The organism is Bacillus manliponensis, assembly GCF_000712595.1.
In the GTDB taxonomy this organism is placed as follows: Bacteria; Bacillota; Bacilli; order Bacillales; family Bacillaceae_G; genus Bacillus_A; species Bacillus_A manliponensis.
The window spans coordinates 1-115,343 of the sequence record NZ_JOTN01000007.1 but is presented as its reverse complement, the minus strand read 5'-3'; the positions used below and the strand labels follow the sequence as shown (position 1 = coordinate 115,343).

The 115,343-nt window shown below is 37.5% G+C and carries 119 protein-coding genes, 2 pseudogenes and 1 other annotated feature (1 of these 122 running past the window's edge); of the genes and pseudogenes, 22 read left to right on the top strand and 99 right to left on the bottom strand.

Annotation, left to right across the window (positions count from 1 at the left end; genetic code table 11):
- The 22 genes from era to gpr all read right to left on the bottom strand — a co-directional run.
- Positions 1-744, bottom strand: the 5' portion of a protein-coding gene (gene era / locus BAMA_RS10410) for a GTPase Era (RefSeq protein ID WP_034638810.1). It extends 165 nt beyond the left edge of the window; only the first 744 of its 909 coding nucleotides appear in the window; it begins with the start codon at positions 742-744; the stop codon falls past the left edge of the window.
- On the bottom strand, positions 737-1,135 hold the full coding sequence (locus tag BAMA_RS10405; protein ID WP_034638809.1) for a cytidine deaminase: 399 nt from the start codon (positions 1,133-1,135) through the stop codon (positions 737-739). Before BAMA_RS10405 ends, era begins: the two co-directional genes overlap by 8 nt.
- A 56-nt stretch (positions 1,136-1,191) precedes the next feature.
- Positions 1,192-1,545 (bottom strand): diacylglycerol kinase family protein, encoded by a 354-nt coding sequence (locus tag BAMA_RS10400; RefSeq protein WP_034638808.1) that lies wholly within the window; start codon positions 1,543-1,545, stop codon positions 1,192-1,194.
- Positions 1,542-2,012, bottom strand: a complete 471-nt coding sequence (gene ybeY, locus BAMA_RS10395; protein WP_034638807.1) for an rRNA maturation RNase YbeY — start codon at positions 2,010-2,012, stop codon at positions 1,542-1,544. Before ybeY ends, BAMA_RS10400 begins: the two co-directional genes overlap by 4 nt.
- Complete coding sequence (locus tag BAMA_RS10390) at positions 2,009-4,141, bottom strand: HD family phosphohydrolase (protein ID WP_034638806.1); 2,133 nt, start codon at positions 4,139-4,141, stop codon at positions 2,009-2,011. Before BAMA_RS10390 ends, ybeY begins: the two co-directional genes overlap by 4 nt.
- 197 nt (positions 4,142-4,338) lie before the next feature.
- Entirely contained in the window at positions 4,339-5,298 is a 960-nt protein-coding gene (locus tag BAMA_RS10385) for a PhoH family protein (RefSeq protein ID WP_034638805.1), read from the bottom strand.
- Positions 5,299-5,301: 3 nt separating this feature from the next.
- Complete coding sequence (yqfD, locus tag BAMA_RS10380; protein ID WP_034638804.1) at positions 5,302-6,501, bottom strand: sporulation protein YqfD; 1,200 nt, start codon at positions 6,499-6,501, stop codon at positions 5,302-5,304.
- A 94-nt stretch (positions 6,502-6,595) separates the two neighbouring features.
- Complete coding sequence (gene yqfC, locus BAMA_RS10375) at positions 6,596-6,877, bottom strand: sporulation protein YqfC (RefSeq protein WP_034638803.1); 282 nt, start codon at positions 6,875-6,877, stop codon at positions 6,596-6,598.
- 105 nt (positions 6,878-6,982) lie between these two features.
- A complete protein-coding gene (locus BAMA_RS10370; protein WP_034638802.1) occupies positions 6,983-7,426 on the bottom strand; it encodes a GatB/YqeY domain-containing protein in 444 nt (147 codons plus the stop codon).
- A 15-nt stretch (positions 7,427-7,441) separates the two neighbouring features.
- On the bottom strand, positions 7,442-7,615 hold the full coding sequence (gene rpsU / locus BAMA_RS10365; RefSeq protein ID WP_020062243.1) for a 30S ribosomal protein S21: 174 nt from the start codon (positions 7,613-7,615) through the stop codon (positions 7,442-7,444).
- 342 nt (positions 7,616-7,957) lie between these two features.
- A complete protein-coding gene (gene deoC, locus BAMA_RS10360) occupies positions 7,958-8,623 on the bottom strand; it encodes a deoxyribose-phosphate aldolase (RefSeq protein ID WP_034638801.1) in 666 nt (221 codons plus the stop codon).
- 206 nt (positions 8,624-8,829) lie between these two features.
- Entirely contained in the window at positions 8,830-10,182 is a 1,353-nt protein-coding gene (gene mtaB / locus BAMA_RS10350; protein WP_034638799.1) for a tRNA (N(6)-L-threonylcarbamoyladenosine(37)-C(2))-methylthiotransferase MtaB, read from the bottom strand.
- Between the two features lie 5 nt (positions 10,183-10,187).
- Complete coding sequence (locus BAMA_RS10345; RefSeq protein WP_034638797.1) at positions 10,188-10,937, bottom strand: 16S rRNA (uracil(1498)-N(3))-methyltransferase; 750 nt, start codon at positions 10,935-10,937, stop codon at positions 10,188-10,190.
- Between the two features lie 118 nt (positions 10,938-11,055).
- Positions 11,056-11,994 (bottom strand): 50S ribosomal protein L11 methyltransferase, encoded by a 939-nt coding sequence (gene prmA / locus BAMA_RS10340; protein WP_034638796.1) that lies wholly within the window; start codon positions 11,992-11,994, stop codon positions 11,056-11,058.
- Between the two features lie 28 nt (positions 11,995-12,022).
- Entirely contained in the window at positions 12,023-13,129 is a 1,107-nt protein-coding gene (dnaJ, locus tag BAMA_RS10335) for a molecular chaperone DnaJ (RefSeq protein WP_034638794.1), read from the bottom strand.
- 342 nt (positions 13,130-13,471) lie between these two features.
- Positions 13,472-15,307 carry a chaperone protein DnaK gene (dnaK, locus tag BAMA_RS10330; RefSeq protein WP_034638791.1) on the bottom strand — a complete coding sequence of 612 codons (1,836 nt, stop codon included), beginning with the start codon at positions 15,305-15,307 and terminating at the stop codon, positions 13,472-13,474.
- A 25-nt stretch (positions 15,308-15,332) separates the two neighbouring features.
- Positions 15,333-15,896 carry a nucleotide exchange factor GrpE gene (grpE, locus tag BAMA_RS10325; protein WP_034638789.1) on the bottom strand — a complete coding sequence of 188 codons (564 nt, stop codon included), beginning with the start codon at positions 15,894-15,896 and terminating at the stop codon, positions 15,333-15,335.
- A 64-nt stretch (positions 15,897-15,960) separates the two neighbouring features.
- On the bottom strand, positions 15,961-16,995 hold the full coding sequence (gene hrcA, locus BAMA_RS10320; protein ID WP_034638787.1) for a heat-inducible transcriptional repressor HrcA: 1,035 nt from the start codon (positions 16,993-16,995) through the stop codon (positions 15,961-15,963).
- A 159-nt stretch (positions 16,996-17,154) separates the two neighbouring features.
- Complete coding sequence (hemW, locus tag BAMA_RS10315) at positions 17,155-18,291, bottom strand: radical SAM family heme chaperone HemW (RefSeq protein WP_034638785.1); 1,137 nt, start codon at positions 18,289-18,291, stop codon at positions 17,155-17,157.
- A 158-nt stretch (positions 18,292-18,449) separates the two neighbouring features.
- Positions 18,450-20,273, bottom strand: a complete 1,824-nt coding sequence (lepA, locus tag BAMA_RS10310; RefSeq protein ID WP_034638783.1) for an elongation factor 4 — start codon at positions 20,271-20,273, stop codon at positions 18,450-18,452.
- A gap of 169 nt (positions 20,274-20,442) precedes the next feature.
- Positions 20,443-20,829 (bottom strand): DUF3679 domain-containing protein, encoded by a 387-nt coding sequence (locus tag BAMA_RS10305; RefSeq protein ID WP_051758919.1) that lies wholly within the window; start codon positions 20,827-20,829, stop codon positions 20,443-20,445.
- A gap of 21 nt (positions 20,830-20,850) precedes the next feature.
- Entirely contained in the window at positions 20,851-21,951 is a 1,101-nt protein-coding gene (gene gpr / locus BAMA_RS10300) for a GPR endopeptidase (RefSeq protein ID WP_034638781.1), read from the bottom strand.
- A gap of 181 nt (positions 21,952-22,132) precedes the next feature.
- Between gpr and rpsT the strand changes: the two genes are divergently transcribed.
- Entirely contained in the window at positions 22,133-22,390 is a 258-nt protein-coding gene (rpsT, locus tag BAMA_RS10295; RefSeq protein ID WP_034638779.1) for a 30S ribosomal protein S20, read from the top strand.
- A 99-nt stretch (positions 22,391-22,489) separates the two neighbouring features.
- On the opposite strand, the gene holA is transcribed toward rpsT, so the two are convergent.
- Positions 22,490-23,503, bottom strand: coding sequence for a DNA polymerase III subunit delta (gene holA, locus BAMA_RS10290; protein ID WP_034638951.1), 1,014 nt, complete (start codon positions 23,501-23,503; stop codon positions 22,490-22,492).
- A 315-nt stretch (positions 23,504-23,818) separates the two neighbouring features.
- Here holA and BAMA_RS23970 point away from each other — a divergent pair, with 315 nt between their 5' ends.
- A complete protein-coding gene (locus tag BAMA_RS23970) occupies positions 23,819-23,953 on the top strand; it encodes a YqzM family protein (RefSeq protein ID WP_034638777.1) in 135 nt (44 codons plus the stop codon).
- On the opposite strand, the gene BAMA_RS10280 is transcribed toward BAMA_RS23970, so the two are convergent.
- The 3 genes from BAMA_RS10280 to BAMA_RS10270 all read right to left on the bottom strand — a co-directional run bounded on the left by BAMA_RS10280 (position 23,940) and on the right by BAMA_RS10270 (position 27,614).
- Positions 23,940-26,297, bottom strand: coding sequence for a DNA internalization-related competence protein ComEC/Rec2 (locus BAMA_RS10280; RefSeq protein ID WP_034638775.1), 2,358 nt, complete (start codon positions 26,295-26,297; stop codon positions 23,940-23,942). The two genes, BAMA_RS23970 and BAMA_RS10280, sit on opposite strands and share 14 nt — an antisense overlap.
- Positions 26,298-26,492: 195 nt before the next feature.
- On the bottom strand, positions 26,493-26,948 hold the full coding sequence (locus BAMA_RS10275; RefSeq protein ID WP_034638773.1) for a ComE operon protein 2: 456 nt from the start codon (positions 26,946-26,948) through the stop codon (positions 26,493-26,495).
- A gap of 63 nt (positions 26,949-27,011) precedes the next feature.
- Positions 27,012-27,614 (bottom strand): helix-hairpin-helix domain-containing protein, encoded by a 603-nt coding sequence (locus BAMA_RS10270; RefSeq protein ID WP_034638772.1) that lies wholly within the window; start codon positions 27,612-27,614, stop codon positions 27,012-27,014.
- 79 nt (positions 27,615-27,693) lie between these two features.
- Between BAMA_RS10270 and comER the strand changes: the two genes are divergently transcribed.
- Complete coding sequence (gene comER, locus BAMA_RS10265; protein WP_034638771.1) at positions 27,694-28,521, top strand: late competence protein ComER; 828 nt, start codon at positions 27,694-27,696, stop codon at positions 28,519-28,521.
- A 290-nt stretch (positions 28,522-28,811) separates the two neighbouring features.
- Here the strand turns inward: comER and BAMA_RS10260 are convergent, their stop codons facing one another.
- From BAMA_RS10260 to BAMA_RS10225, 8 genes are all read right to left on the bottom strand, one after another.
- Complete coding sequence (locus BAMA_RS10260; RefSeq protein ID WP_034638770.1) at positions 28,812-29,561, bottom strand: class I SAM-dependent DNA methyltransferase; 750 nt, start codon at positions 29,559-29,561, stop codon at positions 28,812-28,814.
- On the bottom strand, positions 29,558-29,914 hold the full coding sequence (rsfS, locus tag BAMA_RS10255; protein ID WP_034638768.1) for a ribosome silencing factor: 357 nt from the start codon (positions 29,912-29,914) through the stop codon (positions 29,558-29,560). Before rsfS ends, BAMA_RS10260 begins: the two co-directional genes overlap by 4 nt.
- A complete protein-coding gene (yqeK, locus tag BAMA_RS10250) occupies positions 29,911-30,480 on the bottom strand; it encodes a bis(5'-nucleosyl)-tetraphosphatase (symmetrical) YqeK (RefSeq protein ID WP_034638766.1) in 570 nt (189 codons plus the stop codon). The genes rsfS and yqeK overlap by 4 nt, the downstream gene beginning before the upstream one ends.
- Positions 30,470-31,039 carry a nicotinate-nucleotide adenylyltransferase gene (locus BAMA_RS10245; protein WP_034638765.1) on the bottom strand — a complete coding sequence of 190 codons (570 nt, stop codon included), beginning with the start codon at positions 31,037-31,039 and terminating at the stop codon, positions 30,470-30,472. The genes yqeK and BAMA_RS10245 overlap by 11 nt, the downstream gene beginning before the upstream one ends.
- Before the next feature lie 115 nt (positions 31,040-31,154).
- Positions 31,155-31,451 (bottom strand): ribosome assembly RNA-binding protein YhbY, encoded by a 297-nt coding sequence (yhbY, locus tag BAMA_RS10240; protein WP_034638764.1) that lies wholly within the window; start codon positions 31,449-31,451, stop codon positions 31,155-31,157.
- A gap of 6 nt (positions 31,452-31,457) precedes the next feature.
- A complete protein-coding gene (gene aroE, locus BAMA_RS10235; protein ID WP_034638762.1) occupies positions 31,458-32,291 on the bottom strand; it encodes a shikimate dehydrogenase in 834 nt (277 codons plus the stop codon).
- A 14-nt stretch (positions 32,292-32,305) separates the two neighbouring features.
- Positions 32,306-33,412: a ribosome biogenesis GTPase YqeH gene (yqeH, locus tag BAMA_RS10230; RefSeq protein ID WP_034638761.1), complete on the bottom strand. Its 1,107-nt coding sequence runs from the start codon at positions 33,410-33,412 to the stop codon at positions 32,306-32,308.
- 3 nt (positions 33,413-33,415) lie between these two features.
- Positions 33,416-33,928, bottom strand: a complete 513-nt coding sequence (locus BAMA_RS10225; protein ID WP_034638760.1) for a YqeG family HAD IIIA-type phosphatase — start codon at positions 33,926-33,928, stop codon at positions 33,416-33,418.
- Positions 33,929-34,388: 460 nt separating this feature from the next.
- On the opposite strand from BAMA_RS10225, the gene sda reads away from it, so the two are divergent.
- Positions 34,389-34,544 carry a sporulation histidine kinase inhibitor Sda gene (gene sda, locus BAMA_RS10220; protein WP_034638759.1) on the top strand — a complete coding sequence of 52 codons (156 nt, stop codon included), beginning with the start codon at positions 34,389-34,391 and terminating at the stop codon, positions 34,542-34,544.
- Between the two features lie 119 nt (positions 34,545-34,663).
- Here sda and BAMA_RS10215 read toward each other — a convergent pair whose 3' ends face one another.
- The 5 genes and pseudogenes from BAMA_RS10215 to BAMA_RS24510 form a co-directional block, all read right to left on the bottom strand.
- Entirely contained in the window at positions 34,664-35,443 is a 780-nt protein-coding gene (locus tag BAMA_RS10215; RefSeq protein WP_034638758.1) for a phosphatidylserine decarboxylase, read from the bottom strand.
- Positions 35,444-35,609: 166 nt separating this feature from the next.
- Positions 35,610-36,323 carry an RNA polymerase sporulation sigma factor SigK gene (sigK, locus tag BAMA_RS10210; RefSeq protein ID WP_034638757.1) on the bottom strand — a complete coding sequence of 238 codons (714 nt, stop codon included), beginning with the start codon at positions 36,321-36,323 and terminating at the stop codon, positions 35,610-35,612.
- Positions 36,324-36,406: 83 nt separating this feature from the next.
- Positions 36,407-37,840, bottom strand: coding sequence for a YcdB/YcdC domain-containing protein (locus BAMA_RS10205; protein WP_034638755.1), 1,434 nt, complete (start codon positions 37,838-37,840; stop codon positions 36,407-36,409).
- 119 nt (positions 37,841-37,959) lie between these two features.
- Entirely contained in the window at positions 37,960-38,109 is a 150-nt protein-coding gene (rpmG, locus tag BAMA_RS10200; protein WP_001265619.1) for a 50S ribosomal protein L33, read from the bottom strand.
- A gap of 162 nt (positions 38,110-38,271) precedes the next feature.
- Positions 38,272-38,400: pseudogene (locus tag BAMA_RS24510) on the bottom strand (nitroreductase family protein); the annotation flags it as partial.
- A 322-nt stretch (positions 38,401-38,722) separates the two neighbouring features.
- On the opposite strand from BAMA_RS24510, the gene BAMA_RS10195 reads away from it, so the two are divergent.
- Positions 38,723-39,373, top strand: a complete 651-nt coding sequence (locus BAMA_RS10195; RefSeq protein ID WP_034638754.1) for a GTP pyrophosphokinase — start codon at positions 38,723-38,725, stop codon at positions 39,371-39,373.
- 21 nt (positions 39,374-39,394) lie between these two features.
- Here the strand turns inward: BAMA_RS10195 and BAMA_RS10190 are convergent, their stop codons facing one another.
- Positions 39,395-39,868, bottom strand: coding sequence for a hypothetical protein (locus tag BAMA_RS10190; protein WP_034638753.1), 474 nt, complete (start codon positions 39,866-39,868; stop codon positions 39,395-39,397).
- A 64-nt stretch (positions 39,869-39,932) separates the two neighbouring features.
- A complete protein-coding gene (locus BAMA_RS10185) occupies positions 39,933-41,312 on the bottom strand; it encodes an alkaline phosphatase (RefSeq protein WP_034638752.1) in 1,380 nt (459 codons plus the stop codon).
- 190 nt (positions 41,313-41,502) lie between these two features.
- Here BAMA_RS10185 and BAMA_RS10180 point away from each other — a divergent pair, with 190 nt between their 5' ends.
- Complete coding sequence (locus tag BAMA_RS10180; protein WP_034638751.1) at positions 41,503-42,333, top strand: GNAT family N-acetyltransferase; 831 nt, start codon at positions 41,503-41,505, stop codon at positions 42,331-42,333.
- 80 nt (positions 42,334-42,413) lie between these two features.
- Here BAMA_RS10180 and BAMA_RS10175 read toward each other — a convergent pair whose 3' ends face one another.
- Positions 42,414-42,947 carry a CHAT domain-containing protein gene (locus tag BAMA_RS10175; protein WP_034638750.1) on the bottom strand — a complete coding sequence of 178 codons (534 nt, stop codon included), beginning with the start codon at positions 42,945-42,947 and terminating at the stop codon, positions 42,414-42,416.
- A complete protein-coding gene (locus BAMA_RS10170) occupies positions 42,944-43,534 on the bottom strand; it encodes a histidine phosphatase family protein (RefSeq protein ID WP_034638749.1) in 591 nt (196 codons plus the stop codon). Before BAMA_RS10170 ends, BAMA_RS10175 begins: the two co-directional genes overlap by 4 nt.
- A gap of 365 nt (positions 43,535-43,899) precedes the next feature.
- Here BAMA_RS10170 and BAMA_RS10165 point away from each other — a divergent pair, with 365 nt between their 5' ends.
- The 5 genes from BAMA_RS10165 (at position 43,900) to BAMA_RS10145 (ending at position 49,907) form a co-directional block, all read left to right on the top strand.
- Positions 43,900-44,022, top strand: coding sequence for a DUF4023 domain-containing protein (locus tag BAMA_RS10165; RefSeq protein WP_034638748.1), 123 nt, complete (start codon positions 43,900-43,902; stop codon positions 44,020-44,022).
- 192 nt (positions 44,023-44,214) lie between these two features.
- The gene (locus tag BAMA_RS10160; RefSeq protein WP_034638747.1) at positions 44,215-44,709 is read left to right on the top strand and encodes a GNAT family N-acetyltransferase; all 495 of its coding nucleotides are present in this window, start codon (positions 44,215-44,217) and stop codon (positions 44,707-44,709) included.
- 214 nt (positions 44,710-44,923) lie between these two features.
- Positions 44,924-47,671: a S8 family peptidase gene (locus BAMA_RS10155; protein ID WP_034638746.1), complete on the top strand. Its 2,748-nt coding sequence runs from the start codon at positions 44,924-44,926 to the stop codon at positions 47,669-47,671.
- Between the two features lie 189 nt (positions 47,672-47,860).
- Positions 47,861-49,615, top strand: a complete 1,755-nt coding sequence (locus BAMA_RS10150; protein ID WP_034638745.1) for an aromatic amino acid hydroxylase — start codon at positions 47,861-47,863, stop codon at positions 49,613-49,615.
- Positions 49,596-49,907 carry a 4a-hydroxytetrahydrobiopterin dehydratase gene (locus BAMA_RS10145; protein WP_034638950.1) on the top strand — a complete coding sequence of 104 codons (312 nt, stop codon included), beginning with the start codon at positions 49,596-49,598 and terminating at the stop codon, positions 49,905-49,907. The genes BAMA_RS10150 and BAMA_RS10145 overlap by 20 nt, the downstream gene beginning before the upstream one ends.
- A gap of 24 nt (positions 49,908-49,931) precedes the next feature.
- Here BAMA_RS10145 and BAMA_RS10140 read toward each other — a convergent pair whose 3' ends face one another.
- Positions 49,932-50,789 carry a VOC family protein gene (locus BAMA_RS10140; RefSeq protein WP_034638744.1) on the bottom strand — a complete coding sequence of 286 codons (858 nt, stop codon included), beginning with the start codon at positions 50,787-50,789 and terminating at the stop codon, positions 49,932-49,934.
- Between the two features lie 22 nt (positions 50,790-50,811).
- The gene (locus BAMA_RS10135) at positions 50,812-51,216 is read right to left on the bottom strand and encodes a DoxX family protein (RefSeq protein ID WP_034638741.1); all 405 of its coding nucleotides are present in this window, start codon (positions 51,214-51,216) and stop codon (positions 50,812-50,814) included.
- 163 nt (positions 51,217-51,379) lie between these two features.
- Here BAMA_RS10135 and BAMA_RS10130 point away from each other — a divergent pair, with 163 nt between their 5' ends.
- Positions 51,380-51,925, top strand: coding sequence for a helix-turn-helix domain-containing protein (locus tag BAMA_RS10130; RefSeq protein WP_034638739.1), 546 nt, complete (start codon positions 51,380-51,382; stop codon positions 51,923-51,925).
- A gap of 40 nt (positions 51,926-51,965) precedes the next feature.
- Here the strand turns inward: BAMA_RS10130 and BAMA_RS10125 are convergent, their stop codons facing one another.
- Positions 51,966-52,481, bottom strand: a complete 516-nt coding sequence (locus tag BAMA_RS10125; protein ID WP_034638737.1) for a GNAT family N-acetyltransferase — start codon at positions 52,479-52,481, stop codon at positions 51,966-51,968.
- A gap of 5 nt (positions 52,482-52,486) precedes the next feature.
- Complete coding sequence (locus tag BAMA_RS10120) at positions 52,487-53,512, bottom strand: LacI family DNA-binding transcriptional regulator (protein ID WP_084157959.1); 1,026 nt, start codon at positions 53,510-53,512, stop codon at positions 52,487-52,489.
- Between the two features lie 122 nt (positions 53,513-53,634).
- Here BAMA_RS10120 and BAMA_RS10115 point away from each other — a divergent pair, with 122 nt between their 5' ends.
- Positions 53,635-54,390, top strand: coding sequence for an HAD family hydrolase (locus BAMA_RS10115; protein WP_034638735.1), 756 nt, complete (start codon positions 53,635-53,637; stop codon positions 54,388-54,390).
- A 166-nt stretch (positions 54,391-54,556) separates the two neighbouring features.
- Here BAMA_RS10115 and BAMA_RS10110 read toward each other — a convergent pair whose 3' ends face one another.
- The 9 genes from BAMA_RS10110 to BAMA_RS10070 all read right to left on the bottom strand — a co-directional run bounded on the left by BAMA_RS10110 (position 54,557) and on the right by BAMA_RS10070 (position 61,695).
- A complete protein-coding gene (locus BAMA_RS10110; protein WP_034638733.1) occupies positions 54,557-54,958 on the bottom strand; it encodes a hypothetical protein in 402 nt (133 codons plus the stop codon).
- The gene (locus BAMA_RS10105) at positions 54,928-55,743 is read right to left on the bottom strand and encodes an ABC transporter ATP-binding protein (RefSeq protein ID WP_034638731.1); all 816 of its coding nucleotides are present in this window, start codon (positions 55,741-55,743) and stop codon (positions 54,928-54,930) included. The genes BAMA_RS10110 and BAMA_RS10105 overlap by 31 nt, the downstream gene beginning before the upstream one ends.
- Positions 55,730-56,770, bottom strand: a complete 1,041-nt coding sequence (locus tag BAMA_RS10100) for a FecCD family ABC transporter permease (protein WP_034638729.1) — start codon at positions 56,768-56,770, stop codon at positions 55,730-55,732. Before BAMA_RS10100 ends, BAMA_RS10105 begins: the two co-directional genes overlap by 14 nt.
- Positions 56,771-56,775: 5 nt before the next feature.
- Positions 56,776-57,720, bottom strand: a complete 945-nt coding sequence (locus tag BAMA_RS10095; RefSeq protein WP_034638728.1) for an ABC transporter substrate-binding protein — start codon at positions 57,718-57,720, stop codon at positions 56,776-56,778.
- A gap of 137 nt (positions 57,721-57,857) precedes the next feature.
- Complete coding sequence (locus tag BAMA_RS10090) at positions 57,858-58,091, bottom strand: YrhC family protein (RefSeq protein ID WP_034638726.1); 234 nt, start codon at positions 58,089-58,091, stop codon at positions 57,858-57,860.
- A 108-nt stretch (positions 58,092-58,199) separates the two neighbouring features.
- Positions 58,200-59,333 (bottom strand): bifunctional cystathionine gamma-lyase/homocysteine desulfhydrase, encoded by a 1,134-nt coding sequence (locus BAMA_RS10085; RefSeq protein WP_034638725.1) that lies wholly within the window; start codon positions 59,331-59,333, stop codon positions 58,200-58,202.
- 3 nt (positions 59,334-59,336) lie between these two features.
- On the bottom strand, positions 59,337-60,260 hold the full coding sequence (locus BAMA_RS10080; RefSeq protein ID WP_034638723.1) for an O-acetylserine dependent cystathionine beta-synthase: 924 nt from the start codon (positions 60,258-60,260) through the stop codon (positions 59,337-59,339).
- 85 nt (positions 60,261-60,345) lie between these two features.
- Positions 60,346-61,041, bottom strand: a complete 696-nt coding sequence (gene mtnN / locus BAMA_RS10075; RefSeq protein ID WP_034638721.1) for a 5'-methylthioadenosine/S-adenosylhomocysteine nucleosidase — start codon at positions 61,039-61,041, stop codon at positions 60,346-60,348.
- A 15-nt stretch (positions 61,042-61,056) separates the two neighbouring features.
- Positions 61,057-61,695 carry a class I SAM-dependent DNA methyltransferase gene (locus tag BAMA_RS10070; protein WP_034638719.1) on the bottom strand — a complete coding sequence of 213 codons (639 nt, stop codon included), beginning with the start codon at positions 61,693-61,695 and terminating at the stop codon, positions 61,057-61,059.
- 393 nt (positions 61,696-62,088) lie between these two features.
- Here BAMA_RS10070 and BAMA_RS10065 point away from each other — a divergent pair, with 393 nt between their 5' ends.
- Entirely contained in the window at positions 62,089-62,301 is a 213-nt protein-coding gene (locus BAMA_RS10065) for a YrzA family protein (RefSeq protein ID WP_034638717.1), read from the top strand.
- 30 nt (positions 62,302-62,331) lie between these two features.
- Here BAMA_RS10065 and BAMA_RS10060 read toward each other — a convergent pair whose 3' ends face one another.
- From BAMA_RS10060 to BAMA_RS10000, 13 genes are all read right to left on the bottom strand, one after another.
- The gene (locus BAMA_RS10060; RefSeq protein WP_034638715.1) at positions 62,332-63,012 is read right to left on the bottom strand and encodes a DUF1510 family protein; all 681 of its coding nucleotides are present in this window, start codon (positions 63,010-63,012) and stop codon (positions 62,332-62,334) included.
- 128 nt (positions 63,013-63,140) lie between these two features.
- Positions 63,141-64,880: a penicillin-binding transpeptidase domain-containing protein gene (locus BAMA_RS10055; RefSeq protein ID WP_034638713.1), complete on the bottom strand. Its 1,740-nt coding sequence runs from the start codon at positions 64,878-64,880 to the stop codon at positions 63,141-63,143.
- 301 nt (positions 64,881-65,181) lie between these two features.
- Positions 65,182-65,658 (bottom strand): transcription elongation factor GreA, encoded by a 477-nt coding sequence (gene greA / locus BAMA_RS10050; protein ID WP_034638712.1) that lies wholly within the window; start codon positions 65,656-65,658, stop codon positions 65,182-65,184.
- A 277-nt stretch (positions 65,659-65,935) separates the two neighbouring features.
- Positions 65,936-66,574 (bottom strand): uridine kinase, encoded by a 639-nt coding sequence (gene udk, locus BAMA_RS10045; RefSeq protein WP_034638711.1) that lies wholly within the window; start codon positions 66,572-66,574, stop codon positions 65,936-65,938.
- Between the two features lie 17 nt (positions 66,575-66,591).
- On the bottom strand, positions 66,592-67,872 hold the full coding sequence (locus BAMA_RS10040) for a peptidase U32 family protein (RefSeq protein WP_034638710.1): 1,281 nt from the start codon (positions 67,870-67,872) through the stop codon (positions 66,592-66,594).
- 17 nt (positions 67,873-67,889) lie between these two features.
- Positions 67,890-68,819, bottom strand: a complete 930-nt coding sequence (locus BAMA_RS10035) for a peptidase U32 family protein (protein WP_034638709.1) — start codon at positions 68,817-68,819, stop codon at positions 67,890-67,892.
- A 6-nt stretch (positions 68,820-68,825) separates the two neighbouring features.
- Positions 68,826-69,467 carry an O-methyltransferase gene (locus tag BAMA_RS10030; protein WP_034638708.1) on the bottom strand — a complete coding sequence of 214 codons (642 nt, stop codon included), beginning with the start codon at positions 69,465-69,467 and terminating at the stop codon, positions 68,826-68,828.
- Between the two features lie 220 nt (positions 69,468-69,687).
- Positions 69,688-70,755: an endolytic transglycosylase MltG gene (mltG, locus tag BAMA_RS10025; protein WP_034638707.1), complete on the bottom strand. Its 1,068-nt coding sequence runs from the start codon at positions 70,753-70,755 to the stop codon at positions 69,688-69,690.
- A 218-nt stretch (positions 70,756-70,973) separates the two neighbouring features.
- Positions 70,974-71,255 (bottom strand): DUF1292 domain-containing protein, encoded by a 282-nt coding sequence (locus BAMA_RS10020; RefSeq protein WP_034638706.1) that lies wholly within the window; start codon positions 71,253-71,255, stop codon positions 70,974-70,976.
- A 12-nt stretch (positions 71,256-71,267) separates the two neighbouring features.
- Positions 71,268-71,681, bottom strand: coding sequence for a Holliday junction resolvase RuvX (gene ruvX / locus BAMA_RS10015; RefSeq protein ID WP_034638705.1), 414 nt, complete (start codon positions 71,679-71,681; stop codon positions 71,268-71,270).
- A gap of 3 nt (positions 71,682-71,684) precedes the next feature.
- Entirely contained in the window at positions 71,685-71,951 is a 267-nt protein-coding gene (locus BAMA_RS10010; protein ID WP_034638703.1) for an IreB family regulatory phosphoprotein, read from the bottom strand.
- A 74-nt stretch (positions 71,952-72,025) separates the two neighbouring features.
- Positions 72,026-74,668 carry an alanine--tRNA ligase gene (gene alaS / locus BAMA_RS10005; RefSeq protein WP_034638702.1) on the bottom strand — a complete coding sequence of 881 codons (2,643 nt, stop codon included), beginning with the start codon at positions 74,666-74,668 and terminating at the stop codon, positions 72,026-72,028.
- A 343-nt stretch (positions 74,669-75,011) separates the two neighbouring features.
- The gene (locus tag BAMA_RS10000) at positions 75,012-76,070 is read right to left on the bottom strand and encodes an AI-2E family transporter (protein WP_034638701.1); all 1,059 of its coding nucleotides are present in this window, start codon (positions 76,068-76,070) and stop codon (positions 75,012-75,014) included.
- Positions 76,071-76,212: 142 nt separating this feature from the next.
- Between BAMA_RS10000 and BAMA_RS09995 the strand changes: the two genes are divergently transcribed.
- The gene (locus BAMA_RS09995) at positions 76,213-76,425 is read left to right on the top strand and encodes a hypothetical protein (RefSeq protein ID WP_034638699.1); all 213 of its coding nucleotides are present in this window, start codon (positions 76,213-76,215) and stop codon (positions 76,423-76,425) included.
- 110 nt (positions 76,426-76,535) lie between these two features.
- Here the strand turns inward: BAMA_RS09995 and BAMA_RS09990 are convergent, their stop codons facing one another.
- The 8 genes from BAMA_RS09990 to BAMA_RS09955 all read right to left on the bottom strand — a co-directional run bounded on the left by BAMA_RS09990 (position 76,536) and on the right by BAMA_RS09955 (position 84,804).
- Entirely contained in the window at positions 76,536-76,664 is a 129-nt protein-coding gene (locus BAMA_RS09990) for a YrzQ family protein (RefSeq protein WP_034638698.1), read from the bottom strand.
- Between the two features lie 17 nt (positions 76,665-76,681).
- Positions 76,682-76,870 carry a hypothetical protein gene (locus BAMA_RS09985; protein ID WP_034638696.1) on the bottom strand — a complete coding sequence of 63 codons (189 nt, stop codon included), beginning with the start codon at positions 76,868-76,870 and terminating at the stop codon, positions 76,682-76,684.
- 164 nt (positions 76,871-77,034) lie between these two features.
- Entirely contained in the window at positions 77,035-79,377 is a 2,343-nt protein-coding gene (recD2, locus tag BAMA_RS09980; protein WP_034638695.1) for an SF1B family DNA helicase RecD2, read from the bottom strand.
- Positions 79,378-79,465: 88 nt separating this feature from the next.
- Complete coding sequence (locus BAMA_RS09975; protein ID WP_034638694.1) at positions 79,466-80,122, bottom strand: tetratricopeptide repeat protein; 657 nt, start codon at positions 80,120-80,122, stop codon at positions 79,466-79,468.
- A 112-nt stretch (positions 80,123-80,234) separates the two neighbouring features.
- Positions 80,235-81,350 carry a tRNA 2-thiouridine(34) synthase MnmA gene (gene mnmA / locus BAMA_RS09970; protein WP_034638693.1) on the bottom strand — a complete coding sequence of 372 codons (1,116 nt, stop codon included), beginning with the start codon at positions 81,348-81,350 and terminating at the stop codon, positions 80,235-80,237.
- Between the two features lie 16 nt (positions 81,351-81,366).
- The gene (locus tag BAMA_RS09965; RefSeq protein WP_034638692.1) at positions 81,367-82,512 is read right to left on the bottom strand and encodes a cysteine desulfurase family protein; all 1,146 of its coding nucleotides are present in this window, start codon (positions 82,510-82,512) and stop codon (positions 81,367-81,369) included.
- Between the two features lie 35 nt (positions 82,513-82,547).
- Positions 82,548-82,964, bottom strand: coding sequence for a cysteine metabolism transcriptional regulator CymR (gene cymR / locus BAMA_RS09960; protein WP_034638691.1), 417 nt, complete (start codon positions 82,962-82,964; stop codon positions 82,548-82,550).
- A 466-nt stretch (positions 82,965-83,430) separates the two neighbouring features.
- Positions 83,431-84,804 carry an acetaldehyde dehydrogenase (acetylating) gene (locus BAMA_RS09955; RefSeq protein WP_051758918.1) on the bottom strand — a complete coding sequence of 458 codons (1,374 nt, stop codon included), beginning with the start codon at positions 84,802-84,804 and terminating at the stop codon, positions 83,431-83,433.
- Positions 84,805-85,153: 349 nt separating this feature from the next.
- Here BAMA_RS09955 and BAMA_RS09950 point away from each other — a divergent pair, with 349 nt between their 5' ends.
- The 4 genes from BAMA_RS09950 to BAMA_RS09935 all read left to right on the top strand — a co-directional run bounded on the left by BAMA_RS09950 (position 85,154) and on the right by BAMA_RS09935 (position 89,361).
- On the top strand, positions 85,154-86,365 hold the full coding sequence (locus tag BAMA_RS09950) for a sensor histidine kinase (RefSeq protein WP_034638690.1): 1,212 nt from the start codon (positions 85,154-85,156) through the stop codon (positions 86,363-86,365).
- A 28-nt stretch (positions 86,366-86,393) separates the two neighbouring features.
- The gene (locus tag BAMA_RS09945; RefSeq protein ID WP_034638689.1) at positions 86,394-87,140 is read left to right on the top strand and encodes a response regulator transcription factor; all 747 of its coding nucleotides are present in this window, start codon (positions 86,394-86,396) and stop codon (positions 87,138-87,140) included.
- 257 nt (positions 87,141-87,397) lie between these two features.
- The gene (locus BAMA_RS09940; protein ID WP_034638687.1) at positions 87,398-88,684 is read left to right on the top strand and encodes a replication-associated recombination protein A; all 1,287 of its coding nucleotides are present in this window, start codon (positions 87,398-87,400) and stop codon (positions 88,682-88,684) included.
- 38 nt (positions 88,685-88,722) lie between these two features.
- A complete protein-coding gene (locus tag BAMA_RS09935) occupies positions 88,723-89,361 on the top strand; it encodes an RsfA family transcriptional regulator (protein ID WP_034638685.1) in 639 nt (212 codons plus the stop codon).
- Between the two features lie 40 nt (positions 89,362-89,401).
- Here BAMA_RS09935 and BAMA_RS09930 read toward each other — a convergent pair whose 3' ends face one another.
- From BAMA_RS09930 to BAMA_RS09875, 12 genes are all read right to left on the bottom strand, one after another.
- Positions 89,402-89,656 (bottom strand): hypothetical protein, encoded by a 255-nt coding sequence (locus BAMA_RS09930; RefSeq protein ID WP_034638684.1) that lies wholly within the window; start codon positions 89,654-89,656, stop codon positions 89,402-89,404.
- 131 nt (positions 89,657-89,787) lie between these two features.
- The gene (locus tag BAMA_RS09925; RefSeq protein ID WP_034638682.1) at positions 89,788-90,558 is read right to left on the bottom strand and encodes a tRNA threonylcarbamoyladenosine dehydratase; all 771 of its coding nucleotides are present in this window, start codon (positions 90,556-90,558) and stop codon (positions 89,788-89,790) included.
- Between the two features lie 183 nt (positions 90,559-90,741).
- Positions 90,742-92,517 (bottom strand): aspartate--tRNA ligase, encoded by a 1,776-nt coding sequence (gene aspS, locus BAMA_RS09920; protein WP_034638681.1) that lies wholly within the window; start codon positions 92,515-92,517, stop codon positions 90,742-90,744.
- 12 nt (positions 92,518-92,529) lie between these two features.
- Positions 92,530-93,801, bottom strand: a complete 1,272-nt coding sequence (gene hisS / locus BAMA_RS09915; protein WP_034638680.1) for a histidine--tRNA ligase — start codon at positions 93,799-93,801, stop codon at positions 92,530-92,532.
- A gap of 66 nt (positions 93,802-93,867) precedes the next feature.
- Positions 93,868-94,098 (bottom strand) — a binding site (T-box leader).
- A 68-nt stretch (positions 94,099-94,166) separates the two neighbouring features.
- Positions 94,167-94,349, bottom strand: coding sequence for a hypothetical protein (locus tag BAMA_RS24505; RefSeq protein ID WP_157405983.1), 183 nt, complete (start codon positions 94,347-94,349; stop codon positions 94,167-94,169).
- A gap of 200 nt (positions 94,350-94,549) precedes the next feature.
- Positions 94,550-94,990: a D-aminoacyl-tRNA deacylase gene (gene dtd / locus BAMA_RS09905; RefSeq protein ID WP_034638677.1), complete on the bottom strand. Its 441-nt coding sequence runs from the start codon at positions 94,988-94,990 to the stop codon at positions 94,550-94,552.
- Positions 94,991-95,003: 13 nt separating this feature from the next.
- A complete protein-coding gene (locus tag BAMA_RS09900; RefSeq protein WP_034638675.1) occupies positions 95,004-97,187 on the bottom strand; it encodes a RelA/SpoT family protein in 2,184 nt (727 codons plus the stop codon).
- Between the two features lie 371 nt (positions 97,188-97,558).
- Positions 97,559-98,071, bottom strand: a complete 513-nt coding sequence (locus BAMA_RS09895; RefSeq protein WP_034638674.1) for an adenine phosphoribosyltransferase — start codon at positions 98,069-98,071, stop codon at positions 97,559-97,561.
- A gap of 61 nt (positions 98,072-98,132) precedes the next feature.
- Complete coding sequence (recJ, locus tag BAMA_RS09890; protein WP_034638673.1) at positions 98,133-100,460, bottom strand: single-stranded-DNA-specific exonuclease RecJ; 2,328 nt, start codon at positions 100,458-100,460, stop codon at positions 98,133-98,135.
- A 64-nt stretch (positions 100,461-100,524) separates the two neighbouring features.
- Positions 100,525-101,418: a cation diffusion facilitator family transporter gene (locus tag BAMA_RS09885; RefSeq protein ID WP_034638672.1), complete on the bottom strand. Its 894-nt coding sequence runs from the start codon at positions 101,416-101,418 to the stop codon at positions 100,525-100,527.
- 225 nt (positions 101,419-101,643) lie between these two features.
- Positions 101,644-103,905 carry a protein translocase subunit SecDF gene (gene secDF / locus BAMA_RS09880; RefSeq protein WP_034638671.1) on the bottom strand — a complete coding sequence of 754 codons (2,262 nt, stop codon included), beginning with the start codon at positions 103,903-103,905 and terminating at the stop codon, positions 101,644-101,646.
- Positions 103,906-104,006: 101 nt separating this feature from the next.
- Entirely contained in the window at positions 104,007-104,291 is a 285-nt protein-coding gene (locus BAMA_RS09875; protein ID WP_034638941.1) for a post-transcriptional regulator, read from the bottom strand.
- A gap of 141 nt (positions 104,292-104,432) precedes the next feature.
- Here BAMA_RS09875 and spoVB point away from each other — a divergent pair, with 141 nt between their 5' ends.
- Positions 104,433-105,992 (top strand): stage V sporulation protein B, encoded by a 1,560-nt coding sequence (gene spoVB, locus BAMA_RS09870; RefSeq protein WP_034638670.1) that lies wholly within the window; start codon positions 104,433-104,435, stop codon positions 105,990-105,992.
- A gap of 67 nt (positions 105,993-106,059) precedes the next feature.
- Here spoVB and BAMA_RS09865 read toward each other — a convergent pair whose 3' ends face one another.
- The gene (locus tag BAMA_RS09865) at positions 106,060-106,701 is read right to left on the bottom strand and encodes a DUF421 domain-containing protein (RefSeq protein WP_034638669.1); all 642 of its coding nucleotides are present in this window, start codon (positions 106,699-106,701) and stop codon (positions 106,060-106,062) included.
- 263 nt (positions 106,702-106,964) lie between these two features.
- Between BAMA_RS09865 and BAMA_RS09860 the strand changes: the two genes are divergently transcribed.
- On the top strand, positions 106,965-107,348 hold the full coding sequence (locus tag BAMA_RS09860; protein WP_034638668.1) for a TIGR04086 family membrane protein: 384 nt from the start codon (positions 106,965-106,967) through the stop codon (positions 107,346-107,348).
- A 29-nt stretch (positions 107,349-107,377) separates the two neighbouring features.
- Here BAMA_RS09860 and yajC read toward each other — a convergent pair whose 3' ends face one another.
- From yajC to ruvA, 6 genes are read right to left on the bottom strand one after another with little or no spacing between them, the layout of a single operon-like run.
- On the bottom strand, positions 107,378-107,638 hold the full coding sequence (gene yajC / locus BAMA_RS09855) for a preprotein translocase subunit YajC (protein WP_034638667.1): 261 nt from the start codon (positions 107,636-107,638) through the stop codon (positions 107,378-107,380).
- Between the two features lie 30 nt (positions 107,639-107,668).
- Positions 107,669-108,808 carry a tRNA guanosine(34) transglycosylase Tgt gene (tgt, locus tag BAMA_RS09850; RefSeq protein WP_034638666.1) on the bottom strand — a complete coding sequence of 380 codons (1,140 nt, stop codon included), beginning with the start codon at positions 108,806-108,808 and terminating at the stop codon, positions 107,669-107,671.
- A gap of 20 nt (positions 108,809-108,828) precedes the next feature.
- On the bottom strand, positions 108,829-109,875 hold the full coding sequence (gene queA / locus BAMA_RS09845; RefSeq protein ID WP_034638665.1) for a tRNA preQ1(34) S-adenosylmethionine ribosyltransferase-isomerase QueA: 1,047 nt from the start codon (positions 109,873-109,875) through the stop codon (positions 108,829-108,831).
- 19 nt (positions 109,876-109,894) lie between these two features.
- Positions 109,895-110,095, bottom strand: a complete 201-nt coding sequence (locus BAMA_RS09840; RefSeq protein ID WP_034638664.1) for a DUF2905 domain-containing protein — start codon at positions 110,093-110,095, stop codon at positions 109,895-109,897.
- Positions 110,092-111,093 carry a Holliday junction branch migration DNA helicase RuvB gene (ruvB, locus tag BAMA_RS09835; protein ID WP_034638663.1) on the bottom strand — a complete coding sequence of 334 codons (1,002 nt, stop codon included), beginning with the start codon at positions 111,091-111,093 and terminating at the stop codon, positions 110,092-110,094. The genes BAMA_RS09840 and ruvB overlap by 4 nt, the downstream gene beginning before the upstream one ends.
- A gap of 5 nt (positions 111,094-111,098) precedes the next feature.
- Positions 111,099-111,716 carry a Holliday junction branch migration protein RuvA gene (gene ruvA / locus BAMA_RS09830; protein WP_034638662.1) on the bottom strand — a complete coding sequence of 206 codons (618 nt, stop codon included), beginning with the start codon at positions 111,714-111,716 and terminating at the stop codon, positions 111,099-111,101.
- Between the two features lie 177 nt (positions 111,717-111,893).
- On the opposite strand from ruvA, the gene BAMA_RS09825 reads away from it, so the two are divergent.
- Entirely contained in the window at positions 111,894-112,841 is a 948-nt protein-coding gene (locus tag BAMA_RS09825) for an iron-hydroxamate ABC transporter substrate-binding protein (RefSeq protein ID WP_034638661.1), read from the top strand.
- 55 nt (positions 112,842-112,896) lie between these two features.
- Here the strand turns inward: BAMA_RS09825 and BAMA_RS09820 are convergent, their stop codons facing one another.
- The 3 genes and pseudogenes from BAMA_RS09820 to BAMA_RS24740 all read right to left on the bottom strand — a co-directional run.
- Positions 112,897-113,403, bottom strand: a complete 507-nt coding sequence (locus BAMA_RS09820; protein WP_034638660.1) for a BofC C-terminal domain-containing protein — start codon at positions 113,401-113,403, stop codon at positions 112,897-112,899.
- A gap of 613 nt (positions 113,404-114,016) precedes the next feature.
- Positions 114,017-114,643, bottom strand: coding sequence for a YhcN/YlaJ family sporulation lipoprotein (locus BAMA_RS09815; RefSeq protein WP_034638659.1), 627 nt, complete (start codon positions 114,641-114,643; stop codon positions 114,017-114,019).
- A gap of 158 nt (positions 114,644-114,801) precedes the next feature.
- A pseudogene (locus BAMA_RS24740) lies at positions 114,802-115,343 on the bottom strand (SafA/ExsA family spore coat assembly protein); the annotation flags it as partial.

The following is a 115,343-nucleotide window of genomic DNA, read 5'->3' as shown; positions in this document are numbered from 1 at the left end:
CTTTCCAATTACAATCCCTTTTTGGGAAGCTCGTTCTACAACAACTGTTGCATTTACATAAACCGCACCGTTTTCACGCTTTTGAATCGCATCAATTACGACAGCAACAGAGTGTGGTACTTCTTCGCGCGTTAAATGTAACACTTTTTCACGAATTAGCTCAGCAATAATAAAACGCTCAGGATGATCCGTCACTTGGTTTTCTGGATAGTACTGTGGCCCTTCTGGTAAATACTTTTTAATTGCACCAATTAAAGAGTCAATATTATTCCCCTCTAATGCGGAAATTGGTACAATCTCTGCAAAATTATATAATGTACGATATTTATCGATAAGCATTAATAGCTCGTCTGGGTGAATTTGATCAATTTTATTAATCACTAAAAATACAGGTTGCTTCGTCTCTTGCAACTTTTCAATAATAAATTCTTCACCACGTCCAAAACCCTCTTCTGCATTCACCATAAACAACACAATATCAACTTCTTTTAACGTTGTTTGGGCCATTTTCACCATAAAGTCACCAAGTTTGTGCTTCGGTTTATGTATACCAGGCGTATCAATAAAAACAACTTGCGCATCATTTTCTGTATATACACCTTGAATTTTATTACGTGTTGTTTGCGGCTTATCACTCATAATCGCAATCTTTTGACCGATAATACGATTTAAAAACGTTGATTTCCCAACATTAGGTCGTCCAATAATAGAAACGAACCCTGATTTAAAACCTTCTCTATTCATGTAAATCCTCCGCTAAAAATGCTCCAGGTAACAGCTCTCCTACTGTCGTTTCTTGCATGTCACCTTGTAAGTTTGATAAATATACTTTCGTATGAGGTTGACAAAGTTCAACCATCACTTGTCTACATGCACCACATGGCGGTACAGGACGCTTTGTATCTGCTACTACAGCAATTGCTGCAAATTGTTTGTCACCTTCAGAAATTGCTTTAAATAAAGCTGTTCGTTCTGCACAGTTGCACAGACCGTATGAAGCATTCTCTACATTACAACCACGGTATAACTTTCCATCTTCCGTTAACAACGCCGCACCTACCCCAAACTTAGAGTATGGTACATATGCTTGTTTACGCGCTTCAATTGCTTCTTGAATTAATTCTTTGCTGTTCATATTTCCCGCTTCCTTTCCACTCGCAATATAGAAAGATAATAATCTTTGGAATGCAACTATACCATATAAGGCAAGAAGATAATAGCACCAATTATAACAGCGATACAAGAAAAGAATAATACGACTCCAGCTGCAACATCCTTTGCAACTTTAGCAAGAGGATGAAACTCCGATGTACTTAAGTCTACCGTTTTTTCAATTGCTGTATTCACCATCTCTAAGCTAATAACAATTCCAATTGTCAGTAATAGTATGAGCCACTCCACCGTCGTAATGTGAAAATAAAAACCTGCGCTAATAACAAAAAGTGCTGCTACAAAGTGAATTTTTACATTCCGCTCATAAAGAACAGCAAAAAGAATTCCCGCTAACGCACATCGAAAACTATTTATAAGTTTTCCTTTTTTCATCTCGCTAATCCGAAAGCATCTAAAATTTCTTTTTGCTTCCCAAACATCACTTGTTCGTCTTCTTCGGTCATATGATCATAACCAAGTAGATGCAAGAAACCATGTACTGTTAAAAATCCAAGTTCACGCTCAAAAGAGTGTGCATATTCCTCTGCCTGTTCTTTTGTTCTTGGAATAGAGATAATTAAGTCTCCTAACATACGCGGCATATCAGTACCGACAATTTCCATTTCACCTTCTCCCATATCTTCTAGGGCAAACGAAATGACATCCGTTGGTTGATCCTTACCGCGATATTCACGATTAATTTCTCTAATTCGGTCATTATCAACAAATGTAATAGAAAGCTCAGCTCCCGCTTCTACGCCTTCTGCTTTTGCCGCGCTCTCTATTAAACTTCTCATCATATCCATATGAACTTGCTCTACAACTTCTGTTTCATCAATAAAATCAATAATTAAACTCATTCTTTCACCTTTTCTTCTGATAATTTCGGATACGTAATACGTGAATGAAAAATTCCATTTAACGTTTCACATAATGTTCTACCAACGATTTGTAATTCCTTAAACGTTAAATTACATTCACTAAACTGCTCATCTTGCAGACGATCCTTTATAATACTTTGAACAAGATGATTAATCTGCTGTGGCGTTGGCGCGTTCATTGAACGAACTGCAGCTTCTACACTATCAGCGATTCCAACAATAGCTGATTCCTTTGAAGTTGCCTTCGAACCAGGATAACGGAACATCTCTTCCGTATATTTATCTTTATCTTCTTTAATCGCTTTATAATAAAAATATTTTAACAATGTCGTTCCATGATGCTGTCCAGCAATATCAACAATTTCCTGCGGCATATGATATTCTTCTAACATTTTCACGCCATCTGTCACATGAGCAATAATAATATCCCGACTTGTTTCAGGGTCTAGTTTATCGTGTGGGTTTGGAATTCCCATTTGGTTTTCAATAAAGAAATGCGGCTGAACCGTTTTCCCAATGTCATGATAATATGCACCAACCCTTGCTAATAATCCATTAGCTCCTACAGCTTCACATGCAGCTTCAGATAAGTTTGCAACCATAACACTATGATGATACGTTCCTGGCGCTTCTAATAAGATTTTGCGTAACAACGGGTGATTCGGACTAGAGAGTTCCATTAACTTCATACTAGAAACTAAGCCGAGTCCACTCTCTAAATACGGTAAAATACCCATTGCCAACACAGATGAAACAATACCAGACGCCGCTGCCATTAATAAGTGTAACCCAATTTCCATCAATGAAAAATTACCATTTCGAAGCAACAACAACCCTGTTAGTACGACAACATTTAAACTTGAAACAAGAATTCCAGCTTGCAAAATCATCGTACGGCGATTTTTTTCCTTTAAAAAGACATTTACCGACAAAGCACTTAATAAAACATAAATCCCAATCGAATAATTGAGCGTACTTGTTACGCCTTCATTAAACATAATACTACTACACACAGAGAAAATAACACTTGTGATGAAAACGAAGCGATCTCCAATCATTAACTTTACGAGAATCGTCCCCATCGCAACGGGTACAACATACGCGATACCTGTGTATTCTAACTTTTGAAACAGGCTAATAACCTTCATTAAAACAATTGTAATCGCAACAATCGTTGTATAGGCTAAAACATAAGGCTTCTCTTCTCTTTTTAATTTTAAAAACGGAACGAATTGTTTATGCATAAAGAATAAGAGCACACCAATCACAATAGATAATCCAAAAAATGGCTGGAATGTATTATTTTGTTCTAACAGTCCAACAAGTTTTAATTGTTCATACACTTCCCTTGTAATGGTATCTCCTTCTTTTACAAGAATTTGTCCTTGTAAAATATAAACAGGAGCAACTGCATCTTGAGCCAATTGTTTTCGCTCTTTCGTAGCATTAGAGTCATAAAAGTAGTTTGGAACAATCGCATATTGTCCAAGTGCAATAATTGCTTCTCGCAAGCCATTGCTTACATTTACATTTCGAAGTTCTTCAGCCAATCTTTCCTCTGCCTCTTGCTCCTCATTCATTTTAATATGTTCACTCATCAAATTATTAATAGCAGTTACAGTTGAATTTTTGGCAATATCAAGTTGCTCTGGCGTTGCATTTAAAAACTCCAATAGCACCTCGTCTGATAAACTGCGCGTCAAATCACCTGGCAATTTCTTTTTTAATTTTTCTAACCGTTCAGCAGAAGATGCTTTATGTTCTCCTTCAGTTGTTTCAGCATCCACTTCACCTATCGCATCAAAGACTGAATTTACGACATCTATTCGATTTTGTTTCCACTCACTTTGATATGTATACTGATCTTCCACTTTTTGAGCGGCTTCTCTTTTTTTCTTTTCCGTTGTTACTTTATCCTCAATTTTAATAGGAGAGTGGATGGTTTGATCCGAAATAGATAACATTTTCACATTTAACTGTTCCGGTTTCACATTGTTCATCAACGCAAAAAATAATACTGCTCCTAATAAAAGATAAGAAATCCAGCTTAATTTTTTCGAATGTTGTGTGCTACGAAACCACTTAGCAACTTCTTGAGACCTTGACATGATTCCAATCTCTTCTCCTCTCTAGACTTAAGGTGAAACTTTGTTTACCCGCTCATCATACATTGCAATGAATATAAGAATAAAAATCGCCATGCAAAACCTTTCCACCTTTTATGATAGTAAAAAAAAAGGTATTCGCCAACCCTTTCCAATTATATCTAGTGAAATATAAAAAGAAATGATCCTTATAATTAGGATCATTCCACTTTATCATATGCTGCAATAATACGCTGCACTAGAGGGTGACGCACAACATCCGATTGCTCAAGTGTAATGAACGAAAGACCTTGCACTCCCGATAGTACTGATGCTGCAACAGAAAGGCCAGATTTCACACCTTTTGGTAAATCTACTTGTGATGGGTCACCTGTAACAACCATTTTGGAGCTAAATCCAAGGCGCGTTAAGAACATTTTGATTTGTGCACTTGTTGTATTTTGTGCTTCATCTAAAATGACAAACGAATCATCTAATGTTCTCCCCCTCATATAAGCAAGCGGAGCAATTTCAATCGTACCACGCTCCATCATTCTCTCCGTATATTCTTGTCCTAGCACATCATGAAGTGCGTCATAGAGCGGACGTAAATACGGATCTACTTTTTCCTTCAAGTCACCGGGCAAGAAACCTAAGCTTTCACCAGCTTCAACTGCTGGTCTTGTTAAAATAATCTTTTTTACATGTCCATTTTTCAAAGCTTTCACAGCCATTACAACCGCTAAGTACGTTTTCCCCGTACCAGCAGGACCTATTCCAAATACAATATCATTTCTTTTCATTGCATGAATATATTGACGCTGTCCGATTGTTTTTACATGAATCGGTTTTCCTTTCACCGTCTTATACACTTCTTCTTCATATAACTCTTCAAACTGATTAATTTTCCCTTGTTGCCCTAGCTGCACTGCATAGACAACATCTCTTTCTTTAATAGATACCCCTTTACGAATCACAACAAGAAGCTGCTGTAAAATATTTTCTACAAGCGCAACCGCTTCGTCCGCCCCTGATACTCGGACAGATTCACCACGCGTCACAATTGATACATTAAGTTCTTGTTCAATCACTTTTAAATGCGTATCATTTACTCCAAACAGAGCAATTGCTTCGTTAGGATTCTCTAATTGTTGATTCATCTCTACTAATTCTTCTGCCATCACTCAATCTCCTTGAATATCGGATTCAGATATAAGCTGAGGTGTTGCGATATTTTCAACCACTGTATAATGAATTGATAACTTCAACTTTCCACCTTCAACCTCTTTACGTAAAATCTTATCATTAACAATCATAGCATGTTCATCCAATTTTTTCTTTAATTCTTTTTCTCCTACTTCTCTTGCTACTTTCATTGCTTGTTTTTCAGTATAGTGCCGATTTGCTTCCTCTTCTTCTCTTACAATCTTTTTCTCATATGAAATTGGTAATGTCATACCAAATAATTTCACATCATGTTTTATTGCTTCAGCTTTAGACTGCTTATACTTATCATGCTGAAATCCCCATATTTTTATTTTTCCACTTCCAACATGTAAATAATGCTCATTATATGAGTTTCCGGTGTATACTTGAAATGTCGTTTCTAGTGGAAGCTCCACTTCAGACTTGTACCATGTTTCTCCAAAGACAACTCCTTTTGCAGAAACAATCGTCGGATCATCTTCTTGTCCAAATGAACCGGACACAAGAAGGTCTCCTTTCTGCACATAGTCATTTCGCATCACGACCGGCTTTCCCCTTTCAACAAACACTCTTGTAATAACAGCTTCTTTTTTCGCTATTAAATTTTGCGGCTTCTCTTCAACTTCTTTTTTCGGTTCATTTTTTTCAACAATTTCAAAATGATATGTTGTCCCCTTTACTTCTAAACCAACCCATGTAATCGCATTAATATTATCAGTTAAATGCTTTTGGATATCTTCTACGTTCGGAACTCGAAACTGAAGTTGTCCTTTCTTTATTCCCATTTTGTCCAATTCTTTCATTAAAATATATTCTGTCTCTGGTTTTGCACCAGAAATTTCGATTTTCCAAACCATATTTGATAAAACAATCATGCTAATAAAAAAGAAAAGAAACCCAATTAAAAACCCGCTATTACGTAAAAGGCGTTTATTCCAAAACGGAACACCATACCGCCCGACAAAGTATAAATCGCATTCATGTTTCCGATAAATTATTCGTAATCGCTTTATATCTCGGAGTGATACATAAAATACAATCGTCTCATCATTTATTTTTTTTACATCCCAAACAAATAATTGACGCCGAACACATTCATTAATAAACCTCTCTACTCCTTGCCCTTCAATTCGAACTTTTACATACCCAAGCACATTTACAAACCATTGATTTTTCATATCTTACCCCACGACCTTTCTAAAAAAGGCGCATACCATTATGCACCTTTTTTACTTTCCCATTGGTTATTTACAAGCAATAAGACTCCATCATCTACTCACTTTCTAAAAACAACACTTGTTCAATTGTCCCTTCTAACAGAAGTTCTTCTGGAAAAATCGTTTTAATAACAAATGAATCACCCTTGATGAGTAATTGTCCATGTTTTAGTAAAAGGCGTACCTCTTTATCTGAGAATGCTAACAATCCACGATGGTTTTCTATGTAAATGTGCACTTGCCCAACAAGTGTAATGCGCGGCAAGTCCATCAATACGTCTGCAGGTAGGTCTATTTGTTTTGTAAGCCAATTTTTCATTTGCTGTAGCCTTTTCATTTAAGACCCCCCTCTCATCTCATATGTATGAAAAAGGAGCTTGTAATATCACGTCCACATGCAAAAAAGCATAAAAAAACGTCTCATAGTATATGAGACGTTTTTTTATGCTAATAGCTGTGAAACAAGCTTGTTGACTTGTGAACCATCTGCTTTGCCTTTTACTTTCGGCATAACAGCACTCATCACTTTGCCCATATCAGCTTTAGAAGCTGCACCAACTTCAGAGATTACTTGCTTAATAACAGCAGCTAATTCTTCTTCCGTTAGTTGCTCTGGTAAATACGTTTCTAAAATCTGAATTTCACTTTTCAGTTTATCAACAAGGTCTTCACGACCCGCTTTTTTAAATTCAAGGAGGGAGTCCTTACGCTGTTTTACTTCACGAGTTAAAACTGTTAATTCCTCATCTTCTTCAAGAGAGTGTTGTAGTTTAATTTCTTCATTTTGCAAAGCAGCTTTAACCATACGAATGATGGTTAACTTTTCTTTTTGTTTATTCTTCATCGCTTGTTTCATATCATCGTTTAAACGACCGAGAAGACTCATAACTTACACCCTCTCTTAGAATTTACGCTTTCTTGCCGCTTCAGATTTCTTCTTACGCTTTACGCTTGGCTTTTCGTAGAACTCGCGTTTTCTTGCCTCAGCAAGCGTACCAGCTTTAGAAGTTGATCTTTTAAAACGGCGAAGTGCATCCTCCAAAGACTCGTTTTTACGAACGACTGTTTTTGACATTCTCTTTCCCTCCCTCCGAAACATCCACTTACATCCTAAATTCAGCATGCTAAAAAAGAGAAATTCCTCAGCATGTCTTTTACGATTATAATACATTTTAGCACTCAAGGTCAACTATTTGACAGAAGAAAAGAAGAGCAATCGCCCTTCTTTTTTTCTTTTTTTATGCAAATTCCCCATAAAATTCACTCTGAATCGAGCTAACTTGGACTAAAATGTTCGCTTTCAGCCCTAGAACGGTCCCTCGTGTCTAAGAACCTTCCGCACGAGAAAGTAAAGAATACTTTCTGCACGGAAGAACCTTACCCAATCAGGACTAAACGGGGCACTTTCGCTTTTAGATTAATAATCAGTTGTTGCTGTTTTTCCACTTACTAGTGCTACACCAGAACTTGTACCGATACGTGTTGCACCAGCTTCTACCATTGCATCCATACCTTGTTCGTCACGAACACCACCAGATGCTTTTACGCCGATTTCTGGACCTACTGTTTTTCTCATTAGTGCTACGTCTTCTACTGTTGCGCCACCAGTTGAGAAACCAGTTGATGTTTTCACGAAATCAACACCAGCTTTTACAGATAGTTCACAAGCACGAACTTTTTCTTCTTCTGTTAATAGGCATGTTTCAATAATAATTTTTACAAGAGCTTTTCCTTTTGCAGCTTCTACAACCGCACGAACGTCGCGCTCTACTAGCTCATCATTTTTATCTTTTAATGCACCGATGTTGATTACCATATCAACTTCTGTTGCACCTTTTTCAATTGCATCTTTCGTTTCAAATGCTTTTACTTCTGGCGTGTTTGCTCCAAGAGGGAAACCAATTACAGTACAAACTTTTACGTCTGTTCCTTTTAATAATTCAGCTGCTGTTTCAATCCAAGTTGGGTTTACACATACAGAGGCGAAGTCATGTTGCTTTGCTTCTTCACATAGAGTAACGATTGCTTCTTTTTTTGTATCTTGTTTTAATAACGTATGATCAATTAATTTTGCATAATTCATTAGAATTTTGCCCCTTTCTTATTCGTACCATTATACTTCCACTCATCAGTTGTCTGACAACTGGAACCGTTAGCATTATAACATAAAATACATACTTTTCATATCTTAACTTCTCCATCATATAAAAAAGCATGCAAAACAGTTTGCATGCTTTTCCCCACATTATCAGGCTAACACTCATTAGGGATGAGTGCAGTTTCACTTTATTATGCGCTCGCTGATTCTGCTTCCTGCACATCATCTAGCACACGAACAAATTGCGCTTCGCAATATGGATAACCCGCTTTTGTGATTTTCACCTTAATTAATTTCCCGATTAATTCTTCTGATCCTTCAAAAACAACTTTTAAATAGTTATCTGTATAACCTACAAATAACCCTTCACGATCGCCATCTTTAAACGGTTCTTCTGGAATAATTTCAAGAACTTCACCTTCAAATGCCGATGCATACTCTTTCGCTAACTGATCAGATAAAGCGATTAAACGGTGTACACGTTCGTTTTTAATATTTTCATCAACTTGATCGTCCATGCGTGCTGCTGGTGTTCCTGTACGTTTTGAATACGGGAATACGTGCAATTCAGAGAAACGATTGTCTTTAATGAAATTGAACGTTTCCATAAATTCTTCCTCTGTTTCACCAGGGAAACCAACGATAACGTCAGATGTAATTGCAAGTCCTGGCAAAGCTTCTTTTAAGCGATCTAATCGCTCTTGGAAGAATTCCATCGTATATTTACGACGCATACGTTTTAATACTGTATTTGAACCCGACTGAAGCGGAATGTGCAAGTGACGAACAACTACTTTTGAGTTACGTAGCACTTCAATTACTTCATCTGTAATTTGACTCGCTTCAATTGAAGAAATACGAAGACGCTTTAAACCCTTTACTTCCGCTTCCATATCGCGAAGTAAGCCTGCTAAATTATAATCTTTAATATCTTCACCGTATCCACCTGTATGAATACCCGTTAAGACGATTTCTTTATAACCCGCATCTACTAATTGCTGCGCTTGACGAATAACTTCTTTTCCATCACGAGAACGCATTAAACCACGTGCCCACGGGATAATACAGAATGTACAGAAGTTATTGCAGCCTTCTTGAATCTTTAATGATGCACGAGTACGGTCTGTAAAGTACGGTACATCTAACTCTTCATATACACGCGTTTTCATAATGTTACGAACCGCATTAATTGGTTGACGCTCTTGTCGATATTCTTCAATATATCCAAGCATCTTCTCACGGTCTTGCGTACCAACAACAATATCCACACCTGGAATTGCCATAATTTCCGCTGGAGATGTTTGTGCATAACACCCTGTTACACAAATAACCGCATCTGGATTTTGACGAACTGCACGACGAATTACTTGTCGACTTTTCTTATCCCCTGTATTCGTAACTGTACATGTATTAATGACATATACATCCGCTTTCTTTTCATACTCAACACGCTCATATCCACCTTGTTTAAACAATTGCCAAATCGCTTCTGTTTCGTAGTGGTTTACTTTACAACCTAACGTATGAAACGCAACCGTTGCCACTATGATCACCTCATTAATTCAAAATGATAGGACGTAGCACTTAACGCATATAAAGGTGCTGTTTCTGTCCTTAAAATCCTCGGTCCTAAACTACATGGTACAAATATATGTTCACAAAGAGCCCGAACTTCTTCTGTCGCTAGACCACCTTCTGGGCCAAATACGATGAGTACCTTTTGTCCATGCTCTAGCTTCGCTAATGCTTTCGCAAAATTTGATGCTTCACCTTGCTTTGCTTCTTCTTCATACGCAACAAGACATACATCATATTCTTTACTCATTGTTAGAAGTTGTTTGAAAGTTACAGGAGCATGTACAGTAGGAACTTCACTACGATGTGACTGCTCTGCTGCCTCTTTTACGATTTTTCTAAAACGCTCTACCTTTTTATCTGCCTTTTTTGCATCCCACTTCACAATAGAACGTGAAGCTTGAAATGGTAAGAATGCGGACGCCCCAAGCTCAGTTCCCTTTTGAAAAATCAACTCTAGCTTGTCTCCTTTAGGCAGTCCACTTGCAATTGTAACAAATACTGGCAGTTCATTCGACATCTCTACCCATTTTACAATAGTCGTATTCACAAAATCACTGGTAATTTCAGCAATTGTACATACCGCTGTTTTTCCATTTACACAGCAGTAAATTTCATCGCCAACCGCCATACGCATCACCCTTGCGATGTGATGTACGTCGTCTCCGACAATACGAATCGAATCTTCATTTACATATTGTTCTTCTACAAAATAACGTTGCATTCAATCACCTTCATTACTATCACCTTATATAGGTGATACAATATGATTTTTACTGAACAAACGGCAAGTCTCTCACTATATAGCGAGAGACTTCCCCATTTATTATAACGATAAAGTATTATGCATTACGAGCAATAATTGCTACCCAATCTTCCATACGTAATACTTCTTCAATTTTAAATCCCGCTGCTTTTAATGCATCGCAAATAACTTCTTCTTTCGCACCAATAATACCTGACGTAATGAAAAGACCGTTCTTTTTTACAACTTTTGCAGCGTCTTCGGGGAACATTAAAATAATTTCCGCAAGTAAGTTCGCAACAATTAAATCAACAGGCCCTTCAATGCCTTCTAGCAGACTGTTTTGACCTACAGTTACAACATCGTCAGTTTTATTTAGCTCGATGTTCATTTTCGCACTTTCAACCGCAACGGGATCTAAGTCATAAGCCTCTACAGAGGATGCACCTAGCTTCGCAGCAGCAATACTTAATACACCTGATCCTGTTCCAACATCAATGACTGTATCTCCAGGTTGAACGGTTTTCTCAAGTGCTTGAATACACATAAATGTCGTTGGATGTGTTCCTGTGCCAAAAGCCATACCTGGATCTAATTCAATAATTTTCTCATCTTCAGACGAAGGTGTATACTCTTCCCAAGTTGGCACAATTGTAAATGTATCAGAAATTTTTACAGGATGATAATACTTTTTCCAAGCAGTCGCCCAATCTTCTTCATCAACTTCTCCCACTGACACAGTAGCAGTTCCAATGTTAATTCCGTAAGATGGCAATGCATCAATCGCTACTTTTACACTCGCAATTTTCTCATCTAACTCATCATTTTTTGGAAAATATGCTTTTACTAGCACACCTTCTGATGGGTATTCAGCTGGATTTAACGCGTAAATTTCACCGAACTGTTGTTCACGCTGTTTCGTTAGTTCTGCTGGATCTTCAATCGCAACACCACTTGCGCCTGCTTCATGTAAAATATGCGATACCGCTTCTACTGCTTCTTCTGTTGTATGAATACTAACCTCTGACCACTTCACAATTTACCAACTCCATTTTTTATTTCCATTATTCCCCTTTGAAAGCTCGTTTAAGCTTACCAAATAGAGTATCATCTTTACTTTCCTGCCCTGCGAACTCACGCAGTAAATCTTTTTGCTGATCCGTTAAATTCGTTGGAGTCACAACACGAACGATAACATATTGATCACCTTGTCCGTATCCACGTACATTTGGTGCTCCTTTTCCTTTTAAGCGGAATTGTTTTCCTGTTTGTGTTCCTGCTGGAATTTTCAACTTCACTTTTCCATAAACAGTTGGAACTTCCACTTCGTCACCAAGGGCTACTTGTGCAAATGTTAAAGGCATTTCGCATACAATATCATCGCCGTCACGCTCAAAGAATTCATGATTTCTCACATGAACAACAACATATAAATCACCTGCTGGCCCACCGTTCACACCAGCTTCACCTTTTCCAGACACACGAATTTGTTGTCCGTTATCAATGCCTTTTGGAATTTTAACATTGATTTTCTTATGCTTACGTACTTTTCCAGATCCATGACATGTTGTACATTTTTCTTTAATTAATTGTCCAGAACCAGAACAATGACGACATGTTTGACGATTTACAATACGGCCAAATGGTGTATTTTGCTCTACACTTATCTGACCAGAACCAGAACAATGTTTACATGTTTCTTTCGCTGTCCCTGGCTTTGCTCCACTACCTTGACACGTATCACAAGGATCTTCGACTGGGATTTCCACATTTAACTCTTTACCAAAGATTGCTTCTTCAAACTCTAAAGAAACTTGGTATTGAAGATCGGCTCCTTGACGTGGTGCATTTGGATCACGGCGTCTACCACCGCCACCGCCGAAGAATGAACTAAAAATGTCTTCAAAGCCACCGAAGCCGCCGCCAAAGTCTCCGCCACCGAAGCCTTGGTTTGAACCAGCATGGCCAAATTGATCATACTGTGCGCGTTTCGTATCATCACTTAACACTTCGTATGCTTCTTGCACTTCTTTAAACTTTTCAATTGCATTCTCTTCTTGACTTACATCTGGATGATATTTTTTCGCCAAACGACGATATGCTTTTTTAATCTCATCTTTAGAGGCACCTTTACTAAGACCTAACACCTCATAATAATCTCGTTTACTCATAGTTTGTAATCCCCGGCTCCTTTCACATAAACGTAATTTTAACATCGAAAGAAAGTGCTTTGCAATACTGTTTCCTCACTTACAGTATGCAAAAAGTAAAACTTCGGACTTTATCCCACATTAACGGGCCGTAAGAACCCCACCTCGAAACTCGAGAGAATGCGAAGAAACTTAGGCAGAAGATCAACAGTCCGTAAAATCCCGATTGTTCGGCTAACAATCAGTGAGGAGATAAAGAAACCCCCAACTGATTGAAGTTTCTATCTATACATTACATTCGTGAAAAAAGCCAAAGCCAAGGCACGCTTGACTTTGACTTTTTGTCATCTTGCTTACTGCAAATTACTTATCTTCTTTTACTTCTTCAAACTCAGCATCGACTACATCGTCGTTTTTTGCACCAGCACCAGCTTGTGCACCTTCACCTTGCTGTGCTCCTGCAGCAGCTTGAGCTTGCTCATATAACTTTACAGTTAGTTGTTGTACGATTTCTTGAAGAGCATCTTTTTTCGCACGGATTTCATCAAGATCATTTTTCTCGATTGCCGCTTGTAATGCTTCTTTCGCTTCAGTTGCTTTCGCTACTTCCGCTGCATCTACTTTTCCTTCTAAATCTTTTACAACTTTATCTGTTTGGAATACAAGTTGATCTGCTTCGTTACGAAGTTCAACTTCTTCCTTACGCTTTTGGTCAGCGTCAGCATTTGCTTCTGCTTCTTGTACCATTCGTTCTACTTCTTCATCAGAAAGACCTGAAGATGATTGAATTGTGATCGCTTGTTCTTTGCTTGTTCCTAAGTCTTTCGCACGTACGTTTACGATACCGTTCGCATCAATATCGAATGTTACTTCGATTTGTGGGATACCACGTGGTGCTGGCGGAAGATCCGTTAATTGGAAACGACCTAACGTTTTGTTATCCGCTGACATTGGACGCTCACCTTGTAGTACGTGAATGTCTACTGCTGGTTGGTTATCAGCAGCTGTTGAGAATACTTGTGATTTACTTGTTGGAATCGTTGTATTACGCTCGATTAACTTCGTGAATACACCGCCCATAGTTTCGATACCTAAAGAAAGTGGCGTTACGTCTAATAATAGAACGCCTTTTACATCACCAGTTAATACGCCACCTTGAACTGCAGCACCTAGTGCTACAACTTCGTCTGGGTTTACACCCTTGTATGGCTCTTTACCAGTTTCACGTTTAATCGCTTCTTGTACAGCAGGAATACGAGTAGAACCACCAACAAGGATAACTTTATCTAATTCGCTAGCAGAAAAACCAGCGTCTTTTAATGCACGACGAGTTGGTTCTAATGTTCTTTCAACAAGGCTTGCAGAAATTTCTTCAAACTTCGCACGTGTTAATGTTAATTCTAAGTGTAATGGACCAGCAGCCCCTGCACTAATGAATGGTAATGAAATTTGTGTTTGTGTTACACCTGAAAGGTCTTTTTTCGCTTTTTCAGCTGCATCTTTTAAACGTTGAAGTGCCATTTTATCTTGGCTTAAATCAATGTTGTTTTCTTTTTTGAACTCTGCTACTAAGTGATCAATAATCACTTGGTCAAAGTCATCACCACCAAGGCGGTTGTCACCAGCAGTTGAAATAACTTCAAATGTTCCATCTGCTAATTCAAGGATAGATACGTCAAACGTACCGCCACCTAAGTCGTATACTAAGATTTTTTGTTCTTCGTCTTGCTTCTCTAAACCGTAAGCAAGCGCTGCTGCTGTTGGTTCGTTAATAATACGTTCTACTTCTAAACCAGCAATGCGACCAGCATCTTTCGTTGCTTGACGCTCTGCATCATTGAAGTATGCAGGTACTGTAATAACAGCTTTCGTTACTGTCTCACCTAAGTATGCTTCAGCAGAAGCCTTTAAGTTTTGTAAAATGATTGCAGAAATTTCTTGCGGCGTGTACTCTTTGCCTTCAATTTCTACTTTGTAATCTGTACCCATATGACGTTTAACAGACATGATTGTGTTTGGGTTTGTAATTGCTTGACGCTTCGCTACTTCCCCTACTTGACGCTCTTCATTTTTGAAAGCTACAACAGAAGGAGTTGTACGGTTACCCTCTGGATTTGGAATAACCTTTGGCTCTCCGCCTTCCATTACAGCCACACAAGAGTTTGTTGTACCTAAGTCAATACCGATAATTTTACTCATGACGAACCTCCTACATATATGTAAATTATTGATTTACTTTCACCATTGATGGGCGAATCACACGGTCTTTTAGCTTATAGCCTTTTTGGAACTCTTCCACTACCGTATTTGATTCAAATTCGCTATCTTCTACTTGCATGACAGCTTGGTGCTCATGCGGATCAAACGGCTTTCCAACCGCCTCAATCGCCTCTACACCTTCTTTTGTTAATGCTTCTAACAATTGACGATATACCATTTCCATCCCTTGTAATAAGGATTTCATTTGCTCATCATTTGCTTCTACTTGCATCGCTCTTTCAAAATTATCAAGAGCTGGCAAAATATCTAATACAAGACTTTGCGATCTATATTTTTCAGCCGCCTGTTTATCAAGTTGAACACGGCGTTTATAATTTTCAAAATCGGCTTGTAAACGAAGTGTGCGATTTTCCGTTTCCGTTAATTTCGCTTGTAATTCATTTACATTTTCTTGTAAAAGAGCCTCTTCACTGTTTTGTTCAACAGTTTCCTCGCTGTTTTCTACAACAACTTCTTCTGTTTGCTCTTCTTTCGTTTCTTCTACGATTTGTTCATTACGCTCTTCCACAACTTTCACCTCCTTAAAAAGGCACAAGATTAGCATATACGCTAACCAAAGCACCAGTCACTTCTTATTTTTCCGGCTTATATAAGCCGTTATATCCACTTGCAATTTGTTTTGTAAATAACTGTAACAAACTGATAACACGCGAATATTGCATACGCGTTGGACCTAAAATGGCGATTGTACCGAGTTGTTCATCACCAACAGAATACGTTGCTGAAATTAAACTACACTCTTCCATCGCAGCTGATGTATTTTCACGACCAATCTTCACTTGAATCCCTACTTGTTTGTCACGCAAAATATCATAAAATTCCTCTTCATTTTCAATCATTGTAAGTAATGATCGAACTTTATGAATATCATGAAACTCTGGCTGAGAAAGCATATTCGTTTTCCCGCCAAAATATATTTTTTCCGATAACGGAAATTGAAACGTACCATCCAACATTCTCATAACACTGTCATAATTATGAACGTACTGACGAAGTACCGTCACAATTTCTTTGTACAGCTTATTATGAAGTTCTGACATTGGCACACCTGTTAACTTCTCATTTAAAATATTAACCATCTTCTCTAAATCTGATAAATCCACAGATTCTGGAACAGTAATTGTTTTTGTTTGCACATGTCCTGTATCTGTAACGATAATCGCAACAGCCGCTTGCGGACCAAACGGAACAATTTGTACATTCTTCAGTTTGTTTTCACTCACTTTTGGACCGAGTACAATCGCCGTATAGTTCGTAAGTTCTGATAAAACTCGAGCAGATTGTTGTGCAACTTTTTCCACTTCAAACACTTTTTCAGCAAAGAAATCTTTAATTTGTACAATATCTTTACTAGGCAAGTGATGCGGGGCAAGAAGATGATCCACATAAAAGCGATACCCTTTTTCAGAAGGAACACGCCCTGATGAGCTATGTGTTTTCTCAATATAACCAAGCTCTTCTAAATCAGCCATTTCATTTCGAATGGTTGCGGAACTAAATATAATCTCCTCTTTTTTTGACAAAGTTCTTGATCCAACAGGCTGTGCAGAACCAATAAAATCATCAATAATCGTTTGCAAAATTAAGAGCTGACGTTCCGTAAGCATCTCATCATCACCTCTGTTAGCACTCTTATACCTTGAGTGCTAATTCTATTATTAACTTACCAAAATTGACATTCAATTGTCAACGAAAACGTAATCGGATTACAACTTTTCTTTATTTTTTGATAAGACTTTCATAGGCGTCAACTGATTCTTTCTCGTTTACACTAAAAATGACTGAAACACTTCATTTCCTAACAGCTTCCCTTTCCTTGTCAATCGAATACAACCTTCTTGTTCTTCTAATAAACCTTGCTCAATATTTTGACGAAGTTGCTCAGCGAACACATCGTTCATCTCGAATCCAAATTTCTCTTTGAAACGAGCCTTTGATACACCAGCTACTTTTCGTAATCCTAAAAATAGCTCTTCTTCCATTCTTTCTCTCTCTGTTACCCCGTGAATGTCTAAATATGGAAATCCTGTTTCGTCAATTGTTGAAAAATACTTTTTTAATGGTCCGACGTTTTGAATTCTTTTCCCACCTACATAACTATGTGCCCCTGCACCAAATCCATAATACTCTTCATTATTCCAGTATGTGAGATTATGGCGACTTTCATAGCCATCTTTTGAAAAATTACTAATTTCATACTGCTTGTATCCATGACGTTCCATTTCATCCATCACAACTTCATACATTCTTGCTTCATTATCTTCTCCAGGAAGTCTTAACTTCCCTTGTCTCATTCGATTATAAAAAACAGTTTTCGGCTCGATAATGAGAGAGTATCCAGAGAAATGTTGCACACCAAGTGTAAATGCAACCTTTAATGTCTCCTTTACATCTTCCATCGTTTGCGTTGGCAACGCATAAATTAAGTCCACATTAACATTATCAAAACCTACTTCTTTCGCTTCCGCAATTGCTGTTAATACGTCTTCTTTCGTATGCGTACGCCCAATCTCTTTTAGTAAATGATTTTGAAAAGACTGCACACCAAAACTAATTCGGTTTACACCACCATCCAATAACAGTTTAAGCTTCTCTTTTGGTAAATCACCAGGATTCGCCTCAAACGTTAACTCACAATCCGGAGCAAATGGACGTAAATGAAGATTTATAATTTCAAGAAGCTTCTCTGTTTGCACCATATTTAATGCCGTTGGGGTTCCACCACCAACAAAAATGCTTTTCATTTGTTGAAACGGTTGTTTCTTTACCGTGTTGACAATTTCTTTCTCTAAATACTCTAAATATTGCTCTACTGGCTGACGCTCAATAAACACTTTATTAAAATCACAATAGTGACAAATATGCTGACAAAAAGGGATATGAATATATGCAGCTTGTATCAAACTATGCTCCTACCTTTCTTTTTCACGATCACTCGTTCCTTACTCTATACCTATTGTAACGAAGAGCCGTACAGATGTCTAAAAAGTATTCCGGTACAACAAAAATACTTTGTTAGCATAATAAAAAAGAAGCCGCTATAGCGGCTTCTTTTTTATCTTTAATTATCATCCATACGTAATACAGCCATGAATGCCTCTTGTGGTACTTCTACAGAACCAACAGACTTCATACGTTTTTTACCTTCTTTTTGTTTTTCAAGAAGCTTACGCTTACGAGAAATGTCACCACCATAACATTTCGCAAGTACGTTTTTACGCATCGCTTTAATTGTAGAACGTGCTACAATTTTGTTTCCAATCGCTGCTTGAATTGGTACTTCGAACTGTTGTCTTGGAATAAGCTCTTTTAATTTTTCTACAATCACTTTACCACGATCATACGCAGAATCACGATGAACAATAAATGATAACGCATCTACTTGTTCATTATTTAGTAGAATATCCATTTTCACAAGTTTCGACGGTCTATAACCAATTAACTCATAGTCAAATGATGCATAGCCTTTCGTATTCGACTTCAACTGATCAAAGAAGTCATATACGATTTCAGAAAGCGGAATATCATACGTTAGTGTAACACGCGTTTCATCTAGGTATTGCATATCGATGAAGCTACCACGTTTCCCTTGACAAATCTCCATAACAGCTCCAACGTAATCGTTCGGAACCATAATCTTCGCTTTTACATACGGCTCTTCTACACGATCTAACGTTTGTGGATCTGGCATATTAGATGGATTATCAATCGTCAGCTCTTCCCCATTTGTTAAATACACTTTATAAATAACACTTGGTGCTGTCGTAATTAAATCGATTTTAAATTCACGTTCAATACGCTCTTGAATAATCTCCATATGAAGAAGTCCTAAGAAACCACATCGGAAACCAAAACCAAGCGCTTGCGATGTTTCTGGTTCAAACTCTAATGCAGAGTCATTCAGTTGTAATTTCTCTAACGCTTCACGAAGATCGTTATAACGAGCTGTATCAATTGGGTATAGACCACAGAATACCATTGGGTTCAATTTACGGTAACCTGGAAGTGGCTCCACTGCCGGGCGATGTGCATGTGTAATTGTATCACCTACACTTGTATCACCTACGTTTTTAATAGATGCCGCTAAAAATCCTACGTCACCAACAGTTAACTCTTCACGTTGCGTTGTTTTCGGCGTAAATACTCCAACTTCTGTTACTTCGAATTCTTTACCAGTTGCCATCATGCGCACTTTGTCGCCCACTTTTACAGTACCATTTACAACACGAATATATGCAATTACACCGCGGTACGGGTCATATAACGAGTCAAAAATCATACATTGCAACGGCTCTTCTGAATCTCCTGTTGGAGCTGGTACCTTTTCAACAATTTGCTCTAAAATGTCTTCAATACCAATACCTGCTTTTGCAGAAGCAAGAACAGCTTCAGATGCATCAAGTCCAATTACATCTTCAACTTCTTGACGAACGCGCTCTGGATCTGCGCTCGGTAAGTCAATTTTATTAATAACCGGTAAAATCTCTAGGTCATTATCAAGCGCTAAGTACACGTTTGCTAATGTTTGCGCTTCAATTCCTTGCGCTGCATCAACAACCAAGATTGCACCCTCACATGCCGCTAAACTACGAGATACTTCGTACGTAAAGTCGACGTGTCCCGGTGTATCGATTAAATGAAGAATGTACTCTTCACCATTTTTCGCCGTATAGTTTAACTGTACAGCATTTAATTTAATTGTAATACCACGCTCGCGCTCTAAATCCATAGAATCAAGTAACTGAGCTTTCATTTCACGTTGTGTTAATGCTTTCGTTCTCTCCAAAATACGGTCTGCTAACGTTGACTTTCCGTGGTCAATGTGAGCAATAATGGAGAAGTTACGAATTTTAGACTGCCTTTTTGCTCTTTCTTCTTTGTTCATCTATTTTCTCACTCCTACTAATCTCGCCAATATACACTAGCACTGATTATATCAATACAAAGGCAAAGATTCAATGAAAACTGGTGTTGCATTTTTAGCAAATAATCTCACTTTTATCATATGCAATCTTAAAACATTAGACAAACCTTTTCTACACATAATGAAAAAGCTATCTTACCCTTTTGTAAGATAGCCCTTTTTCCTTTGTGCCCATCAAAGAAAACAACGATTGTATTTTATCTATAACGATATTCGTACAAGTACGAACAAAGCTTTTCACAAGCAGCGTTACACCTTTCCCTGCTCCTTCTAACATATTAAAACTTTTCAATTCTTCTAACTGCCTTTTCTTTTCTGTAATCGAAAAAGACTTTTTAAAAAGTGTTTCTTCTATACCAGTCCGAGCAGTTCCTGTTAAGCTTGTAACCTCTTCAAAGGTCAAATCACTATAACCTTTCATCTGCTTTAGCCCATTACTTGTTATCTGCATTCCAACAAATACGACACAAAACATAATAATAACAATTATCACATATTTACGGGTAAATCCATCCACTAGGAACATCCCCTTTACACATTAATGTGTATATGCTCCTGTATTATCTTGGTCAATTTGATGATGAAGCGCTGCATTTAACCCACTTGCAATGACATTCGCCATATCTTCAATAAAGGCATCAACCTCTTTTGGGGTCACCATTAAATTATGACCAAGCGGCGCTAGCACTTCATAAATTAACTTCCGTTTCTCTTCCTCCTCAAGAGTACCAACTGCACCTAAAAACATATTACGACTTTTTTCATCTGGTAAATCTTCTTCCGTTAACTTTTTCTTTTCGCCAAATGTAAACCCAGCTGGTAGCAAAGAACGAGATGGTTTATCCCCTTCTTTCATTTCACGCCCGAAATGTTTCAAAATGTAATCAATTGTATCACTTGTAATCGACACTGCATCTACAACAGTCGGGATACCAATTGCAATAACAGGGATCCCAAGCGTTTCTTTACTAAGTTCTTTTCGCTTGTTCCCAACTCCCGATCCAGGATGTATCCCTGTATCAGAAATTTGAATCGTACTATTCACCCGTTCAATAGAACGAGCTGCGAGCGCATCAATTGCGATGACAAAATCTGGCTTCGTTTTTTCGATAATCCCAAAGATGACGTCACTTGTTTCGATACCTGTAATTCCCATAACCCCCGGACGAATTGCACTCACTCGACGAAAGCCTTCTGCAACATTTTCAGGTTGCAACTCAAATAAATGACGTGTAACAAGAACATTCTCTACAACAATTGGCCCTAACGCGTCAGGTGTTACATTCCAATTTCCAAGACCAACAATTAAACAACTTGCCTCACGAGTGATTCCAATCTCTTCAAGAAAATGAGAAAATTCTTTTGCAAAAACACGCTCTACCTGTTGTTGCAGCTCCGTATCTTGCTGACGAATTCCTTGTACTTCTAATGTTAAGTAATTTCCAGCTTTTTTTCCCATCATCTCAGACGCATTTTCGTCAACAACTACTTTTGTAATCGTAATACCATCTTCTTCACGCTCTTTAACAATAACACCTTGAATACTCGTTTTTTCTTCTTGTTCTTGCAACATTTGATGCGCTTCGACTGCAAGGTCTGTTCGAATCCCATATTTACTTAAATCAAGCGGTTCACGCATACAATCTCCTCCACTACTTTTTGTAAATAACATTAGATTTCCCAAAAATATTGAGAGCCATTCTTTTCCTATATCGAAATTTCATCGATAACGCTATTGCAATTATCGTTTTCGTTTGGTAGAATATCACTTGTTCTATGTAAGTATCGAGTCACTCGATCGCACCAGGGAGGTGAAATATATGGCAAACATTAAATCTGCTATCAAACGCGCTAAACTTAGCGAAGAGCGTCGTGCACATAACGCTTCTATCAAGTCTGACATGCGTACAGCTGTTAAAACTGTAGAAGCTTTAGTTAACAATAACGATCTTGAAACAGCAAAAGAAGCATACAAAGTAGCTTCTAAAAAACTTGACAAAGCAGCTCGTAAAGGTCTTATCCACCAAAACGCTGCAGCTCGTCAAAAATCTCGCTTAGCGAAACAAGTAAACGCGTAAGCCGTTTGCAAAACGATCCTTTTAGGGTCGTTTTTTTTATACTAAAAAAATTTTTCTAATAAAAAATGTTCATGTAAAAACTACATGAACATTCTTTCACTAACCGATATGTTTTAAACGCATCACAAAAAATTCTAACACGAGACGTTTATCCATTTTTCCTGTTTTCATATTATAATCCGCCTCAGCTAATTCATGGATCACTTTCTTTAATGCTTCAAACGAGAAAGCATTTGTTTGGTTCATCGCTAATTTTACGCGATATGGATGAACACCAATATGCGATGCAATCTGATTTTGTCCATAACCTCTTTGCTGCAATTCTTTTACTTGATAGAGCAAACGGAATTGACTAACAAGAAGTGCTAACAACTTAATCGGTTCTTCTTGTTGTGTAAATAAGCTATCTAAAATATGCATCGCCCCTGCAATATCACGCTTTACAACCTTTTCTGTTAACACAAATACATTTTGCTCAACAGATTTTGGAACAAGCTCTGTAACCAGGCTTTCTGTAATTTCACCACCGATGCCAACATACAACATAAGTTTGTCCATTTCCTTTGCTAATGTTGTAATATTGCCACCCGTCAGCTCTAACAATAGTTTTGTCGCACGATCTTCAATATCAACATGATCCTCTTCTGCACGGCCCACAATCCACTTTTGAACATCTTGAACCTGCATTGCGTTGGCCTCTACTACTTCTGCTGTTTTCTTTAACAATTTCGTAATTTTTTTTCGCTCATCCAATTTTTCATAAGGCGCAATAAATACAACAATCGCAAATGGCGATGGCTCTGCGATATATTCTTCTAATGCCTTTATATTTTGTTCTAACTTTTCTTTTTGTGCTGTCAAAAAGAACGGTGACTTCATTATAATAATTTTTCGCTCACCAAAAAAAGGAAGTGTCCGTGCATCTTCAAGTGCTTCTTCTACATACGATTCTTCTAAATCATATGTTACAACATTAAATTCACGATCCTCTTCCTCAAGCGCTTCAGACATTAACAACTGCATTGTTTCATTTATAAAATACGTCTCTGTCCCATATAATAAATATAACGGTGCAAACTGTTTCTTTTTTATTTTTTTATGTACCTCACTCATTTTTGCCCTACTCTCTAACTCTTCGTTATATTCCATAGTAATAGGCAAGAAACCTTTTTACAAGTCCAAAGGAGCAGGGAGATTGTACCCGCTCCTTTATCTATATAAAAACGCTACCGAATAAGCCCCGGGTTACTTATCAGTAAGCGGTAAACACCTTCTCTTTATTATTTACATGACCCTTTTAACTATAGATGTCAACTGTTAGTACCTTTGGAAACAATTTTTTATTTATCCATTTTATATGCTTTATAAATTGTAGATTTTTTTCTGACAATATTTTATACTAAAGTTGAATGTTGGGGGGGATTCGAAATGAATGAATTGGAACAAAGCGTTCAATGTGAACGTAATGACGCTGTTGATTCAGCAGTTGGTTTTATCGTTTCATTTGGTTTTTTCGCAACACTATTCGTTATCGCAACAGTAATTAAATTTATCGGTTCTTAAAGGCTGCGCGTGGCAGTCTTCTTTTTTTCTGTGCTTCATCATATGTCAATTTACTTTGAAACGTTCCTTTCTCTCCTTGAAAAACATATGAAACCGCCCCTTGTTTATCTGTTCTCCATACTTCAATCCCGCGTTCTATTAAACGATCTACCACTTCTTTATTTGGATGACCGTATCTATTTTTCTCTCCAGCAGAAATCACTGCTACTTTCGGCTTAACATGATCTAAAAACTGTACTGTGGATGATGTTTTACTACCGTGGTGACCAACCTTTAAAATGTCTGCACGTAAATTTGGATATGTTTCTACAAGCTCCTTTTCTCCTCTCTCTTCTAAATCACCTGTAAATAACCATGTTCTATTACCCATACTCGCAAACAAGACGATAGAAGCATCGTTATCTCCTTCTTCATCCCCTTCCGGTGCTAAAACAGTGAATTCCGCATCACCTGCTATCCATTTTTCTCCCTCTTTTGCCATATGAACGGGGATATTTTTCTTATGTGCAAGTTGCTTTATTTCACTTTCTAACTGCGCATCTTGTTTCTTTTTCCCAAATATAACTTCTTTAACTGGGATAGATTGTAATACTTCTTTCGCTGCTCCAACATGATCCATATCGCCATGTGTCAAAATAAGCTTATCAATTTCTCTCACGCCTTCTTTTCGTAAAAATGGGATTAAAATATCCTCTCCAATAGTAAATTCATTCTTTTTTTGTTGCCATTTTTCTTTTTTTATTAAAAGCGCCCCACCAGTATCAATTAAATATGTTCCTTTTTCATACGGTAAACGAATTAAAATCGCATCACCTTGTCCAACATCAATAAAAGTTACTTTTCCTGTCCCTTTCACATAAGGAAACATATAATGCCCTATGCTAATCAATAAAAATATTCCGATGCATATGGAACGATACTTTTTCCATATCAACCCCTCCCATGAAAGAAATATCGAAAGTATACTGCAACAATATACAACAACAAGTAACGGAGACGTCACACCAAATGTCAACTGAACAAACGGTAACGCCTCACAATACTTTAATAAATCATTAGAGAGAGTAATACAAAAGGACAATACCTTCGCAAGCCACGTCGCTAAAAGAGGAAAAAGTAACATAAGAAGTGCAATAACGATGCAACAAGGTAACACAAAAAGAGAAAGAAATGGAACGTATATTATATTTAGGAGAACACTATACGGGGAGAAATAACCAAAATGATAAAGAAGTATTGGCATACTCGCAAGCTGCGAAAGAAGAGATACGTATACCGCACTTTTAATGAGATTCTCTTGAGTATTTAATAAATGTGAAGAGGAAAGTAGTAACGCTAAACTTCCAACAAAAGAAAATTGAAAACCAATATCAAATAACACATATGGATCATAAAAAAGCATAATAATTGCAGTTATACTAATTGCATCTATACTACATAATCGCACTGTATAAACAACCGCCCACAACACAATAACCCCCATTAAAGATGCTCTTACAACAGATGCGGATGCACCAGCAAAAAACATATATAATGGGATGCAAACGATTAATACCATCGTTGCACTTTCTCGCGTTACACCAACGCGAAGCAATATGAAATAGCAAATTGCTGTTAATAACACAATATGAGAACCTGATATTGCTAACAAATGTACAAGTCCGAATAATTGATATTGCCCCTCTACATCAGACGTCATATATTGCCTATCTCCAAACAAAAGAGCGTTCATAAAGGCAGCGGACTGTTTTGGTAATACATCCGCTATATGGGAGACTGAGGACTGTCTGAGCGACAATAGCCAATGTACAAAAGATGTTTCTTGTTGTACACAATGAGATATAGTGACTGCTTCAAATATAAAGTGAGTATATCGCTTCAACAAATAATCACGATAATCAAAAGCATGGAAATTCCTTGCTCTATAAGGTTCGTTCTGCTTCCCCTGAAATACACATACCATACCTGGTTGTAGTTTTATTAATTTTTCTTTTTGTTCATGAGATGAAATTTTATAAGAAAGTTGGAGTCGCTCTCCTCTCTCTCCTTTAATTCGAGCAGTAAGGCGATCCCCATCTATGAGAGGAGTTGTATCGATTGTTGCTCGGAGCATTAGTTCACCAGAAGTGGCGCGGGGGATGTTTTGAGAGTGAACATAAGATGTATACACGTAACTAACTATACATGCAAAGATTACGAAGAAGAAAATATGATAGGAGTTACGGTATAAGCAGAAAGCTAAGTAACAGCATAATAAAACGATTAGAAACATTGACAATGAAAAGATAGCCGCTGTTATTCCGAATACAATGGAAATTGCAATATATCCCCATTTCCGTTGCAATTTACATTCACCTCATTTTCACAAGTCGCTACTCCGTTACAAGAAAGTAACGCCTCATCTAACTTTATGCCACATTAACAGGCTTCTCAAAACTTAAGAAAGAGAAGCAAAGAGAGGATTAACAAACTGTGAAAGCCCGCTTCATCAAACTAACACTCAGTGGGGAATGAAGCCCCCACTGAGTGGAGTTTCACTTTATTGTTCCTCTATCTGAGTAATTCCATATTCTAAAGGAACATGAATGACTTTTACATTTGCTTGTTGGAACAATTCCACTGCATATGGATGATTTTTGTAGTCTTGTGCATAATAAACAGCTGTTATGCCACTTTGAATAATCGCTTTGCAGCATTGCAAACACGGGAAATGCGTAACATAAATTTCAGCATCTTCTGTTTTCACGCCAAATTTCGCACACTGCAATAATGCATTCATTTCTGCATGAATTGTTCGAACACAGTGATTCTCAATGACGTAACACCCTTCATCAATGCAGTGCACACCATCAGCAATTGAACCGTTATATCCACCTGCAATAATACGCTTATCACGAATAATTGTTGCTCCAACAGCAAGTCTTGTACACGTACTGCGCAGCGATAATAAATGGCTTTGCGTCATAAAATATTGATCCCATGAAATTCGTTCCATTTTCTTCACCTACTTTTTTGTCTCTTTACAGTGTAGCGAACGACGAAAAAGATAGTCAATCCTTTACGGAATAATTATGTGATCTTTTATTTTTTCAAGCGATTTTTCCCCAATCCCATCTACTTCTAATAAATCGTCTAGTTTTTGAAACAAACCATGCTCTTCCCTGTGTCTCATAATATTTTCTGCTTTTTGCGGACCAATTCCAGGTATCCTTTCCAATTCTTCTTTCTCAGCTAAATTGATGTGGATTTTTTGTTCTTCTTCCCCTTCTACCACAGCAGCTCCTTGTACTTGTTCCCCTATTTTCGGCACATAAATCATCATCTCATCTTGAGCAACTTGTGCCAAATTTACTTTTGATTTATCCGCTTCCTGCGAAAATCCACCAGCTTTTGCAATCCCATCTTTCACACGAGAACCACTCTTTAATTCGTAGACCCCTTCCTGTAATACCGCTCCTTTTATATCGATCATAATCATATTTGATTTTCCCTTTAAAGCAGTATCTTTTATCATTTTCTCTCTCGAATTTTCTTCAATTTCCTCTTCAAATTCAACTACTTTTGTTGTTTGTTCCCCCTTCGTTTGCAAAACAAATAACAATCCAATCACTCCGATGACACCCATCAAAACAACCCATTTCTTATGCAAATTCACCATCATTTTATACCTCCAATTCATAAAACTTAATAATCCTTCATATTGTTTAGGAGAAAGATGTTACGAAGGAGGGGATGAAACAATGAATATAGGAATTATAGGAACAGGTAATATGGGGAATATACTTATTGATGCATTCATAGAATCTCGCGCGGTCAAACCTTCGTGCCTTACTATTATTAATCGTACTTTCGCAAAGGCATATCATATAAAAGAACGGCATCCGTCTATCCATATAGCAAAAACAATTCAAGAAGTCATTCAACGCTCAGATATCATTTTCATTTGCGTAAAACCTTTAGATATCTACCCCATTTTGACAGAACATAACGCTGAGCTTACAAATGAGAAATGCCTTGTTTCCATTACAAGTCCAATATCAGCCGCGCAATTAGAAAGTATTGTGCCGTGTCAAGTCGCTCGAATTATTCCCAGTATTACAAACCGAGCATTAGCTGGTGTTTCCTTGATCACTTTTGGAGAGAATTGCCCAGCAAAACGAAGAAATCAACTACTTAATCTATTCAATAAAATTTCCACACCAGTTGTAATTAAAGATGACATTACAAGAGTTTCTTCTGACATTGCAAGCTGTGGCCCAGCTTTCTTTAGTTACTTATTACAACGTTTTATTATTGCAGCTACAGAGAAAACAAATATAACAGAAGAAGAAGCAACGATTTTGGCAAGCGAAATGATTATCGGAATGGGAAAGTTGTTAGAAAAGCAAATTTTCACCTTGCCAACCTTACAAGAAAAGGTATGTGTAAAAGGCGGTGTAACCGGAGAAGGGATTCGCATTTTAGAAGAGAGTGTTGGAGATATGTTTCACCAAGTGTTTGAGCGAACACATGCAAAATATAACGAAGACATTGAAGAGGTGGAACAACAATTTAACAAGCATTCATAGGATATATACAACAAAATGAAACAGATTCCTTTCTTTTTTCTTCACACGTGCCAAAGTAAAATTGGCACGTTTTTATTTTTAAAGTATTAATTTTTCTATTTCATTCATAATAAAATACCACTTTGGAACACTAAAAATTTTTAATAAAGTGAAACTTCAATCAGTGGGGGGTTCTCCATCCCCCACTGATTGTTAGTTGAACCAATCGGACTTTTACAGCCCGCAAATAGCGAAATAAAAAAAAGCCAGCATTCAAATAACACTTTTGAATGCAAGCTTCTTTATAAAAATTAAAGGGTTTTCTTTGCCATAAAGAAAATACGCTCCGTTTGTTCCGTCACTTCTGCACGCTCAAAATCTCCGGTCACACGAAGAATAGTAAAACCACTCTCTTCAAGCCACTTTGTAATATCTTCTACAGAGTATCCACGTTGCACATGTAATTCATCAAAACGATGATACATATCATCTTCATCATCTTTCACAAAAAACGTTAAATCATGTTCAACGCTATTTGGCTCTTCACCAGGGAAGCAGTTCCAAATCAATGCAATTTCATCACCGTTTATGGTATACGTTTCATTTTGAAAGACGTGATGAATTTTATAAAGAGAATGTATATCAAATAAAAATAAGCCATCTGTATGTAAATGATGATAAACACGTCTAAATGTTTCTTTAATATGGTCCTCTTGCAATAAATAATTTAACGAGTCACAAAAAATTGCTACACAGTCAAATTCGCCTGGAACATCTAATTCCCGCATATCTTGTTGGTAAAATGGAATCATATGCCCCTCTTCACCTAATTTTTGCTGCGCTACTGTTAACATTTCCTCCGAAAGGTCTACTCCAACTACATCGTATCCTTCTTGCACAAGAGGAAGTGTTACATTTCCCGTTCCACAAGCAACATCAAGAATTTTCGCTTCATTCATCCCAGCCTGCGTTAAACTTTGCTTCGTGAACTCAACCCACTTATCATAAGGGACATCATTCATTAATTCATCATACAGCAAAGCAAATTGTTCGTATCTCATTCGCTTAACTCTTCTATAATATCTTCACGTGGCACATCGCCCCAAAGACGTTCTAAATTGTAGTGGTTACGCTCATCTTTATGGAAAATATGAGCTACTACATCACCAAGGTCAACTAACACCCAGCGCGCCTCATCAAATCCTTCCATACGTTTCACATCAATTTGTACTTCATGCGCTTTCGCTTTAATTTCACGCGCAATCGCTTGTACTTGCTTATCTGAATTACCGTGACAAATTACAAAGTAATCTGCAACTGGAGAAATCCCCTTCATATTTAGTACAACAATATCTTCTGCTTTCTTGTCATCAGCCGCTCTGGCTGCTACTACTAATAATTCTCTATCTGTCATTTTGTAAAATCCTCCTTAATCACTGCATTGTATGTTTGAAATGTTAACGGATAAATTGTCTGATTTTTTTCCATTAAAAATTGAATCGTACGTTTTAACGCAAATAATAGCGCTTCATCTAAATTTTCCCTGGCAAGTTTACGCGCTTCATCAACACCTGGGAACTTACGGCCTGGCTCAATATAATCTGCTACATAAATCACTTTATCAAGCATCGTCATATTCTCATGACCACTTGTATGGTAGCTAATCGCCTGTAAAATGTCACACTCCGTAATGCCAACCTCTTTTTCTACTAAGTATGCCCCAACTGGCGCATGCCATAATTCTTTATTATACTGAAGTAAATCTTTCGGCAAATTTTCTCGCTTAATAATCTCTTCCATTTCCGGAATCGACCTACATTTTGCATAATCATGAAAAATCGCTGCAAGTTCTGCTTTTTTCTCATCTACACCATACTGCCGCGCAAGCTCAATTGCCGTTTCCATAACGCCAATTGTATGAATGTAACGTTTCTCATGCATTTGCTTTCTCACAATTTCAAGCGCCTCTTTACGATTCATACAGCCCCGTCCTCTCAATATATTGTTGTACTTCTTCCGGAAGCAAGTATTTACATGTTTTCTTCTTTTCATATCGTTCACGTAACAAAGAAGAAGATACTGCAAACTCCGGAATTTCTACTGTTACAATTGGATAAGGAGTCGCGAGCGTATACCCAGGTCTTGCTACACCGACAAACGTAACAAGTTTCATCAGCTCATCAATTTTGTACCACTTCGGTAAATACTCAACCATGTCTCCACCAATAATAAAGTGGAATTGCATGTCTGGATGCTCTTTCGTTAACTGTAACATTGTATCATATGTATAGGATGGACCTTCACGCTCGAGCTCTGCTATACAAATCGAAAAGTGCTCTTCATGCTGCGTAGCAATGCGGAGCATATGTAACCTTTTTTCGACACTTGTAATGTTTCGTCCACGTTTATGAGGTGGAATTTGATTTGGTAAAAACCAAACTTCATCTAACTGCAATGCATCGTATACTTCATTTGCAATTAACAAGTGCCCATTATGGGGTGGATCAAACGTCCCACCAATAATTCCGATTTTCTTCAAAGGAAACACTCCTTCTACGAATGCTAAACGAAAGCAGTAAGCCACTGCACTGGCTCACTGCTCATCGTTACATCATTTATGTGAAAAGTGAACAACCTTCAGATTGCTTATACAATTAAATTCTCGGAAGGAAAATTTGTTTATTTTCTCTGGATTCTTTATATAACACAATTGTACTGCCAATTACTTGTACTATTTCAGCATTTGCACCTTCTGCAAGCTCCTCCGCGACTTCACGGCGGTCAAATTCACAGTTTTGCAATACGCTCACTTTAAATAATTCACGAGCCTCTAACGCCTCAGCAATTTGCTTAATCATATTTTCATTTACGCCGCCTTTTCCAACTTGAAAAATTGGTGTTAAATGATGTGCTTTCGCACGTAAAAATCGTTTTTGTTTTCCTGTTAACATACTATTTTAGCCTCCAAGCTTTCTAATAACGAACTGTTTCATTCGTTCTATATTTGGAAAATGCCCTGTCCAAATTTCAAATGCAAGCGCACCTTGGTACACAAACATATCAATGCCATTTTGAACAGTTGCACCTTTCTCTTTTGCTTCTTGCAATAACTTTGTTTCAAACGGGTTGTAAATAATATCAGACACGATTGTCCCAGCCTTTAAAGAAATAATCGGCAAAGGTGTGTCCTCTACATTCGGATACATGCCAATCGTTGTTGTCTGAATAATGACGTCGTAGTTCGCTGACATCTCCCTTGCTTCCTCTAACGAAAATGCAGAGGATTTTACAGCATCGTTACAAGCGTTGATAAGCTCCCTCGCTTTTCCTACCGTACGGTTTGCAACATCAATTTCTTGTACACCTGCAGCAATTAATGAGAAATAAATGGCACGAGCCGCTCCGCCAGCTCCAAGAAGCAATATACGTTTATTTTGCAACGGCTCGTTACGAATAGATTGCAATGATCGAACATATCCGATTCCATCTGTATTATAACCAATTAACTTCCCGTCTTCATGCAGTACCGTATTAACCGCTCCAATTTGTTTTGCTAACGGATCGATTTCATCTAAATACTGCATAATCGAAACTTTATGCGGTGTTGTTACGTTAAAACCAGCGATTCCAATTGCCTTCAAACCAGCCACTGCTTCACTTAACTTACTTTCCTCTACAAGAAATGCATGATAATGCGCATCAATACCACAGTGCAAAAAAGCATCATTTTGCATATGCGGCGACAATGAATGTCCAATTGGATTTCCGATTACCCCATATAATTGTTTCATAAGTCCTCTCCAGTTTAAATTAAAGATTTACGTAATGAAACACTAACTCCCTTTGGTACATGTGCAACAATTTTTGCTCCAGCCTCGTTCACTGTTACCCATCCTAAACCTGAAAAAACAACATCTGTTTTTGGCTCACGAATTGTGAATTCATATTTCACAAGCGGTGGCATACTCTTAAGCTCTTCTGGTGTAGGTGGATTCAATAAATCCCCAGCATGATTTTCATATAAATCATCAGCCTTCTCAAGCTTCGTACGGTGAATTGGAAGACGGTTTGATAGATGACAAACGAAGGAGCGACGTCCACCCTTCATGTAGTCAAAGCGAGCTAAACCACCGAAGAACAGTGTTTGTTCTTCATTTAATTGAAATACCATCGGCTTAATTTCTTTCGTTGGCGTAATCATTTTCAAGCTTTGCTTTCCAACAAAATGTGCCATTTGATGGTGATTAATGATACCTGGTGTATCGTATAGTGATGATGTTTCATCAAGTGGTATGTCAATTAAATCAAGTGTTGTCCCTGGGAAATGAGAAGTTGTGATTACGTTTTCTGTTTCATCACTAAATGTTTTAATGATGCGGTTAATGAATGTTGATTTCCCAACATTTGTACAACCAACAACATATACATCTTTTCCATTACGATGCTCTTCAATTGCTTGTGCAAGTTCTTCAATTCCTTGTCCTTTTGCTGCACTAATTAAAAAGACATCTTCTGGCTTTAAGCCAAGTTGCTTCGCACTATATCGCATCCAATGCGTCAACTTTTCATGCTTTACTGATTTCGGAATTAAGTCTGCTTTATTTCCGACAAGAAGCACTTTATTACCACCAACAAAACGGTGAAGACCCGGTAGCCAGCTACCATTGAAATCAAATATATCAACAATTTTTACAACGAGTGCATCTGACTTTCCAATGCCGTTTAAAATGCGTAAAAAGTCATCATCTGTTAAGGAAACATCTTGAATTTCGTTGTAATTCTTTAGTCGAAAACAACGTTGACAAATAACACTCTCTTTCTCTAACGAAGAAGCCGGGGCATAGCCAAGCTCATTTTTATTTTCCGTTTGGATTGCAACGCCGCAACCAATACATTTAATCATTTCAGTCAAACTCTATTCCTCCCAGTTAATTAAACCTTTTCTTTTCATCTTGCGCATAATCACACGCTCAATTTTACGATTGAATTTCGTCATAAATCCATCTGTTTGCGCAACTGGTACAACTAAAATCGTATGAAGCCCAATGCGATTGCCACCAAGTACATCTGTTAACAATTGATCTCCAATTACAACAACTTCTTCTGGACGAAGATTCATCGTCTTTAAGGCGCGTCTAAACGCTCCTACAAGCGGTTTACGTGCTCGGTGAATAAATGGAATACCAAGTGGTTCTGCAAAATCGTGTACACGCTGTTCATTGTTGTTTGAAACAACCGTTACTTGAATGCCGTGCTTTTTCATAGACAGGAGCCATTTCTCTAAATCCGGTGTCGCGTTCGGACGATCCCACTCAATTAGCGTATTATCTAAATCAGTAATAATCCCTTTAATTCCGCGTTCTTTTAAGTCTTCTGGTTGAACATGATATACGTTTTTTACGTATTCATTTGGTAAAAATAATTTCAATTTCTTTCACCTCTTTGAGGAGTTTTATAAAGTGAAACTTCACTCAGTGGGGTTTTCTTCATCCCCCACTGAGTGTTAGTTGAACCAATCGGGCTTTTACGGGCTGTTAATATCCCACCTAAACTTCTTCGTTTTCTCTCAAGTGTTTGAGATGGGAGTCTTACAGCCCGTTAATGCGGGAAGAAATTTGCTACAGTATGCGCTTCATTTCAAAATATTCCATACGCAACCGGTTTACATAAATAAAATTTTTCGACAACATTTTTTGATACGTAACCTGTGGATAAACTTGTACACATTTTCCATATTATGTTTTCAGTAAATTTTGAAATTATCAACATTTTCTACACATCTTATCCACACTTTACAGTGGATAACTACCTCATTGTCGCCTGAAGTATTTTTTGATACAGTAAACGAGACAACAAACTTATCCTTTTTTCGCAGGAGGTGATCCGCCTTGAAGGCGAAACATATGGAACAGTTATCTACTGAATTACTCACTGAGTCTTATTATAAAGCAAAAGAACTAAAATTAAATCCTGACTTCATTTTACTCATTAAACAAGAAATCATCCGACGATCATTAGAGGACAAGCTCGCTAAATCGTCTTGAGTACATAAAGATTACTGCTTCACTTGTAAAAAGAGCCCTCTTGTAAGACGGCTCTTTTATCCCACATGAACGATGTCCCCTCTTACACCGAGGGGACAACTACCTATACAATTCTCGGCTTATAACCGCGTTGCAATTCTCTCACCAAGGTAAACATCTTGTCCACTCGTTAATGTATCGACAGCTGTAACCATATCCTTTTCAAATAGCAATACAACTGTTGAACCAAACGTAAAGTATGCCATTTCTTCACCTTTTTGAACAACTTCTTTTTCATGAAGCAATTCAATACTATTTACAAACATTGCACCAACTTTTACAAGTGCCATGCACTTTCCTTCACTCTCTACTTCTGTTACAGAACGATAATTTTTTGATAACGGCTCTTTCCCAAGTGTCATTCCTGCTTCATTGACCGGATATGATTTCCTTCCAAGAACGAAACGATCCGTTACAGCGCCTGAAATTGGGCTATGAATTCGATGATAATGACTCGGACTTAAATAGATTACCATATATGTACCACCTGCGTAACACTTTGCTCTCTCTTCATTGCCAAGCATCTCTACAACAGAGTACTGTTTCCCTTTAATTTCAAACGTTTTCGCTTCTTCAATCGGACCATAATCTGCAAAAATCCCATCAACTGGACTAATTATACTTGAAGAATCACTATCAATTACACGCTTTCCTTCTTTTAACTTACGTGTAAATAATTCATGTAACGTTTTATACTCCTTTAAATCCTTCTCCATTTCATCTTGATTAATTTGGAACACTTTCACATAAGATGAAATGATAATAGAACTAAAGCGAGACTGTGCAAATTTACGTAACACATAAGACGTGAAACGCCCATTTGTTAGCTCAATCATTAATCGATATAACGTACGTCGCAAACTGCGAACCCTCCTAATATGTCTTAATAAAAATTATTAAGTTTATTTTTCCCTACTTTTGTTCTCATATCATAAATAGTTAGCACCTTTTAATATTACAGATAGAAAGCCTTATTTTCAACCTAAAAAAGAAGTGCGGGCTCTCACTCCCCAGCACTTCTCTCTGTTAACCTTTCCCCTTCTTTTCTTTCTCCGCCCTCACAAATTCATGAAACATTTTCATTAGCGCACGCTTTTCAATACGGGATACGTAGCTTCTTGAAATCCCTAGTTCCTTTGCAATTTCGCGCTGTGTTTTTTCTTTATCTAGGCCAAGACCAAAGCGATTTACAACAACTTCTTTTTCACGATCGTCTAATATTCCAATATATTCTCTTATCTTCTCAAGCTCCATCGTTAGCTGAATCATATCAATAACATCTTCTGATTCTGATTTCAAAATATCAATTAATGAAATTTCATTCCCCTCTTTGTCCTGTCCAATCGGATCATGAAGAGATACATCTTTTTTCGTCTTCTTTAGTACACGCAGATGCATTAAAATTTCATTTTCGATGCAGCGAGCCGCATAGGTCGCAAGCTTTGTTCCTTTTCCTTGCGAATAGCTTTCAATTGCTTTAATTAAACCAATTGTACCGATGGAAATTAAATCCTCTGCATCTTCTCCTGTATTTTCAAACTTCTTCACAATATGTGCCACAAGACGTAAATTATGCTCAATAAGCAAATTTCTTGCCTCTGGATCACCTTGCTTCATAAGCTCCAAATACTTTTGTTCATCTTCTGGTGATAACGGCTGTGGAAATGCATTATTTTTGACATATGATACGAAAAGAAATACTTCCCGAAACATATACCCAATTGCGGCGAACAGACTCAATCCCTTCACCCCCGCAAAAATAGTGGTCTTTACTATATGTATGTGGGCGCATGGTTGTTTGTGTCTGTACAATAGAATGAATATTATTTCCAGTAAATCACTTTTCCGTTTTCTGCATCTATGTAGCGTAATGACTCTTTATTATCACCTTTCTTCGCTGTTGTTTCTGTGTAAATGAGCCGATACTTTGGCGTAGTATCTTCCCCTTCATCAAACCATTTTAATTTTACAGAGGTCTCTTTCATATAAATCGCAAGTGCCTCTTGTTCACTAATGTTCACATTCGTATCATATGTACTTAGTTTTTGAAGAAGCCACCTCGGTACACCTTTGTAGCGAACAATTTTACCGGACACTGCATCAACAGCCACCCAAACCCATTCATCTGCTAGGCGAATGCCGTTGACATAAATGTGAAATTTAAAATGGTATGGATTTTCTTCTTCATCATCTTCATCCATCCAAAGGCGAAGCTGTTCTTCTACATTTGGATAAATATTTTCTAAAAACTGAAGCGCTTTTTCAAAGCATTGCGCCCGCGTTAATACAGGTTTTCTATCTTCTTTTCCCATTTCTATATAAGAAATCAATTCATCCGTTTCTTTATCAACTTCTATAATGATTGATTTTTCATATTGAAGTATCGGTATTTTATTATTGAAGTAGGAATCTAATGACTTATCTTCTTCACTACTTTCTATCGATTCACTTAACATTTCTGCCCATATCATTTTCTTACATGTCTCATCTTCTATCTCACGAACCTTTTTCATCTTTCCTTCATCTATCTTAAAACACTCATTTATATCAATTTTTACCCTTTGCTCTTTCCGTAACGGAGTGATTGACACCGTTTCAATTACATAATGACTACGATCATGTAAATCCTCTCCCGTCTTGGCATCAATAAAAACCGTTGAAAAAACAGGCTCATATACAAGCGCATATTCATCTTTCGGCTTTCCATCTTTATATGCATATAGAACTGGATCAAGACGTTTAAATACGCGCTCCATCTCTTGTCTTTCATTTACCTTCTCTATTACATATTCTTTATCTATCACCTTCTCCGGCCAAACAGGTTTTTCTTTTATCCCCTTACTTCGAAACTTTGTAACAGCTTTAGACGAATCTACTTCCATAAAAGCACCTGTATGAGGAAGCTCATAACCATTTACTTCTTGCATATATTCAACCCAAAAGGAACTTTTTCGCTTCTCGACTTGAACCATGTTACATTCTTTTAATATATGAGGGGCATGCGTTTGTAAAAATCTTTCGGCTATTTGCTTTCCTTCTGCTTCACTTAACGTGATTGCTTCTTTTGGAGATTCCTTATTTATAGATAGCTCAATTAGCTGGTTTGTTTTTTCCTTAAAGCATATATGAATATACTGTTCACAATCCTCTTCTTGCTCCCACCATAATATATGTTCACCATTTTTTGTATCACCTACAACAAGTTTATAATCATTTGGAATTGTTACGAGGTGCTCGACTTTGTTTCTACTTTTCATATCGTATCCCTCCGCCCTAAAAGTATATTTTTATTATAGCATGTAGTTTTGGTATTTTTTACAAACAACTATAATAAAACAAGGCTGCTAGGAAATTTCCTAGCAGCCTTGTTTACTCTTTACTTCGTTTCACGGTGCAACGTTACGCGCTTTAATCTTGGGCAATATTTTTTTAGTTCAATACGCTCCGGATTATTACGCTTGTTCTTTTTTGTAATGTAATTACGATCACCGCATTCTGTGCACGCTAATGTAATGTTTACACGCATTTCATTCATCTCCTTATCTATGTAAAGTTTTGCAACTAAAACGTAATGATTACGATTTAATCTTATGATAATCTCTTCTACTTAGTTTGTCAATTATATGAATAGAAGTAGTTCTTTATAAGAATCACTTCTATTTATATAAATTTATAGTTTTAATTAACATTAAAATGTCTCATATGTAACAAACTCACCCATTGGTTTTCTATATCCACGTGGACGAATCTTACTTCCATCACATTTTCCAATCGGTATCATTAAGACTGGAATAAGATGTTCTGGAATATTTAATTCTTTTATCTTTACAATATTCTTTACAAATCAAGAAAGCAAACAAAACATCTCGAATTCGAGATGTTTTCCGACGGTAACATAAAAGTCAAAAATCTGAAACAAATTGTTCATACGAAATTCACATCAGTATATTACTATAAAAATTGTACATAGTACCTTTACATTTTTATCCACAAACGGGTACGACATTTCTAATAAAAAAGGAGGGCAGTATGAATGAAAATTCGTCATCGCTTTATGATTTCATCATTTGCTGCGTGCGCTTATATGATTTGGTATTTAGTATAAGCTCGCTTTTAAATACGAAAAAGGTGTGTATAACATGGATTATAATGAATCTACAATTAATTACTGGAAAGCATTTGTATTACCTTACACATTTGCATTAGAAGAATTAAAAACAAAATTTGAGATAATGAACCGGGAAGCACAGTTCTTAGAAGACTATAACCCGTTTGAACATATAAAAACACGTTTAAAACAACCAGAAAGCATTATTAAAAAGTTGGAAAGAAAAAATTTAATACCAACGATCGAAAATGCCCAAAACCATTTGCAAGATATTATCGGCATTCGAATCACATGTTGTTTTATAGAAGACATTTATTATTTAAAGAACTTGATTATGAACCGAGGAGATATGGAAGTTATTAAAGTAAAAGACTATATTAAAAACCCAAAACAAAATGGTTATAAAAGTCTACATATGATTATTAAATACCCATTATCACTGAATTCCGGTACGAAAGAAGTTTTTGCTGAAATTCAAATTCGTACAATGGCGATGGATTTTTGGGCAAGTTTAGAACATAAATTGTACTATAAATACGAAGGGAAAATCCCTGAATATTTAAGCCATGAATTACGTGATGCTGCTTTCAAAGCAGAAGAACTTGATAACAAAATGGAATCGATTCGCCATGATATCGATGAAATCGAAGCATGTTCAGAACGTATTTTATTACCAGTTTAAAAAGAAAGTGAAGCTTTTCGTTTACAAAGCTTCACTTTCTTTTTTCTCAATTATCCGTACATCCTCTATTTTCCAACCACCACTTTCTTTTCCTATCCCATATTGAACTTTCTTTTCTACTACTTTGCTATTTTTATTTTCTTTTTCAGTCGTTTCAATTACTGCATAATCTCCCTCAAACTTCTTTACATCAGTAGTTAATAGTTCAACTTGTACATTTCCTCTTTTAAAATCTGCTTCTTTCTGTGCTTTTGTGTCATCAAAATTCATAGCACTAGAAGAATACAAACTCATGTGCTCTTCAAACAAATTTTCATTTATTGTTTGCACATACTGATTCACTAATTGTTTTAGCGATTGCTCATCCTCTTCTGTCATCTCAATCATCTCTTGTTCTTGAATGGTTCTTTCTTTTTCTTCTATCTTTTCCTCATTTGAATTACACCCGACAAGTAATGCTCCTATTCCAACCGATACTAAAATCTTTTTAATCATTTTTTCTACTCCTTTAAACAAAATAGAAAAAGCGAGGCGTTAATGCCGCGCTTTTTCTATTTTCTTAATAGCGATCTTTATTTGGGTCACCGCCACCAATAATATCAAATACACGTTTTGCTAAGTTTGTATTCTCTTGTACACCAGTGAATAAGTGTTTTCCTGGTCCGTATGCATATACACCTACATCTTCACCAGTGTGTCCACCTGTTGTCCAGCCTGTGAAAGAGCGCACATCGAAGATTTTTTCAATTGCGTCATCAATTTTCGTTACATCTTTTGTTACTGCTGCTTCATTCACTGCTGCAATTTCTTCTGGTGTAAATTCTAATTCAACATTTGCTTTTAATGTTTCTTCAACACTTGCACCATTCGCAATTTCTTTCGCCATAAAGTCTGGTGTACGCTTTGCTGCTTTTAATACGTTTGCATCAAAGTTGTACTCACCATCTACGCCAAGAGTGAAGCCACCTGTAGAATGATCTGCAGTTGTTACAACTAATGTTTCTTTATCTTTTTTCGCAAAATCAATCGCTGCTTTAAATGCTTTTTCAAAGTCTTCCATTTCACTCATCGCTGCCACTACGTCGTTATCATGACCAGCCCAGTCAATTTGACTACCTTCAACCATTAAGAAGAAACCATCTTTATCTTTGTTTAAACGGTCAATCGCTGCTTTTGTCATTTCTTCTAAAGAAGGTGTTTCCGCACTGCGGTCAATTGCCTTATCTAAACCAGCTGGTGCAAATAGACCAAGTACTTGCTCGTTTTTATCCTTTAATAATTGCTCACGGTCTGTTACATAGCTATAGTCAGATTTTTCAAACTCTTCTGTTAAGTTACGGTCATCACGTACAAAGTTATCAACACCGCCACCAAGCATTACATCAATTTTATGCTTATTATCTATTTTTTCATCAAAATAATCATTTGCAATCTCATTCATATTTTTGCGGCTCACATCATGTGCACCAAACGCTGCTGGTGTTGCATGCGTAATTTCAGAAGTTGCAACTAACCCTGTTGCTTTACCTTTTTCCTTCGCTTGTTCTAGTACTGTTTTTACTTCCTTTTTATCATTATCTACAGCGATTGCGGCATTGTATGTTTTAATACCTGAAGACATCGCTGTTGCTGCCGAAGCTGAATCAGTAATATTTTCATGCTCATCTTCTGGGTATGTCATTTGTGTCCCTACTAAATATTTATCAAATTCTGTTTTTTCCATTTTCTTTGTATTTGGATCATCCTTCATATAACGATGTGCCGTCATATAAGAAGGCCCCATTCCATCTCCAATTAATACAATGACATTTTTAATTTTCGTACCGTTAGCTTTTGCAGCTTTTTCATCCGAACCTGTCGCGCTACATCCTACAGCTGAAGTGAATACTAGCGTTGACAATGCTGCCAATGGCAATGCTTTCTTTACAAATTTTTTCACGATTAAGTCCCCCTAAGGTCTTGTTTAAGTTTCTACTAACAATGTAAGGGAAAAGTATTAAGGAAAAATTAGGCTCATGTAAAGGTTTTGTAAATTTATGTTAAGATGTGTTAGTTTATGAATTATTTTGTAGATTTTGAAGCATCTCCCTTATTTCTTGCTAAACTATTAAAAGAAGGAGGTATAAAATATGCACGTAAGACAATTAGACAAACGACACATTCCAAACATGTTAAACCTCAATAAATCAATAGGTTGGTTACAACATCCGTCTTTCATAGAAGAACAATATAAAATGTTTTTATCCATTGGTACATTGTTCGGTCACTTCCATAAAACCGAGCTTATTTCTTCTATTGCTTTATTTCCATATGAGAAAGGATTTACATCCATCGGTATGCTAATCGTTCATCCAAAGTTTCAGAAAAAAGGACTAGGAACGGCCCTTTTAAACAGTTGCTTAAACGAGACACCTCCGTTTTTATTAGTTGCTACTGACATGGGGGCTCCTTTATACGAGAAACACGGATTTCATACCGTTACTTTCATCCATCGATTAGAACGAAAAAAGAGCACCACCATAAACAGTTTCTTCTCTATAAAAGACATTACTTCATACGATCTTCCAACATTAGTTGAAATGGATTATATAGCAAGTGGGGCTCACCGCTCTCACTTATATAAAACATTGTTAGATCGAACACACTTTGCTTTCAAAATAGAAAGAAGAGATAGCGTAGGAGCTTTTGCGTTTTGCTTTATAAAAGGTGACACATTATGCGTAACACCACTTATTGCTAAATATGAAGAAGACGCATTGCATTTACTCCTCTCTATATGTGAAAAATGGAGCGGAACTGTTCGTGTAGACGTACCCGCTTCTCAAACAAACTTTTCACATCAATTACATACATATGGATTTCAAGAAACACTTCGCTCTCCGCTCATGATGAAAGGTTCGGTACAACTTCCTGGAAATCGAAAATTTCTATTCGCAATGATGGATGCTGCGCTCTGCTAATTACCAGTCTTACCTTACTACTACAATTTTAAAACTATTTTACATATAAGAAAAAGCGTGCTTCCCATCTGCACGCTTTTTCATTTATATAGTTCGAACGATCCTGTTTCTTCATCCATTTTCTGCGCAATTTGAAATGCTTCTTCAATGTTTACTTCATGATTGATAAGCTCGTAAAAGAAACGAGTTATAAATAAGAGTGATGCATTTCCATCTACGTAATCACTCGATCCAATGTATGCCTGCGCTCCTTTTTCGATAAAAGCTTTAGCAAGCGCTTTTTCACCTAACGTACAGCCACTATTCACAACATATCTTCCATCTAACTTCGCATATCGCTTTATTTCCTCGGCACCAAAATCCCCTCTTGGTTCTCCCTCTTCATATATGTCCTCACCTAGTTCAGTCATGATAAACTTGCCCTCATCCCCGTGAAAACAAAAAACAATGTACTCCATATCATCGTATATACTTTTCCCTGATAATACATGAATCAAATCAAGCGGCCTGCCCGTCCAATATGTAACAACCTTTGCACCAAAATACTCAAGGTTTGCTCTCAACGCTTGCGCCTCTAAGTCACTATTCTCTCCAACGACTAATGCAACATTCATATTCTCTCCTCCATATTTGACAAAATAATTTCATACCACATAGCTTCGTTTAAAAAGTCCTTACGCGTAAGTGTCTCCTTGTTAATGTGTTCTCTATAAGCTGTAATTGTTCCATCATGTGATACAACACAAATTCGATCCGTCTTCTGTTCCATACACCACTTCAAAAAATTCGTTATCGCTTTTTGTAACTCACATGGTGAAATAACATTGATACCATCGTGCCATAACAATTTATCTTCTTTTAATAGAAATTGAGGAAATAATGTTTGGACATCATTTTGACTTAACATTTGATCGCACGGCAATGTTCTTCCTCTATCCTTATAAGGAAATATTCGCGGTGCTACAGCTGGATGAACAATCTTTATACAATCTACATTTTCACTCCATAACGATGCCGTCTCCAGCGTTCGAACTGTTGGACTTACAACTAACAAATCATTACTTTGTAAAGGGAGTGTGTCTCTTAATAATCGAACTTGCTCTTTCCCCTTCTTTGTTAAAAAAGGATGATAGATTTGCAGACTCTTCGGCAAATCTACAGTATGCATCCCCTCTCCATGTCTAACAAAAATTATTTTCATATTTGCCTCCTTTCTATTTTTACATATCCAAAATAGCTTCTACAGCGCCAAAAAAAATCCTCTCTATAAAAGAGAGGTCCTATATTTATATAAATATAAAGGGGGAACAAAATTAAGGGTTTGTTATAAAGTGAAACTTCACTCAGTGGGGGTTTTCTTCATCCCCCACTGAGTGTCAGCCCGACCAATCGGGCTTTTACGGGCTGTTTATCTCCCACCTAAACTTCTATGAGTTCTCTAAGTTTTGAGATGGGGGTTTTACAGCCCGCAAATAGCGGGATAAACAAAGGAGTATTTGTAAATAAAAGCAACTGAAAATGGTTATAGTAACGGAAGATATAATAATAATTAAGGAGGCCATAGCAGTGAATAATTCAAATGATTTTGTAGAAAATTTACATGAGAAACAAGAGAAAGATGAGAGAAATCGCAAGCGTCAAGGGAATGGAAATCCTGGTAAGAAGAAACCAAATAAAACGCATAAGTAATTATTTGAATTGGATAAATACACTATTTTATTTGTAGGTATTTAATTTCTATAAGAGAAATATAAATTCCTTCTATTTCCAAAAACATTTTTCCTTATAACAAACATACAAATCCCTCTACTCATAACAGGAGTTTTACATATAGACAAAGAATATTACTGTTCTATACAAAATGAGAAAGAGGGATTTACTATGATTCGTGAAATTACAGAACAAGATGCCGCTACTTTTTTAACACTATGTCAAGCAATTGACGGTGAAACAGATTTTATGCTTTTTGAACGAAATGAACGAAAGTTAACGATAGAGAAACAAATCACAATCATTCAAACGTTTCTTTCTTCTCCTAATTCAAGTATTTTTGTCGCAGAAAAAGACAACGAGCTTGTAGGTTATATACTTGCTCGCGGCGGAACTGTTCAGCGAAATAAGCATAGCGTTTACTTAGCAATCGGTATTCTTCAAGATTATGCAGGACAAGGAATTGGAAAACAATTGTTTCATACTGTAGAAGAGTGGGCTCGTGAACATGAAATACTAAGGCTAGAACTAAAAGTAATGGCTCATAATGAAAGAGCCATTTCATTATATAAAAAATGTGGCTTTAATGTTGAAGGTGAAGCCGTTCACGGTGTTATTGTTAATGGAGAACCGAAAAATGAATATTATATGGCGAAGCTTTTATAAAAAGAAAGAGCAATTGAATGTTTATGTTCAAATGCTCTTTCTTTTTTCTTTCAAATGTTTCTCAAGTTTGTTTTTCTGAATATTCAAAAATAATTGGAGGGTTAATGAGAAAATTGTCAAATTTATGTTTATAATCAATACTCATTTCATTTTGCTGCAACAAAAACACATATCAGCATTATAAATGAGAAAATACACATAGGGGGAATGTTTCATGAAAAAAGTAACATCGGGATTACTTAGTATGGCGCTCGTATTTTCAAATTTCGGAGTACTGAGTGCGCATGCTGAAAAGAAAGCACAAGAAAAGCAACTTAGTCCGCAATTAGAAACAAATATGAAACAATGGGGCGGAAACAAAATTTCTACAGAAGTGGATACACAAACATCAAAAGAAATTTCTGTTATTGTCGAGCTCCATCACGCTCCAATGGCCTCAATGGAAAACATACAACACGCTCCTGATTTACAAAATAACGATGCGAAATCTCAAGAAGAACAATTAAAACAAGCACAAGAAAACGCAACAAAGAAAATAAAAGAAAAAGTACCACAAGCAAAAATAACTGAAACATACCATACACTATTTTCCGGATTCGCTCTTTCCATTCCTGGTAATCAAATAACTGTGCTTGCTTCTTTACCGGATGTAAAAGCAGTTTATCCAAATTTAACGTATAAATTACACGATACAACTCAAAGTGCCCCTTCTACCGAAAATCCGAATATTGGTGGACCAACAATAGGTGCTCCAGAAGCTTGGAACTTGCAAGACCTTTCTGGTAAAGCATTAGATGGAAAAGGAATGAAAGTTGCTGTTATCGATTCGGGCGTTGACTATACACATCCCGATTTACAAGCAAATTACATAGGTGGATACGATACGGTTGATGAAGACGACGATCCAATGGACGGAAATGTACATGGTACACACGTTGCTGGTATTATTGCGGCAAACGGTAAAATTAAAGGCATTGCCCCAAATGCTTCTATCTTAGCTTATCGAGTGATGAATGATATGGGGTTTGGAACAACCGAAGACATTATTGAAGGTATTGAACGTGCTATTCAAGATGATGCCGATATATTAAATTTATCACTTGGCCAAGACTTAAATGTTCCTGATCAAGCTGTAACACGAACATTAGAAAGGGCTGCGAAGCTTGGTGTCACTGCTGTCGTTTCTAATGGAAATGACGGTCCAAAACCATGGTCGGTTGATGCACCAGCCAATACAAGTAGTGTAATTTCAGTTGGTGCTTCTACTACTTCAATCCCATTTCCAACATTTCAAGTGAATGGTTCTAAAACTATCTATCAAGGACTGCCGCTCTCAACATCAGACCTTACATCAAAAACGAGTGCACCTCTTGTATATGTTGGTTACGGTTCTCCTAGTGACTATACAAAACAAGATGTCAAAGGGAAATTTGTCTTAGTTGATCAAGGAAATTCTAGTACGCTAGTTAAAGCTGAACAAGCAAAACAAGCTGGAGCGCTCGGAATCTTTCTTGTTTCTAGTGAACAAGAGATTTCCATTATGCCAGAGTATTTCTATCGTCAAAATAATGCTATTCCAGTTGTTCAACTATCTAATCAACATGGAGAACAGTTAAAAGCTGCAGTAAAAAAACGAGCAAAAACAATTACAATCGGTCAGCCTAATATGAAAGAATTAATTGGTAACTTTAGCTCCCGTGGGCCATCACAAGGAAGTTGGCTTGTAAAACCAGATTTTGTAGCACCTGGGGTTCAAATTACAAGTACAGTACCAAATGGAGGCTATGAATCTCATAATGGAACTAGTATGGCCACACCACAAGTTGCTGGAGCATTGGCACTTCTTCGCCAAATGTACCCAGATTGGTCAACAGAACAATTAAAAGCTGCTCTTTCTAATACAGCAAAATCATTACAAGATGTAAACGAAAACACGTACCCTGTTATGACACAAGGGGCTGGATTAATTAATATTCCAAAAGCACTTCAAACTGAAACACTTGTAACACCAAACAATGTGAGCTTTGGCTTTATTAAACCTGACAGCGGAAAAATCAAATTAACACAAAATATTTCGCTGCAAAATCGCTCAAACAAGAAAAAAACATATTCAACACGTGTTGAACTGCTAGATTCAGCGAAAGGAATTCACACTTCTTTCCCATCTTCTATTAGCGTAAAGGAGAATAGTGCAATGGAAAAGCCATTCACAATTTCCATTAATCGTTCTCTTCCACAAGGGGTCTACACTGGGGCTTTATACGTAAAAGAGCGTGGGAGTGATTACGAAATACGAATCCCATTTACATTTAGTGTAGACCCGAAGGATTATAAACGTATTGATGGATTAGAAATTATTAACTCTACCTTTAGTCCCAATGGTGACGACATATTAGATGACAATCTTATTCACTATCATTTATTATCAGCCGTTGATGATGTTACACTACACGCAAACTTAGTTACGAAAGAACATGTTTCTTATGAAGGAATTATTTATCAAGGTCAAAACGAATCTCCTGGATATAAGCCGTTTAAATGGAATGGCACTAGAGCCAATGGTACTGAACTTCCTGACGGACTGTATCAAATTGAGGCAGTTGCTTCAAACACAGGTGGGGAAACGAAACAAACCGGTGCAGTATTTATTGATAGACATGCCCCCCAACTATCAGCTGAAGTTGATAATGAAAACTTATTTATTAAAGGAAAAGTAGATGATATATTACTAGATTGGATGACCGAATCAGGATGGATTGCTCCAGGTCTACCTGTCACAATGAAATATAAAATTAATGGAAATGGCATATGGGAACTACCATTTGTGAATACATGGGAGAAGAGTTTCGATATTTATTTTGATCGTACGCAACTACAGGAAGGTAATAATACAATTCATATCGTTGCAACAGATGCTGCTGGAAATACATCTGAACTAAACGTACAATTAGAAGTAAAGTGATTAATCGCTTATATCTCAACCCCTGTCGAAAAATTCGGTAGGGGTTTTTCTATTATTTCAAAACCAACAGTTAAACAATTCTGAATGTTGTGATAAAATTTAATATAAGCGCTTACATTTTTTGAAAGAAGGTGATGCACGCACGGAAACAAACAGTCTTTTCATTAGTAAAAAAGAGGAGGATTTACCATGACAAAAAAAACAGAAATCCCACCACATTTACGACCGTTTGTATCAACACAGCATTATGACCAATACACACCAATTAATCACGCAGTATGGCGTTATATTATGAGACAAAACCATAACTTTTTAAAAGATGTAGCTCATCCAGCTTATGTGAATGGGCTACAATCATCAGGCATTAATATAGATGCAATTCCAAAAGTAGATGAAATGAATGAATGTTTAGCACCAAGTGGCTGGGGTGCTGTCACAATTGATGGACTTATTCCAGGTGTAGCATTTTTTGATTTCCAAGGACATGGGCTTTTGCCAATCGCAACAGACATTCGTAAAGCTGAAAATATTGAATATACGCCGGCTCCTGATATCGTTCACGAAGCTGCTGGACATGCACCGATTTTACTTGATTCTACATATGCAAAGTATGTAAAACGATTTGGACAAATTGGAGCAAAAGCATTTTCAACGAAAGAAGAACATGACGCGTTCGAAGCAGTTCGTACGTTAACGATTGTAAAAGAAAGCCCAACTTCTACAGTGGAAGAAATTGATCGTGCTGAAAAAAATGTAATTGAAAAACAAAAACTTGTTTCTGGTCTATCAGAAGCAGAACAAATTTCTCGCTTATTTTGGTGGACAGTTGAGTATGGATTAATCGGTGATTTAGAAAATCCAAAAATTTACGGCGCAGGTCTACTTTCCTCTGTTGGAGAAAGTAAGCATTGTTTAACAGATGCTGTAAAGAAAGTTCCGTTCTCTATTGAGGCTTGTACAAAAACAACATACGACGTAACAAAAATGCAGCCACAACTATTTGTATGTCAATCGTTTGCAGAATTAACAGAAGCCCTCGAATCATTTGCAAAAACAATGGCATTTCAAACTGGCGGAGCAGAAGGCTTACAAAAAGCAATTCATTCTGAAAATGTGGCAACAACTGAATTAAATAGCGGTCTGCAAATTACAGGAACATTTGCTAATATGATTCAAAACGATGCTGGTGAAGTCATTTACATGAAAACAAACGCACCAACTGCACTTGCAATTGACCATAAACAGCTAACAGAGCATTCGAAAGATGTTCACCAAGATGGCTTTGGGACACCTGTTGGCCTACTAAAAAATAATATTGCATTAGAATCGTGTTCAGATAAAGAATTACAATCATTAGGAATTATCGTTGGTAATGAAACCGAATTTACGTTTGCAAGTGGTATCCATGTAAAAGGAACTGTCACAAATATTATGAAAAATGAGGATAAAATCGCCCTTATTTCCTTTACAAATTGCACGGTTGTTTTAGGAGAGCGCGTATTATTTGACGCTGCATGGGGAGCATTTGATATGGCAGTTGGTTCCTCTATTACTTCTGTATTCCCAGGCGCTGCAGATGCTGCCGCATTCTTTCCAATAGAAGAAGAATCCGAAGAAACACCAGCACCACTTGTGCTAACAGAGCTAGACCGCCTATATCAAACTGTTCGGGAAATTCGAACTGAAGGAAATTCACGTGATACAGACATAGAACAGTTAGTAGCAATTCAAGATGTACTAAATCAATTTTATAAGAAAGAATGGTTATTACGCCTTGAAATTTTAGAATTACTACTAGACTACAATAAAGATTTAGAAATCGCTGCAACACTAGAAAAGCAACTCGCTTCTTTTACGGATAACGAAGCAGTTCAGCGTTTAATCCATAATGGTCTTGCGTTACTACAGAAAAGGGATGTGGAAAATAATGCTACGACTAACTGATGAGGAAGTACAAGAAGAATTAATAAAACTGAATAAATGGAAAGTGAAAGATGAAAAATGGATTGAACGGAAATACATGTTTTCCGATTACCTAAAGGGTGTTGAATTTGTTTCTGAAGCCGCCAAACTGTCAGAAGAACACAATCACCATCCATTTATCCTTATTCAGTATAAAGCAGTTATCGTTACTTTGTCATCTTGGAACGCAAAAGGATTAACAAAACTTGACTTTGAACTCGCAAAGCAGTTTGATGAAATATTTATGCAAAACGAGAAAGCAGTGATTCGTTAATAACGAAAAAAGAGAGGCCTTTGCTTAGGCTTCTCTTTTTTCAACGATATGAATGATATGACCAAATGGATCTTCTACTTGTAGTATCCCCTCTTTATATACTGGAGTAACTCCAGCGCTTTGCAAACGACTATATACCGCTTCTTTTTGTTCAAGGTTTTCAAGCACAAGCGTAAAACACTTTAAACCTATTGAATTCGGAAGCTGTGGTGGTACTCCTTCTCCTTGCCAAGTGTTTAAACCAATATGATGATGATAGCCACCGGCTGCTACAAAAAGCGCGCCATTACGTGCTGGAATGGTTACTTCAAATCCAAGTCCGTCTACATAAAAACGCTTTGCTTCTTCTAAATCTCCAACATGAAGGTGAATATGTCCTACCGTTGTTTCAGCCGAAAAACCTTGCCATTCTTTCGCTTCTTGTAATAAAGCTTCGCCATCAAATGGATTACTTACAAATGGAAGGTTCCCATTTTTATCATGCCACACTTCTTTCGGACGGTCGTAATAAATCTCAAGCCCATTCCCATCTGGATCGCTCATATAAATCGCTTCACTAAAATGATGATCTGCTCCGCCTTGTATTGGATATCCTTTTTGCAACACATGACGTAATACACTTGCTAACTGCTCTCGATTTGAGACTAAAATTGCAAAATGATATAACCCAGTGCGATTCCTTTGTTTTGGAAGAACACCTTTCTTTTCTTCTATCCGAAAAAGCGGTGTACGATTTTCGTTACCAAGTACAGCAACGCTACCCTCTTCTTCTATTACATGAAACTTTAGTACATCTCGGTAAAACGCAAGAGACCGCTCCATGTTGGATACATATAAATGGACGAGACCTACGCTCGTATGAGAACCTAGCCTAAAACTCATATCATTCTACCTCCTGTTTACATTAACTCTTTTTCAGCACTTTCTCCTGAACAAAGCGATCAACAAAACCATCTGCTTTTGCAACAAATAAGTAAAGTCCCATCGCTAACAACGTTAAGTCTAATTCATATCCAGCATTCTTTCCATCTCCTAATAAACCAGCAGACCATTTTACTTTCACAATTGCGCCAACCATAATAAGTGCAAATAATAGTCCAATGTATCTTACACCAAAACCGATAATTAAACATACACCACCAACAACTTCAGCTGTTGCCACTCCATATGCAAGAAAACCAGGCAAACCAATGCTCGTAAACCACCCTGCAATATTTTCGATACCTGACTGAAACTTCGTTAAACCGTGCATAAAGAACGTTAAGCCTAGCACGAAACGAATAATAAAATTACCAATATGTTGATTCATTTTTCTCTCTCCTTTTGTTTTGTTATATAAAACTTTTATTCACATTACAAAACATACGATAAAAATAATCATTCGTCAATTCATTTTTCTTGAGAAAAAATGATTTTTTTTTGCTATGATACAAATAGTTGAATAGTTGCTTTATTAAAAAGGAGAGTTTTGTATGAATATCGGTGCTGCAATACGCGAAATTCGTAAGCGCAAAGGAATAACAATCGCCCAGATTTGTGAAGGGACAGGACTTTCAAAAGGCTTTATGAGCCAAGTAGAAAATAATAAAACGTCGCCATCTATTGCAACGTTAGAAACGATTGCAAATTTTTTAAATGTACCACTTCCCTATTTATTGCTTGAACAAAAAAATAGGATGAAAATCGTGAAAAAAGAAAATAGAAAACATAGTATATACGGAGAAGACGAACAAAAAATTGAACATGTTGCTGAGCAAGGAGGCCTTCGTTTATCGTTAGTAGAGATTCCTGTAGGCTTTCCAAAAGAAAATAAACCAAATGCTCATGAAGGAGAAGAGTGTCACCTTGTGTTACGTGGAAAATTAGAAGTGCAGCACGGGGAAGATATTGCAATTGTTGAAGAGGGAGATTCCTTTTCTTTCAGTGCATGTGTACCGCACATTGTTCGTAACGTTGGCGAAGAAACTGCATTGTTACTCATTTCTAGTTATGCCGAAAATAGAAAAAGAATATATTAAAGCATTGCACAAGTACGTTTGCAATGCTTTTTTGCTATATTCACTGCACTATCCCAACTCTTTTTATGCTATAAACAAGTACGTCTTGATTGTGAAAAGTAGTTGTCTTTTCATAACTCATCCCAACTTTTCTTGCAACAAAAATTGACGCTGGATGATTTGGGTTAATGAGAGAGATAAGTTTATTTAACTTTAACACTTGAAATCCATAATTTCGAAAAGCAGCCGCCGATTCTTTTGCATAGCCATTCCCCCAGTAATTCGGGAGTAACCAATAGCCAATTTCCACTTCTTGCTTTCCATCAACTCGTTGACGGACTAACCCTGCATGACCGATTGGCACTCCTGTTTCTTTGTCTATCATGACAAATAAACCAAGTCCGTTTTCATATTTTGTAGAAATCCAATGTTCAAGGCTTCTTTTACATTGTTCATACGTTTTCGGCGTTCCACTTCCAATATACCGAATTACTTTCTCATTACTCCATAACGATGCATAAAAATCTAAATCATCCATTGTATATTTCTGAAAGCGCAACCGTTCTGTATGAAACATTACTTCTACCTCCTTCTTGTAGATTCCCGTTCTATAATAGAAACTGGTAAGGAAATATGTTCTGCAGCTAATTCTGAATTTTGTAACCGTCTATATAACACAGTTACCGTGTATTTTGCCATATTTGAAATAGATGTGTGTATCGTTGTGATAGACGGGTACATCATACTTGATAAAGGTTGATTATCAAATCCAATTACTCCTAGTTTTCCAGGAACTGCAATTCCACTCCGCTGCGATTCCATGATAATGCCAGCAGCTACTTCGTCACTTCCCGTAAATATCGCATCAATAGGTTCTGACATTGAGCATATTGTACGAATAACTCTCTTTCCATCTTCCATTCGATAGCAATTTGCAAATACCCAATTAGGATTCATTTCAATACGATGTTCATATAATGCTTGCTTATATCCTTGAAGCCTTTTACACTGCGCCTCACTCGTTAATGTATCGTAGCAAAATCCAATTTTCTTATAACCTGCTTGTAATAAATGTACCGTTCCTATATATCCAGCTTCTTTTTCATCAAACTCAACTTTTGAGATACTTGTTATACCCGTATGTTCATTACATATGACAATCGCTTCAAGATTTGCAACCCCTTCTAATTCTTCTTTTGAAATAGAAAGGGTGGAGAAGATGAGTCCGTCTAGCTTTTTCGTTCGTACGTATTGTAAAAAATCCCTTTCTTTCTCCGCTTCATAATTGGATTGTAATATAACGACATCATACCCATCTTTCTTTAAAACACCACTAATCTCTTCAATCAACTTTCCGAAAAAGGGATGATGTAACGTAGGAACTACTACTCCTATTAAATTCGTTTGTAAACGACGTAAGTCCTTTGCAACTGATAATGGGACATAGTTCATTTGATCTATAACACTTTGAATTCGTTCTCGCAATTCCGGACGGACGTAAGGATGATTATTTAACACGCGTGATACTGTCGCTTTGGAAACGCCAGCTAACTTTGCAATATCTCCAATTGTAGTAATTGTTGTCTCCCCCCTTGACCTGAAATGCATTTCATATTATACAGTAACTTCATACTACAATTATAAAGTGAAACTTTAATCAGTGGGGGAATTTCTTCCTCCCCCACTGATTATTAGTTGAACCAATCGGGATAAACGAGGTGTTGACAATTATGGGGAAAATTACAATTTTAAATCAAGAGATATCTGTAAAGGCTGTTGCTTTTGATAAAGATGGAACATTATTTCAAGCCATTCCATTTTGGCAAGAAATCGATCGATTGCGAAGAAGGAAGTTTTTACAAATCACCGGGGAAAAGTATCAGGCTAGATGGGAGGAAGCCTTTGGATTTATTCACCCAAATGAAGTAGATTTTAAAGGACTTATCGCTGTAGCTCCTGAGGAAGATGAAATTATCGTAACAGCGAGTTTACTATATCAAATTACAAAATATCCGTGGCACCGCTGTAAGGAAATTGCTGTACAAATTTTTGAGGAGAGCAACCGGGAGTTACGTATACAAGAAGCGTTCCAAGCAATTGATGGAGCTGAATCCTTCATTACTTCTCTCTACAATGAAGGATTCTTTACCGGAATTTTAACATCCGACAATAAAAAACGTACAAAAGCATGTGTAGAGCTTTTAAACACTCCGCCCCTACATTTTTTATGTACCCCAGAAGATGTAGAAAACGGGAAACCACATCCTGACATGATTATAAAGACATGTAAACAACTTGGCATTCAAACAAATGAACTCATAATGATTGGTGATACTGTCGTTGATGTAAAGATGGCGAAAACTGCCGGAAGCATTGCTGTCGGTATTGCCACTAATGAACATGCAGTAGAAGAGCTTATGCCTTACGCTGATTTCATTATTCGTTCCTATGCTGACATACAAGTAGCAAGCAAAAAAAGGCAGTAGACGAAAAATGTCTACTGCTTCCATATTATAACTAGTATGCAAGAATCCAACGAGGGGGTGTAGGATTTTCTTCTTACATACTAGACATATTTCTCCCGTTCTAACGGGCGGTAAACCTTTCACTACTTAAAGAAGTGAAAGGTTTACCGCACATAAGAACCTCTTCTTATGCCGGTTGCAAGATACCTAGTAAATAATTATATACATGCTGCGCATCTTCTCCGCCCATCCTTGCGTGTTGTAAAAGGGAAATACCATGTGGACCAGACTTGTGTGTTGCTTCCGGCTGTACCTGTAAGATTGATTTTACAAGCTCAAGCTGTCCAAGCATTGCTGCTGCAAAAATATCTATTTTTGCACCTTTTTGCAACAAGTATGTGGCGATATCTTTTCGGCCAACGTGTGCTGCTGCACCTAAGCCGCTTTCCCAATCTTCACCACCCCAATTATAAGATGCATGCAATAAGCCAGGCTCTTCTGCTAATAACTCTTGCACTTGTTCTAAGTTACCATGCGCAGCAATAACAAATGACCTTACTAACTCATTGGCAATACGTTCTTTTTGCATACTGTTCCTCCTCTTTCAGAAACTCGTTTTGGAGTGAAAAAAGGCCTGTCTTCTCCTTTAAAAATATTCACTTCTATACCAAATACATTTCGGAACATTTGCTCACACAACACATTTTCTGGCGTATCATCATACTGAATACTTCCTTTTTTTAAGACAATCAGACGATCACTATACTGAGCCGCTTGATTAATATCATGAAGAACCATGATAATTGTCATTCCAAACTCCTCATTCAACTGCTTCACAATTTCCATTACTTCAAGCTGATGAACAATATCTAAAAATGTCGTTGGCTCATCAAGTAATAATACATTTGTCCGCTGTGCAAGTGTCATCGCAATCCAAGCACGCTGCCTTTCACCACCAGATAATGAGTATAATAAGCGATGTTCATATCCTTCTAGCTTTGTAATAGACACTGCCCAGTCTACGATATCTTCATCTTCTTCTCTAAAACGATCATTCCATTTTTTATGCGGTTGCCTTCCAAATTCAACAAGCTCACGAACTGTTAAATCGATTTGATGATCATGCATTTGAGGTAACATTGCTAATCGCTTTGCTACATCTGTACTTTTCATCTCGTGTATATTTTTCCCGTCTAATATTACCTCACCGGCTTTTGGTTCTAGTAGCCTTGCAACTAATCGTAGTAATGTCGATTTACCGGAACCATTCGGACCAATTAAACTGACAATCTCACCTTGCCGGATTGTTACATTCAGCTCTTCAATTTTGAACCTTTCTGAATGTGCATAAACAATGTCTTTAACGGTAAGCATTCTCTTTCCCTCCTCTATGAATTAAATATAAGAAGAATGGACCACCTAAGAAGGAAAGTAAAATTCCTACCGGTAATTCAATTGGATCAAACCAGCTTCGTGCGATTGCATCTGCAAATACAACAAGTACGCCTCCGCCTAAACAAGATAGCGGTAATAAATAACGATAGTCATTTCCGACTAACAAACGAAGCATATGCGGTACAACAAGCCCAACAAATCCAATAAGTCCAGAAACACTTACAGCAATTCCAGCAAGCAATGTGCTTACAATGATTAGAAAAAACCTACTGCGCTCTACATTATGGCCAAGAAGTTTGGCCATCTCATCACCGAGCATTAATACGCGAATATGTTTAATACCAACTATAGCAAGAACAATGGCAAAGATTGCATAATACACAACCATTTCAAAATGTGGCCAGCTTACACCACCAATTCCTCCAGCAAGCCAAGGTAATACAGACTGTACTTTATCACTGTGAAGGAGCATTAACGCCGATGTTGCGGCGCCGATTAGGGCGTTAATAGAAACGCCTACCAACACAATGCGCGATGGCGAAGCTCCATTTTTCCAAGATAGCGCATAAATAATCATTGCTGTTACAAACGCGCCTATAAATGCGCCGAGTGGCAGAAACGCCATATGCATTGGAAATAAAATCATAATAATAATCGCTACGAAGCCTGCTCCTGATGAAACACCAATAATACCAGGATCAGCAAGCGGATTACGCATTACTCCTTGAAGCAATGCACCCGATGCCGCTAAACACATACCAACTAAAAACCCAACGAGTACACGAGGAATTCTTAAATCCCAAACAATTCGATGTACAGTTGTTGTTTCATCCCCTATACCAGTCATCATCTCTTTTAAAGAGAATGATAGACTCCCAGCTACAAGCCCATAAAAGAGGACAAACACTGTCATAACCAATAATGTAATGATGATAATCCATCTCTTTCTCCAAAGTGGATGTTTCTTCGCTGTCTCTTGTACTTTTGTAACTGCTTCCCCTTGCATCTCTATCATTTCCCTACTTTTTGTAAACTTTCATACATAAAGTCCATTGCTTCTGTTACTTTTGTACCTGGGTTCGAACCAAATAAATGTGGTGGTAAAATTACGAAACGATCATTTTTAACAGCTTCAAGGTTTTTCCACGCTTCATTTTTCATCATTTCCCCTTGGAACGCTTGTTTCACACCTTCTGGGTCGCCATGTGTAATTAAAAAGATAATATCTGGGTTTGCTTCAATAATACGTTCTACACTAAACTGTGCATATTGCGGATAGTCTTTTGTTGCCGGGAACTCTGCTGCGATATTTTTCCCACCCGTTTTCTCTAAAATGTCACCAGATAACGAAGTTGGTAACGCTGCCAAATATGTACCAGGTGCACCGTATACTAATAAAACTTTCGCATTACTTTTCTTCGTATACTTTTTCATTTGCTTTGTAATCGTATTATTTAACTCTTTTGCTTTTTCTTCTTTTTGTAGTACCGTTCCGTACATATCAATGCTCTTTTGAATTTCTTCTACAGAATTGGCTGAGGAAATCAATACTTTTGTTCCTTGTCCCTCTACTGTTTGCATATGTCTTTGAAATCCATTACTTGCAATAAGTAAATCTGGCTTTAAACTTGCAAGTTGTTCAAAGCTTGGCTGATGCATATTCCCAATTTCTTGAACTCCTTTTAAATCATCGCTAATTGGCAACTTTGTACTCGGGCGACCAACAAGTTCCCCCCCTAAGGCATGGATAATATCCATATCACCTGTACTTAATGTTGCGATACTTTTTGGGGGCGTCTCAAATTTCAGTTCACGATCTGTAAAGTCTTTCACGACGATGTCTGTCTTCTCTTTTCCTTCTGGTTTTGCGGACGCTTCCTCTTTCTTTGCGCTGCAACCCATTAATAAGAAAAAAACAGATAACATCGCTGTAAATAGTGCAATATATTTTTTCATACTTCCACCTCTAATTGATAATGATAATCATTAACTACTATTCTACTTTAATTGATATAGATTATCATTGTCAATGATAAAAATAAAATAACGCTACAAAAAGGAATATTCCGTCTTTTTTGTAGCGTTATTTTGTCCTACACTCTATCATGTTCACTCTCCTCTAGTTGATTACGCATCTCTTTAACACGATAAAAGAAATAAAACGAACCACCTAAAAAAGAGAATATTGCACCAATCATAACAGCAAAGTGCGTAGCATCTTTCTCTCCATTTGGCAAAATCAAACCAATCATAAGAAAGGCACCAATTGCTAATAGCACTTGACCAAAGCGAGTATAGTCAGCAATTTTTTGCTCCATATTCTTCACCTCTCCTTCCACTCTATCATACTTTCATTGTTTTAGAGGCAAGTAAATAGCGGAAGTATGGGAGATGATTTCCAAAAGAAAAAGCACTGCCTCCTCAGCAGTACTTTTTTACGCTAACGCCTGTGCTAAATCTTCTAATAGGTCTTCTCCATCTTCAATACCAACCGAAATGCGGATTAATGTGTCTGTAATACCAAGCTCCTTACGGCGCTCTACTGGAATTGAAGCGTGTGTCATTTGAGCAGGAACTGAAATTAAACTCTCTACAGCACCTAAACTTTCTGCAAGCGTAAAGTATTGTAATTTTTCTAGTACTGCTTGTAACGTTTCCTCACTATCGACATCAAATGAAATAATTGCACCATAGCCGTTCGCTTGTTCTTTTGCAAGTTCATGATTTGGGTGTATTTCAAGCCCTGGATAATACACTTTGTTTACTTTCGGATGACTGTGTAAAAACGAAGCAATCGCACGTGCATTTGCTTCATGCTCTTCCATACGTACACCTAACGTTTTTAAACCACGAATAAGCAAGTAACTATCTTGCGGTCCAAGAATCCCACCTGTTGAATTTTGTACAAAGTGTAATTCTTCTGCCAATTGTGCACTATTTACAACAACTAAACCAGCAACAACATCACTATGTCCACCTAAATATTTCGTCGCACTATGAAGGACAATATCTGCACCTTGTGAGATTGGTGTTTGGAAATACGAAGTCATAAATGTATTATCAACGATTGTTAATAAAACATGCTCTTTTGCAAGTGCTGCAATTTCTTTTATATCCGTAATTTTTAACAGTGGATTTGTTGGTGTTTCTATATACACCGCTTTCGTATTCGGAAGAATTGCTGCTTTTACTTCCTCTAAGTTTGTTGTGTCAACAAATGTATGTTCAATACCGAAACGATTTAATACTTTAGACATAATACGGTACGTACCACCATATACATCATCTGTTAATACAATGTGATCTCCTTTTGAAAACAACATCATCACAGCTGTTATAGCTGCCATACCAGATCCAAATGCAAAGCCCGCATGACCATTTTCCAAAACAGCAATCGTTTCTTCTAAAGCTGACCTTGTTGGGTTTCCTGTGCGTGAATACTCATACCCTTTATGCACACCAATCGCTTCTTGTTTATACGTACTCGTTTGATAAATCGGTACTGTCACCGCTCCAGTAGAGGGTTCTCCGATGTGAATACCATGAATTAACTTTGTCTTTGCTCTCATTTTTCATTCCCACCCTTTGTATATATGTTTGCTTAAATAACGCTCACTACTATCTGGAAAAATCGTAACAATATTTGTTCCTGGTTTCGCTTTCTTCGCTTCTAATACACTTGCATGAAACGCCGCTCCTGATGAACTACCAACAAGTAGTCCTTCTTTTTGTGCCAACTGTTTCACACGTGTAAATGCGTCATAATCTGTAATCGTATGAATCTCATCAAAATAGGACTTGTCTAAAAATGGCGGGATAAACTCTAAACCAATCCCTTCTGTTTCATGTGGACCAGCTTCTCCACCATTTAAAATGGATCCTTCTGGCTCCACAATCACCGTCTTAATTTGTTCATTTTTCTCTTTCAAATACGCAGCGGTTCCCATAAATGTTCCACCTGTACCAGCACCCGCTACAAATATGTCAATATGACCGTTTAATAATTCCCACAATTCTGGTCCTAATGTTTTATAGTAAGTACGTGGATTTGCCTCATTTGCAAACTGACCTGGCGAATAAGAATTTGGAATCTCTTCTAAAAGTTCCTGTGCTTTTTGAATCGCACCTTTCATTCCTTCTCCCGTTGGAGTATGAACAATTGTTGCTCCAAGCGCTTTCATGAGTTCTTGCTTTTCAATACTAAACTTTTCCGGCACACATACAATAACACGTAAATCATGCTGAAGGGCTGCAAGCGCAAGTCCAATACCTGTATTACCAGCTGTCGGCTCAATAATTGTACCACCTGGCTTTATATATCCATTGATAAGCGCATCTTCTATTAGCTCTTTTCCTAAACGATCTTTTACACTTCCACCTGGGTTATAAAATTCTAACTTTGCAAATAAACGAACACCAGTTGGAAGATTGAAACGAGTAATTTCCACAAGCGGTGTTTTACCGATAAGTTCATGAACGCCGCGATACACTTTCATCTTGTTTCCCTCCTCATTACCCCTCTAAAAGAAAGGCAACTGCCTTTTAATTTCTTTTTATGAAACAGTTGCCCCTTTTGTTACACTACTTAATCTCTTCTAATACTTTTACAATAAATTTTGTAGAGTGAAGGGCTGCTTGATCTAAAAATTGATCGAAGGAAACATCCGATTCTTTACCTGCAATATCAGAAAGTGCACGGATAATTACAAATGGTACTTCATATTGATGACATACTTGCGCTACCGCTGCCGCTTCCATTTCTACTGCGTAAAGGTCCTCAAATTTTTCACGAATAAATGCAACACGGTTTGGATCGCTCATGAAAGAGTCACCTGTTGCAATCATTCCTTTTACAACTTGAATGTTTTCTTCAGATTGCATACATTTTTCAGCTAAGGTAATTAGTTCTGCATCAGCTGTGAATCCTGCTGGCATGCCAGGTACTTGACCATACTCATAGTTAAACGCTGTAACGTCTACGTCATGATGACGAACTTCTGTTGAAATGACAACATCACCTACGTTTAATGAATGATGGAATCCACCAGCGGAACCTGTATTAATAACCTTTTCAGGCTGATAACGTTCTAATAAGATTGTCGTAGACATTGCTGCATTTACTTTCCCAATACCAGACTTTAATAAAATTACTTCATGGCCTGCTAATGTACCTTTTGTAAACTCACATCCTGCTACTACTTCTACTTCTGCATTTTCTAACTTGTCACGTAAAATACGTACTTCTTGCTCCATTGCTCCGATTACAGCGATTTTCAATATAAATCCCTCTTTCTATTGCTTAGTTGCCTCCATGACCCAAACGTAATGGTTCATACGCTTAAATGTAACATAAAAGCCATTATTCTCAAATATAGACTGCATAACAGGAATTACCGTATAATATTCCGTTTGCAAGTCGTTCGCTAAATTATGAAACCCTCGCTCTTTTGCATGTTGAATTGTTTCTTCGTATGCATCTTTATCCGCAAAGATTGTATCAGCAAACACTATTTTACCACCTTTATTTAAAAGTTGACTATACTTTCCGATTGCGACTTCTTTTTCTTTATCTGTTAAATGATGAAATGCATATGTGCTTACAATCGTATCAACTTTAGGTGGAGCAATAAAATTTAAGAAATCACCAGTTGTAATGGATACCTCTTTCGGGAGCTTTTGCTTCGCAATCGCACGCATTTCTTGTGACGGTTCTATTCCATAAACAGTGCGACCTGCTTGTAACAATGTATTCGTTAAATTACCAGTACCAACACCAAATTCTAATACATGTCCAAAAGACTTTGTAACTACATTCTCTAAAATTTCTTCATAATGGGCGAAAACTTCTTTATATTGTACGTCTTCACCTTGTACGAATGAATCGTACGTATGAGCCCATTCATCGAATAGTTCATTAAATTCTGTTCCCATATGAATTCCCCTTTTTCTTATCGGATTTATCAGTATAATATGCTAGATTTTCAAAAATGTCAACGACGTTACATTGTTAACAACTGGGAAATGTTTTTTTCCTATAAAGTGAAACTTCACTCAGTGGGGGTTTTCTTCCTCCCCCACTGAGTGTCAGCCCGACCAATCGGGCTTTTACGGACTGTTAATCTCCCACCTGAACTTCTCTGAATCCTCTAAGTTTTGAGGTGGGAGTCTTACAGCCCGTTAATGCGGGATAAAAAAGCAATTAAAATTTTAAATAACACAGACTTAACATCACATTTAAAAATAAAAGACAAGCTATATACAAATAGTATTCTGTCTTATTCTTTGCTACACTAAATATGAACAAAGTGAAGAGGAGATGTTCCGATGTCATTTACGTTTGAAATGTTAGAGGATAAAGTAGAGTTTTTTGAAGCAACTGACCTAGCTTCGTTAGAGAAAAAAATTAATGAGCAAATCGATATAAACAAAGCGCTCATGATGCATGTACATAACGTATCACATCAAATGGTAATGGACCCTGAAAGTAAACGTCCGTATTACAGCGCTGTTGTCCACTTCAAACTAAAAAAATTATAAAAAAAAGAGAGAGGTTTCCCTCTCTCTTTTTTAATTTAATGTTTGGACAAGTACTGGCTTCCAGCCTTCATTTGCTATCCAATCAATATTTACATAATATTTCTTTCCTGTTTGCTTATCTTGTACATTTCCGTAAGCTTGATTCTTTCCGTTGTTTCCAATGCGGTGCAGAATTAACTGATCTACCGGAACATCAATTGCAGATGAAATTGCTTGAATCATTTCATTCCAATCAGTAGAACCTTTTTGGAATGTCATTGCCGGACTTTCACCTTGCTCTGTACCAACTGGTTTCCAAGAAGACTTTGTATAAGCTTCTTTTGCCTCAGGAAGTGTCTTTTCAGCTTCTACTTGTTTATTCGCTTCCTCTTCTTCAGCTTTACGCTTTTCTTCCTCTTCTTGCTTTTTCTTCGCTTCTTTTTCTTCTTTTTCTTTCTTCTTAGCTGCTGCAGCTTCTTTCTTCGCCGCAGCCTTTTCTTTCTTCGTATCTTCTTTTTTCGTGTCTTCTTTCTTCTTGTCTTCTTTCTCTGTAGCTGTCGTTTGCTCTGCTACTTTTTTATCGTCTGAAGCAACTTGCTCTTCTGTATCACCTGTTAATAGTTGATATGCTACAATCACTACCATAAATAATACAATACCGATTGCGATATTTAGAAAACCGTTTTGACGACGCTTTTGTTGTTTTTTCTCGAATCTAGATCCTCCTGCCATCCTTTCAAACCTCCATGCAGTTTTTCCTCTTTGTTATTGTAACATCATTTGCAAAAAGGTTGAACAGTTACCATCATTTTTTGAAAAAATGACCAATATGTAGTGTACTGTAATTGTAAAAACAGAGACTATTCTTTTCCTACTTCCCACTTAGTAATCTCCGTAACAACATCAGTAAAAATTGGTGTAACAAGATTCCATTCTCCGTCTGTTTCAAGCTCCGTTACAACTAACACATAACGTGGAGTTTCATACGGAAAATAACCCGCAAACCAGCGATTCACACGATTTCCTTTTCCAGTTTGGGCCGTTCCAGACTTTCCTGCAACTGTAAGGGGCAACTTGTTATACACCGCTCCTGTTCCCTTTTTACTTGTCACCACTTCTCTTAATAACTGCTGCAGCTCTCTTATCGCCGCTCTCCCTACTCTTTCACCTTTTAATTCATGTTCTTCAAATCGATATAACGGCATTCCATTTTTATATAAAATCTCTTTCACAGCTTTTACTTCCCGCTTCTCACCATCTCTTGCAATTGTCGCCATCATATTAGCAATAGCAAGAGGTGATAACCTTACATTTTTTTGTCCAATTGCAGTTTGGTCCGTCGCTTTATGTGAAAATTTATCACCCTTATTATTCCAAATAACTGTCGCTTTTTCTTCTGCAAGTTGCCGAAATGAAGGATTATGAAAGAAAGAACCTTGCCACCCAACCGTTCCCATCACTCCTAAAGCTTTTGCATACGTTTCTACTACGTTCTCATCCTCTTCAATCAGTTCTTCTGTAAGCTCAGCAAATGCCCGATTACAGCTTCTTGCAAAGCTCTCATGAAAAGATAAGGTTCCCATTGGTTGCTGTGCCATGCTTTCACCGTACGGGTCCCTATTACAATCAAACTTACGGCTTAACAGATTTACGTTCGAATCAAGCGCCGCAGCGGCAATTACCGTTTTAAAAACAGACCCTGGAAAATGAGATGTAAGCATTTCATTTGTCGCACTTTTTTGATATCCCCACTTATTTTTTGTCTGTAAAGACGGTTTACTAACCATCGCTAAAATTTCATTCGTTTTAATATCTAAAAGAACTAATCCACCTTTCGCAAGTGGATAACGATCTACAATATTCTCCGCTGCTTGCTGCAATCCTTTATCAATAGTTGTAACAACTGAAATCGGATAAAATGGATTGCCAATTGATGTATACTTCACTTCATTCCCAAATAGCGGTTCTCCCCGTTGATCAACATGATACATCATTTTTTCTTCACCATCTGTTATTAAAAACTCATCAAAAACTCGCTGTAGACCTGAAACACCTATCTTTGTCATAGAAGGAATCTTTTCACCGTATTTCTTTATAACTTGCTGCTCATTTTCTCCTGTAATGCCAATGAGATGAGCTGCTAAAGGGGTATCCCTAGTTCTTTTTATAGAAGCTGCAATAAGGCCTGGGATGCGTAGATTATTAATTTGGTCCATTTCATCTTTCGTTAACTGTAAGGGCTTTTTATGAAACTTGATAATAGTTGGTTCGTCTACTCTATTTAACTTTATCTGTTTTCCAATAATACGTGCAATCTGTTCCTCATTCTCTTCTGTTATTTGTAAAAACGGAAAAACAATTAGTGCCGATACATATTCATCATTAAGCAACTCACCGTTTCGATCCACAAACCTTCCTCTACCATCATCTATAACAACTGTTTGCGTACGCTGCATAATACTTCTTGCAATTAAATTAATCTTTCGATTTCCAAACGATTCTGTTGCAACAATTTGAATTTGCATAAGTCTTATAAATAAAATTGTCATACATATAATACCGATTACTAGGATTATCTCAATCCGGCGTTTCATTTCCATAAAATAACACCTCTTATGTAGTTTCACGAGAGGGTATATTTTTATTCATGCTTTGTATCATAAAGTGAAACTTCACTCATTGGGGGGCTTCATCCCCCAATGAGTGTTAGTTGAACCAATCGGGCTTTTACGGGCTGTTAATCTCCCACCTAAACTTCTTCGCTTTCTCTCAAGTTTTGAGGTGGGAGTCTTACAGCCCGCAAATAGCGGGATAAAAAGAAAACTTTAGCTAATATAGAATTAATCACAAACATAAAAGAAACCGTTTAGACAATATATAGTCCAAACGGTTTCTTTTTTATTATTTTACAGAAACGATTTTCACGCGCATGTCGCCGCCTGGCGTTTGCACTGTTACTTCGTCACCAACTTGTTTACCCATTAAGCTTCTTGCAATTGGAGAGTCGTTAGAGATTCTACCTTCAAATGGATCTGCCTCTGCACTACCAACAATTGTGTAAGACTCTTCATCTCCATCCGGTAATTCTTGGAATGTAACTGTTTTACCAAGTGTTACTTCTGTAGAGTTCGCATCTGTATCTGCAATGATTACTGCATTGCGAATCATATTTTCCAATTGTGTGATACGACCTTCTACGAATGCTTGCTCATCCTTCGCTGCATCATACTCAGAGTTCTCAGAAAGATCTCCGAAGCTACGTGCAATTTTAATACGCTCTACTACTTCTTTACGGCGTACTGTTTTTAACTGTTCTAATTCATTTTCTAACTTTTCTTTACCCGCAAGTGTCATTGGGTATGTTTTTTCTGTTGCCATGTTTTCCACTCCTTTTATATACCAATCCCCTGAAAAAAAGAGGAGTTCAATATGAAAACTCCTCCGCTTTTCATATAGCGGAGGTTTCTAGCGTACAAACACTAGTGGAGTTGTCACATACCAACCCCCATATCGTTTTCTTCTACATATATAGAAGATATGTATGAAGCTATTATACAAATATGCCCTCACCTGCAAGAGGTGAGGTTTGTATGCTTCATTGTATTCGATAGGAAGGGAAAAAATCCCTTCTTATCATGTATCTTTTACTATGCTATTACAAATTCACTTTTTCTTCAAGAATTGTTGCGATTTTTGTAATCATAATATCGATTGCAACGTGGTTTTGTCCGCCTTCTGGGATAATAATATCCGCAAATTTTTTTGACGGCTCAATGAATTGATTATGCATCGGACGCACAACATTTACATATTGCTCAATAACAGAATCCATCGTACGACCACGTTCCTTAATATCGCGCTGCATACGACGTAAAATACGCAGGTCAGCGTCTGTATCAACGAATAACTTAATATCCATTAAATCGCAAAGACGTGGATCTTCTAATATAAGAATTCCTTCTAAAATAATAACATCTTTTGGTTCAACTGGAATCGTCTCTTCTGAGCGTGTGTGCAATGTATAGTCATATATAGGCTTCTCAACTGGTTGATAATTCAGAAGCTGATTCAAGTGTTCAATTAATAAATCGTTATCAAACGCTAATGGATGATCGTAATTTGTTTTTAAGCGCTCCTCCATTGGCAAATGACTTTGATCTTTATAGTAATAATCTTGCTCTAATACTAAAACAGAATGACCTTCAAAGTATTCAAAGATTGCTTTTGTTACACTTGTTTTTCCTGATCCTGAACCACCAGCAATACCAATTACAACAGGCTTATTCGTCCCCATTCAACTACCACTCTTTCTTATTGTTGTATTCTTTTGCGCATCATGTTGTTCACATACACTGGTCGATCCACTTTGATTTTCACGATCTCTAATGGATGTCTAGCTGCATCCAACTCGTTTCCATCCTCATCCCAAATTTTCTCTACCGTTTGTGTGAAGTTGTCAATCTCTGGTCCAAAGAACTCGATTTCATGACCTGGTTTAAAGAAGTTGCGTTGCTCGATTGTCGCAATACCTGTTTCTTCATTATAATCTAACACTAAACCAGAGAAATCATACGTTGTTTTCTTACTATGATTTCCATACATTTGTTCTAAGTGCCCTGGAACTCCTTCAAAGAACGCAGGGGCTGTGTCACGATTTGCACACTTATCAAGTTCATCTAACCACTCTTGTTTAAACTCAAAGTTGTCTGGATCTGCACAGTACGTATCAATTACTTTGCGATATACAGTTGCCACAGTTGCGATGTAGTGAATAGATTTCATGCGGCCTTCAACTTTTAAGCTGTCAATTCCGATTTCAATCATCTTTGGAATTGATAAAATAAGGTTTAAGTCTTTTGGACTCATTGCAAAAGGAGCATCTCCTTGTTGGAATAACGGAAGCTCTTGTGCATCTTTATGTTGTGATACTGTTTGTACTAAGTCATAATCCCAACGACAAGACTGACAACAACCACCACGGTTTGAATCACGCGCTGTCATATGGTTACTTAACGTACATCTTCCAGAGTAAGCGATACACATTGCACCATGAATAAATGCTTCAATTTCAATATCAACTTTTTCTTTAATTTCTTTCATTTCCTCATAACTTACTTCACGAGCAAGTACAAGGCGGTGCAGTCCCTCTTCCTTCCAGTACTGAGACGCTTTCCAGTTTGATAATGATTGCTGCGTACTTAAATGAACTTCCACAGAAGGAGCTACACGCTTACACGTTTCAATAATTAGAGGGTCTGCAACGATAATACCTGTTACACCTGCTTTTTCAATCCCTCTTAAATATTCTTCTAGTCCATCCATGTTTTCATTGTGGGCAAAAATATTTGTTGTAACATAAATTTTTGCTCCGTATTTCTTTGCAAATTCAACACCTTCAGCCATGTCTTCTAGCGTGAAGTTTCCTGCATTTGAACGAAGACCAAATTCTTGTCCTCCTAAAAATACAGCATCTGCGCCGTAATGGATAGCGATTTTTAATTTCTCTAAGTTCCCTGCGGGCATTAATAACTCAGGTTTTTTTACGATAACACGCTTTCCGTCAATGACGCGTGAAATTTCCTGAAAACTCATGTGCGTTACCTCCTAGTTTAATAAACCGTCTCTTTAAAGAAGAACCCTGTGTCCAATGGACGATTTACTGGTTGTAATTCTTCAATTTCTTTATATAAGTCATCTTTTATATCGTAATATGCGTCGCGATCTTCTACACATAAATCAATCGCCTTACGATATTTCTTTGTTACTTCAATGATATACTCAGAGCTCTTTAGTACACCGTCAATTTTCAAGCTATCGATTTCTGCATCGATTAACTCTTCTAACTCGTCGATGAAACAAATATCATTCGGACTCATAATGTGCGTTCCATTTTCATCTTCATAAATTGGGTACTTATTGTTACGCTCTGCATCATATAAGAACATGTTTTCTTCGTACTTTTTCTTCTCGATTTCCATCTCACGACCTTGATACTCATAGTAGTTTCCTACTAAAGAACGCTTCGATTGGAACATACATGTCATACCATGAACTTGTACTTCTAGCTCTACTTCTGCATTTTCTTTTAGCTCAACAATTGAATCTAAGCTTAATTCACGAGCTAATACTGCGCGCTTTGCACCTTTACGTCCCCAGTAGTTACATGTAAACCAGTTTGTTGCTGTCGTTTCTGTATTCCAGTGCAATTGCATATTTGGAGCTACTTCGCGTACCGCCATTAATACAGCTGGGTCGCCGTATACGATAGCATCTACATTTGCTTCTTGTAAAAATGCAACGTAATCACTTAAATCGTCTACTTTATCGTTATGGTATAGCGCGTTCATTGCTACATATACTTTCATACCATGCTGATGCGCAATATTCACTGCTTCTTTTACTTCGTCACGAGAAAAGTCACCCGCTAAACGTAAACCAAACTTTTGCTCACCAATAATTACTGCATCTGCACCTGCTTTCGCAAGCGGTTCAATGTCAGCCAAAACTTTTGGTGTTACTAATAACTCAGTTTTTTTCATTGTACGTCACCTCTTCTTTTTACTCACTGCTACCCCATCACCAATTGGGAAAATTGTTGTATCATACCCTTCATGGTTCATAAGCCACTCGTTGTATGTTTTAATTCTTCTAATCAAACCTCGTGTACGCCTATTTTCAATATGTTCTTTCGTAGTCACAAGACCATGATAAAGTACATTATCAGAAATAATGACGCCACCTTCGTTTAATAGTGGTTCATATATATCAAAAAAGCGACGATATTGTCCCTTTGCTGCATCAATAAAAATGACATCAAATGTGCCATGCTCTTTTACTTGTTCCCCTGTTTCTAGCGCATCTCCATAAATAATAGAAATACGTTCTTTTACAGGTGAGATATTTATATATTCAATTGCCTTTTCATATCGGTCTTTATTTCGCTCTACTGTGACAATACGGGAATCTGGAATGGACTGCATCATACGTATACTTGAATAACCAATCGCTGTACCAAGTTCTAGTATGCTCTTTGGCTCAATTAAGCGTAGAAATTGCAACATAAATTCCATACCGAGACGATCCATAATCGGCACATGATATTCGCTCGCATACTGTTCCATTTCAAGAATTAATTCATCTTTTGGATCAATAAATGATAGTAAATACTCGTTAACCGCATTCTCCATACATGGTCCTCCTTATTTACATGGAGAAGTGCCTCTATGACATATCGTCCTTTATCTTCTCACACATAGACTACAATAAAAATACAAGCTTGCTTTGTCTTTAGCTTGTACGTTTCGTTTTTATATTAAAAAACGATTGTTTCGGCAGTTTTTAGCCCGATATATTTTATCATAAAAAAGAGGGATATGCGAATTTTTTCGCTCCCTCTCCATTTTTTTATCATCGGTTTCCAGTAATATGCTGTTGCTTTAATGCATTATGCTCTTCTAACGTCTTCGCATAATACACTTCACCAGTTGGTGCTGCTAAGAAATAATAGTAATCCGTATCAGCTGGTGCAAGCGCCGCCTCTACAGATTTTTTACCAGAGTTTGCAATCGGTCCAACTGGTAGCCCCTTCACAACATATGTGTTATAAGGGGACTGCACTTCTAAATCTTTATATAAAACGCGGTCCTTATGCTTTCCAAGTGCATATAACACTGTTGGATCAGTTTGAAGTGGCATCCCTTTTTCTAATCGATTATAAAAGACACTCGATATTTTTTCACGATCTGTATACCCAGTCGCTTCTTCTTCAATAAGAGAAGACATTGTTAACAATTGATGAACATCCCAGTTCTTCTCTTTCATTTTCTGTTCATTTGCTTTCACAAGTGCATTTGTTTTTTCAAGCATTGGGGTAATGACTTCTTCTAATGTCATCTCTTTTTTATAAAATGAATATGTGGCTGGATATAAGTATCCTTCAAGTGGATATTTAATATTAGCATCAAAAATTTTATCTGTTAATAATGCTGGGTATTTCTTTTGTAATCCTTGTACAAAAGCTTTATCATTTAACTGATTCACAACGTCTTCTTTATTCCATTTGAACGCTGATGCAATCTCATCTGCAATTTCAACAACTTGCGTTCCTTCTTTAATTGTTAATTTATATGTTACTGGGCGATGAACATTCCCAGAGGAAAGGTGTTTCATCACTTCATCGACACTCATAGATGGCTGTAGTAAATATGTACCAGCCTGAAGGTTCTTTGGATTCAACTTTGCATATAAGGTAAAGACTGAACCACTTTTTATAATACCTTCTTCTTCTAAAATTTCACCGATCTTATTTACTGATGAACCTCTTGGGATTTCAACTTCAATTTCTTTCTTATTTTTCGCATCAAGCGGCTTTAATGCTGATGAGAAATAAGCATATCCAGAACCGAAAATAACAAGTATTGTAGCAAGTAGTGCTAACAACAGTCGTCTTCGCTTCTTCTTTTTATAATTCTCCACGAAACTGCCTCCTTATTTTAATTGTTGGCTGTATAAGCTTAAGCTATACACCAACTACTCAAATCGCCATGACCTATATTCTTTGACAGATTTTCTTCTTTTTCAACAATCTTTTTCATTATACTACAAGAAATCTGCTCTTTTCGATAAGAAATCTGTTTTACTCTTTGTAAAATAAAAAAGATGAACTGCATAAACAGTTCACCTTTTCATCAATCTTACTCTTCGTCTTGCTCGTCAGCAAATGTGTTGAATGTTTCTTGAATCATAGCCCACTCTTCTTCAGACTCGATTGGAAGTAGTGTACCACCAGACTCCTCATCATTTTGCTCGAAAGCCATTGCATCATAAATTGCGTCGCCATCTTCGTCTACTTCACCGATTGGGGAGAATACTACGTAAGATTTTTTACCGAATTCTTCAGCGTCAAACGTAAAAATAACTTCACATAAATGTTCGTTGCCTTTTTCATCAACGATTGTAATTTGATTTTCTTCCATTTTGGTCACCTCTTATTTACTATCTAAATACCCTTGTAAAATTACAACGGCTGCCATCTTATCAATGACTTGTTTTCGTTTCTTTCGGCTCACGTCAGCTGAAATAAGCAGCCTTTCTGCTGCCATTGTCGACAGACGCTCGTCCCACATTATAACATCTAACTGCAATAAGTCACGAAGATTTTGTGCAAATTGCTGACAAGCTTCGCCGCGCGGACCAATTGTTCCGTTCATATTCTTCGGAAGTCCCACTACTATCTTGTCCACATTATACTGTTTTACTAACTCAGAAATGCGATCAAAACCAAATTCATTTCGCTCTTCATTAATTTTAATCGTTTCTAAGCCTTGCGCTGTCCAGCCCATTTCATCGCTTATCGCAACGCCGACTGTTTTCGTGCCAACATCTAAACCTAGTATGCGCATAAACTACTCCTCACGATGTTGTTTTAAATAAGACTTCACAAGCTCCTCGATTAATTCATCGCGCTCAAGCTTGCGAATAATAGTGCGTGCATCTTTATGACGAGGTATGTATGCTGGATCTCCACTTAATAAATAACCGACAATTTGGTTAATCGGGTTATATCCTTTTTCTTGAAGTGCATCATACACAGTTAAAAGTACATCATTAACATGGACACTCTGTTTTTCATCCTGAAAGTTAAATTTCATCGTTTTATCAAAACCGTCCATTTTCAAGCACCTCACTTTAGTAAGTATAGGGAAAGGACTCTCTCCTCTCCCTACCATTGTACACTACTATTCCTTTATTTTAAAACAGATTTCACGTACTCTTGTACGAATGATAATGCTTCGTCTACTTGAGCAGGGTTTTTACCACCAGCTTGCGCCATATCCGGACGACCACCGCCGCCACCGCCGCAGCGAGAAGCAACCTCTTTCACAAGTTTACCAGCATGGTAACCTTTTTCGATTAAGTCTTTCGTTACACCTGCAAGAATGTTAACTTTATCGTCATTTACTGCTGCTAATACAACAACTGCAGATTGTAATTTATTTTTCAAATCATCCATCATCGTACGTAAGTTGTTCATGTCTTGAACGTTTACTTTTGCCGCTAACACGTTCACACCATCGATAGAAACGACAGAATCTGTTAAGTTTCCAGCTTCGATGTTACTTAATTTTGCAGCAAGAGATTCGTTTTCTTTTTGAAGTTGTTTCACTTCAGCAAACATGCCATCTACACGCGTTAAAATATCTTTTGGATTTGTTTTCATTTTGTTTGCTGCTTCTTTTAATAAACCAACTTGCTCGTTCATTAATTCATATGCAGCTTTACCTGTTACCGCCTCAATACGACGCGTTCCTGCTCCGATACCAGACTCAGCAACAACTTTGAAAATACCAATAGAAGCTGTATTGTCTACATGACAGCCACCGCAAAGTTCTAAGCTGTAGTCACCAACTTGAACAACACGTACAACGTCACCGTACTTTTCACCAAATAGTGCCATTGCGCCCATTGCTTTTGCTTCTTCAATTGATTTTTGAGAAATCTCTACATTGATACTTTCCCAAATTTTCTCGTTTACAATACGCTCAATCTTTTCAAGCTCATCCGCTTGTACTTGACCGAAGTGAGAGAAGTCAAAACGAAGACGCTCTGATGTTACAAGAGAACCAGCTTGGTTTACATGTCCACCAAGTACATCTTTTAATGCTTGGTGTAATAAGTGAGTTGCTGTATGGTTTTTCACAACTGCACTACGGTTTTTCAGATCGATTACAGCTTTTACCGCTGCATCTTTCGTTAATGTACCTTCTTCTACAACAACTTTGTGTAGGTTTTGACCGTTTGGTGCCTTTTGTACGTCTGTAACGAGTACTTTCACACCGTCAGCTAATAAGTAACCACGGTCCGCAATTTGTCCACCGCTCTCAGCATAAAATGGTGTTACATCTAACATTAATTGACCTTCTTCGCCAACTTGTAAGCTATCTGTATACTCACCATTTTTCACAAGTGCAACAACGTTACTTTCTACAGCCATTTCGCTGTAACCAATGAACTCACTTGCTACTTTAATTTCACCAAGAACGCCGCCTTGTACTTGCATGGAATCAACATCTTGACGAGCTGCTCGTGCACGCTCACGTTGTTTTTCCATTTCTGCTTCAAAGCCGTCTTGATCAACTGTCATACCAGCTTCTTCTGCATACTCTTCTGTTAATTCAATTGGGAAACCGTACGTATCATATAGACGGAATGCATCAACGCCAGAGATAACCGTTGTCTTCTCTTCTTTTGCTTTTGCGATTACTTCTGCAAGAATTGCTTCACCATCATTTAACGTTTCATGGAAGCGCTCTTCTTCGTTCTTCACAACACGTGCGATGAAGTCTTTCTTTTCTAGTACTTCTGGGTAGAAGTCTTGCATTACTTCTCCGACTACTGGTACTAATTCGTACATAAATGGGCGGTTAATGTTTAATTTCTTTGCATAACGTATAGCACGTCGTAATAGACGACGTAATACGTAGCCACGCCCTTCATTAGAAGGAAGTGCTCCATCACCTACCGCAAATGTTACTGTACGAATATGGTCAGCAATTACTTTGAACGCTGTATCTTTTTCTACATCACCAGCACGGTATTTTTCACCAGAGATAGACTCTGTGCTACCGATGATTGGCATGAATAAATCTGTATCAAAGTTCGTTGGCACATTTTGTACGATAGATACCATACGCTCAAGACCCATCCCTGTATCGATGTTTTTCTTTGGAAGTGGCGTGTATGTGCCATCAGGGTTATGGTTGAACTGAGAGAATACGAGGTTCCATACTTCTAGGTAACGCTCGTTTTCTCCTCCTGGGAATAATTCTGGATCGCTTGGGTCGTTACCGTAAGCTTCTCCACGATCATAGAAAATTTCTGTATTCGGTCCACTTGGGCCTTCACCGATATCCCAGAAATTTTCTTCTAGACGAATGATACGTTCTTTCGGTACACCCATTTTTTCATTCCAAATTTCAAATGCTTCATCATCTTCTGGGTGAATTGTAACAGATAAAAGTTCTTTATCGAAGCCAATCCATTTGTCGCTTGTTAAGAATTCCCAAGCCCATGTAATCGCTTCTTCTTTAAAGTAGTCACCAATTGAGAAGTTCCCTAACATTTCAAAGAATGTGTGGTGACGAGCTGTTTTACCAACGTTTTCAATATCGTTTGTACGAATTGATTTTTGTGCGTTTGTAATACGTGGATTTTGCGGAATCACACGTCCGTCAAAATATTTCTTTAATGTTGCAACACCACTGTTAATCCATAGTAGAGATGGATCTTCATGTGGAACTAATGATGCACTTGGCTCTATTGCATGTCCTTTTTCCTGGAAAAAATCTAAAAACATTTGACGAATCTGTGCGCCTGTTAATTGTTTCATATGTAGTTCCTCCTTTAATAAAGTAGATGTAAAAAAACAAAAAACTCCCGTCCCCTATAGCAGGGACGAGAGTTGACTCGCGATACCACCCTGATTATGAAATACAAAGCGTCACCTTTTAGATGCGCGTCATCACAGTATTTCATCACCTCAAGTTGCCGTAACGTGGCAAGACGGCAGTAATTAGCTGCTCTCAGGATTAGCTTTCTGTTACCCTTCATTTAAAACTTCTTTCAGCCAGTGGAAGTTTCTCTCTACAAATGGACTGTAACGTACTCATTCCGTCATCAATTTACATAAATTAAACTATATGCCACGATTGTAGCGAATCCACTGTTATTTGTCAATGTTTCCAAAATGGCTTTATATGCATAATAACCGTTCGAATGACCGCCAAAATAGGTACGGATAACAAAAGGCCGACAACACCTGCGATTTCCCCTCCAACAAGAAGGGCAAACATAATAACAACAGGATGCATATGAAGCGACTTCCCAACGATATAAGGCGATAAAATGTTACTTTCAACAAACTGCAAAATGATAATCGTAATCGTGACCTTAATTACTAATTTTGTTGATACTGTAGCTGCAATCATAAGTGCTGGAATCGCCCCTAAAACTGGACCAAAATACGGAATGATATCCGTCACCCCAACAATAATTCCAAGAAGAAGCGGATATTTCAAACCAATAATCCAAAACAAAATAACAGCCACACTTCCTAAAATAAAGCAAACGAACAGTTGTCCGCGAATATAGTTACCAAGAGATGTATCAATTTCCCTTGCGAGTTGTTGCCCATCTTTTCGCCATTTTTCCGGAACGAGCTTCCAAAAGATATGATAAAACTCACCGTAGTCCTTCAATATGTAAAACACAATAAATGGGATTAAAAAAATAATAAGTAATGAATCCAGTAGACCTCTTGCCGTACTCATCGCTTTATCTAATATACTTTGTAACTTTGCTTCAATCCCAATCGTCATCTCTTTAATTTTCTCACCGATAAACTGCGGAAAGTTTTCTGTTTGCTCTGTTACACCATCCATCCAACCATCATACATGCTAACAAACTGTGGAAAGTTCGAATTGATTTCTTGTAGCTGCGCAATTACAGCTGGCGTCCCTTTATAAACACCATAACCAACCCCGCCAAAAAATAGAACATATATAAGTAAAATAGCGAACGTACGTGGCATCCCTTTTTCATGTAATTTCTCAATTAGTGGATGAAGTAAATACGCAATAAAACAAGCGATAAAAAATGGAGTAATTGCTACTTTAAAAACAAACAAAATCGGTTCCCAAAGCGGCTTTATTTTCAAGAAAACAAATAAGCATAAAAAGATTAATAATAATAAACCAAGGCGATAAATCCAAATGATTTTAAGATTCTTCATACGAAAAACCTCCTCCACCTCTAGTTTGAAGAGAAATGAAGCAGGTTATGTGTAAAACTTCTCGTACTAAAAAAATTTATTTACGGCGATATTGTTCATAAAGGCTGTACATATATTTAGAGAAAAAGGAAAGGAGAATACTATGGTTTGGACAATGCTTCTATTATCAGCTACTTGTATGATATTGGAGTGGGTTTGTATTGGATTTGGCATTTGGAAAGGTTTCTTCGTCCATAGTTCTAAAAAAGAACGAGCAAAGCAACTTCTTTACTATAGTGCACTTGGAATTGGATGTTATTTTTTATCTTATCTTTTCTCTGAGATTGGTCTGTTTCTTCTTCATAAAGGTACTTAAAAGCTCTCTTAGGCATAAAGGAGGTATCTTGTCCAAAAAATAAAAAGAGGTAAGAAAAGGAGCTGATTATTGCTTCTCAACCAACCTCTCTGTACCTCAACAAATTACGTTTATAAATAAGATTTCAACATCTTACGCGCCTTATTCACATTGCGCTTTGAAAGTAAATTTTGTCTACGTGCATATTCATATGCCGCAGCTCCAAGCCCTAACGCAATGATTGACGATCTCCACTTCAAAGTAAAACCCCCTTTTGTTATCCGATCGTTCGTTCATCTTCCTCAAATAAGTCGTCTAAAGAACTTAACGAACCATCTTCTTCAACTTGATGTGTATGGATTTTCCCCTTTGAAATTGACAATTCAATAAAACAAGTCCAGCAATAGTATTGATTGACACCAATTTTGCCGATATCTTTACCTTTACAGTTTGGACAACTAAGCATATAGCGTTCATCTCCTTACAATCTCCCGTATTCTATTACGCCATTATGTCCAAACTGCATATGTTTATACATAACATGTACGCGGCTCCTCCTATAATGAGCAGCCGTGTACAATCATGTATGAGTAGTCATGAATGGAAGGTTCACTATATAATTTCGCCCTGCTACATGAAATCATACGGTGAAATGTTTTCCACATCCATTTCCTGTCCGTTCACTTCTACAAAAATCGGTTCCTGCGCTTCTTCTTTCCCTTGTAGCCTTTGGCAAAGCGTCGTTTGGCGCATTGCATCATCAAGACGATTCACGCCGGACTGAAACGCCGATTCTTCCCCGCAAATAATTAAAAACTTTTTACTTCGAGTGATCCCTGTATACAATAAATTACGACGCAGCATTCTATAATAACTTTTGACAACAGGCATAATCACAATCGGAAATTCACTTCCTTGCGACTTATGAATGGAACAACAATACGCATGTGTAATTTGACCTAAATCTTGCTTTGTGTATGTTACTTCAATGCCGTCAAATGAGACGATAACCATATCTTGCTTCTCAACATTTTCTTTTGCATAAAAAATTGAAACAATCTCGCCAATATCACCGTTAAACACTTGGCTTTCTGGCTGATTCACGAGCTGAAGTACTTTATCACCCGTTCGGTATACAACTTCTCCATAGGCAATTTCTCGGCTTTTCTCCTTCTTCGGATTAAACACTTCTTGTAGCGCTTCGTTTAACGTATTAATTCCAGCTGGTCCTTTATACATCGGTGCCAGCACTTGTACATCACGGGCACTGAACCCTTTTGACTGCGCATTTTCACAAACTTTCTTCACAACATCAACAATTTGTGCGCCTGTACAGGCAATAAAGGAGCGATCCGTTTTATTTTGCGTTACATCTGGCGGTAGTCCCCCGTTTTTAATCGCATGGGCGAGCTGAATAACAGAAGATCCTTCTGCTTGCCGGTAAATTTCTGTTAACTTCACTGTTGGAATCGCTTTAGATTCTAATAAATCTTTTAATACTTGTCCTGGGCCAACTGATGGCAATTGATCTTCATCTCCAACGATAATAACTTGCATCGTTGAAGGTAATGATTTAAAGAGCTGATTCGCAAGCCACGTATCAACCATGGAAAACTCATCAATGATAAGCAATTTCCCTTGTACAGGGTCTTCCTCATTTCGCTGGAATGCTCCTTCTGGTGTCCAGCCAAGTAGACGATGAATCGTACAAGCTGGCAGCCCAGTCGACTCACTCATTCGCTTTGCTGCTCGTCCAGTTGGTGCTGTTAATAAAATCGGAAACGGATTATCATCACTATAATCTTTCGGACTTAATGATAAACCGTGAAGAGCTGCATACATTTCTACAATCCCTTTAATAACAGTTGTTTTCCCCGTTCCAGGCCCCCCTGTTAAAATCATCATTGGATTGTGAAGTGCAATTTGAATCCCGTCTTGCTGAAGAGGGGCGTACTGCACACCAAGTTGTTCTTCAATTTTCCCAAGTGTTAATAAAATTTCAGCCTCGGGAAATGAAGACGGTTCCTCTTGTGCCATTAAACGGTTCACCGATTTTACAATCCCTTTTTCTGAGTAATACAAAGAAGCTAAGTAAATGCGCTCCTCTTCTACAATCAATTTCCCTTCACTTTGCATTACATCCGTACAAGTAAGCACATCATCTTCTGTTACAGCGACATCCTGATTATTTAATAGCTCCAATGTCTCTCTTACCAATTGCTCTTTATCCATGTACACATGTCCTTCTTGCAATGACACGTGCTCCAGTGTATAAAAACAACCAGCACGAACACGGTCCATATGATTACCAGAAATACCAAGCGCTCGTCCAATATCATCCGCTCGCCCAAAACCAATTCCATCTACTTCTTCAATAAGCTGATACGGATTATTACGAATCACTTCGAGCGTCATTTCTTTATACTGTTGATAAATTTTAATTGATAGCTTTGTTCCAAAACCATAACCACTTAAAAAGCTCATCACCTTTTCAAGGCCTTGATGTTCAAGAACTGTGTCATAAATTTCTTGTGCTTTTTGTTTATTTACAATCCCCTCTAATGCAGATGGGTCATCCATAATTTTTGTAATCGCATGTTCCCCGAGATGTTCCACAATTTTTTCAGCTGTTCGTTTTCCAATACCTTTAAACAAATCACTCGCTAAATATTGAATCATCCCTTTTTTCGTTTGTGGCAATTCTTTTTTAAACGTTTCAACATGATACTGTTTTCCGTACTTTGGATGTTCTTTAAAGTGCCCTGTTAATGTGAACACTTCATCTTCATGCATGCGCGGAAAATGACCAGTAATCATCACTTTTTTCTCATCGTGCGTTTCATTCGTTTCAATAATTTTCATACTGACAACGGAATAGAGGTTTTCTTCGTTGTGGAAAATGGTATGAAGAACTTGCGCTTTTATAAATTTTTGCTCTTCCTCAAACAAATCCATTGCGTCTTGGTTTTCCATATGGCCTCTCCTTTCCGGCTCATTTCACTTTAACGAGCAGTAGTACCCCCACCTTATAAGATGAGAGCTAACCGACCGCTAATACTTATTATCCTTCTTGCTCTAATAAACGAATACCGTTTCCCGCTAAGAAATGATCCGGCTGAATTTCAGTCGCTTTTCTAAAGAATTCAAGCGCTTTTTCATTATTTTCTTCAAATACATACGCAACACCTAAATTGTAATACGCATCCGCATACTGTTCATCAAGCTGAAGCACCTTTTCAAAGTAAGGTTTTGCTTCCGCAATATGTTCCAATCGTGCAAGACATAATCCACATTGGAATACCGCTTCTACATCATCGCTATTTAGCTCAGCTGCTCGTTGTAAAAATGCAAGTGCTAAGCGATCGTTACCAAGCTGCACATATGTAATACCAAGCATAAATGCACCGTCTGCTGTTTGTAAGCCAGCTTGCATTGCGCTTTCGAATGCTTCTTTCGCTTCTTGGAATTTCTCTTCTTGATAATAGACGTTACCTAAACCGTAATAAGCCGCTGCCGATTTTTCATCGAGCTCGATTGCGCGTTTATAAAAAACAATTGCACGCTCACTATCTCCTAATACGTCTAATAAATTTGCAAAGTTTACATAGCCAAGTGCGTCTTTTGGATTTTCTTCAATTGCCTCTGTAAAACTTTTTGCAGCTTCTTCCCATTTTCCTTCTTGCATATATTGAATGCCTGTTTCAAGCTTGTTTGACATAGTAATCACCTCTACACAAAATTATAACAAAGATTATGTTTCTACCGCGAACAAAAATTCGCTATGCAAAAAAGAAACCTCTGACTCATACAAGACAGAGGTTCTTTCTATGTTAACCTAAATAATCTAATTGCTTACCCTTGCGATACACTTTATCAATTGTCGCACCGCCTAAACATTCATCTCCATCATAGAAGACAACTGCTTGCCCAGGCGTAATTGCGCGAATTGGCTCATCACAAAGAATACGAATTGTATTATCATCAACGATTTGAACTGTCACACCGTTATCCGCTTGACGGTAACGGAATTTCGCTGTGCATTTGAATTCGCTCACTTTCGACTTATCACTTACCCAACTCACGTTTGTTGCGATAACTTCATCGCCATACAATAATTCGTTATGGAATCCTTGATCAACGTATAAAACGTTATCTTTCAAGTTCTTTCCGACAACAAACCATGGATCACCGTTACCACCAATACCAAGGCCATGACGTTGTCCAATTGTATAGTACATTAAGCCATCATGTTTGCCTTTTACTTCGCCATCTAATGTTTGCATCATACCTGGCTGTGCTGGTAAGTAGTTACTTAAGAAATCTTTAAAGTTACGCTCACCGATAAAGCAAATGCCAGTACTATCTTTCTTCGTCGCTGTCGCTAAACCAGCTTCTTTCGCCATTTCACGGATTTGCGGCTTCGTAATTTCACCAAGTGGGAACATCGTTTTTGATAATTGTTCTTGACCGAGCTGATTTAAGAAATATGTTTGGTCTTTATTATCATCAACGCCGCGCAACATTTTAAATTCACCATCACGCTCTGTCACGCGCGCGTAGTGACCTGTTGCCACATAGTCTGCACCAAGTGCCATCGCGTGCTCTAAAAAGGCTTTAAATTTAATTTCTTTATTACACATTACATCTGGATTTGGTGTGCGACCTGCGCGATACTCATCTAAAAAGTACGTAAATACTTTATCCCAGTATTGTTTTTCAAAGTTTACTGCATAGTATGGAATGCCGATTTGGTTACATACTTCGATCACATCGTTGTAATCTTCTGTTGCTGTACATACACCATTCTCGTCTGTATCATCCCAGTTTTTCATAAAAATTCCGATTACATCATAGCCTTGTTGTTTTAATAACATCGCTGCTACAGATGAATCAACGCCACCGGACATTCCGATGACAACACGTGTATCTTGAGGTAGTTTGTTCATCATGTCACCTCCTATGCTAATTGTGTGCTAACCGTTTTACGATTTTCACTGTTTCATGCGCTGCTTTTTGCACTTGGTCTTTCGTATTGCCAAGGCCAAAGCTAAACCGCACAGATGAACGTATTTTATCGGAACCTTTTCCAAACATCGCTACCAATACATGTGATGGGTCAATCGAACCTGCTGTACAAGCAGAACCGCTCGAAACAGCAACGCCAGCTAAATCTAAGTTCATTAAAAATGTTTCAATATTCATTCCTGTAAAACTTACATTTAATACATGTGGCAGACGATATTCTAAGTTTCCGTTTACCTCGAAAGCAATGCCTTCTTTTTGAAAGACAGATATCATTATATCTTTAAATTCATCATACTGGGCAATTTTTTGCTCATAAGTTTGCCTCGCAATTAAAATTGCTTGCTGAAGTCCAGCAATTCCCGGTACATTTTCTGTTCCAGCACGGCGTTTTCGCTCTTGCTCTCCGCCACTTAATAACGGTTCAAACTTCACATGTTGCCCAGCATATAAAAAGCCCACACCTTTTGGACCATTAATTTTATGACCAGAAATCGATAATAAATCAATTCCCAATTCTTTTACATCAATTGGCATTACACCATATGCTTGTACTGCGTCCGTATGAAAATATGCGCCATGTTCTTTTAATACCGCTCCAATCTCTGCGACTGGCTGCACTGTTCCGACTTCATTATTTCCAAACATAATAGAGACAAGAATCGTCTCTTCCTTTAACGCCTTTTGCAAATCTTGAATGGAAATACGGCCCGTTTCATCAACCGGTAAATACGTAACTGTAAAACCTTCAGCTTCTAGTACGTGACACGTATGTAAAATAGCATGATGCTCAATTTCAGTCGTAATAATATGTGTTCCTTTATGGCGATTGGCACGAGCTACTCCTAATAAAGCTAAATTGTCAGCTTCTGTACCACCGCTTGTAAAAATAATTTCATTTGGATTTGCATTGATGCTGCGCGCGCATGTACGTCTTGCTTCATCTACCACTTGGCGACTTTGACGTCCAAAAGCATGAATACTCGACGGGTTTCCAAATACTTCTGTCATATATGGAATCATCTTATCAACTACTTCTCTATGAGCCGGAGATGTCGCAGCATGATCTAAATAAATGCGTTCCATGTAATCTCCTTCTTTCCAAATCGTTACACACGGAATTAAATGTAAAACATATAACCGCCGTGATTTTCTTCTTCATAACGCACTAAATCCTCTAGTGTTGTGCTATCTAATACTTCTTGAACCGCATCGCGTACACGAATCCATAATTGACGCTGCGCTGGTTCTTCTTCATCTAACATTTCTACAACATTAATTGGACCTTCTAATACACGAATCACATCACCAGCTGTAATGTTTGCTGGTTGATCAGATAATACGTAACCACCGTAAGCACCACGCGTACTTTTTACAAGGCGGGCATTACGAAGCGGAGAAATTAATTGTTCCAAATAATGCTCAGATAAATCATGTGCTTGAGCAATTGATTTTAATGAAATTGGGCCCTCTCCAAATTTTTTTGCAAGGTCGATCATAATTGTTAAACCGTAACGGCCTTTCGTCGAAATTTTCATCTATTAGGCACCTCTTTTCAAATTTTTCACTTCTCTTATTTCATACTAACTTTCTAAAAAGAATACGATATAAATCCTGATGAAATTATAGCATAATATAATATTAGAAGGAATTTCAATCCACATACGAAAAAACAATCCAAAGATTATAAATTAGAGTATGTACTAAGATGAAGATGGATAAAAAAAGAATTCTAAATCCATCATTCAAAAACAGCAAATTCTTTATCTATTGAAATGCAGCTATTTTCAGTTCATAAAGTAAACATAAAGTGAAACTTTAATCAGTGGGGGGCTTCTCCATCCCCACTGATTATTAGCCCGACCAATCGGGCTTTTACGTGCTGTGTTATCCCCCACCTAAACTTCTTCGCACTCCTCAAGTTTTGAGGTGGGAGTATTACAGCACGTTAATGCGGGATAAAAAAAGACAACCTATAACAAGGCTGTCCTTTCCCATACAATACTATTCTTTACTATCTTCTAATTCAACAACTCCACGTGCAATCGCCCGAATATTCATTAAGTGTAATGGACCAATATTATCCGAAGTAGATCCACCACCAATCGCACCACACCCTAATGTTAATGCTGGAATAAGATTTGTAGAAGCACCAATCCCTCCTAGAGCACCAGGTGAATTGACAACCATGCGTGAAACAGGTTGTGTTAATGCACATCTCTTTATAATGTCTTCATTATTAGAATGAAGAACAAACGTATGACCTTTTCCTTCATTCATTAATAATTCGGTACATCTTGCAAGTGCTTCCTCTAACGTTTTTTCTGTATAAAAAGCTAAAATTGGTGTTAACTTCTCTCTTGAATACGGATTATGCTTTCCTACCGTCGTCTGTTCAGAAATTAATACTCGTGTTCTAATTGGAATAGATAAGCCGACTAAATTCGCGACAACTTGTGGGGATTTCCCAACAATTGCTGGGTTCATTGTTCCGTTGTCTCTTAAAATAAAGTGTGATAGCTTCTCTGATTCTTCTTTACTTAAGAAATAAGCTCCTTGCTTTTTAAACTCTTCTACAATCGCTTCTTTTAACTCTTCTTCTACAACTACAGCTTGCTCTGATGCACAAATGACACCATTATCAAATGTTTTACTATCTATAATACGCTTAACCGCTAATGGAATATCAGCTGATTTTTCAATAAATGCTGGAGCATTTCCAGGACCTACTCCAATCGCTGGTGTCCCTGAACTGTAAGCTGCTCTCACCATCGCTTCTCCACCTGTAGCTAATGTTAACGCAACATCATGATGAGACATTAATTCATCAGTTGCTTCCTTCGTAGGAATTGTAATACAGCCGATAATACCTTCCGGTGCTCCAGCTTGAATCGCTGCTTTTTTCATAATACTTACCGCTTCAATAATTGACTTTGCAGCCATTGGGTGCGGTGAGAAAATAATAGCATTCCCTGCTTTTAATGCTATTAATGCCTTATAAATAACAGTAGATGTTGGGTTTGTTGACGGAATTAAAGCAGAAATAACTCCTAAAGGGACAGCCACTTCCATTACTTGTTTTTCTATATCTTCCTTAAGAATACCAACTGTCTTTATATCTTTTATATGTTCATACACTACTTCACTTGCAAATTTATTTTTTATCACTTTATCTGAGTAATTTCCAAAACCGGTTTCTTCACTTGCTAATTTCGCTAATTTTTCAACTTCTTTTTGTGCACTAAGCGCCATAGTACTAATAACTTGATCAATTTGCTCTTGTGTAAAGTTTGCAAAAATCTTTTGAGCTTGCTTTGCTTTTACAATAAGTCCTCGTACTTGTTCAATAGATTGTAAATCTTTAAATGCTAATGCCATTTTATATTCCTCCTTAATTTTATCCCGTATCAACGGGCTATAATACTCCTACCTCAAAACTTTGGAGTATTGAAAAAGTTTAGGTAGGAGTATTATAGCCTGATTCATTCATCTAACACTCCGTAGGGAATAACACCCCTACGAGTGAAATTTCACTTTATAGGAATAATAATCCACCCTATATACTCATTTCTTCTATTAAGTAAAATCTCTTATTGACACCTCCATAATAAAATATTTTTTTTACGGATTTTATGAAAAATTTGATATGTTTTTGTACTTTTTATACTTTATTTATTTGTATTTTTTTATATATAAATATTATTATTAAAATAAAGGAGGAATAAGCATGACTATACTGCAAAATGCTCAACTTAATGATATGATCAATCATGAACAACTTGAACAGACACTCAAACAATTCAGTGAATGTATCAAATTACCTATTCGTATTATTAATATTCAAGGAAATTCCATTCGTACTAAGGATGCACTTATCCCTTTTTCTAAACTACTATACACATTAGACGCAGGGAATAACTCATACCGAAACTTCGATTCTAAAATAGCATTTCAAGCGATGCAAGAAAAGAAAACACTCACTTATATAGATCCAAACGGCTTAACTAATTGTGCTGCACCTATATATGTAAGTGATATGTATATTGGGGCTGTAATTATCGGACAAGTGCTACTTTGTAAAAAGAAGCAAGATTATTCAATTACTTTACAATCATTGTCCGTTCACTTCGATATAGATTATCAAGAACTGCAAACAAAATCCCAAGGTATACCAGTCATAGATAATTTACAACTTGAACACATAGCTGGGTTTACAAAGCATATCGCACAACATATTAGTCAAATGATTGAATTAAATATTACAAAATATGGATTACAACAAGAAAAGCGTGAAAGAATGTTATTAGAATATGAAAAAAAAACAATCGAGAAAACAAATTTTCTCCCAAAGACGAATCCAAAGTTCCTGTTCACAACATTAAATACCGCTGCTCGACTTGCACTTATTGAAGACGCACCGAGAACAGAAGAACTTATTTTCACTTTAACAGAATGGCTTCGATCCTATACAAACAACGAAGAACAGTTACAAAGGTTCGGAGATGAAGTTGATAATATTAAAAAGTACTTAGATATCGAAATGCTAAGATATGGTGAACGAATACATTATGAGATACAAATAGATAACACTATACTACCCTATAAAATACCTATAAATATTTTATTACCCATTGTAGAAAATTGCTTACAGCACGGATTAAAACATAAAAAATCTGGCGGAAAAATCACTATATCAGGTTCACTTGGAGAAAAAAGTACTATTATTATAAAAATTTCAGACAATGGAAAAGGAATCGATCAGCACATTATACCTTTATTGCTGGAAACAAGCTATTCAGCTTCTTCCTTTTTCCCTAGTAGTCTATATAGTATAAATCGAAACCTACAGCAAAAATTCGGAAAAAACTTTGGCTTAACAATTGAAAGAAATCTTCATCTCGGCACAACAGTCTCAATCTCTATTCCACGCATTTGCTAAAGGAAATTATTTTAAAGGAGATGTTTTTATGTGTAAACTTATGATTATTGATGATGATCCCTTGGAGAGGAAGGCATTACGGATTATTTTAAAAAGGAAATTTTTAAATCTAAAAATTGGAAAAGACGCTAAAAATGGTACAGAAGCTATTCAATTCATACATCAATTTAAACCTGATATTATTTTAATGGATATCGAACTTCCTGGTACCAATCACCTAAACTTACAACGAGAAATCACAAAGACTTTACCACAATCTAAAATAATCATTAATACTTCTGTAGAAGATTTCACTTATGCTCAAGCAGCTTTAAGAAGTGGTGTTCTCAACTATTTAATAAAACCTACTCGTCCAGCACAGATTGAACGCGCTGTCGACAAGGCAATAAAAGCAATTAACCAAGTGTCATTGCTTGATAGCATTTCATCAAAACGAGCAACATCGTCAAAAGAAGCTATTCATTCTATTTTAAATTACATTCACAATAACTATAATCAACCACTAACATTAAGTGCAATTGCTGAACATGCTCATTTAAACCCTCAATACTTAAGCAGGTATTTTAAAGAAACTGTTGGCATGACATTTACAATGTATGTAACACATTTACGAATTGAACAATCAAAAAAATTATTGATGCACTCAAACAAATCCATTACACAAATCGCATTAGAAGTTGGATATCCCGACCCCGCATATTTTAGCAAAGTATTTGATAAACATGTAAAATGTTCACCCTACAAATTTAAACAAACTCACTACAATACAGTTTAACTAGAACCAGGCTTATTCCCCTAGCCTGGTTCTAGTTATTCCCCCCTATATTCACAGCTCGTAAAAAACCGACTCGTTTAATTAATACTTAGTAGGAATACATCCCTACTGAGCAGTACTTCGCTTTATACAGAAATAGATAAGTTACTAGATACAAGCACTCTATTATGAGTATAATGACAAGTATGAAACAGGCGAAAGTCATGTGAAAACATCTTTTTTTCTGTTATACGAACTTTATACGAGGGGTGAAATATATGAAACAACCACTTGCACACCGCATGCGTCCAACCAACATTACAGAAGTTATTGGACAAGAACACCTAGTTGGAGAAGGAAAAATTTTATGGCGTATGATTCAAGCAAATCATTTACAATCTATGATTTTATATGGCCCTCCCGGTACAGGTAAAACATCTATTGCCAGCGCAATTGCAGGCAGCACAGGCACACCATTCCGTCTATTAAATGCTGTTACACATAATAAAAAAGATATGGAGGTTGTCATTCAAGAAGCGAAAATGCACCGTCATCTCGTCTTAATTTTAGATGAAGTACATCGGCTTGATAAAGGAAAACAAGACTTCCTTCTTCCTCATTTAGAAAGTGGCCTCATTACTTTAATTGGCGCAACAACAAGCAATCCGTTTCATGCTATTAATTCTGCAATTCGTAGCCGCTGTCAAATTTTTGAACTTCATCCATTAACAGAAGAGCATATTTTACAAGGTTTAGAGCGCGCTTTAATAGATAAAGAAAAGGGATTAGGTGAATATAACGTAATCGTAAGTGAAGAAGCGCTCCGTCATTTTGCGCACGCTTCAGGCGGCGACATGCGGTCTTCTTATAATGCATTAGAACTTGCTGTATTATCGAGCTTTTCTACAATAGATAAACCGACAGAAATTACTCTCGAAATTGCAGAAGAATGCTTGCAAAAGAAAAGTTTTGTACATGATAAAGATGGCGATGCTCATTATGACGTATTATCAGCTTTTCAAAAATCTGTCCGCGGTAGCGACGTAAATGCTGCCCTTCATTATTTAGCACGCTTAATTGAAGCTGGTGATATGCAAAGCATCGGGAGAAGACTACTCATTATGGCCTATGAGGATATTGGACTTGCAAACCCACAAGCCGGGCCACGTACATTAGCCGCTATCGAATCTGCAGAACGGGTTGGTTTTCCAGAAGCGCGTATTCCACTCGCAAATGCTGTCATTGAATTATGTTTATCACCGAAATCAAACTCAGCTTATAAGGCGTTAGATGAAGCACTTCAAGATGTCAGAAGCGGAAGAACAGGCGATGTACCAAATCATTTAAAAGATAATCATTATAAAGGAGCCGAAACACTCGGCAGAGGCATCGGTTACTTATATCCACACGATTACCCAAACGGCTGGGTCGAGCAACAATACTTACCTGATGCCATTAAACATAAACAATACTACAAACCGAAGATAACAGGAAAGTTCGAACAAGCACTTGCCTCTATATATGAAAGATTAAAACAATCGTATAAAAGTAAACAAAAAGGGTAATATAAGCGAAAACGAAATGAACTATGGAGGTTTCGCTTATGAAAATGCGCCAAGATGCATGGACGACAGAAGAAGATTTACTTCTAGCAGAAACCGTTTTACGCCATATACGCGAAGGTAGTACACAGTTAAAGGCATTTGATGAAGTTGGTGACAAACTAAATCGAACATCTGCCGCTTGCGGCTTTCGCTGGAATGCAGAAGTACGACAAAACTATGAAGAAGCGATACAAATCTCAAAAAAACAGCGCAAAGAGCGGAAACGAGCAGAAGGAAAGAAAGAAAAAGAATATTTTGCAAGCATGCCGAAACAAAAAGCACGCAGCGCAAAATCTTCCAAAGAACGCTCTGCTTCTCTTTTAACGATGGAACATGTCATTTCCTTTTTGCAACAGCTTGAAGAAAATCCTTCTCATACCGGATCATTGCAAGAAGAAAATGAAACATTAAGAGGCCAGCTTGAGACATTACAAAAGGAAAACCACGAACTTGAGAAAGAACTAGCACAATTACAGAAAAATCAACAAGCTGTTCAAGAAGATTATGCAACACTCATTCGCATAATGGACCGTGCTCAAAAGCTTGTTATACCGGACCGGCCAACCGAGGACATGGCACCGATTTTTCAAACAGATGCGAACGGTAATTTAGATATTGTGTATACAGCGGAAAACTAACAAAAAAGAGACTCGTACTATAAACGAGCCTCTTTTTATATTAAAACGGATTAATAAACATCCACGTTAACTCTTTTACTTTTAAGTTACGTTTATCCGCTGCCTCTTTCGCAATCTTCAACGCTTCTTCTTTTGTTTGTAAGTGCTCTGCAATCACTTGACAAGCTTTGCAATACGCTTTTTCATTTCCTGCTAAACGATGTGTTCCTCCACTTTTACAACTATATTTGACGAGCCATCCTTTTGAATTTTCCCATATCCCAACAAACTCAACCGCCGGATGTAGTTGTTCCATCCAATTAACCTCGTTATTTCTTAATTTTCTGTATATTAATATTGTATTACCACTTAACAAAAATTGGAATATCATAATCATAGATTTTACAACAGAAAAAAAGCTGCGGATCTCCCCGCAGCTTTTCTCTCTTAATTATCTTGTCCTACACGCTTCACTTCCACATGTTTTAGACGCTCACGCACAACGTGGCTAGCCATAATTAAACCAGCAACAGATGGTACAAACGCATTTGAGGAAGGTGGTAATTTCGCCTTACGAATTTTTGCATTCTCATCTGGAACGATTTCTTTACGAACTTCTTCACGAATGACGATTGGATTTTCGTCAGAGAATACAACTTTAATTCCTTTTTTAATTCCTTCTTTACGAAGTTTTGTACGAATTACTTTTGCGATTGGGTCTGTATGTGTTTTCGAAATATCGGCAATACGGAAACGAGTTGGATCCATTTTATTTGCAGCACCCATACTAGAAATAATTTTAATCTTTCTTCGTAAACACTGCTTCATTAAATGAATTTTAAATGTAATTGTATCAGATGCATCAACAACGAAATCTAAACCGTGCTTAAAGAACTCTTCGTATGTTTCATCCGTATAAAACATTTCTAGTGCAATAACTTCACAGTCCGGGTTAATATCTGCAATACGTTCTTTCATTAACTCTACTTTTGAACGGCCAACAGTAGAAACTAATGCGTGAATTTGACGATTTACGTTCGTAATATCAACAACGTCTTTATCAACCAATACAATACGGCCAACACCAGAACGCGCTAATGCTTCAGCAGAAAAAGAACCTACGCCGCCAATCCCTAAAATACCAACTGTCGTATTTTTTAATATTTCAAGCCCTTCTTTTCCAAAGGCTAATTCGTTACGAGAAAATTGATGTAACATGCGGTCTACACTCCTATTACAAAAATGGTCTATCATGTATTCTAATGCTTTTCCGACTATTTGTATAGAAAAAGTTATATAATCTTTAAAATTCACGTTCAATAGTCAGCTATCTTTACCGAACTTTTAAAACTTACTCCAAAAAACCTAGCTGGATATAGTATATCCAGCTAGGTTCCATTCTTACTTCTCTTCTTTTACATTTAATTGTAAGTTTAACTCTTCAAGCTGTGCTGTTGCAACTGGGCTTGGCGCTTCCGTTAATAAGCAGCTTGCGCTTGCTGTTTTCGGGAATGCAATTGTATCACGAAGGTTTGTACGGCCTGCTAATAACATAACAAGACGGTCTAACCCTAATGCAATTCCACCATGTGGCGGTGTACCGTATTCGAATGCTTCTAGTAAGAAGCCAAATTGTTCTTTCGCTTCTTCTTCAGAGAAGCCAAGTGCTTTGAACATTTTTTCTTGTACGTCACGCTCGTAAATACGAAGAGAACCACCGCCAAGCTCATAGCCGTTTAATACTAAGTCATATGCTTGTGCACGTGCTTTTTCTGGTGCTGTTTCAAGTAACTCTACATCTTCACGGAACGGCATTGTGAATGGGTGATGCGCTGCGAAATAGCGATCTGCATCTTCATCATACTCAAGAAGTGGCCAATCTGTTACCCATAAGAAGTTGAATTTACTTTCGTCAATTAACTCCAGCTCTTTTCCTAAGCGCATGCGAAGTGCACCTAAGCTATCTGCTACAACACTCTTCTTATCTGCTACAAACAGTAACAAGTCTCCTGCTGCTGCATCTAATAAGCTCATTAACTGGCTTGCATCTTCTTCGCCAAAGAACTTCGCGATTGGGCCTTTTAAGCCATCTTCTTCAACTTTCAGCCAAGCTAAACCTTTCGCTCCGTATACTTTGACGAACTCTGTTAGTGCATCGATATCTTTACGAGAATATTTTGCCGCTGCACCTTTTGCATTAATTGCTTTTACTTGTCCACCTGTTTCAACAGCGCTTGTAAATACTTTAAAGCCACAGCCAGCTGCAAATTCAGATAGGTCTGTTAATTCCATTGCAAAACGTGTATCTGGCTTATCAGAACCGTAACGAGCCATCGCATCAGCATACGTCATGCGCGGGAATGGTGCGATGATTTCTACACCTTTCGCCTCTTTCATAACTTTTACCATCATGCGTTCCATCATCTCTAAAATTTCTTCTTGTGATAAGAATGATGTTTCGATGTCGACTTGTGTAAATTCCGGTTGACGATCCGCACGTAAATCTTCATCACGGAAACAACGTGCTACTTGGTAATAACGCTCAAATCCACCAACCATAAGCAATTGCTTAAAGATTTGCGGAGATTGTGGAAGTGCATAAAACTCTCCATCATGCACACGGCTCGGTACTAAGTAGTCACGTGCGCCTTCTGGCGTGCTCTTCGTTAAAATTGGCGTTTCTACTTCTAAGAAATCTTCACTATCTAAGAAGTTACGAATTGTCTTTGTTACGTCATGACGCATTTTAAACGTGTTGTACATCGCCGGACGACGAAGATCTAAATAGCGGTATTTTAAACGAACATCTTCTGATGCATCCGTATCATCAGCAATAATGATTGGCGTTGTTTTCGCTGCATTTAATACTTCTACGTGTGTTGCTTGTACTTCAATTGCACCCGTTGCCATATTTTCGTTTACTGCACCAGCACCGCGTTCAACAACTGTACCTTCTACGTGAAGGACATACTCACTGCGAATTGTTTCTGCGATTGCTAGTGCTTCTTTTGATGTTTCTGGGTTAAATACAACTTGAACGATACCTGTACGGTCACGTAAATCAATGAAAATTAATCCACCTAAATCACGGCGCTTTTGTACCCAGCCTTTTAACTGAACTGTTTGACCAACTGCTTCTACTGTTACTTTTCCACACTCATGTGTTCTTCCAGCCATTTGTTCTTCCTCCTATACTAACTTCTCAGCCACGTAAGCAGCAAAGATATCTAAAGCAACTTCTTCTTGTTCTCCTGTTGCCATGTCTTTTAAATTAATGATGCCTCTTTCAAGCTCATTGTCACCAAGTACAGCTACATATTTCGCACTTAAACGGTCAGCAGACTTAAACTGCGCTTTCGTTTTACGATCTAAGTAATCTTTCTCCACAGCTAAACCAGCTTTGCGAAGGTCAAAAACAACTTTTGCTGCATGATCTTTTGCTTTCTCACCAAGAGCGACTACATAACAATCGATATCTTGTGTAAGCGGTAACGTAATATTTTCAGCTTTTAATGCCATAATTAAGCGTTCGATACTCATCGCAAAACCGATACCTGGCATTTCTGGCCCACCAACTTCTTGGACAAGACCGTTGTAGCGTCCACCACCACTTAACGTTGTAATTGCACCAAAGCCTTCTGCTTCACTCATGATTTCAAATACAGTGTGCTGGTAATAATCTAAACCACGTACAAGATTTGCATCTTTCTCAAATGGAATATCCATCATTGTTAGTAATTCTTGTACCTTTTCATAGTACGCACTTGATTCTTCATTTAAATATTCTGTAATAGATGGCGCTGTTCCCATTAATTCATGGTTACGGTCTTTTTTACAGTCTAAAATACGAAGTGGGTTCTTCTCTAGACGAGATTGACAATCTGAGCAAAACTCGCCAATGCGCGGTTCAAAGTGTGCAATTAATGCATCACGATGTGCTTGACGACTTGCTGCATCACCTAAACTGTTTAATACAACTTTAATATTTTTCAGTCCCATACCGCGATAGAACTCGACGGCAAGTGCGATAACTTCTGCATCAATTGCAGGGTCATTACTACCGATTGCTTCAATACCAAACTGTACAAATTGACGGTAACGTCCTGCTTGTGGGCGTTCGTAACGGAACATTTGTCCAATGTAGTATAGCTTTGTTGGTTGCGTTGCATCACCAAACATTTTATTCTCTACATAAGAACGTACAACAGGTGCTGTACCTTCAGGACGAAGCGTTAAACTACGCTCTCCGCGATCTTCAAATGTATACATTTCTTTTTGAACGATATCTGTTGTATCACCAACACCGCGTAGAAATAACTCTGTATGCTCAAAAATTGGTGTGCGAATTTCTTTATAGTTGTAGCGACGGCAAATTTCACGTGCCTGTCCTTCGATATACTGCCATAATTCTACAGTACCAGGAAGAATATCTTGTGTTCCGCGTGGGATTTGAATAGACATATTCAGTTCCTCCTCATTTTCTCAATAATAATAAAAATAAAAAACTCCCATCTCTACTGAATAAACAGTAGGGACGAGAGTATAATACCCGTGGTGCCACCCTAATTGAAGCACGTATGCTTCCACTTTTGTTATAACGCCAAAATTGCGTTCAACTTCTACTTAGCCAATAAGCCTTTCAAAGTGAAACCTCCAAAGTGTCATTCAACAAGTCATTATGTAGAAATGCTTTCAGCCTGAGGCATTTCCTCTCTTTTCATATGGATCTTATTTACTCTTCTTTTTCATCGGTTTTGTTCATATGTAAATGTAAAAAACAAATTTATTTACTACTATACGGTCATTCACAAATGTTGTCAAGTGACTTAAGAACGTCCAAGTTGCTTCTTTAACGTTCTCACATCTTTTAACGAAATCCCAAATTCCGAAGCAAGCTCAAGCGATGTTGTTTCATTTTCTTTCGCTGCAAATTCATGTAAGTTTACATTAAAAAGTTGATTCGCACCATTTGTTGCAGAATGTCCTTTTTCACCCATGCGCATATCCATCTTCCTCTCATTCTTTGCTGACTGTCATACCACCAGTGTTCCATCTTTTTAAGGAATGTATACGAAAAGGATGGATTTTGTCTTGTACATTCTTTTTACTCGTACTGTCACTTGACGTATTATGGCTTGTAAATTTTGTTTATCTCATGCAAAATACTACAAACAAAAAAAGAGAGCATATCTCCATGCTCTCTTTTCCGTTACTTACTCTCTACAATTAAAGTGACTGGACCATCGTTAATTAACTGCACGTCCATCATTGCACCAAATCTCCCTGTTTCCACTTGCAAACCTTGCTTACGAAGAGCTTCATTAAAAAAATCATATAGCCCTTCTGCATAGTCTGGTTTTGCGGCACCCATAAAGTTTGGACGTCTTCCTTTTCGGCAATCCCCGTACAATGTAAATTGTGAAATAGAAAGAACTTGTCCATCTACATCAAGTACAGATTGATTCATTTTTCCGCTTTCATCTTCAAAAATGCGTAAGTTCGCAACTTTTTCAGCAACGTATGTTGCATCTTGTTCTGTATCTTCATGTGTAATTCCAACTAACAGTGTTAAGCCAAATGGAATTTGTCCGACTACTTCACCATCTACTGTGACGGAGGCTTCTTTTGATCGTTGCAGTACAACTCTCATACAAAACTCCTCCTTAGTGCATCATGCGACGTACAGAATAAATTTCTGGTACACGTTTAATGCGTTCTACTACTTTCTTTAAATGTTGTAAGTTACGAATTGAAATGGACATATGAATCGTCGCCATTTTATTGCGATCGCTTCGCCCTGATACAGCTGACATATATGTCTTCGTTTCTGTAACAGCTTGCAGCACTTCATTTAATAAACCACGGCGATCATAACCTGTAATTTCAATATCAACGTTGTATTCAATCTCTTTCTCTGAATTGCCTTCCCATTCTACTTCTAGTAAACGCTCTAGCGCTTCTTCTGTATGAACGTTTACACAATCACGGCGATGAATCGATACACCACGGCCCTTTGTAATATAGCCGATAATATCGTCGCCCGGTACTGGGTTACAACATTTTGATAAACGGATCAGTAAATTATCTGCCCCGCTTACTTTCACGCCAGAATCCCATTTACGAATTTTCATCGGCTTACGAACTTCTTTTACTTCCGTTAAATCTTCTTCCTCTTTTTGTTTACGGAACTTATCACTAAGACGCGTGACAATTTGAGAAGCTGTAATCCCGCTATAACCAACTGCCGCAAATAGGTCTTCTTCATTGGCGAAGTTGAATTTTTCAGCAACACGGTTTAAGTTATCAGGAGCTAACATTTCTTTCATATCATACTGCGTTGCACGTATTTCTTTTTCAACAAGCTCACGGCCCTTTTCAATATTCTCCTCGCGGCGCTGCTTTTTAAAGAATTGACGAATTTTATTTTTCGCATGAGACGTTTGTGCAAGTTTCACCCAGTCTTGGCTTGGGCCATATGAATGCTTCGATGTTAAAATTTCAATGATGTCACCTGTTTTCAACTTATAATCAAGCGTCACCATCTTACCGTTTACTTTCGCTCCAATTGTTTTATTCCCAATTTCAGAGTGAATACGGTAAGCAAAATCAATTGGAACTGAGCCAAGTGGCAATTCCATTACATCGCCTTTTGGTGTAAAGACAAACACCATATCAGAGAATAAATCAATCTTTAATGATTCCATAAATTCTTCTGCATTTGACGCTTCATTTTGCCATTCTAAAATTTCACGGAACCACGTTAACTTTTTCTCAAGTGTTCCCTTTGTATCAGCTGCTTTTCCTTCTTTATAAGCCCAGTGTGCAGCAATACCAACTTCAGCAACTTCATGCATTTCCGTCGTACGAATTTGTACTTCAAGCGGATCGCCTTTTGGTCCAATTACCGTCGTATGAAGCGACTGATATAAGTTCGCTTTTGGCATCGCAATATAATCTTTAAATCTACCCGGCATTGGCTTCCAGCATGTATGAATAATTCCAAGTACTGCATAACAATCTTTAATACTTTTTACTACAACACGTACAGCTAATAAATCATAAATTTCATTAAATTGCTTATTTTGAATTGCCATTTTTCGGTAAATGCTATAAATATGCTTTGGACGTCCTGAAATCTCTGGTTGAATCGCTACTTCCTTTAGCTTATCTCCAATTTCATCCATTACTTCTTCTAAATACTCTTCACGTTCTGCACGCTTACGCTTCATTAAATTTACAATACGATAATATTGCTGCGGATTTAAATATCGAAGTGATGTATCTTCTAGTTCCCATTTAATCGTATTAATCCCAAGTCTATGTGCAAGAGGCGCAAAAATTTCTAACGTTTCGTTTGCAATTCGGCGCTGCTTTTCTTGCGGCAAATGCTTTAACGTACGCATGTTATGAAGACGATCGGCTAATTTAATCAAAATAACACGAATGTCTTGTGCCATCGCAATGAACATTTTGCGATGATTTTCAGCCTGTTGCTGTTCATGAGATTTATATTTAATTTTCCCAAGCTTTGTGACACCATCAACAAGCATTGCAATTTCTTTATTAAATGCCTGTTCAATATCTTCTAATGTAACGTCTGTATCTTCTACTACATCATGCAAAAAGCCTGCTGACACAGTAGATGGATCCATTTGTAAATCAACCAAAATACCTGCTACTTGAATAGGATGAATGATATACGGCTCACCTGATTTTCGGTATTGCTCACTATGTGCATCGCGCGCAAATTCATATGCACGTGCCACAAGCTCGATATCATTATCCGCTAAATATTGTCCCGCTCTTTCCAGTACCTGTTCAGCTGTTAGTACTTGTTCATTCGCCATCAAATCACCTTTTAAATGAAATTAGTCCTCTTTTTTCTTTACTAAATTAGAATGATTTTATTCTATCATTATAACGCAATGATTATGAATTGTGAAAAGGAAAAGACTTTACAGATTTTTCTTTATATTTAACTCTATAATGATATAAAAGTACCCGCTCCTCTCAAAAAGATTCACGGGTACTTCTTTGTATACATGTATTCCACTTTTCTGATAGCTACCTTATTGCTATACAGAAAACTTAAAACCTACTTTGTACTGATCCCTTTGCTTTAAAAACATGGGACGCGGCACAAAAAGGCACTGACCGCTACTACGCATGTCTAGGTGCTCTTTCTACTCCTAAAAAGAAGCTTTTCTTTTCTTCCTAATTAGTATTTCTCTAATACTAATACATCATAATCGTCTAACTTTTCACGACCATCTAGGTATGTTAACTCAACTAAGAATGCGATACCTGCAACAACACCACCAAGTTCTTCTACAAGCTTGATTGTTGCTTCAATTGTTCCACCTGTCGCTAATAAGTCATCTGTAATTAATACGCGTTGACCTGGTTTAATCGCATCTTTGTGGATTGTTAAAATATCTTTCCCGTACTCTTTACCGTAATCGACTGTAATTACTTCACGTGGTAATTTACCTAACTTACGTACAGGAGCGAATCCTACTTCTAATGCGTAAGAGACAGGGCATCCGATAATGAAACCACGAGCTTCTGGACCTACTACAAGGTCGATATCTCTTTCTTTTGCATATTCAACAATTGCGTCTGTTGCCGCTTTGTATGCTTTACCATCATTCATTAATGGTGTGATGTCTTTAAATACGATACCTTCTTTTGGATAATCAGGTACGATCGCAATGTGCTGTTTAAAATCCATAATTATGAATCCTCCTCATAAATCAAAGACTTGTTCCTAGCAAGTCCTTTACCCTAACTGTTTATACTTCCTTATGATTACGAATCGTTTCAAACCAAGTATATAACTGTTGATACGTACTATATACTAAATCCTTTTCAAGCTGCAGTTGGTTTATTTTTTCACGATATGTGTTCGATTCCGTTAAATCACGCTTTTGCATTTCTTTTGCCATAAAAATGACACCGTCTTTTATTGTAACAAATTCTAGCTCAAAAAACACCTGTGTCATGAAATTTACTGTATCTTTTGACCAGCCTTTATGTCTGCAAAGCTGTTCACCGTATTGCTTCAATGAAAATGGGGCTTTTTTGTGCAAGAAAGAATAATACCATTTAAAGTGTTCTCTCGTTGGAACCGTACTAAACAAATGATTATTTTCTTGATAAAAGACTGTATAAATACGAGACGGGAAGCCGTTCATACAAATCTTTTGTAATTCTTCTGTAGACTGTGGTAAATCAAGAAGCACAACGTAGCGATCTTCTAACGTCGTAACAGTAGAAGCATGGACAATATAGTCCTTATATTCATCTAAGGAGAATTTTCGCATCGTTTCTTCTGTAAAATAAACAATTGTTAATTTCTCACGAGGCAACTCAGCAAGATTTGTTTCAACATTTCTCATACTGCGCCAATCAAATAATTGCCATGCTTTCACAGCGATATCTTGAATCATAAGCTGTGGTTTTCTAAAATTGTTCCACTCATTAATAGACGCTTCTCCTAACACAGAAACGCGAGTAACAGGTGAAATTTCTTTCGTCAATGCTCCGAACCCAAATCCAATCGTATCTAATGTAGCGTGTTCATCTTTTAATGTCATTTTCAAATGAGAGCCATCAGAACCAATCGCTCGGATACTTTCTAATTCAGCATCTTCTACCGCAATACGCGGTTTCGGATTTCCAACACCAAACGGAGCAAGTTTTTGCATCTCTTCAATCGCAGATAACGTCACATCTTCCACTCTACAAACTACATCTACAGTCGTAATTGGTGTGAAGTCTTCCTCCGTCAATACAGCATCTGCCTGCGCATTCAGTCGATTTCTTAACTGTTCAACATCGTTCATATGAAGCGTCATTCCAGCCGCCATCGGGTGCCCACCAAAGTGTGGTAAAATGTCACGGCAATCTGATAAATTCGCATATAAATCGAATCCTTCAATACTACGTGCCGAACCTTTAGCTGTTTCTTTTTCCTTATCAATACAAAGCACAATTGTTGGGCGATAGAAACGCTCTACTAATTTAGAAGCAACAATTCCGATAACCCCAGGGTTCCATCCTTCTTTTGCTAGCACCAATACTTTGTTCTCTTCTGGTGGATAGTATGTCTCTACTTCAGCAATCGCTTCCTCTGTAATTTGTTTTACAATATCTTTTCGCAATTTGTTTAACTCATCGATTTCCTGTGCAAGCTCAGCTGCTTCCTCAGGATCTTCTGATAACAATAAGTGTACAGCTGGCGCAGCGTCCTCTAAACGGCCAACTGCATTAATACGCGGGCCGATTGAAAATCCAACACTTTCTTCTGTAATTTCACTTTGCGAAAGCTTTGCTACTTTAAATAATGCCTGCAAACCAATGTTCTTTGTTGTTCGCAATTTCTTCAACCCTCGCTGCACGAGAAGTCGATTTTCTCCGTGAAGTGCTACTAAGTCTGCAACTGTACCGATAACAGCAATTTCTAATAAATGCTCTGGCACTCGGCCAAGCAAAGCGTGCGCTACTTTAAACGCAACACCAACACCTGCTAAATAATGAAACGGGTACACACCACCCTCTAGCTTTGGATGAATAATTGCAAGTGCTTCTGGCAACTCTGGTGGTGGCTCATGATGATCGGTAATAATTAAATCCATACCAAGTTCTTTTGCCACCTGCGCTTCATGGACAGCTGCAATTCCCGTATCAACTGTAATAATAAGTGAAAATCCTGCGCGATGTGCCCAGCGAAATGCTTCTTCATTCGGACCGTATCCTTCCGTAAAACGGTTTGGAATATAAAATTCGACGTCCGCCCCTAACTCTTGCAATGCTAAAAACAGTACCGTTGTACTACTTACACCGTCTGCATCATAATCGCCAAATATTAAAATTTGTTCACCGTTTGCAATCGCTCTTTGCACTCGTTCTACTGTTTTATCCATTCCTTCTAGTAAAAATGGGTCATGGAATTCTTGCCCATCTGTACTTAAAAACTGTGTGATTTTCTCTTCTGTATCAAGACCTCTACTTATAAATAATGAAGTAACAAGCGGCGTTAATTGCAGTTTATTTGCTAATTCGTTCACTTGAGATTCATTATGTTCTTTTTCTTTCCAACGCGTCTTCGCTTTTAACACGAAATCACCCCTCAACTCGTCCATTATACTAGACATGTTCAGGGGTGACAATTCAGCGTTTATATTAATCAGCAGAATACGGATTAATATGGACGAAAACATTTTGAACGTTATCTTGCTCCATTAATACTTCTTTTACTCGCTTTCCAATACTATGTCCTTCCTCTACTGTAATGTATGGATCAACAGACACTTTAATATCAACAATGACGTAATGACCGTGTTCTCTTGCATATAATGCACCAATTTTCTTTACACCATCAACTTGTAGAACTGCTTCTCTCATTGGAATAATATCTTCTTCATGAAGAACATGATCAAGACTCATATGAACCGCTTCTTTTCCAATATCCCATGCCATTTTAATAACAAACAGTGATACGAACAAACCGGCAACCGGATCTGCATATACAAGCCAATCAATCCCTATCTTTTCTCCAATAATTGCGGCAGAAATTCCAATTAAAGCCGCAATAGATGAAAATACATCTGATCGGTGTTCGTATGCATTTGCAATAATCGCGTCACTATTCACTTTTTTTCCTAGTCGATATTTATACTGAAACATCCCTTCTTTTACAACAATTGAGAGAATAACAGCAGCAATAGTAATGAAACTGGGAGCTTCCAATACTTCTGTGAAAGCCTTTATGGACGAAATTGCAATTTCAAGTCCAACAATTGCCAATAAAACCGCCACAATAATCGCTGAAATCGTTTCCGCTTTTCCATGTCCATATGGATGATCCTCATCAGGTGGCTGTTTTGCTGCTTTCAATCCAAACCAAACAGCAAGTGAACCAATCACGTCCGACCCTGAGTGGACAGCGTCAGCCATTAACGCTTTACTATTTCCGATATATCCAACAACTGCTTTTACGATTGCGAGTATGATATTCCCAACGATTCCAACCATCGCCCCAAACTCTGCCTGCTTAAAACGTTCATCTTTTTCCATATCCGAATTTCTTTCCCTCCTGAATATATAACATATGCAAAATACACATATTACAGCTCACCTTCTCCATATACACTTCCTTCCTCCTATGAAGAAGCACACTGCCCGTTCATACCGATTCCCAAAAGCAATACGTTCCTTTATTTTACCCATAAAACAAAAAAAGAGATGCCTCAAATGAGACATCATCTTTTTCATTGTATGTCGCTATCTGTTTAATTGTTATTACACTTGTGGCTCATTTGTTGTTTCTACTTTCTGTTGCCCTTTTCCCTTTTTCAAGCGGCGCTTTTCAAGCATTAACCAAAGCTGAGACGCGATGAAAATAGAGGAATATGTTCCAACTACTAATCCAACAAGTAATGCAATCGAGAAGTTACGAAGTGATTCACTACCGAAAATCAACAAAGCAATAACAGGTAACAGTACTGTTAAAACTGTATTGATTGAGCGAGAAATTGTTTGACGAATACTTGTGTTTACAATCTCTTCTAAATCACTTACAGATTTAATACGTTCCTTTTGCTTATACAATTCACGATTTCGGTCAAACGTAACAATCGAGTCATTAATTGAGTAACCAATAATCGTTAGTACAGCTGCAACAAACGGCAAGTCTACTTCTAATTGGAATAAGCTAAAGAAGACAAGAATAAAGAATGCATCATGTAATAATGCGACAACAGCCGAAATCGCATATGTAAAGCGGAAACGAATACTTACGTATAAAACAATTACCGCTGATGCAATCATGACTGCAATAAACGCATTTTTCGCAATTTCTTTTCCAATTGTTGGTGAAACGGTACTTACATTTGGCTCTGTACCGTATTCCTTAGCAAAATATGTTTTTACATTTGCAATTTCATCTTTTGATAGCACACCTGGAATGCGAACAGCATAACCTTTGTTATCAGTTCCGGTTGCTACAATATCTTCTGTCTCTACATCAATTTTTAATCCTTGTAAATCTTTTTGAACTTGTTCTACTGTAACAACTTCCTTAGATTGAATATCCATACGCGTTCCGCTTACAAAATCAATACCAAGATTTAGTCTAAAGACTGATAAGATAATTGTACCGATAACAACTGTTGCAATTGAGAACATAAATAATTTACGCCCAAGCTCCACAAAGTTAAAACGATCAAACTTTGTTGGTGCGTATTGAACACCTTTTGATAAAGGGATAATTTCTTTTGGTTTTACACCAAAGTAAGCAAATTTCTTATCAAAGTAACGACTCTTAATTAATAACCCTAATAGGAAACGTGAACCGTATACGTTCGTAATAAAACCTACTAAAATACTGACAATTAAACTTGTCGCAAAACCTTTTACAGAGCTATTACCATATACAAATAGTACACCTGCTGCTGCTAATGTTGTAATGTTTGCATCTAAAATCGTTGATAATGAACGTTGATTACCAGAACGATATGCTGACATCATTGATTTCCCAATACGCAGTTCATCTTTTAAACGCTCATATGTAATAATATTTGCGTCAACTGCAATACCTACCCCAAGTACAAGTGCAGCAATACCTGGTAGTGTAAGGACTGCATGCATCCAGTTAAATACAAGTAATGTAAGGAAGATATACAAACCTAGCATCAGAACTGCTACAAGACCTGGAAGGCGGTAGTACACAAGCATAAATAAGAAAATAAGTGCGATTCCAATTGCACTTGCGAAAATTGTTTTTTGTAATGCTTGTTCTCCAAAATTCGCTCCAACAGATGTGGAGTATAACTCTTCCAGATCAACTGGAAGTGCCCCAGCATTTAATAACTTAGCAAGATCTTTTGCGCTTTCAACTGTAAAGTTTCCACCGACAATTGATACTTCCGCTTGATTAAATACTTGGTCTACAGTTGCTGCTGATAAATATTTCGGATTTGGTTTTGCCGCTTCTGCTTGATAAGAGTCTACACCCTCTTCAAAATCTAGCCAAATAACCATTAAGTTTGTTGGCGGCGGCATACTTGATACCTTTTTTGTTACATCTCGGAATTTATCCGCGCTTTTTAGCTTCAAACTTACGCTTGGCTTTCCATATTCATCAAACGTTTGCTTCGCTCCGCCGTTCGCTAAATCTGTTCCGTCCATTAAAATGTTATCGTTAACATCACGGAATGTTAATTTTGCTTGTGTTGATAAAATTTCTCGTGCTTTTTGCTGATCTTTTACACCGGCAAGTTGCACACGAATTCGATCTTCACCTTCAATTTGAATATTCGGTTCACTTACACCAAGAGCATTGACACGGTTGTCCAGCGCACCAACTGTACTCAATAGCGCTTCACGGTCAATCTTATCTCCTTCTTTCGCTGGCTTTACTTTATATAAAATTTCAAAGCCACCTTGTAGGTCTAGCCCAAGGCTAATCCCTTTTGTTACATCTTTCGCCGTTGCTCCAACGATGCCTCCAAGTAATAAAACAATGAGGAAGAAAGCAACGATTCTACTACCTCGTTTTGCCATATGTATATTGTTCCTCCTTCTGAACGAAGATGCTTGTTCAAAAATCCCCAGCAATATTCACTATTATACTGCAAGAGGAAGAACAAACCAATTACAACCTATTATTTATTTTCATATTCTTCAAACGACCAAAGTGGTGCTTGATATGCTTCCTTCGTTAAAAAAGTCATATAATCGTTTGCTGTTAACGTTAACACATCATTTACAAGCTGATATAATCTTACATTACTATCGACTTTTTTCCACTTTCGTTTCTTTAAGCATTTCCAAACGTCTTCTTCCGTAACCCTATCGTATCCGAGCATTTGAAACTCTTCTACTTTACTATTTAATACGATTTGCAACTGCTCACGATACGCCTCTACTAAATCCTCTTTCCCGACCACTTCCATCACATCTCCTTCTCATTCACCAGCAAAAGCCCAGTTTCTATTACGCTTATTTGAAATGCTTGTCATTCTTGTCTCATCGCTGCATATAAATTATTGTAAATCATTCCAATGATTTTGAGAAGGTAGGAGAAAGCTATGACAAGACAAACATTTTTACGGGGCGCTTTCATTTTAATGCTCGCTGGTTTCATTACAAAAATACTAGGATTCATAAACCGCATCGTAATGGCACGTATTTTAGGTGAAGAAGGCGTCGGCTTATATATGATGGCTGTCCCAACTTTTATACTCGCAATTACACTCACACAAATTGGTCTTCCCATCGCCATTGCAAAACTAGTTGCTGAAGCAGAAGCAGTAAATGATAAACAAAAAGTGAAAAAAATATTAACAGTTTCTCTAGCAATTACATCTATCATTAGCATTATTTTAACAGTTGTCATTATGCTCATCGCACCAATTTTAGCAAAAACATTTCTAACAGATGAACGCACATATTATCCATTAATAGCTGTGTTACCTGTCGTACCTGTCATCGCTATCTCATCTGTTTTGCGTGGTTATTTCCAAGGAAAGCAAAATATGAAACCAAGTGCTTATGCGCAAGTATTAGAACAGGTTGTTCGTATTACCGTTATCGCTGTATGCATTCGCCTTTTTTTGCCGTACGGTGTTGAATACGCAGCAGCTGGAGCAATGCTTTCTGCCGTCCTTGGAGAAGTTGCATCACTTTTGTTTTTATTAACACTCTTTCAACGAGATAAACAACTTTCAATTCGTTCAAACTTCACAAGTACCGTGAAAAAGAGTAAAGATACATTCCATTCCCTAATGGATATTGCACTTCCTACAACAGGAAGCAGACTCATTGGCTCTTTGTCCTATTTTTTTGAACCAATTGTTGTCATGCAAAGCTTAGCAATTGCCGGAGTTGCTGCTTCTGTTGCAACGCAGCAATATGGTATGTTAAACGGATACGCTTTTCCACTTCTATCCCTTCCAGCATTCATTACATACGCACTTTCTACTGCCCTCGTACCTTCAATTAGCGAAGCGATGGCAAAGCGACAACACCGTTTAGTAGAACATCGCTTACAACAGGCTTTACGCATTTCACTTATTACCGGTGGTTGGTCCGTCGTGATTTTATACGTTTTTGCTTCACCTATTTTAACACTCATGTATGGTTCAAATAGCGCTACACATTTCATTCAAGTTCTCGCACCTTGTTTTTTATTTCACTATTTTCAAAGCCCACTTACATCTATTTTGCAAGCATTAAACTTGGCAAGAGCTGCCATGATGAATACATTAATTGGTGCAGTCGTGAAACTAATTGTCATTTTCGCACTTGCTTCTCGCCCAGAATTTCAAATGATGGGTGTTGCTCTTGCCATTGCCACAAACATTGTAACTGTAACAATACTTCACTATGCAACTGTCTTAAAAAAAATTACATTCACAATTTATGCAAAAGATTACATATATGGCTTTCTTGCAATCATCACTGCTGGAACATTCGGCTTTTACATCCATGAACATATTCTCTTCTCTACTTCATTACTTGTTGAAACGTTACTAGAAATTGTCGCAACAACAACTGTTTATATTACACTGCTTATATTATTTCGTCTTATTCGAAAAGATGAGATCGGGCGCTTTCCTATTATCCGTAAGCTATCATTCTTTAAATAGCAATATAAAAAGCCTATTCGAAGTTACGCTATCGCGGCACTTTCAATAGGCTCCCCCACTTTTTTTGCTATTTATCTTTCATATCTACAAAAAATTCACCGTCTTGAAACGTACAATACGAAATTTCTCTTATCTTGTTATAGCCTAATTCACTTAGCTTTTTATATAACCACGTTTCTGACTGATCAATCATTTGCAAATGTTTCCCTTGAATCTCTCCATCGATAATAAGCGGTAATGTAAAATGAACAGGATGATCACTCGCTTTATGGAAAACAGATAATTTCCCAGAAGCTTCTAAAATTGCATATTGAACGTCCCGTATATCCCCAATCCCCTCTTCACGCAGCTGCATCAATAAATCATCCATATTGTAGCGTTGTTTTCGCATTTGGTTTTCATCAATTTTTCCGTCACGTACGATAATAGCTGGTTCTCCATCTATTAGATGACGAAGTTTTTCACTTTTTAACGACAACTTAGCTAAGGCAATTTGGATTATCACAATGACAAACATAGGCAAAAGCTGGAGCCAAAGTGACTTGTCATAATCAATAATTGCAACAATTCCTAATTCCCCTAGCATAATAAAAACAACAAGATCTAAAATACTGAGCTCACCAATTTCTCGCTTACCCATAATCCGAAAAATAATGAGCATAACAAAATATAATAAAACAGTGCGAAAGCCAATTTCTAAAAACTCCATATGTAAATTCCCCTTCTTTGTTTTCTACCAATTAGTGTTTCCGCTCGAAAAAAAATTAGTCTAACTTGTCACACTTGAAAATATGCTTGTATAAAGTGAAACTTCAATCAATGGGTGCTTCTCCATCCCCACTGATTGCTAGTTGAACCAATCGGGCTTTTACGGGCTGTTAATCCCCCACTTAAACTTCCTCGCTTCTCTCAAGTTTTGAGGTGGGAGCCTTACAACCCGCAAATAGCGAGATTCGAAAAGGGGGGAACTAGATGGAAGGAACAAAAAGGCTGTCCATTGCAGTTGGCTTCGGCATCATCACATTGCTCATTTTTGCCTGTATGACAAGTTTATTTATTGCGATGCTCTTAAAATTTACAAATATAAGTGAAAATGTGTTATCTATTGTCGTTATGGTACTTGCTATTCTTTTTATGCTCATTTCTGGATTTATTGCCGGAGCAAAAGCACAGGGGCGTGGATGGTTTGTCGGAGCTGTTACTGGTGTTACATTCTTTATACTTGTCTTTCTCGTAAACTATTTAGGTTATGATAAAGCTTTATCAAACTCACAGCTCCTCTATCAATGTATACTGATTGCAGCAAGCACAATTGGAGGAATATTTGGAGTTAATTTAGCAAAACGAACGTATTAAAAAAAGCCCTGTGTAGACAGGGCTTTTCATTAGTTTTTCACAACTTCACGTACAGAGTTGCGATCGAATGTAAGGTGTGAACCACCAGATTTCACAACGATTTTTGTGTCTTCTACTGATTCAACCGTGCCGTGTAAACCACCGATTGTCACGATTGTATCACCTTTTTGTAAATTATTTTGCATTTCTGCTACTGCTTTTTGACGCTTTTGTTGCGGGCGAATTAATAAGAAATAGAAAATCGCAAACATCGCAACGATCATGATAATATTCATCATACCTGCGTTCATGTTCTTTTCCTCCTTTTATTATGTATATTTTTAGAAGTTTTTAGCATTCGGTTTATTAAAGCCGTACTGTTCAAAGAACTCTTCACGGAAGTCACCTAAACGATCTTCACGAATGGCTTGTCTCACCTGCTCCATTAATTTTAACAGAAAATGAAGGTTATGATAAGACGTTAAACGAATTCCGAACGTTTCGTCACATTTCATTAAGTGACGGATGTACGCACGGGAGTAATTTGTACATGTGTAGCAATCACACTTCGGATCAAGTGGTCCGAAGTCTTTTGCATACTTCGCGTTTTTCACAACAAGGCGACCTTCACTTGTCATACATGTACCATTACGCGCAATACGAGTTGGTAATACACAGTCGAACATATCAATACCGCGCATTGCCCCATCAATTAGTGAATCCGGAGAACCTACCCCCATTAAGTAACGAGGCTTGTTATCTGGAAGAAGTGGTGTTGTAAACTCAAGGACACGGTTCATAATATCCTTTGGTTCACCAACAGATAAACCACCAACTGCATAACCTGGGAAGTCCATCGAAACAAGATCTTTTGCGCTTTGACGACGAAGTTCTTCAAACTCACCGCCCTGTACAATTCCAAATAATCCTTGATCTTCAGGACGTGCGTGTGCTTTTAGACAACGCTCTGCCCAGCGGCTCGTACGCTCTACTGATTTTTTCATGTACTCATATGTTGCTGGGAATGGTGGACATTCATCAAATGCCATCATAATGTCAGAACCAAGCGCGTTTTGAATCTCCATCGCTTTTTCTGGTGATAAGAACAGTTTATCTCCATTTAAGTGATTACGGAAATGAACACCCTCTTCTTCAATGCGGCGAAATTCACTTAAACTAAATACTTGGAATCCACCTGAATCCGTTAAAATCGGACGATCCCAGTTCATAAATTTGTGTAAGCCACCTGCTTCTTGTACAATTTCATGACCTGGACGTAACCATAAATGATACGTATTACTTAAAATGATACCAGCGTTCATTGCTTTTAGTTCTTCAGGCGACATTGTCTTTACTGTCGCAAGCGTTCCAACTGGCATGAAGATTGGCGTTTCAAATGATCCGTGCGGCGTATGAACACGGCCTAAACGCGCACCTGTTTGTTTACATGTTTTAATTAACTCATAACGAATTGCTGTCATACCTTTTCTCCTTTTTATGTCTACTTTCCTTCTGTATGCGTAGCGATAAACATTGCATCACCAAAGCTAAAGAAACGATATTTTTCCTTTACAGCTTCATTGTAAGCATGAAGGACATGCTCTCTTCCTGCAAACGCACTTACAAGCATAATTAATGTTGATTTTGGTAAGTGGAAGTTTGTGATAATACCATCAACTGCTTTAAATTCATATCCTGGATACATAAAGATATCCGTCCATCCAGAAGCTGCTACAAGCTTACCATTATTGTTTGTTGCGATCGTTTCTAGCGTACGAGTTGACGTTGTACCAACTGTAATAATGCGGCCACCTAATTCTTGCACTTCATGTAAAGTACGTGCAGTTTCTTCCGACATATGATAGTACTCCGCATGCATTTCATGTTCTTCAATTGTATCAGCGGAAACAGGACGGAATGTACCAAGTCCAACGTGTAACGTAATAAATGCTAAACGTACACCTTTTCGCTTTAACTCTTCTAACAGTTCTTCTGTAAAATGAAGACCCGCCGTTGGTGCTGCTGCCGAACCAATTTCACGCGCAAATACAGTTTGATAACGGTCTCGATCATCTAATGTTTCTTTAATGTAAGGCGGAAGTGGCATTTCACCAAGTTCATCTAAAATTTCATAGAAAATACCGTCATATGAAAACTGTAAATGACGTCCTCCTTGCTCTCCTGTTCCAACACATGTTGCCTTTAACTTTCCTTCGCCAAACGAGATGATAGTTCCTTCTTTTACTCGCTTTGCAGGTTTTACAAGTGTCTCCCAAGTATCTCCATCTTCTTGCTTTAATAAAAGCACTTCGATATGTGCGCCTGTATCTTCTTTCACACCATGCAAACGCGCTGGCATTACTTTTGTTTCATTTAACACTAAGCAATCGCCTTCATGTAAATAAGAAAGAATATCCGTAAAACGCTTATGTTGCATTTCACCCGTTTTGCGGTCTAATACCATCAGTCTTGATGTTTCACGTTGCTCAAGCGGCGTCTGTGCAATCAATTCTTCTGGTAAATGAAAATCAAATAAATTAATATCCATACCTTTTGTTCACCTATTTCTATTTCAATCGATTTATGACGTACATAATAAAAGATAATACAACACTTACTACAATACATGTAACGACCGGAAAGTAAAAGGTAACGTTTCCTTTTTTCACAAAAATATCTCCCGGAAGCTTTCCGATAAACTTCCAAGCAAGCCCTACTACAATTAGGAGTGCACCAGCTGAAATCAACAACTTTGACATATCCATCATTGCTTTGGCATCTCCATTCCAAAGTGTTCATATGCAAGTGGTGTTACAATGCGCCCTCGTGGTGTTCGCTGCAAAAAACCAATTTGCAATAAATATGGCTCATATACATCTTCAATTGTGTGCGATTCTTCGCCAATTGTTGCCGAAACCGTTTCTAAACCAACCGGACCACCACGGAATTTCTCAATAATACCAAGCAATAATTTATGGTCAATATGGTCGAGTCCTAGTTTATCTACTTGCAGTAGTTCGAGCGCCATTTGTGTAATCTCCATCGTAATTGTACCATCACCACGCACCTGTGCAAAATCGCGTACACGTCTTAATAAACGGTTAGCAATTCGCGGCGTACCTCGTGCACGTCTTGCAATCTCTAAAGCAGCAAGTGAATCAATTTCCACTTCGAATACTTCAGCAGTACGCTCTACAATAGCAGATAATTGGTCTATCGTATAGTACTCAAGGCGAGATAATACACCAAATCGATCGCGAAGCGGCGCTGATAACGCACCAGCACGCGTCGTTGCACCAACAAGTGTAAATGGAGGTAAATCGAGCCTTACTGAACGTGCAGTTGGCCCCTTTCCAATCACGATATCTAAACAGAAATCTTCCATTGCCGGATAAAGAACCTCTTCAATCGAACGTGGCAATCGATGGATTTCATCAATAAATAATACATCTCCAGGCTGAAGTGCCGTTAATACTGCTGCTAAGTCACCAGGACGCTCAATTGCTGGTCCTGATGTCGTTCGCATATTTACGCCCATTTCATTTGCAATAATGTTTGCAAGCGTCGTTTTACCAAGCCCTGGTGGACCATATAATAATACGTGATCTAACGTTTCCTCACGCATTTTTGCTGCTTCAATAAAAACCTCTAAATTATGCTTTGCTTTATCTTGGCCAATATATTGACGGAGATTTTGTGGCCTTAATGAATATTCTAAATCCGTATCTTCGTATGCAGATTCTCCTGACACGAGACGTTCATCCATATTCATCACCTCTTACCATTTAGTAAAAGACTCAGTGCCTTTTTAATGTATTGATCCGTTGTCATCGATTCTTTTAATAGCTCTGGTACAACGCGGTTCACTTCTCGTTCCGCATATCCAAGTGCCCGTAATGCCTCTAACGCTTCATCAAGCTCTACTGAAGATCCCTTCTTCTCATCAAAACGGTCTTCTGCTGAGAATAAATCAACGAATGCATCCGGCACAACATCGGCAAGTTTTCCTTTTAGGTCGAGAATCATTTGACGAGCTGTCTTTTTCCCAACGCCTGGGAACTTCACAAGAAATTTCTCGTCCTCATGTTCAATCGCTTGCACTACTTGTCCCGTTTGACCAGATGCTAAAATTGCAAGCGCACCTTTTGGTCCAATCCCTGATACACCTAATAACTTTGTAAATAATAAACGCTCTTCACGCGTTTTAAATCCGTATAATGACATCATATCTTCTCTTACATAGTGGTATGTATACACGCGAATGTTTTCTTTACTTCTTTGGAATACATATGGATTTGGCGTGAAAATTTGATACCCAATTCCGCTATGATCAAGAACAATATATTCCGGTCCAACATATTCCACATAGCCTGTAATATATTCAAACAAAATTGTATCTCTCCCTCTCAAATCATGTACTCCATTTTACCATAAATAGCAGCACATATGCGACATCTCCCCAACAAATGTTCTATTTCATATTTTTGTTGACAGATGGAGAAGTTAAGATTAATATGGATTAGCCGATAATGATTATCAATCACAATTAAAAGGAGATACATCAAGATGAAACAGAAATTATCTATTTTATTCGCAATCATTCTTCTTGTTCTTACAGTAGTTGGATGTAATAATGCTACGAAAGAAGAAGCAAAACCAAAAAAAGAAGAACCAACAACAAAAGTTGTAAAACATGCACAAGGTGAAGTTGAAGTTCCAACAAACCCAAAACGTATCGTTGACTTATCTGGTTCAACAGAAGATTTATTACTTCTTGGTCATAAACCAGTTGGTACAGCAAACACATACAAAGATGAAATTCAAGCACACTTAAAGGATAAATTAAAAGGTGTACAAGCAGTAGGTTGGTATTGGGCACCAAAAGTTGACTTAGAAGCAGTCGCTGCTTTAAAACCTGATATGATTATTTTAAACAACCGTCAAGTAAAAATTTATGATCAACTAGCAGGAATCGCACCAACAGTTGTATTAGAAACAAACTTAGAAGACTGGCGTGGTAAATTTAAAGAAGTCGCTCGTCTTGTTGATGAAGAGAAAAAAGCTGATAAGTGGATTGCTGATTATGATAAGAAAGCGGCAGCTTTATCTAAAAAAATAAAAGCAAAAACAAAAGATGAAGACTTCATGTTCCTTGCTGTAACACCACAAAACTTCCGTGTGTACGGTAGCTTCGGATACGGAGACATTCTTTTTAATGACTTAAAACTTCCAGCAACAAAAGGTACAGACTTAAGCCAAACGATGGCACAAGTATCATTAGAAGGTCTCGTTGATTTCAATCCTGACCATATGTTCCTTGTAAACTTTGGCGGCGAAGCTGATAAAGTTTATGAAGACTACAAAAACAGTGCCGTTTGGAACAGTAACAAAGCTGTTCAAAGTGACCACGTATACGAAGTGACAAACGAAGTGTTCAACACACAAGCATTCAATCCAATTGGAAAAGATATGCTAATTGATGAAATTGCAAAAACAATTTTAGAAAAGAACTAAACTCTTTTAAATCAACTATTAAAAAATAAACTGCGTGTGATTATTCACACGCAGTTTATTTTTTTTGTACCGTATATTGCTTCATTTCTTCTATCACTTTAACAAAACGCTCTTTTGACTCTATACGAATGCCACGCTTTAACTGATTTCGTTTATAACTTTTTAGCTTTTTCATATCAATTTGAAAAAAAGAATGAATCGCATTCTCTTTCCTCGGTACACCTTCAAACGTTTGTAAAATCCCTTCTTTTGAAACACCAAAATAACCGTTTATTTTTAACAAAGGAGAAATATCTTGAATACGCTTTTGCAAAACAACTTGCTCATCATTCCGATCAACTAATTGCCAATCATCGTATTTTTTTAAAAATGTTTCTAAACTCGACACGTTTTCCGTAAAAACTTCTTCACTCACTTCACCATCTAAATATGTCCGCTCCAACATTACCTTAATCCGAGGTTCTTCTACTGGGGTATGAGTAGCTGCCGATACCGTATTATATGTTCCAAAAACAAAACATAGTACAAGCATCGAATGAGCTAGCATGATGATAAATCTCATTTGATCTCACCTCTATTAGGAAAATGAATACTTTCACTCATATTTTTTCCTGTAGCACAATTTTTATCCTTCTTTTTCATAATCTACATTCCTTATAAAAAGAGGGATTTTATGTTTTTCATTTTTTAGTAACGCCACTTATATATTTCCTTACATTTTTAACTTTTTCTCCATTCAATTCAAGAGTCTGGGAACCGGAATACTTCTAACCTTTTACAACCTCGCATATACCACTGAGTGTTAGCCTGACCAATCGGGCTTTTACGGACTGTTAATGCGGGATCAACGGGATAATCCTTATTTTGATTGGTATTTTCACAAAAAAAGCAGAGTAAGGCTTTTCCCTACTCTGCTTTAAATATTAAGTATAATAAGAAAGACGCCTGTCATGCAGGCGTCTTGATGCGTTCACGGCGAGAGACCAGGCGGCCACATCCGCGTGTTTAGCACTTAAGCATATCTCTCGTCTTACGTGAATTAGCTCATCGCTTTACTAATATAACATTAGTCACAAGAAAATGCAACAATAATTAAGCAAAACTTTAATTAGTTGGAGTTTCACAGCCCGTTAATGCGAGATAAAAAGGGAGGGAGTACCCCTTCCCTTTTCCCATTAACGGAACGTATCATTAAAATCATCACGTACATTACGGAACATATCTGTTATATCGTCATTAAAATCATTTGTAACTGTTCCTGTACGTAATCGATTATTCACTTCATCAACACGCTCAAACATATCATCTTTTACCGTTACATAAATGCTACGGTTTTTCGCATATGGTGCCGCAGCTTTACGCACCTCTTCAGCCAAAGCCTTTTCGTTTGTATGTTTGTTCGTTTTTACCGCAATTACAACTTCATCTCCATATACAACAGTAGACACGCGTTCAACGTTATCCATTCGTTCTACACGATTTGAAATCTCTTCTGCTGTTTTGCCATCTCTATTGACATAGCCGTTATTCATTGTAATGTTGCGAGTTGGATATGGGTTTCCAACTTGGCCATGATAGTTACGATCGCCATAATAATTATAACCTGCACCATCTTTATACGAAACATAATCCATATGACGACCGTTACGCGTTACGTAATCTTTTCCATTATAATTTGATGTACGTTCATAATTATAAGCATTATTTCTATCTATTGCTTGATCATCTGGTTCTGGATTACACGCAGCCAATGCACTAGTAACTAACAATGAAGCGGCAATGATTTTCACCTTTTTGTTCAATACAAAAACCCCCCTTGTTAGAAATGAACCTTTTCTTAAAGGCTCTATCTTATCATGAGTAAGTGGGGGGGTTTTTAAACTGTAAGTATTTTACTTACCATGTCAACACTCAACAAGCTACTCTTTCCAAATAAAACGCCACTGACTACAGTTTCCTTTTAGTCATCCTTTTCACTCTCTCCAAATAAAGAGGACGGTTGTTGACTATAATACATTGTGCCTGGTTGGGGCGGATATGGTACATATGGTTGACGTTGATACGGATCATATGCCACACCTGGTTGTGGACTATATGGCGGTACAGGACGACTTCCATCACAACCACAGTCCTCTTCTTCCATCATATTTTGGGTCGGTGTATAATTCATATTATAGCTTGGCATTTGTTGCATGTACGGCATTTGATAATGCTGATTTGGCATTGGATTATTCCCCATCATCGGCATTATATTTGGCATCGGGTTATTCCCCATCATTGGCATTACATTTGGCATCGGATTATTCCCCATCATCGGCATTATATTTGGCATCGGGTTATTCCCCATCATTGGCATTACATTTGGCATCGGGTTATTCCCCATCATCGGCATTACGTTTGGCATCGGGTTATTCCCCATCATTGGCATTACATTTGGCATCGGGTTATTTCCCATCATCGGCATCACATGTGGCATTTGATTGTTTTCCATCATCGGCATCA

Coding starts and splice junctions, on each gene's coding strand:
- BAMA_RS10405 (WP_034638809.1), bottom strand. CDS start 1,135: ATGAACAGCAAAGAATTAATTCAAGAAGCAATTGAAGCGCGTAAACAA.
- BAMA_RS10400 (WP_034638808.1), bottom strand. CDS start 1,545: ATGAAAAAAGGAAAACTTATAAATAGTTTTCGATGTGCGTTAGCGGGA.
- ybeY (WP_034638807.1), bottom strand. CDS start 2,012: ATGAGTTTAATTATTGATTTTATTGATGAAACAGAAGTTGTAGAGCAA.
- BAMA_RS10390 (WP_034638806.1), bottom strand. CDS start 4,141: ATGTCAAGGTCTCAAGAAGTTGCTAAGTGGTTTCGTAGCACACAACAT.
- BAMA_RS10385 (WP_034638805.1), bottom strand. CDS start 5,298: ATGGCAGAAGAATTAGTAGAGATGAATCAACAATTAGAGAATCCTAAC.
- yqfD (WP_034638804.1), bottom strand. CDS start 6,501: ATGAAAAATCAATGGTTTGTAAATGTGCTTGGGTATGTAAAAGTTCGA.
- yqfC (WP_034638803.1), bottom strand. CDS start 6,877: ATGAAAAGGCTACAGCAAATGAAAAATTGGCTTACAAAACAAATAGAC.
- BAMA_RS10370 (WP_034638802.1), bottom strand. CDS start 7,426: ATGAGTCTTCTCGGTCGTTTAAACGATGATATGAAACAAGCGATGAAG.
- rpsU (WP_020062243.1), bottom strand. CDS start 7,615: ATGTCAAAAACAGTCGTTCGTAAAAACGAGTCTTTGGAGGATGCACTT.
- deoC (WP_034638801.1), bottom strand. CDS start 8,623: ATGAATTATGCAAAATTAATTGATCATACGTTATTAAAACAAGATACA.
- BAMA_RS10345 (WP_034638797.1), bottom strand. CDS start 10,937: ATGCAACGTTATTTTGTAGAAGAACAATATGTAAATGAAGATTCGATT.
- dnaJ (WP_034638794.1), bottom strand. CDS start 13,129: ATGAGTAAACGAGATTATTATGAGGTGTTAGGTCTTAGTAAAGGTGCC.
- dnaK (WP_034638791.1), bottom strand. CDS start 15,307: ATGAGTAAAATTATCGGTATTGACTTAGGTACAACAAACTCTTGTGTG.
- hrcA (WP_034638787.1), bottom strand. CDS start 16,995: ATGCTTACGGAACGTCAGCTCTTAATTTTGCAAACGATTATTGATGAT.
- lepA (WP_034638783.1), bottom strand. CDS start 20,273: ATGAACAAAGAAGAAAGAGCAAAAAGGCAGTCTAAAATTCGTAACTTC.
- gpr (WP_034638781.1), bottom strand. CDS start 21,951: ATGCGTGAACCGCTTGATTTAAGTAAATATGGGATTCGAACAGACCTT.
- rpsT (WP_034638779.1), top strand. CDS start 22,133: ATGGCAAACATTAAATCTGCTATCAAACGCGCTAAACTTAGCGAAGAG.
- holA (WP_034638951.1), bottom strand. CDS start 23,503: ATGAGTGAGGTACATAAAAAAATAAAAAAGAAACAGTTTGCACCGTTA.
- BAMA_RS23970 (WP_034638777.1), top strand. CDS start 23,819: ATGAATGAATTGGAACAAAGCGTTCAATGTGAACGTAATGACGCTGTT.
- BAMA_RS10275 (WP_034638773.1), bottom strand. CDS start 26,948: ATGGAACGAATTTCATGGGATCAATATTTTATGACGCAAAGCCATTTA.
- BAMA_RS10270 (WP_034638772.1), bottom strand. CDS start 27,614: ATGATGGTGAATTTGCATAAGAAATGGGTTGTTTTGATGGGTGTCATC.
- comER (WP_034638771.1), top strand. CDS start 27,694: ATGAATATAGGAATTATAGGAACAGGTAATATGGGGAATATACTTATT.
- BAMA_RS10260 (WP_034638770.1), bottom strand. CDS start 29,561: ATGAGATACGAACAATTTGCTTTGCTGTATGATGAATTAATGAATGAT.
- rsfS (WP_034638768.1), bottom strand. CDS start 29,914: ATGACAGATAGAGAATTATTAGTAGTAGCAGCCAGAGCGGCTGATGAC.
- yqeK (WP_034638766.1), bottom strand. CDS start 30,480: ATGAATCGTAAAGAGGCGCTTGAAATTGTGAGAAAGCAAATGCATGAG.
- yhbY (WP_034638764.1), bottom strand. CDS start 31,451: ATGTTAACAGGAAAACAAAAACGATTTTTACGTGCGAAAGCACATCAT.
- aroE (WP_034638762.1), bottom strand. CDS start 32,291: ATGAAACAATTATATGGGGTAATCGGAAATCCAATTGGACATTCATTG.
- BAMA_RS10205 (WP_034638755.1), bottom strand. CDS start 37,840: ATGAAAAGTAGAAACAAAGTCGAGCACCTCGTAACAATTCCAAATGAT.
- rpmG (WP_001265619.1), bottom strand. CDS start 38,109: ATGCGTGTAAACATTACATTAGCGTGCACAGAATGCGGTGATCGTAAT.
- BAMA_RS10195 (WP_034638754.1), top strand. CDS start 38,723: ATGGATTATAATGAATCTACAATTAATTACTGGAAAGCATTTGTATTA.
- BAMA_RS10190 (WP_034638753.1), bottom strand. CDS start 39,868: ATGATTAAAAAGATTTTAGTATCGGTTGGAATAGGAGCATTACTTGTC.
- BAMA_RS10180 (WP_034638751.1), top strand. CDS start 41,503: ATGCACGTAAGACAATTAGACAAACGACACATTCCAAACATGTTAAAC.
- BAMA_RS10175 (WP_034638750.1), bottom strand. CDS start 42,947: ATGAATGTTGCATTAGTCGTTGGAGAGAATAGTGACTTAGAGGCGCAA.
- BAMA_RS10170 (WP_034638749.1), bottom strand. CDS start 43,534: ATGAAAATAATTTTTGTTAGACATGGAGAGGGGATGCATACTGTAGAT.
- BAMA_RS10160 (WP_034638747.1), top strand. CDS start 44,215: ATGATTCGTGAAATTACAGAACAAGATGCCGCTACTTTTTTAACACTA.
- BAMA_RS10155 (WP_034638746.1), top strand. CDS start 44,924: ATGAAAAAAGTAACATCGGGATTACTTAGTATGGCGCTCGTATTTTCA.
- BAMA_RS10150 (WP_034638745.1), top strand. CDS start 47,861: ATGACAAAAAAAACAGAAATCCCACCACATTTACGACCGTTTGTATCA.
- BAMA_RS10140 (WP_034638744.1), bottom strand. CDS start 50,789: ATGAGTTTTAGGCTAGGTTCTCATACGAGCGTAGGTCTCGTCCATTTA.
- BAMA_RS10135 (WP_034638741.1), bottom strand. CDS start 51,216: ATGAATCAACATATTGGTAATTTTATTATTCGTTTCGTGCTAGGCTTA.
- BAMA_RS10130 (WP_034638739.1), top strand. CDS start 51,380: ATGAATATCGGTGCTGCAATACGCGAAATTCGTAAGCGCAAAGGAATA.
- BAMA_RS10125 (WP_034638737.1), bottom strand. CDS start 52,481: ATGTTTCATACAGAACGGTTGCGCTTTCAGAAATATACAATGGATGAT.
- BAMA_RS10120 (WP_084157959.1), bottom strand. CDS start 53,512: ATGCATTTCAGGTCAAGGGGGGAGACAACAATTACTACAATTGGAGAT.
- BAMA_RS10115 (WP_034638735.1), top strand. CDS start 53,635: ATGGGGAAAATTACAATTTTAAATCAAGAGATATCTGTAAAGGCTGTT.
- BAMA_RS10110 (WP_034638733.1), bottom strand. CDS start 54,958: ATGCAAAAAGAACGTATTGCCAATGAGTTAGTAAGGTCATTTGTTATT.
- BAMA_RS10105 (WP_034638731.1), bottom strand. CDS start 55,743: ATGCTTACCGTTAAAGACATTGTTTATGCACATTCAGAAAGGTTCAAA.
- BAMA_RS10100 (WP_034638729.1), bottom strand. CDS start 56,770: ATGCAAGGGGAAGCAGTTACAAAAGTACAAGAGACAGCGAAGAAACAT.
- BAMA_RS10095 (WP_034638728.1), bottom strand. CDS start 57,720: ATGAAAAAATATATTGCACTATTTACAGCGATGTTATCTGTTTTTTTC.
- BAMA_RS10085 (WP_034638725.1), bottom strand. CDS start 59,333: ATGAGAGCAAAGACAAAGTTAATTCATGGTATTCACATCGGAGAACCC.
- BAMA_RS10080 (WP_034638723.1), bottom strand. CDS start 60,260: ATGAAAGTGTATCGCGGCGTTCATGAACTTATCGGTAAAACACCGCTT.
- BAMA_RS10070 (WP_034638719.1), bottom strand. CDS start 61,695: ATGGGAACAGAATTTAATGAACTATTCGATGAATGGGCTCATACGTAC.
- BAMA_RS10065 (WP_034638717.1), top strand. CDS start 62,089: ATGTCATTTACGTTTGAAATGTTAGAGGATAAAGTAGAGTTTTTTGAA.
- BAMA_RS10060 (WP_034638715.1), bottom strand. CDS start 63,012: ATGGCAGGAGGATCTAGATTCGAGAAAAAACAACAAAAGCGTCGTCAA.
- BAMA_RS10055 (WP_034638713.1), bottom strand. CDS start 64,880: ATGGAAATGAAACGCCGGATTGAGATAATCCTAGTAATCGGTATTATA.
- greA (WP_034638712.1), bottom strand. CDS start 65,658: ATGGCAACAGAAAAAACATACCCAATGACACTTGCGGGTAAAGAAAAG.
- udk (WP_034638711.1), bottom strand. CDS start 66,574: ATGGGGACGAATAAGCCTGTTGTAATTGGTATTGCTGGTGGTTCAGGA.
- BAMA_RS10040 (WP_034638710.1), bottom strand. CDS start 67,872: ATGAGTTTTCAGGAAATTTCACGCGTCATTGACGGAAAGCGTGTTATC.
- BAMA_RS10035 (WP_034638709.1), bottom strand. CDS start 68,819: ATGAAAAAAACTGAGTTATTAGTAACACCAAAAGTTTTGGCTGACATT.
- BAMA_RS10030 (WP_034638708.1), bottom strand. CDS start 69,467: ATGGAGAATGCGGTTAACGAGTATTTACTATCATTTATTGATCCAAAA.
- BAMA_RS10020 (WP_034638706.1), bottom strand. CDS start 71,255: ATGGAAGAAAATCAAATTACAATCGTTGATGAAAAAGGCAACGAACAT.
- ruvX (WP_034638705.1), bottom strand. CDS start 71,681: ATGCGCATACTAGGTTTAGATGTTGGCACGAAAACAGTCGGCGTTGCG.
- BAMA_RS10010 (WP_034638703.1), bottom strand. CDS start 71,951: ATGGACGGTTTTGATAAAACGATGAAATTTAACTTTCAGGATGAAAAA.
- alaS (WP_034638702.1), bottom strand. CDS start 74,668: ATGAAACAATTAACAGGCGCACAGATTCGTCAAATGTTTTTAGATTTT.
- BAMA_RS10000 (WP_034638701.1), bottom strand. CDS start 76,070: ATGAAGAATCTTAAAATCATTTGGATTTATCGCCTTGGTTTATTATTA.
- BAMA_RS09995 (WP_034638699.1), top strand. CDS start 76,213: ATGGTTTGGACAATGCTTCTATTATCAGCTACTTGTATGATATTGGAG.
- BAMA_RS09985 (WP_034638696.1), bottom strand. CDS start 76,870: ATGCTTAGTTGTCCAAACTGTAAAGGTAAAGATATCGGCAAAATTGGT.
- recD2 (WP_034638695.1), bottom strand. CDS start 79,377: ATGGAAAACCAAGACGCAATGGATTTGTTTGAGGAAGAGCAAAAATTT.
- BAMA_RS09975 (WP_034638694.1), bottom strand. CDS start 80,122: ATGTCAAACAAGCTTGAAACAGGCATTCAATATATGCAAGAAGGAAAA.
- mnmA (WP_034638693.1), bottom strand. CDS start 81,350: ATGAACAAACTACCTCAAGATACACGTGTTGTCATCGGAATGTCCGGT.
- BAMA_RS09965 (WP_034638692.1), bottom strand. CDS start 82,512: ATGGAACGCATTTATTTAGATCATGCTGCGACATCTCCGGCTCATAGA.
- cymR (WP_034638691.1), bottom strand. CDS start 82,964: ATGAAAATTTCGACGAAAGGCCGTTACGGTTTAACAATTATGATCGAC.
- BAMA_RS09955 (WP_051758918.1), bottom strand. CDS start 84,804: ATGGCATTAGCATTTAAAGATTTACAATCTATTGAACAAGTACGAGGA.
- BAMA_RS09950 (WP_034638690.1), top strand. CDS start 85,154: ATGACTATACTGCAAAATGCTCAACTTAATGATATGATCAATCATGAA.
- BAMA_RS09945 (WP_034638689.1), top strand. CDS start 86,394: ATGTGTAAACTTATGATTATTGATGATGATCCCTTGGAGAGGAAGGCA.
- BAMA_RS09940 (WP_034638687.1), top strand. CDS start 87,398: ATGAAACAACCACTTGCACACCGCATGCGTCCAACCAACATTACAGAA.
- BAMA_RS09935 (WP_034638685.1), top strand. CDS start 88,723: ATGAAAATGCGCCAAGATGCATGGACGACAGAAGAAGATTTACTTCTA.
- BAMA_RS09930 (WP_034638684.1), bottom strand. CDS start 89,656: ATGGAACAACTACATCCGGCGGTTGAGTTTGTTGGGATATGGGAAAAT.
- BAMA_RS09925 (WP_034638682.1), bottom strand. CDS start 90,558: ATGTTACATCAATTTTCTCGTAACGAATTAGCCTTTGGAAAAGAAGGG.
- aspS (WP_034638681.1), bottom strand. CDS start 92,517: ATGGCTGGAAGAACACATGAGTGTGGAAAAGTAACAGTAGAAGCAGTT.
- hisS (WP_034638680.1), bottom strand. CDS start 93,801: ATGTCTATTCAAATCCCACGCGGAACACAAGATATTCTTCCTGGTACT.
- BAMA_RS24505 (WP_157405983.1), bottom strand. CDS start 94,349: ATGGATATGCGCATGGGTGAAAAAGGACATTCTGCAACAAATGGTGCG.
- dtd (WP_034638677.1), bottom strand. CDS start 94,990: ATGAGAGTTGTACTGCAACGATCAAAAGAAGCCTCCGTCACAGTAGAT.
- BAMA_RS09900 (WP_034638675.1), bottom strand. CDS start 97,187: ATGGCGAATGAACAAGTACTAACAGCTGAACAGGTACTGGAAAGAGCG.
- BAMA_RS09895 (WP_034638674.1), bottom strand. CDS start 98,071: ATGGATTTTAAACAGCACATTGCGATCGTACCTGATTATCCAAAAGAA.
- BAMA_RS09885 (WP_034638672.1), bottom strand. CDS start 101,418: ATGGAAAAAGATGAACGTTTTAAGCAGGCAGAGTTTGGGGCGATGGTT.
- secDF (WP_034638671.1), bottom strand. CDS start 103,905: ATGGCAAAACGAGGTAGTAGAATCGTTGCTTTCTTCCTCATTGTTTTA.
- spoVB (WP_034638670.1), top strand. CDS start 104,433: ATGACAAGACAAACATTTTTACGGGGCGCTTTCATTTTAATGCTCGCT.
- BAMA_RS09865 (WP_034638669.1), bottom strand. CDS start 106,701: ATGGAGTTTTTAGAAATTGGCTTTCGCACTGTTTTATTATATTTTGTT.
- BAMA_RS09860 (WP_034638668.1), top strand. CDS start 106,965: ATGGAAGGAACAAAAAGGCTGTCCATTGCAGTTGGCTTCGGCATCATC.
- yajC (WP_034638667.1), bottom strand. CDS start 107,638: ATGAACGCAGGTATGATGAATATTATCATGATCGTTGCGATGTTTGCG.
- tgt (WP_034638666.1), bottom strand. CDS start 108,808: ATGACAGCAATTCGTTATGAGTTAATTAAAACATGTAAACAAACAGGT.
- queA (WP_034638665.1), bottom strand. CDS start 109,875: ATGGATATTAATTTATTTGATTTTCATTTACCAGAAGAATTGATTGCA.
- BAMA_RS09840 (WP_034638664.1), bottom strand. CDS start 110,095: ATGATGGATATGTCAAAGTTGTTGATTTCAGCTGGTGCACTCCTAATT.
- ruvB (WP_034638663.1), bottom strand. CDS start 111,093: ATGGATGAACGTCTCGTGTCAGGAGAATCTGCATACGAAGATACGGAT.
- BAMA_RS09825 (WP_034638661.1), top strand. CDS start 111,894: ATGAAACAGAAATTATCTATTTTATTCGCAATCATTCTTCTTGTTCTT.
- BAMA_RS09820 (WP_034638660.1), bottom strand. CDS start 113,403: ATGAGATTTATCATCATGCTAGCTCATTCGATGCTTGTACTATGTTTT.